General features: G+C 67.0%; 102 protein-coding genes, 3 tRNA genes and 1 pseudogene (2 of these 106 running past the window's edge). 55 read left to right on the forward strand and 51 right to left on the reverse strand.

The window, feature by feature from the left end; translation table 11 throughout:
• From katG to ACFQRC_RS09740, 3 genes are all read left to right on the forward strand, one after another.
• On the forward strand, positions 1–1,779 hold the 3' portion of the coding sequence (gene katG, locus ACFQRC_RS09730) for a catalase/peroxidase HPI (RefSeq protein ID WP_379962414.1). 423 nt of this gene lie to the left of the window's left edge; only the last 1,779 of its 2,202 coding nucleotides appear in the window; its start codon lies beyond the left edge, outside the window; the stop codon is at positions 1,777–1,779.
• Positions 1,780–1,837: 58 nt separating this feature from the next.
• Positions 1,838–2,125 carry a hypothetical protein gene (locus ACFQRC_RS09735; RefSeq protein WP_379960651.1) on the forward strand — a complete coding sequence of 96 codons (288 nt, stop codon included), beginning with the start codon at positions 1,838–1,840 and terminating at the stop codon, positions 2,123–2,125.
• Between the two features lie 121 nt (positions 2,126–2,246).
• On the forward strand, positions 2,247–3,533 hold the full coding sequence (locus tag ACFQRC_RS09740) for an MFS transporter (protein ID WP_379960653.1): 1,287 nt from the start codon (positions 2,247–2,249) through the stop codon (positions 3,531–3,533).
• Here ACFQRC_RS09740 and ACFQRC_RS09745 read toward each other — a convergent pair.
• Positions 3,457–4,020, reverse strand: a complete 564-nt coding sequence (locus ACFQRC_RS09745) for a 2OG-Fe(II) oxygenase (protein WP_379960655.1) — start codon at positions 4,018–4,020, stop codon at positions 3,457–3,459. The two genes, ACFQRC_RS09740 and ACFQRC_RS09745, sit on opposite strands and share 77 nt — an antisense overlap.
• A gap of 104 nt (positions 4,021–4,124) precedes the next feature.
• Between ACFQRC_RS09745 and cysK the strand changes: the two genes are divergently transcribed.
• Positions 4,125–5,045 (forward strand): cysteine synthase A, encoded by a 921-nt coding sequence (gene cysK, locus ACFQRC_RS09750; protein ID WP_379960657.1) that lies wholly within the window; start codon positions 4,125–4,127, stop codon positions 5,043–5,045.
• On the opposite strand, the gene ACFQRC_RS09755 is transcribed toward cysK, so the two are convergent.
• Positions 5,009–6,490 (reverse strand): PH domain-containing protein, encoded by a 1,482-nt coding sequence (locus ACFQRC_RS09755; protein WP_379960659.1) that lies wholly within the window; start codon positions 6,488–6,490, stop codon positions 5,009–5,011. The two genes, cysK and ACFQRC_RS09755, sit on opposite strands and share 37 nt — an antisense overlap.
• Positions 6,487–6,948, reverse strand: a complete 462-nt coding sequence (locus tag ACFQRC_RS09760) for a PH domain-containing protein (RefSeq protein WP_379960661.1) — start codon at positions 6,946–6,948, stop codon at positions 6,487–6,489. Before ACFQRC_RS09760 ends, ACFQRC_RS09755 begins: the two co-directional genes overlap by 4 nt.
• 110 nt (positions 6,949–7,058) lie before the next feature.
• On the opposite strand from ACFQRC_RS09760, the gene ACFQRC_RS09765 reads away from it, so the two are divergent.
• Genes ACFQRC_RS09765 through ACFQRC_RS09775 form a run of 3 tightly spaced genes read left to right on the forward strand, consistent with a single transcriptional unit; the run spans position 7,059 to position 9,960 of the window.
• The gene (locus tag ACFQRC_RS09765; RefSeq protein WP_379960663.1) at positions 7,059–8,414 is read left to right on the forward strand and encodes a GntP family permease; all 1,356 of its coding nucleotides are present in this window, start codon (positions 7,059–7,061) and stop codon (positions 8,412–8,414) included.
• A gap of 45 nt (positions 8,415–8,459) precedes the next feature.
• Positions 8,460–9,248, forward strand: a complete 789-nt coding sequence (locus ACFQRC_RS09770; RefSeq protein ID WP_379962415.1) for a hypothetical protein — start codon at positions 8,460–8,462, stop codon at positions 9,246–9,248.
• Entirely contained in the window at positions 9,232–9,960 is a 729-nt protein-coding gene (locus ACFQRC_RS09775; protein WP_379960665.1) for a metallophosphoesterase, read from the forward strand. The genes ACFQRC_RS09770 and ACFQRC_RS09775 overlap by 17 nt, the downstream gene beginning before the upstream one ends.
• A 50-nt stretch (positions 9,961–10,010) precedes the next feature.
• Here ACFQRC_RS09775 and ACFQRC_RS09780 read toward each other — a convergent pair whose 3' ends face one another.
• Together ACFQRC_RS09780 and ACFQRC_RS09785 are read right to left on the reverse strand one after the other, a co-directional pair.
• Positions 10,011–10,391, reverse strand: a complete 381-nt coding sequence (locus ACFQRC_RS09780; RefSeq protein ID WP_379960667.1) for a UrcA family protein — start codon at positions 10,389–10,391, stop codon at positions 10,011–10,013.
• 209 nt (positions 10,392–10,600) lie between these two features.
• Positions 10,601–12,658, reverse strand: a complete 2,058-nt coding sequence (locus tag ACFQRC_RS09785; protein ID WP_379960669.1) for an ATP-binding protein — start codon at positions 12,656–12,658, stop codon at positions 10,601–10,603.
• 199 nt (positions 12,659–12,857) lie between these two features.
• Here ACFQRC_RS09785 and ACFQRC_RS09790 point away from each other — a divergent pair, with 199 nt between their 5' ends.
• Entirely contained in the window at positions 12,858–14,861 is a 2,004-nt protein-coding gene (locus ACFQRC_RS09790) for a CHASE2 domain-containing protein (protein WP_379960671.1), read from the forward strand.
• Positions 14,842–15,597, forward strand: a complete 756-nt coding sequence (locus tag ACFQRC_RS09795) for a hypothetical protein (RefSeq protein ID WP_379960673.1) — start codon at positions 14,842–14,844, stop codon at positions 15,595–15,597. The genes ACFQRC_RS09790 and ACFQRC_RS09795 overlap by 20 nt, the downstream gene beginning before the upstream one ends.
• A gap of 118 nt (positions 15,598–15,715) precedes the next feature.
• On the opposite strand, the gene ACFQRC_RS09800 is transcribed toward ACFQRC_RS09795, so the two are convergent.
• Positions 15,716–17,881 carry a M3 family metallopeptidase gene (locus tag ACFQRC_RS09800; RefSeq protein ID WP_379960675.1) on the reverse strand — a complete coding sequence of 722 codons (2,166 nt, stop codon included), beginning with the start codon at positions 17,879–17,881 and terminating at the stop codon, positions 15,716–15,718.
• Positions 17,882–18,080: 199 nt separating this feature from the next.
• On the opposite strand from ACFQRC_RS09800, the gene ACFQRC_RS09805 reads away from it, so the two are divergent.
• On the forward strand, positions 18,081–18,782 hold the full coding sequence (locus ACFQRC_RS09805) for a cyclic nucleotide-binding domain-containing protein (RefSeq protein WP_379960677.1): 702 nt from the start codon (positions 18,081–18,083) through the stop codon (positions 18,780–18,782).
• A 206-nt stretch (positions 18,783–18,988) separates the two neighbouring features.
• Complete coding sequence (locus ACFQRC_RS09810; RefSeq protein WP_379960679.1) at positions 18,989–20,887, forward strand: calcium-binding protein; 1,899 nt, start codon at positions 18,989–18,991, stop codon at positions 20,885–20,887.
• A 50-nt stretch (positions 20,888–20,937) separates the two neighbouring features.
• On the opposite strand, the gene ACFQRC_RS09815 is transcribed toward ACFQRC_RS09810, so the two are convergent.
• Positions 20,938–22,404 carry an aldehyde dehydrogenase family protein gene (locus ACFQRC_RS09815; RefSeq protein ID WP_379960681.1) on the reverse strand — a complete coding sequence of 489 codons (1,467 nt, stop codon included), beginning with the start codon at positions 22,402–22,404 and terminating at the stop codon, positions 20,938–20,940.
• 98 nt (positions 22,405–22,502) lie between these two features.
• Positions 22,503–24,152, reverse strand: coding sequence for an acetolactate synthase large subunit (locus ACFQRC_RS09820; protein ID WP_379960683.1), 1,650 nt, complete (start codon positions 24,150–24,152; stop codon positions 22,503–22,505).
• Between the two features lie 228 nt (positions 24,153–24,380).
• Here ACFQRC_RS09820 and ACFQRC_RS09825 point away from each other — a divergent pair, with 228 nt between their 5' ends.
• From ACFQRC_RS09825 to ACFQRC_RS09840, 4 genes are all read left to right on the forward strand, one after another.
• On the forward strand, positions 24,381–25,763 hold the full coding sequence (locus ACFQRC_RS09825; protein WP_379960685.1) for a multiheme c-type cytochrome: 1,383 nt from the start codon (positions 24,381–24,383) through the stop codon (positions 25,761–25,763).
• A complete protein-coding gene (locus ACFQRC_RS09830) occupies positions 25,763–27,733 on the forward strand; it encodes a heme-binding protein (RefSeq protein ID WP_379960687.1) in 1,971 nt (656 codons plus the stop codon). The genes ACFQRC_RS09825 and ACFQRC_RS09830 overlap by 1 nt, the downstream gene beginning before the upstream one ends.
• A gap of 90 nt (positions 27,734–27,823) precedes the next feature.
• Entirely contained in the window at positions 27,824–29,707 is a 1,884-nt protein-coding gene (locus ACFQRC_RS09835) for a hypothetical protein (protein ID WP_379960689.1), read from the forward strand.
• Between the two features lie 113 nt (positions 29,708–29,820).
• The gene (locus tag ACFQRC_RS09840) at positions 29,821–33,756 is read left to right on the forward strand and encodes a hypothetical protein (RefSeq protein WP_379960691.1); all 3,936 of its coding nucleotides are present in this window, start codon (positions 29,821–29,823) and stop codon (positions 33,754–33,756) included.
• A 50-nt stretch (positions 33,757–33,806) separates the two neighbouring features.
• Here the strand turns inward: ACFQRC_RS09840 and ACFQRC_RS09845 are convergent, their stop codons facing one another.
• The 4 genes from ACFQRC_RS09845 to ACFQRC_RS09860 all read right to left on the reverse strand — a co-directional run bounded on the left by ACFQRC_RS09845 (position 33,807) and on the right by ACFQRC_RS09860 (position 39,922).
• On the reverse strand, positions 33,807–34,661 hold the full coding sequence (locus ACFQRC_RS09845; protein WP_379960693.1) for a phosphodiesterase: 855 nt from the start codon (positions 34,659–34,661) through the stop codon (positions 33,807–33,809).
• A 7-nt stretch (positions 34,662–34,668) separates the two neighbouring features.
• Positions 34,669–36,474, reverse strand: a complete 1,806-nt coding sequence (locus ACFQRC_RS09850; RefSeq protein WP_379960695.1) for a cytochrome c3 family protein — start codon at positions 36,472–36,474, stop codon at positions 34,669–34,671.
• An 11-nt stretch (positions 36,475–36,485) separates the two neighbouring features.
• Positions 36,486–37,358 carry a hypothetical protein gene (locus tag ACFQRC_RS09855; protein ID WP_379960697.1) on the reverse strand — a complete coding sequence of 291 codons (873 nt, stop codon included), beginning with the start codon at positions 37,356–37,358 and terminating at the stop codon, positions 36,486–36,488.
• A 137-nt stretch (positions 37,359–37,495) separates the two neighbouring features.
• On the reverse strand, positions 37,496–39,922 hold the full coding sequence (locus ACFQRC_RS09860) for a cyclic nucleotide-binding domain-containing protein (RefSeq protein WP_379962416.1): 2,427 nt from the start codon (positions 39,920–39,922) through the stop codon (positions 37,496–37,498).
• Positions 39,923–40,082: 160 nt separating this feature from the next.
• On the opposite strand from ACFQRC_RS09860, the gene ACFQRC_RS09865 reads away from it, so the two are divergent.
• The 9 genes from ACFQRC_RS09865 (at position 40,083) to ACFQRC_RS09905 (ending at position 47,966) form a co-directional block, all read left to right on the forward strand.
• Positions 40,083–41,027, forward strand: coding sequence for a tetratricopeptide repeat protein (locus ACFQRC_RS09865; RefSeq protein WP_379960699.1), 945 nt, complete (start codon positions 40,083–40,085; stop codon positions 41,025–41,027).
• The gene (gene wecB, locus ACFQRC_RS09870) at positions 41,017–42,213 is read left to right on the forward strand and encodes a non-hydrolyzing UDP-N-acetylglucosamine 2-epimerase (RefSeq protein WP_379960701.1); all 1,197 of its coding nucleotides are present in this window, start codon (positions 41,017–41,019) and stop codon (positions 42,211–42,213) included. Before ACFQRC_RS09865 ends, wecB begins: the two co-directional genes overlap by 11 nt.
• A complete protein-coding gene (locus ACFQRC_RS09875; protein WP_379960703.1) occupies positions 42,173–43,381 on the forward strand; it encodes a 3-deoxy-7-phosphoheptulonate synthase in 1,209 nt (402 codons plus the stop codon). The genes wecB and ACFQRC_RS09875 overlap by 41 nt, the downstream gene beginning before the upstream one ends.
• A gap of 14 nt (positions 43,382–43,395) precedes the next feature.
• Positions 43,396–43,941 carry a hypothetical protein gene (locus tag ACFQRC_RS09880; RefSeq protein ID WP_379960705.1) on the forward strand — a complete coding sequence of 182 codons (546 nt, stop codon included), beginning with the start codon at positions 43,396–43,398 and terminating at the stop codon, positions 43,939–43,941.
• A gap of 65 nt (positions 43,942–44,006) precedes the next feature.
• Positions 44,007–44,081, forward strand: a tRNA-Glu gene (locus tag ACFQRC_RS09885).
• Between the two features lie 84 nt (positions 44,082–44,165).
• Positions 44,166–44,330: a hypothetical protein gene (locus ACFQRC_RS09890; protein ID WP_379960707.1), complete on the forward strand. Its 165-nt coding sequence runs from the start codon at positions 44,166–44,168 to the stop codon at positions 44,328–44,330.
• Between the two features lie 4 nt (positions 44,331–44,334).
• Entirely contained in the window at positions 44,335–44,856 is a 522-nt protein-coding gene (locus tag ACFQRC_RS09895; RefSeq protein ID WP_379960709.1) for a DNA-deoxyinosine glycosylase, read from the forward strand.
• A 29-nt stretch (positions 44,857–44,885) separates the two neighbouring features.
• Positions 44,886–45,647 (forward strand): enoyl-CoA hydratase, encoded by a 762-nt coding sequence (locus ACFQRC_RS09900; RefSeq protein WP_379960711.1) that lies wholly within the window; start codon positions 44,886–44,888, stop codon positions 45,645–45,647.
• Positions 45,648–45,974: 327 nt separating this feature from the next.
• On the forward strand, positions 45,975–47,966 hold the full coding sequence (locus ACFQRC_RS09905) for an energy transducer TonB (RefSeq protein ID WP_379960713.1): 1,992 nt from the start codon (positions 45,975–45,977) through the stop codon (positions 47,964–47,966).
• 32 nt (positions 47,967–47,998) lie between these two features.
• Here the strand turns inward: ACFQRC_RS09905 and ACFQRC_RS09910 are convergent, their stop codons facing one another.
• Both ACFQRC_RS09910 and ACFQRC_RS09915 read right to left on the reverse strand, forming a co-directional pair.
• On the reverse strand, positions 47,999–49,126 hold the full coding sequence (locus ACFQRC_RS09910; RefSeq protein ID WP_379960715.1) for a sensor histidine kinase: 1,128 nt from the start codon (positions 49,124–49,126) through the stop codon (positions 47,999–48,001).
• A 125-nt stretch (positions 49,127–49,251) separates the two neighbouring features.
• Entirely contained in the window at positions 49,252–49,578 is a 327-nt protein-coding gene (locus ACFQRC_RS09915) for a UrcA family protein (RefSeq protein ID WP_379960717.1), read from the reverse strand.
• 150 nt (positions 49,579–49,728) lie between these two features.
• Here ACFQRC_RS09915 and ACFQRC_RS09920 point away from each other — a divergent pair, with 150 nt between their 5' ends.
• A complete protein-coding gene (locus tag ACFQRC_RS09920; protein WP_379960719.1) occupies positions 49,729–50,634 on the forward strand; it encodes a LysR family transcriptional regulator in 906 nt (301 codons plus the stop codon).
• A 209-nt stretch (positions 50,635–50,843) separates the two neighbouring features.
• Here ACFQRC_RS09920 and glmS read toward each other — a convergent pair whose 3' ends face one another.
• Positions 50,844–52,667 (reverse strand): glutamine--fructose-6-phosphate transaminase (isomerizing), encoded by a 1,824-nt coding sequence (gene glmS, locus ACFQRC_RS09925; protein ID WP_379960721.1) that lies wholly within the window; start codon positions 52,665–52,667, stop codon positions 50,844–50,846.
• A 26-nt stretch (positions 52,668–52,693) separates the two neighbouring features.
• On the reverse strand, positions 52,694–54,052 hold the full coding sequence (glmU, locus tag ACFQRC_RS09930; RefSeq protein WP_379960723.1) for a bifunctional UDP-N-acetylglucosamine diphosphorylase/glucosamine-1-phosphate N-acetyltransferase GlmU: 1,359 nt from the start codon (positions 54,050–54,052) through the stop codon (positions 52,694–52,696).
• A gap of 63 nt (positions 54,053–54,115) precedes the next feature.
• Between glmU and gph the strand changes: the two are divergent.
• Positions 54,116–54,693, forward strand: a pseudogene (gene gph / locus ACFQRC_RS09935) (phosphoglycolate phosphatase); the annotation flags it as partial.
• 132 nt (positions 54,694–54,825) lie between these two features.
• Positions 54,826–55,887 (forward strand): NAD(P)-dependent alcohol dehydrogenase, encoded by a 1,062-nt coding sequence (locus ACFQRC_RS09940; RefSeq protein WP_379960725.1) that lies wholly within the window; start codon positions 54,826–54,828, stop codon positions 55,885–55,887.
• Here ACFQRC_RS09940 and ACFQRC_RS09945 read toward each other — a convergent pair.
• Genes ACFQRC_RS09945 through ACFQRC_RS09960 form a run of 4 tightly spaced genes read right to left on the reverse strand, consistent with a single transcriptional unit; the run spans position 55,884 to position 58,546 of the window.
• Complete coding sequence (locus tag ACFQRC_RS09945; RefSeq protein ID WP_379960727.1) at positions 55,884–56,894, reverse strand: nucleotidyltransferase family protein; 1,011 nt, start codon at positions 56,892–56,894, stop codon at positions 55,884–55,886. The genes ACFQRC_RS09940 and ACFQRC_RS09945 overlap by 4 nt on opposite strands.
• Entirely contained in the window at positions 56,891–57,757 is an 867-nt protein-coding gene (locus tag ACFQRC_RS09950) for an HprK-related kinase A (RefSeq protein ID WP_379960729.1), read from the reverse strand. Before ACFQRC_RS09950 ends, ACFQRC_RS09945 begins: the two co-directional genes overlap by 4 nt.
• The gene (locus ACFQRC_RS09955) at positions 57,754–58,125 is read right to left on the reverse strand and encodes an HPr-rel-A system PqqD family peptide chaperone (RefSeq protein ID WP_379960731.1); all 372 of its coding nucleotides are present in this window, start codon (positions 58,123–58,125) and stop codon (positions 57,754–57,756) included. The genes ACFQRC_RS09950 and ACFQRC_RS09955 overlap by 4 nt, the downstream gene beginning before the upstream one ends.
• A gap of 16 nt (positions 58,126–58,141) precedes the next feature.
• Entirely contained in the window at positions 58,142–58,546 is a 405-nt protein-coding gene (locus ACFQRC_RS09960; protein WP_379960733.1) for a hypothetical protein, read from the reverse strand.
• A 96-nt stretch (positions 58,547–58,642) separates the two neighbouring features.
• Between ACFQRC_RS09960 and ACFQRC_RS09965 the strand changes: the two genes are divergently transcribed.
• The 10 genes from ACFQRC_RS09965 (at position 58,643) to ACFQRC_RS10010 (ending at position 68,004) form a co-directional block, all read left to right on the forward strand.
• The gene (locus tag ACFQRC_RS09965) at positions 58,643–59,914 is read left to right on the forward strand and encodes an ATP-binding protein (protein WP_379960735.1); all 1,272 of its coding nucleotides are present in this window, start codon (positions 58,643–58,645) and stop codon (positions 59,912–59,914) included.
• 20 nt (positions 59,915–59,934) lie between these two features.
• Complete coding sequence (locus tag ACFQRC_RS09970; protein WP_379960737.1) at positions 59,935–60,981, forward strand: substrate-binding domain-containing protein; 1,047 nt, start codon at positions 59,935–59,937, stop codon at positions 60,979–60,981.
• 124 nt (positions 60,982–61,105) lie between these two features.
• Positions 61,106–62,503, forward strand: a complete 1,398-nt coding sequence (gene pstC, locus ACFQRC_RS09975; RefSeq protein WP_379960739.1) for a phosphate ABC transporter permease subunit PstC — start codon at positions 61,106–61,108, stop codon at positions 62,501–62,503.
• Positions 62,496–63,755, forward strand: a complete 1,260-nt coding sequence (gene pstA, locus ACFQRC_RS09980; RefSeq protein ID WP_379960741.1) for a phosphate ABC transporter permease PstA — start codon at positions 62,496–62,498, stop codon at positions 63,753–63,755. Before pstC ends, pstA begins: the two co-directional genes overlap by 8 nt.
• A 1-nt stretch (position 63,756) precedes the next feature.
• Positions 63,757–64,566 (forward strand): phosphate ABC transporter ATP-binding protein PstB, encoded by an 810-nt coding sequence (pstB, locus tag ACFQRC_RS09985; protein ID WP_379960743.1) that lies wholly within the window; start codon positions 63,757–63,759, stop codon positions 64,564–64,566.
• Positions 64,567–64,579: 13 nt separating this feature from the next.
• Positions 64,580–65,287 (forward strand): phosphate signaling complex protein PhoU, encoded by a 708-nt coding sequence (phoU, locus tag ACFQRC_RS09990; protein ID WP_379960745.1) that lies wholly within the window; start codon positions 64,580–64,582, stop codon positions 65,285–65,287.
• A complete protein-coding gene (phoB, locus tag ACFQRC_RS09995; protein WP_379960747.1) occupies positions 65,280–65,978 on the forward strand; it encodes a phosphate regulon transcriptional regulator PhoB in 699 nt (232 codons plus the stop codon). Before phoU ends, phoB begins: the two co-directional genes overlap by 8 nt.
• 159 nt (positions 65,979–66,137) lie before the next feature.
• Positions 66,138–66,317, forward strand: coding sequence for a DUF1328 domain-containing protein (locus ACFQRC_RS10000; RefSeq protein ID WP_379960749.1), 180 nt, complete (start codon positions 66,138–66,140; stop codon positions 66,315–66,317).
• Between the two features lie 117 nt (positions 66,318–66,434).
• Entirely contained in the window at positions 66,435–66,788 is a 354-nt protein-coding gene (locus ACFQRC_RS10005; RefSeq protein ID WP_379960751.1) for a hypothetical protein, read from the forward strand.
• 133 nt (positions 66,789–66,921) lie between these two features.
• A complete protein-coding gene (locus ACFQRC_RS10010; RefSeq protein ID WP_379960753.1) occupies positions 66,922–68,004 on the forward strand; it encodes a hypothetical protein in 1,083 nt (360 codons plus the stop codon).
• Positions 68,005–68,104: 100 nt separating this feature from the next.
• Here ACFQRC_RS10010 and ACFQRC_RS10015 read toward each other — a convergent pair whose 3' ends face one another.
• The 4 genes from ACFQRC_RS10015 to ACFQRC_RS10030 all read right to left on the reverse strand — a co-directional run bounded on the left by ACFQRC_RS10015 (position 68,105) and on the right by ACFQRC_RS10030 (position 70,485).
• Entirely contained in the window at positions 68,105–68,449 is a 345-nt protein-coding gene (locus ACFQRC_RS10015) for a DUF2794 domain-containing protein (protein ID WP_379960755.1), read from the reverse strand.
• Positions 68,449–69,195 (reverse strand): serine O-acetyltransferase EpsC, encoded by a 747-nt coding sequence (gene epsC, locus ACFQRC_RS10020; RefSeq protein ID WP_379962417.1) that lies wholly within the window; start codon positions 69,193–69,195, stop codon positions 68,449–68,451. The genes ACFQRC_RS10015 and epsC overlap by 1 nt, the downstream gene beginning before the upstream one ends.
• 86 nt (positions 69,196–69,281) lie before the next feature.
• A complete protein-coding gene (locus ACFQRC_RS10025) occupies positions 69,282–69,800 on the reverse strand; it encodes a carboxymuconolactone decarboxylase family protein (RefSeq protein WP_379960757.1) in 519 nt (172 codons plus the stop codon).
• A 139-nt stretch (positions 69,801–69,939) separates the two neighbouring features.
• A complete protein-coding gene (locus tag ACFQRC_RS10030) occupies positions 69,940–70,485 on the reverse strand; it encodes a peroxiredoxin (protein ID WP_379960759.1) in 546 nt (181 codons plus the stop codon).
• Positions 70,486–70,592: 107 nt separating this feature from the next.
• Between ACFQRC_RS10030 and ACFQRC_RS10035 the strand changes: the two genes are divergently transcribed.
• Positions 70,593–71,492, forward strand: coding sequence for a hydrogen peroxide-inducible genes activator (locus ACFQRC_RS10035; protein ID WP_379960761.1), 900 nt, complete (start codon positions 70,593–70,595; stop codon positions 71,490–71,492).
• A 67-nt stretch (positions 71,493–71,559) separates the two neighbouring features.
• Positions 71,560–72,144 (forward strand): fasciclin domain-containing protein, encoded by a 585-nt coding sequence (locus ACFQRC_RS10040; RefSeq protein WP_379960763.1) that lies wholly within the window; start codon positions 71,560–71,562, stop codon positions 72,142–72,144.
• A 75-nt stretch (positions 72,145–72,219) separates the two neighbouring features.
• On the opposite strand, the gene pgsA is transcribed toward ACFQRC_RS10040, so the two are convergent.
• Positions 72,220–72,786: a CDP-diacylglycerol--glycerol-3-phosphate 3-phosphatidyltransferase gene (gene pgsA, locus ACFQRC_RS10045; RefSeq protein ID WP_379960765.1), complete on the reverse strand. Its 567-nt coding sequence runs from the start codon at positions 72,784–72,786 to the stop codon at positions 72,220–72,222.
• A gap of 132 nt (positions 72,787–72,918) precedes the next feature.
• Between pgsA and ACFQRC_RS10050 the strand changes: the two genes are divergently transcribed.
• Both ACFQRC_RS10050 and ACFQRC_RS10055 read left to right on the forward strand, forming a co-directional pair.
• Positions 72,919–74,493: a leucyl aminopeptidase gene (locus tag ACFQRC_RS10050; protein WP_379960767.1), complete on the forward strand. Its 1,575-nt coding sequence runs from the start codon at positions 72,919–72,921 to the stop codon at positions 74,491–74,493.
• A gap of 31 nt (positions 74,494–74,524) precedes the next feature.
• Positions 74,525–75,796: an MFS transporter gene (locus ACFQRC_RS10055; protein WP_379960769.1), complete on the forward strand. Its 1,272-nt coding sequence runs from the start codon at positions 74,525–74,527 to the stop codon at positions 75,794–75,796.
• A gap of 3 nt (positions 75,797–75,799) precedes the next feature.
• Here ACFQRC_RS10055 and ACFQRC_RS10060 read toward each other — a convergent pair whose 3' ends face one another.
• The 5 genes from ACFQRC_RS10060 to ACFQRC_RS10080 form a co-directional block, all read right to left on the reverse strand.
• Positions 75,800–75,973 (reverse strand): hypothetical protein, encoded by a 174-nt coding sequence (locus ACFQRC_RS10060; protein ID WP_379960771.1) that lies wholly within the window; start codon positions 75,971–75,973, stop codon positions 75,800–75,802.
• A gap of 183 nt (positions 75,974–76,156) precedes the next feature.
• Positions 76,157–77,143: a glycosyltransferase family 2 protein gene (locus ACFQRC_RS10065; protein WP_379960773.1), complete on the reverse strand. Its 987-nt coding sequence runs from the start codon at positions 77,141–77,143 to the stop codon at positions 76,157–76,159.
• Between the two features lie 11 nt (positions 77,144–77,154).
• Positions 77,155–78,018, reverse strand: coding sequence for a cupin-like domain-containing protein (locus ACFQRC_RS10070; RefSeq protein ID WP_379960775.1), 864 nt, complete (start codon positions 78,016–78,018; stop codon positions 77,155–77,157).
• Positions 78,015–79,244 carry a GNAT family N-acetyltransferase gene (locus ACFQRC_RS10075; RefSeq protein WP_379960777.1) on the reverse strand — a complete coding sequence of 410 codons (1,230 nt, stop codon included), beginning with the start codon at positions 79,242–79,244 and terminating at the stop codon, positions 78,015–78,017. The genes ACFQRC_RS10070 and ACFQRC_RS10075 overlap by 4 nt, the downstream gene beginning before the upstream one ends.
• A gap of 130 nt (positions 79,245–79,374) precedes the next feature.
• The gene (locus ACFQRC_RS10080; protein WP_379960779.1) at positions 79,375–81,753 is read right to left on the reverse strand and encodes a calcium-binding protein; all 2,379 of its coding nucleotides are present in this window, start codon (positions 81,751–81,753) and stop codon (positions 79,375–79,377) included.
• A gap of 236 nt (positions 81,754–81,989) precedes the next feature.
• On the opposite strand from ACFQRC_RS10080, the gene ACFQRC_RS10085 reads away from it, so the two are divergent.
• Together ACFQRC_RS10085 and ACFQRC_RS10090 are read left to right on the forward strand one after the other, a co-directional pair.
• Complete coding sequence (locus tag ACFQRC_RS10085) at positions 81,990–82,328, forward strand: hypothetical protein (RefSeq protein ID WP_379960781.1); 339 nt, start codon at positions 81,990–81,992, stop codon at positions 82,326–82,328.
• Positions 82,329–82,427: 99 nt separating this feature from the next.
• Complete coding sequence (locus ACFQRC_RS10090; protein WP_379960784.1) at positions 82,428–84,359, forward strand: PAS domain S-box protein; 1,932 nt, start codon at positions 82,428–82,430, stop codon at positions 84,357–84,359.
• Between the two features lie 146 nt (positions 84,360–84,505).
• Here the strand turns inward: ACFQRC_RS10090 and ACFQRC_RS10095 are convergent.
• Both ACFQRC_RS10095 and ACFQRC_RS10100 read right to left on the reverse strand, forming a co-directional pair.
• Positions 84,506–84,581 (reverse strand) — tRNA-Ala (locus tag ACFQRC_RS10095).
• Between the two features lie 119 nt (positions 84,582–84,700).
• A complete protein-coding gene (locus tag ACFQRC_RS10100; RefSeq protein ID WP_379960786.1) occupies positions 84,701–85,024 on the reverse strand; it encodes a TIGR02300 family protein in 324 nt (107 codons plus the stop codon).
• Between the two features lie 133 nt (positions 85,025–85,157).
• On the opposite strand from ACFQRC_RS10100, the gene aroA reads away from it, so the two are divergent.
• From aroA to ACFQRC_RS10115, 3 genes are all read left to right on the forward strand, one after another.
• Positions 85,158–86,492, forward strand: coding sequence for a 3-phosphoshikimate 1-carboxyvinyltransferase (gene aroA, locus ACFQRC_RS10105; protein ID WP_379960788.1), 1,335 nt, complete (start codon positions 85,158–85,160; stop codon positions 86,490–86,492).
• Positions 86,489–87,106 (forward strand): (d)CMP kinase, encoded by a 618-nt coding sequence (gene cmk, locus ACFQRC_RS10110; RefSeq protein WP_379960790.1) that lies wholly within the window; start codon positions 86,489–86,491, stop codon positions 87,104–87,106. Before aroA ends, cmk begins: the two co-directional genes overlap by 4 nt.
• 236 nt (positions 87,107–87,342) lie before the next feature.
• A complete protein-coding gene (locus ACFQRC_RS10115) occupies positions 87,343–88,641 on the forward strand; it encodes a sulfatase (protein ID WP_379960792.1) in 1,299 nt (432 codons plus the stop codon).
• Between the two features lie 71 nt (positions 88,642–88,712).
• On the opposite strand, the gene ACFQRC_RS10120 is transcribed toward ACFQRC_RS10115, so the two are convergent.
• Positions 88,713–89,540 (reverse strand): hypothetical protein, encoded by an 828-nt coding sequence (locus tag ACFQRC_RS10120; RefSeq protein ID WP_379960794.1) that lies wholly within the window; start codon positions 89,538–89,540, stop codon positions 88,713–88,715.
• 142 nt (positions 89,541–89,682) lie between these two features.
• Positions 89,683–90,147, reverse strand: coding sequence for a hypothetical protein (locus tag ACFQRC_RS10125; RefSeq protein ID WP_379960796.1), 465 nt, complete (start codon positions 90,145–90,147; stop codon positions 89,683–89,685).
• Between the two features lie 180 nt (positions 90,148–90,327).
• Here ACFQRC_RS10125 and ACFQRC_RS10130 point away from each other — a divergent pair, with 180 nt between their 5' ends.
• The 4 genes from ACFQRC_RS10130 (at position 90,328) to ACFQRC_RS10145 (ending at position 93,786) form a co-directional block, all read left to right on the forward strand.
• Positions 90,328–91,137: a LytTR family DNA-binding domain-containing protein gene (locus ACFQRC_RS10130; RefSeq protein ID WP_379960798.1), complete on the forward strand. Its 810-nt coding sequence runs from the start codon at positions 90,328–90,330 to the stop codon at positions 91,135–91,137.
• 281 nt (positions 91,138–91,418) lie between these two features.
• On the forward strand, positions 91,419–93,128 hold the full coding sequence (rpsA, locus tag ACFQRC_RS10135) for a 30S ribosomal protein S1 (protein WP_379960800.1): 1,710 nt from the start codon (positions 91,419–91,421) through the stop codon (positions 93,126–93,128).
• 228 nt (positions 93,129–93,356) lie between these two features.
• On the forward strand, positions 93,357–93,635 hold the full coding sequence (locus tag ACFQRC_RS10140) for an integration host factor subunit beta (RefSeq protein WP_379960802.1): 279 nt from the start codon (positions 93,357–93,359) through the stop codon (positions 93,633–93,635).
• A 64-nt stretch (positions 93,636–93,699) separates the two neighbouring features.
• A tRNA-Leu gene (locus ACFQRC_RS10145) sits at positions 93,700–93,786 on the forward strand.
• Between the two features lie 32 nt (positions 93,787–93,818).
• Here ACFQRC_RS10145 and ACFQRC_RS10150 read toward each other — a convergent pair.
• The gene (locus tag ACFQRC_RS10150; protein WP_379960804.1) at positions 93,819–94,151 is read right to left on the reverse strand and encodes a hypothetical protein; all 333 of its coding nucleotides are present in this window, start codon (positions 94,149–94,151) and stop codon (positions 93,819–93,821) included.
• Between the two features lie 124 nt (positions 94,152–94,275).
• Here ACFQRC_RS10150 and ACFQRC_RS10155 point away from each other — a divergent pair, with 124 nt between their 5' ends.
• Both ACFQRC_RS10155 and ACFQRC_RS10160 read left to right on the forward strand, forming a co-directional pair.
• A complete protein-coding gene (locus tag ACFQRC_RS10155; RefSeq protein ID WP_379960806.1) occupies positions 94,276–95,727 on the forward strand; it encodes an ABC transporter substrate-binding protein in 1,452 nt (483 codons plus the stop codon).
• Positions 95,728–95,757: 30 nt separating this feature from the next.
• Positions 95,758–96,207, forward strand: coding sequence for a DUF4112 domain-containing protein (locus tag ACFQRC_RS10160; RefSeq protein WP_379960808.1), 450 nt, complete (start codon positions 95,758–95,760; stop codon positions 96,205–96,207).
• 93 nt (positions 96,208–96,300) lie between these two features.
• On the opposite strand, the gene ACFQRC_RS10165 is transcribed toward ACFQRC_RS10160, so the two are convergent.
• From ACFQRC_RS10165 to ACFQRC_RS10200, 8 genes are all read right to left on the reverse strand, one after another.
• Positions 96,301–98,415, reverse strand: coding sequence for a prolyl oligopeptidase family protein (locus ACFQRC_RS10165; protein ID WP_379960810.1), 2,115 nt, complete (start codon positions 98,413–98,415; stop codon positions 96,301–96,303).
• 59 nt (positions 98,416–98,474) lie between these two features.
• Positions 98,475–99,803 carry a DUF2254 domain-containing protein gene (locus ACFQRC_RS10170; RefSeq protein ID WP_379960812.1) on the reverse strand — a complete coding sequence of 443 codons (1,329 nt, stop codon included), beginning with the start codon at positions 99,801–99,803 and terminating at the stop codon, positions 98,475–98,477.
• 120 nt (positions 99,804–99,923) lie between these two features.
• Positions 99,924–100,925, reverse strand: a complete 1,002-nt coding sequence (gene nadA / locus ACFQRC_RS10175) for a quinolinate synthase NadA (protein ID WP_379960814.1) — start codon at positions 100,923–100,925, stop codon at positions 99,924–99,926.
• A 74-nt stretch (positions 100,926–100,999) separates the two neighbouring features.
• Positions 101,000–101,725: a DUF4230 domain-containing protein gene (locus tag ACFQRC_RS10180; protein WP_379960816.1), complete on the reverse strand. Its 726-nt coding sequence runs from the start codon at positions 101,723–101,725 to the stop codon at positions 101,000–101,002.
• Positions 101,710–102,573 (reverse strand): MBL fold metallo-hydrolase, encoded by an 864-nt coding sequence (locus tag ACFQRC_RS10185; protein ID WP_379960818.1) that lies wholly within the window; start codon positions 102,571–102,573, stop codon positions 101,710–101,712. The genes ACFQRC_RS10180 and ACFQRC_RS10185 overlap by 16 nt, the downstream gene beginning before the upstream one ends.
• Positions 102,574–102,621: 48 nt before the next feature.
• Positions 102,622–104,355, reverse strand: a complete 1,734-nt coding sequence (locus tag ACFQRC_RS10190; RefSeq protein ID WP_379960820.1) for a M56 family metallopeptidase — start codon at positions 104,353–104,355, stop codon at positions 102,622–102,624.
• On the reverse strand, positions 104,352–104,720 hold the full coding sequence (locus ACFQRC_RS10195) for a BlaI/MecI/CopY family transcriptional regulator (RefSeq protein WP_379960825.1): 369 nt from the start codon (positions 104,718–104,720) through the stop codon (positions 104,352–104,354). The genes ACFQRC_RS10190 and ACFQRC_RS10195 overlap by 4 nt, the downstream gene beginning before the upstream one ends.
• A gap of 319 nt (positions 104,721–105,039) precedes the next feature.
• Entirely contained in the window at positions 105,040–105,819 is a 780-nt protein-coding gene (locus tag ACFQRC_RS10200; protein WP_379960827.1) for a helix-turn-helix domain-containing protein, read from the reverse strand.
• Positions 105,820–105,950: 131 nt separating this feature from the next.
• Between ACFQRC_RS10200 and ACFQRC_RS10205 the strand changes: the two genes are divergently transcribed.
• Positions 105,951–106,340 carry a hypothetical protein gene (locus ACFQRC_RS10205; RefSeq protein WP_379960829.1) on the forward strand — a complete coding sequence of 130 codons (390 nt, stop codon included), beginning with the start codon at positions 105,951–105,953 and terminating at the stop codon, positions 106,338–106,340.
• A gap of 31 nt (positions 106,341–106,371) precedes the next feature.
• Here ACFQRC_RS10205 and grxD read toward each other — a convergent pair whose 3' ends face one another.
• The 8 genes from grxD to ACFQRC_RS10245 form a co-directional block, all read right to left on the reverse strand.
• Positions 106,372–106,701: a Grx4 family monothiol glutaredoxin gene (gene grxD, locus ACFQRC_RS10210; protein WP_379960831.1), complete on the reverse strand. Its 330-nt coding sequence runs from the start codon at positions 106,699–106,701 to the stop codon at positions 106,372–106,374.
• 10 nt (positions 106,702–106,711) lie between these two features.
• A complete protein-coding gene (locus ACFQRC_RS10215) occupies positions 106,712–106,945 on the reverse strand; it encodes a BolA family protein (RefSeq protein ID WP_379960833.1) in 234 nt (77 codons plus the stop codon).
• A gap of 4 nt (positions 106,946–106,949) precedes the next feature.
• Positions 106,950–107,276, reverse strand: a complete 327-nt coding sequence (locus ACFQRC_RS10220) for a DUF1476 domain-containing protein (RefSeq protein WP_379960835.1) — start codon at positions 107,274–107,276, stop codon at positions 106,950–106,952.
• A gap of 76 nt (positions 107,277–107,352) precedes the next feature.
• Positions 107,353–108,351 carry an NADPH:quinone oxidoreductase family protein gene (locus ACFQRC_RS10225; protein WP_379960837.1) on the reverse strand — a complete coding sequence of 333 codons (999 nt, stop codon included), beginning with the start codon at positions 108,349–108,351 and terminating at the stop codon, positions 107,353–107,355.
• A gap of 82 nt (positions 108,352–108,433) precedes the next feature.
• The gene (locus ACFQRC_RS10230; protein WP_379960839.1) at positions 108,434–109,255 is read right to left on the reverse strand and encodes an N-acyl homoserine lactonase family protein; all 822 of its coding nucleotides are present in this window, start codon (positions 109,253–109,255) and stop codon (positions 108,434–108,436) included.
• Between the two features lie 79 nt (positions 109,256–109,334).
• A complete protein-coding gene (locus tag ACFQRC_RS10235) occupies positions 109,335–109,970 on the reverse strand; it encodes a CoA transferase subunit B (RefSeq protein WP_379960841.1) in 636 nt (211 codons plus the stop codon).
• A gap of 85 nt (positions 109,971–110,055) precedes the next feature.
• Positions 110,056–110,763 (reverse strand): CoA transferase subunit A, encoded by a 708-nt coding sequence (locus tag ACFQRC_RS10240; protein WP_379960843.1) that lies wholly within the window; start codon positions 110,761–110,763, stop codon positions 110,056–110,058.
• Positions 110,764–110,942: 179 nt separating this feature from the next.
• Entirely contained in the window at positions 110,943–111,245 is a 303-nt protein-coding gene (locus ACFQRC_RS10245) for an SCP2 sterol-binding domain-containing protein (protein ID WP_379960845.1), read from the reverse strand.
• Between the two features lie 197 nt (positions 111,246–111,442).
• On the opposite strand from ACFQRC_RS10245, the gene ACFQRC_RS10250 reads away from it, so the two are divergent.
• Entirely contained in the window at positions 111,443–113,101 is a 1,659-nt protein-coding gene (locus tag ACFQRC_RS10250) for a thiamine pyrophosphate-binding protein (protein ID WP_379960847.1), read from the forward strand.
• 43 nt (positions 113,102–113,144) lie between these two features.
• Positions 113,145–113,267 carry the 5' end (the start) of a tetratricopeptide repeat protein gene (locus tag ACFQRC_RS10255; RefSeq protein ID WP_379960849.1) on the forward strand. The gene runs 783 nt beyond the window's last position, so the window shows 123 of its 906 coding nt (coding positions 1–123); the start codon lies at positions 113,145–113,147; the stop codon falls past the right edge of the window.

Below are 113,267 nucleotides of genomic sequence, written 5' to 3' on the forward strand. Positions count from 1 at the left end.
TGGGCCGACCTCATGATCCTGGCCGGAAACGTCGCCGTAGAGTCGATGGGCGGCCCGACCTTCGGCTTCGGCGGCGGCCGGGTGGATGTCTGGGAGCCGCAGAAGGACATCTATTGGGGCACCGAGGAATTTTGGGTCGGCCACGAAAAGAACGAGACCCGCATCCAGCCCGAAAAGGAGATGGCGCTCGAGAACCCTCTCGCCGCGATCCAGATGGGGCTCATCTACGTCAATCCGGAAGGCCGGGGCGGCAATACCGATCCGCAACAATCGGCGGACGACATCCGCGAGACCTTCGCCCGCATGGCGATGAACGACGAGGAGACCCTCGCGCTGACGGCGGGCGGCCACACGTTCGGCAAGTGCCACGGCGCGGGCGATGCCTCGCTGGTCGGCGCCGAGCCGGAAGGCGCGGACATCGCCCAGCAGGGCCTCGGCTGGCAGAGCGGTCACGAAAGCGGCGTGGGCGATCACACCATCACCAGCGGCCTCGAAGGCGCGTGGACGCCCACGCCCATCCAGTGGGACATGAGCTATTTCCACATGCTGCTCGATTACGAATATGAGTTGGTGGAGAGCCCGGCCGGCGCCAAGCAGTGGCAACCGGTGAACCAGAAACCGGAAGACATGGCGCCCGGCGCGCACAGCCCGGACCGCCGCGTGCCGACCATGATGACCACCGCCGACATGGCGTTCAAGGTGGACCCGGAATATCGCAAGATCGCGGAGCGGTTCCGCGCCAATCCCGATCAGTTCGCCGACGCCTGGGCGCGGGCCTGGTTCAAGCTCACCCACCGCGACATGGGTCCGAAGGTGCGCTATCTCGGCCCCGAAGTCCCGGCCGAGGATCTGATTTGGCAGGACCCGGTCCCGCCGGGTCCGGCGCTCGGCGATGGTGACGTCGCGGCGCTCAAGGGGAAGATCGCGGCCTCTGGCCTCAGCGTCAGCCAGTTGGTCAAGACCGCTTGGGCGTCCGCTTCGACCTTCCGCGGTTCGGACAAGAGGGGCGGCGCCAATGGCGCGCGCATCCGCCTCGCCCCGCAGAAGGATTGGGACGTCAACGAGCCCGCCGAGCTCGCCCGCGTGCTCCAGGTCTATGAGGGCATCCGGTCCGATTTCGGCGGCAGGGTCAGCCTCGCCGACCTGATCGTGCTCGGCGGCTGCGTCGGCATCGAGAAAGCGGTGAAGTATGCAGGCCATGATGTGACCGTGCCGTTCGCGCCGGGCCGGGGCGACGCGACCGAGGAGCAGACCGACGCCGAAAGCTTCGAACCGCTTGAACCGGAGGCGGACGGCTTCCGCAACTATCTGTCCGTCGAATTCAGCGTTCCCACCGAGGAGATGCTGATCGACCGCGCGCAGCTGCTGCAACTGAGCGCGCCAGAAATGACTGTGCTGCTGGGCGGCCTCCGCGTCCTCGGCGCCAATCATGGCGGGTCGAAGCATGGCGTCTTGACCGACCGGCCGGGCCAGCTCACCAACGACTTCTTCCGCAACCTGCTCGACATGGGCACGGCTTGGAAACAGGTGGACGAGAGCGGCGACGAGGTCTTCGCCGGCACCTGCCGCAGGACGGACGAGCCGAAATGGTCGGCGACGCGCACCGATCTCGTCTTCGGCTCGAACTCGCAGTTGCGGGCTATCGCCGAGGTTTACGCGGCCGACGACGCGGGCAAGAAGTTCGTCGACGATTTCGTCGCGGCCTGGACCAAGGTGATGAATGCCGACCGTTTCGACCTCGGCGATCCCCGCTGCCACGCGCCGGAGGAGGCCGCATGATTTAGCCGGCCGCGGCCGATCCCGACCGCGGCACCGGCCCACGGGAGAAGGATGGCCGATGCGCCGATGCGAAGTCGATCGCCTGGATCCGACCCGGACCTTCTGGGTGCCGGCGGTGGTCTCGCCCCATCGGGATTGGGCCGGCGCACCGGGCTGCCGCAAGGGAGCGCGGTTCATGGTCGACCGGGAGACGCTCCGCGCCAGCCGCGACGCGTTCGGCACGTTCGACAGCAAGCTAAGCTGCCTCGACTGGATCATGCGCCATCGCCCCGATCTCAACCGATCGCTCCCCGGAGCCACGATCCGCGCCGTTCCCCTGGATCGCTGGCTCCTGGGGCTGGATTGAAGCCGACGTACGGGTCGCTTCGCCGCATCGCCATGCCATCCATTCGTCGCCGGCCCTCGCGTCCTTCGCTGTCCGCTCGCGCGGCTTGCCGCCCCCTCGCCCCGGAGCTAAGCGCCGCCTGATGACGGCCACCCACCCGCACCCCCTGTCCATCCCCAATTTCCGCGCTTACTGGGCGGCGCGCCTTACGGCCACGCTCGCCCAATATGGCATGATCCTGATCATCGGCTGGCAGACCTACAATATCGCGCGCGAGACGATGGGGCCGTCCGCCAGCGCCGCGCAATTGGGCCTGATCGGGCTGCTCCAGTTCCTGCCGCTTTTCTTCCTGACGCCTTTGGTCGGTTGGGTCGCCGACCATGTCGACCGCCGCAACGTCGCGCGGGCGACGATGCTGCTCCAGATATTGTGCGCGGGCACCCTTGCCGGCTTCACCTGGGCGGATGCCATGTCGCTGCCCGTGCTGTTCGGCGTCGCGATCCTGCTCGGCGTCGCGCGCGCCTTCAACGGCCCGGCCCTCTCGGCCCTCGCGCCCAATCTGGTGCCCAGGGAAGTGCTGCCCAACGCCATCGCCCTCTCCTCCATCGCCTGGCAGGCGGGCATGATCGTCGGCCCGGCGATCGGCGGCTACGCTTATGCCTGGATGCCGCCCGCCGCTTACATCGCCAGCACCTCTTTGTTCGTGGTGGCGTTCGTCTGCCTATCCTTCATCGGGCCGGTGCAGCGCAGCCCCATCGAGGGCGGCCGCCATCCCATTCGGCAGATCGTCGACGGCGCCCATTATGTCTGGCGAAACAAGCTGGTGCTGGGCGCGATCACGCTCGATCTGTTCGCGGTCCTGCTCGCCGGCGCGACCGCCCTTCTCCCCATCTACGCGCGCGACATATTGCAGGTCGGCGCCACCGGCCTGTCCCAGCTCGCCGCCGCCCCGGCCGCCGGGGCCGCCCTCACCGCTCTGTTCTTCTCGTTCCGGCCGCTGAAGACCGGCGTCGGCCCGAAGATGTTCGGGGCGGTGGTGGTGTTCGGCCTCGCCACCATCGTCTTCGGCCTGTCGGAATGGATGCCGCTGTCGCTTCTTGCCCTGTTCATCGCCGGCGCGGCGGACATGTTCTCCGTCTATATCCGCCAGTCCCTGATCCAGCTCCACACGCCCGACGACAAGCGCGGCCGGGTCGCGGCCGTGTCGCTGCTCACCATCTCGGCCTCCAATGAACTGGGCGAGGCGGAATCGGGCTTCCTCGCGGCCTTGATCGGGCCGGTCGCGGCGGTGGTCGCGGGCGGCGTGGGGGCGATCATCGTCACCCTCGCCTGGGCGCGCTGGTTCCCGGAGATCAGGCGGGCGCGGACGTTCGATCCGCCGGAGGAGCACCCGTCCACGCCACCAGCGACCGCCGCGCCCCCCGGATGACCGGCGTCACCCGATGAAGCGCGCGGGACGCGAAGAAGCGAGCGCCGCCCTTGGGCAATGTCCGTCGCAGCCCGATAGTGCCGGGCACGATCTCCAGGTCGCCGCCCTCATGCGCCTCCAGCTCGGAAAGCTCGACCGAGACGGACAGGACGCGCCGGCCGAGCAGGTCGGCCCCCGCGTCGGAATGCCAGCTGTTGAAATGGCCGCCGACGCCATATTCGACGACCTGCACCGGCTCGGTGAGCGGCCCCACCGCCATTCCCAGCCGCTCCGCCGCCGCGGCGAACAAGGCGTCGAGCCGCCCGAACAGCGATGCCGTCTCGTCCGAGCGGTCGAGGAAGCGGGTCAGGGCTCGGCGGGCGGCCAGGTTCACTTCATAGCCCGCGCCGCCCCAGACCGGCGCCGCCTCCCCGGGGCGCGACCCGGCCAGGGCGACGATGGCGTCGCATTCCGAAGCGTTGAACGCCGAGGGACAGTCCCAATACATGGCCGCACCCTAGCGCGCGGCGGCCGGGGACGATACGGGCGAACGGGTTGAACGCGGACCCGGCTCACCCAATGTGGCCGGCGAACGAGACGAAGGAGACGGTGATGAGAGCGGCGAACATCCTCGAGACGATCGGCAATACCCCCCATGTCCGGGTGAACCGCCTGTTCGGTTCCGCTGAGGTCTGGATCAAATCGGAGCGCGCCAATCCCGGCGGCTCGATCAAGGACCGCATCGCCCTCGCCATGGTCGAGGATGCCGAGCGCTCGGGCGCGCTCAAGCCCGGCGGCACCATTGTCGAGCCGACCTCGGGCAATACCGGCATCGGCCTGGCCATGGTCGCCGCGGTCAAGGGCTACAGGCTCGTCCTCGTCATGCCCGAGAGCATGAGCCTGGAGCGGCGACGGCTGATGCTGACTTACGGCGCGACCTTCGATCTGACGCCCAAGGAAGGCGGCATGAAGGCCGCCATCGCCCGCGCCCAGGAGATCGTCGCCTCCACCGAAGGCGCCTGGATGCCGCAGCAATTCGACAATCCGGCCAATGTCGAGGTCCACGCCCGCACGACCGCGCGCGAGATACTCGACGATTTCCGGGAGTCACCCGTCGATGTCCTCATCACCGGCGTCGGCACCGGCGGCCACATCACAGGCTGCGCGCGCGTGCTCAAAAAGGAATGGCCCGGCCTCAAGGTATTCGCCGTCGAGCCGACGCTCTCGGCCGTCATTTCCGGCGGCCAGCCCGGTCCGCACCCGATCCAGGGCCTCGCCGCCGGCTTCATCCCGAACAATCTCGACGTCTCGGCGCTGGACGGCGTCATTACCGTCGAGGCGGAGGAATCGAGGGAGATGGCCCGCCGCGCCGCGCGCGAGGAAGGCATGCTGGTGGGGATCAGCTCCGGCGCCTGTCTCGCCGCCATCGCGAAGAAGCTTCCCGAATTGCCGGAGGGCAGCCGCGTGCTCGGCTTCAACTATGATACCGGCGAACGCTATCTGTCGGTGCCGGACTTCCTGCCGGAGAGCTGAGCCGCCGTCAGCTGGGTGGCGAGCGCCCGCGCCTTGTCCTCGCGCAGGTCGATGATGCGCGGCGCGTTCACCATCGGGGCGCCAGCGGTGTCGATCGAGAGGGTGGCGAGGCCGAGCCGGCGCTGGAGAAAATTGCGGCTGAGCCTGACCGACTGGATTTTGGCGACCGGCACGATCCACAGCTGTTGCCGCCATACGCCGCGCGCGACGAACACGAAGTCGTCCCTCAGCGCATAAAGGTGGAAGCGTCGCTCCAGCAGCGCCGGCACGGCGATGAAAGGCAGCGCGGCGAGCAATGGCCATGCGAGCGGCGATATTGCCGCCGCGACCAGGATGGCGGCGATCGGCGGCGCGGCGCTCGATAGCAAGGCTCGAACGATATGCCGGCTCGACACCATCGCCAGCATCGCGTGGGCCGGCGCGTACATGCCGCGCTGCTCGGCCAGGACGGCATCGACTTCGTCGTCCCTGGCCATCGGCGCCATGCTCTGATGCCCTCCCCCCTCCCGCGCGGCGCTGAGCGTCTGGAAGAAGAGCTGGTGCCAGCCCAGCGCCCGCCGCAGCGGCCCGGTCTGAACCCGCGCGAGCTGGACCCGGCCGACCGGAATCACCGCCTCGGTTCGGGTGAAGAGGCCGCGCTCGCGCCGAAACCGCTCGGCGCCCTCGATCGATAGAGTGAAACCAAAATCGCGCGAGATCGTCCGGGCAATACCGGTGAGGATTCCAAGCACCAGTGCCACCGAAAGCACCATCAGAATGGCGCCCGCGGAGAAGCGATCGATGACGCGGTCGCCGGCCAGCCCTACCCAACGTCCGGGATCGTAGGGGTCGAACGGCAGCCAGTCGTCGAACGCCTGGAGCAACGCGAACAGGCCGGCGATCCAGATGAGCGAGAAATTGAACACGCCCGACAGGAACACACGCGCCAGGTCCATCGCGAAGATCAAGCGGAGGGATGCCTGTGCCTGCGTCGCGGGCGCGGCCGGGGAGGTCGGGCCGGCAAGCGCCGACCGGACGACCGCGCGCACCCGATCCGCCTCGGCCATTGTGACGCTGTCGAGCAGCCCCTCGTCCTTGCCCGAGCCGCCCGTCTCGATCCTGAGCTTGGCGAGTCCGAAAAGCCGCTGGAGCGGCCCGCGCTCGATGTCCACATCTTGGATGCGGGCGAACGGGATCGACCGGCGGGTGCGCTGGAAAAGCCCGCTCTCGATGACGATCTCGCTCTCTCCAAGGCCGTAGCGAAAGCGGCGCCATCTTATCCAGTGGAACAGAAAGGCGATGGCGGCGGCGAAGCCCGCGAACGCCAGAATGGCCGTCCATCCGACATCGGAAACATAGGCAAAAGCGGCCGGAAGCCCGAGCAATGTCGATGGCGCTTCCTTGAGGAAGCGCAATGGCACCGTCGCCGGGTGCACGTGACGGTCGGCGACCGTGCCGCCGCTCACAGGGCGTCCTGGACGATGCGCCCCCGAACCTCGTCGCGCAGCGCTTCCGCGGTCGCGCGGGCGAGACCCGGGAGCACGACCCGGCTGTGCATCGTGCCCGCCGTGTGCAGCACCAGCCGGCAGACGCCGAAGGTCCGTTCGATCGGCCCTTGCGACACATCGACATGCTGGACCCGCGCGAGCGGAACGATCGTCTCGATCCGCGTCCAGACCCCTCGGGCGATACGAAGCTCGTCGGCATCCATGGCATAGCCCCAGGCGCGATAGCGGCGGCCCGGCGCGACGAGGACGGGGTAAAGGAGAAGGACGAGCAGCGGGATCGTCACGATGCCGGGCGGCAGATCGACATTGTCCCTCACTATCGCTTCGCCCAGCAATCCGGCGGCGAGAGCGAGGGCGCCTACCGCCAAAGCGTGGATGCGTATCACCCAGAGCTGGCCCCGTTCGAGTGGAATCACGCCCTTCTCCCCTGCCGCGCACGCCCCGGAGCTTTTTCGGGAAAGCCCCTAACCGACTTGTCGATTGTTGCGCGATTGCGCAAGAAGGCGCCGAACGACGGGGAGGATCGATGATCAGTGCTATCGGGCTGGCGGGGGCGCTCGCGCTTCTGATCTTCCTTACCGTCAGGGGCGTCCACATCCTTATCGCCGCGCCCTTGTGCGCCGCGATCGTGGCGGCGACCAGCGGGATCGCCTGGCTGCCTCCGCTCGCGACCGAAGGCGCGCCCGATTATGCCACCGCCTATATGGCCGGCTTCACCGGTTTCTTCGCCGACTGGTTCTTCATGTTCCTGCTGGGCGCCATCTTCGGCGAGGTGATGGGCGCATCCGGCGCGGCGGCGAGCGTCGCCCATTGGGTCGTCGAGAAGATCGGCAGCCGCCACGCGGTGCTCGCGGTGGTCGCGGCCTGCGCCATTCTCACTTATGGCGGCGTCAGCGTCTTCATCGTCGCCTTCTCGGTCTATGCGCTCGCCGTGCATCTATTCCGCGAGGCGGACCTGCCGCGGCGCTTCATTCCGGGGGCGCTCGCCTTCGGCTCGGTGACGTTCACGATGACATCGGCCGGCAGTCCCGAAATCCAGAACCTCATCCCGATGCAGTTTCTCGGCACCACCGCTTATGCCGGCTGGGAAGTGAGCCTGGTCGTCGCGTTGCTGATGGCGGTGGCCGGCCAGCTCTGGCTCAACCGCATGGTCCGACGGGCGGTCGCCAACGGCGAAAGGTTCGAGGGCCGCGAAAGCGACGACGTTGGGCCCGATCTCGCCTTCCTTCCCCATCCTTTGCTCAGCCTGGTTCCACTGGCGGCGGTGCTGGGGGTGTTCCTGATCCTCCAGTTCCCCGAGAACCTGCCCGGCGCGGGGATCGTCCTGCCCGCCATCTCGCTCGGCAAGTGGGCGCTGGTCGGCGCGCTCGGCGCCGGCCTCGCCGTGGCCCTGCTGATCGGCGTCCGGCGGCGCGGGGCGATGCCGGCGGCCTTCTCGCGCGGCGCGGCGGGCGCGGTGCTGGCGATTACCAATACATGCGCGGTGGTCGGCTTCGGCGCGGTGGCGACCCTGTCGCCGGCCTTCCAGCAGGCCCTGGTCGCGGTGCAGGCGATCCCCGGCAGCCCGCTGATCGGCGCGGCCATCGCGGTCACGGTCATCGCCGGCCTCACCGGCTCGGCCTCGGGCGGGCAGACCATCGCTCTGCCGCTGCTCGCGCCTCACTATCTCGACGCCGGCGCCAATCCCGCCGAGCTGCACCGGGTCGTCGCCATCGCCAGCGGGGCGCTCGATAGCCTTCCCCACAACGGCTATGTCGTCACCACCATCCGCGCCGTCTGCGGCGAGACCCATGCGCGCGCCTATGGCGCCGTCGGCGCGCTGACGGTGATCGTGCCTTCGGTCGGACTCGTCATCGCGCTGATCCTCTTCGCGATCACCTGAAGTCGGCGCCGGAACGGTTGCGCCCACGCGCCGTTCTTCTTGTCCATGGATGACCAGCCGCAGATTCTCGATGCCTCGATCTTCGAACCGCCGCCCGAGGCGGTGGGCTTCTATTCGAAGAGCCTGGATCTGCTGAACGAATCCGGCGTGCCCTTCCTCCTGTCGGGCACCTACGCGCTCTCCTGCTTTACCGGCATCGTCCGCCCGACCAAGGATCTCGACGTTTTTTGCAAGGCCAGCGACGCGCCACGCATCCTCACTTATTTCAAGGGCCGGGGCTATGAAATCGAAGTCGAGGACGAGCGCTGGATCGGCAAGGTCTGGCAGGACGACAATTTCTTCGATGTCATCTACAATATCTCCACCGCCAGCATCGCCATCACCGACGAATGGTTCGGGGAGGTCTACGAGGTCGAAGTCTACGGCACGACGGTGCGGATCACCCCGCCCACCGAGTTCATCCTGTCGAAGCTCTTCCTGCAGGACCGCTACCGCTACGACGGCGCCGATGTGGCTCACGTCATCCTCAAGAAGCATGACCAGATCGACTGGAAGCGGCTGCTGTCGGCGGTCGAGCTCTACTGGGAGGTGCTGCTGATCCACGTGCTCAATTTCCGCTTCATCTACCCGACCGAGCGTGATCTCATTCCGCGCTGGCTGTTCGACGAACTGCTCGACCGGCTGCACGCCCAGGCCGAACTGCCCGCCGCCAACATCAAGGTCTGCCGCGGCCGCCTGCTCAGCCCGCGCGACTATGTGACCGACATCAGCGAATGGGGCTTCGCCGACGTGGTCGGAAAAGGCATCGAGGAAAAGCATGAGCGAAAGGTCTGACACGATCACAATCGCCGCCATCGGCGACCTTCACGTTACCGAAAGCTCCGAGAATCGCTTTCGGGACATGTTCGTGGAAATCGCGGAGACGGCGGACGTGCTCGCTTTGTGCGGAGACCTCACCAATTTCGGCAAGACCCGTGAGGCCGAGATTCTCGCCGAGGATCTTCGCGCCTGCACGATCCCGATGGTCGCGGTGCTCGGCAATCATGATTACGAATGCGGCCAGCCCGAGGAGATCGCCCACATTCTCCACGGCGCCGGCGTCACCATGCTCGACGATCAGGCGGTGGTGATCGAAGGGGTCGGCTTCGCCGGCGTCAAGGGCTTCGTCGGCGGCTTCGATCGCGGCGAGCTGGGCGCGTTCGGCGAGCCGGCGATCAAGGCCTTCGTCGATGCGGCCATCGACGAAGCGCGCAAGCTGGAGAATGCGCTGCGCTCGCTTCGCACCGAGCGCGTGATGGCGGTGCTCCATTACGCACCGATAGCGGCCACGGTCGAAGGCGAGCCGCTGGAGATATTCCCCTTCCTGGGCTCATCGCGTCTCGCCGACGCGATCGACCGCTTCGACAACGTCAAGGCGGTGGTCCATGGCCATGCCCATCGCGGGGCCTATCGGGGCGAAACATCCAAGGGCGTTCCGGTCTACAATTGCGCGCATTTCGTGGTCCAGGCCGAGACGGGACGGCCTTATGCGTTGATCGAGCTATAGGCCGGGACCGGGACGGACGCGGGGGCTGGCGCCCGTCCCTTGTCGATCGTTCAGCGAAGCCTCGCCCCACGCACCGCGATGCGGGCGTTGGAGGCGAACCGGGTCCCGCGGTCGACGGCGGCGAGGGCGATCTGCTCCTCGGCTCCGGCCACGGCTTCGGCGAAGCAGGCGCGCCCATCCATCACCAGCTTGATCGGCTGGGCGCCCGAATGGATGCACAGCCGGGTCGCGGCGCCGCGAACGCGGCCGCGCAGGAGCTTCAGGCCGGAATCGCTGGCGAGGTCGATATCGGCATAGCTCACATAGGCGACGGGCCGCTCGAGCTCGCCCTCCACCGTGATCGGCGCCGACTGTCCATAGACGGCGGCGGGAATGATGAGCGCGGTGACGGCCAATGCGAAACCGGCAGCGGCGATCTTGATTCTGTCCATGATGGCATCTCCCTTCTGGCGATACCCCTGTTTCATCCGAAGAAGCGGAAGGTCGGTCCGGGTCTCCGATACCGGCTTCCATCTCCGCATCCTGGATAGGCCGATCGCCCCGCCTATGCTCGCGGGCTTCGACCCCGGTCTCCGCTGCCTCGACCAAGCGCATGGCGGCCGACAAAGCGTCGACTGGCTTCGATGAAAGGGACCGCGGCTCAGGACGCGACGGCGAGTTCCAGGCGTTCCGTCGGAATCGTGAAGGACATGGTGGTTCCCGCGTCGCTGTTGCTTTCGACCCAGATCCGCCCGCCATGCGCCTCGACGATGGTGCGGGAGATAGAGAGGCCGAGGCCGAGGCCGGTCTTCTTCGATGTCGAGAAGGGCGAGAAGAGATCGCCCAGCGACGCCGGTATTCCGGGGCCGTTGTCGGTCACCGACACCTTGACGTGGTCGCCCGAGCAGCGTTCGCTGGAGATGGTCACCGCCGGGTTGGCCGATTCCGACGCCGCGTCGCAGGCATTGCGCACCAGGTTGATCATCACCTGCTGGATCTGGACCCGATCACCGGTCACGAATTCCGCGTCCGGGCTCAGCCGCTGGGTCAGCCTGATCTGCGGATATTCGTTGGCGACGGCGATGAGGGCCAGCGCATCGGTGACGACATCGGGCAGCGACGCGCATTCATAGGCGCTGCCGCGGTTCGCGACCATGTCGCGAATTCTGCGGATGATGTCGGCGGCTAGGAGTATCTGGCGCTCGGCGCCCTGCATCGCGTCGGCCACGATCCGGGCTTCCTCGGACCCGAGCCCGCCGACCATGCGCCGGCTGCCGACGAGATAGTTCTTGGCGGCGGTCAGCGGCTGGTTCAGCTCGTGCGCCAGGGTGCTGGCCATGGTGTTCATCGCATCGATCCGAGACAGGTGCGCGACCTCCGCCTGGAGCATCTCGAGGAGCTTGGCCGCGCTGATATCCTGATCGGTGCCGTGGAGGCGAACCACCTTGCCTGACAAATCCCGGGTCGGCACCGCGACGGTCTTGCGATAGGAGGCCCGTCCGCTGGGAAGGATGATCCGCATCTCGAACTCCTGCGGCTCGCCCGTCTCGATCGCCAGTTCGACGGCGCGCTCCGCGACCGGCCGGCTCTGCTCGTCGAAATAGGCGAAGACCTCATCCTTTGTCGGCGGACCCAGCGCCGGATCCCGCTCGTACATCGCATAGAGTTCCGGAGACCAGTTGACCGCGCCGGTTCGCAGATCATAGTCCCAGTCGCCGATCCGCGCGATGCGGTGTGCCTCGCGCAGCCGCTGGTTGGCTTCCGCGATCTCGATCCCCGCGCGCTGGCGGCGGTAGAGGCCCGCTATCAGCAGCCAGGCGAAAGATATGGTGGCAAGGCTGAGCAGCGCGGCGCCCACGAAGTAGCGATCCTGCCGCGCCCTGAGCGGCGCCAGCACCGCATCATGGCCGACGCCCACGGTGACGAACAAAGGATAGCCCGGCAGACGCCTGTGGCTGAAGAAACGGACGATCCCGTCGAGTCCGCCGGGGCCGACATAGGTGCCGTTCGGCTGCCGCGCCTGAATCTCCATCACCTCCATGCCGCGCAGATCCTCGCCATAGCTCGACCGGCTCCCCGTGCGTCTGGCGCGGGTGATGCCGTCGAGGCCGATCACCGACATCACGTCGGTCGGTCGAACATCGGCCTGTGCGTAGAAGTCGGTGAACTTGCCCGGATCCATCTGGATCGAAACGACGCCGCCGAAGCTGCCGTCCGGATTGTTGATCCGCCGGGAGAGGCCCATCAGGACCCGCCCGACCGTGCGCACTTCGCGCGGGGTGCCGATGAACATCCGGCCGCTGTCGCGAGCGACATGGACGCGAAACCCCTCCCGGCCGGCGGCGTTCATGTTGACCGGCGGAGGCGACGCGGTGGTCGCGACGACGTCGCCTTTTTCATTGGCGATGCTGACGACGCCGAACAGAGCATTGTCGACGACAGGGTCGTCGATCCAGCGCGGATCGGCGGCCGTCCCGCCGATGCTGGCATGTTTGTCGCTCAGATGGAGCATCGCCACGTTCGCCGCTTCCAAAGTGCGAGTGACATATTGCTCGAAGGCGATGGCGCGATTGGTCGTGTGACGGGTGGCGGCGGCGATCGTGGCGCGGCGCTCGAACCGGGCCTGCTCGACCACCGCCGTCCAGGTCAGCGCGATGAGCACGAGCCCGAAGGCGACGATCAGCATCACCGTCCGCCGGAGCGAAGCTTGGCTCAGCACGGCTTTGCCGGCGCGATGATCGGAGAGAGGCATCGCCGTGAAACTAAAGCCTTTGCCAGACCCCGGCAAGTGGCGGGGACGGCTACGGAAAATGGCGACGGCGGCGATCGATTGTCCCAGCCGAGTCGCGTTCGGGCGGTGGACACGGGGTCGCGATGGTTTAATCTGCCGGGACGGCGAAACGCTTTGGGGGCGGCGGATGACGGATGCGGGAAGGCCGGCGATGGCGGTGCGGGTCAGGCGCACGCTGCGGCAGATCGGCCCGGTGCGGCTCGCCGGCACGATCCTGTTCATCGCCCTCGGTCTCGTCTTCGCGCGCTATAGCTGGGACATTCCGCTCGCCAAGGATGCCGAGCGCGGGCTCTACGACATCCGCATGCTGGAGACGGCGGAGCGGGTCGAGCAGGACGACCGGATCGTCCTTGTCGTCTATACCGACGAGACTCTGGAAGCGCTGGCCAAGCGCTCGCCGCTCGACCGCAAGATGCTCGCCGACGCGCTCACCGCCATCGACGCGATGAACCCGAAGGCGATCGGCATCGATATCCTGATCGACCAGGCGCAGGCCGAGGACCCCATCCTGATCGACGCCTTCCGGGACATGGAGACGCCGACCTATCTCGCCTTCGCCTCCAACGCGACCAATCCCGATTACATGAAGGTGTGGCAGGAGGAGTATCTGACCGGCTTCCTCGCCCAGCTCGCGCCGGGGCCGGTCAAGCCCGCCAGCATTCGGCTGGAGCCGGACCTCGAGGACGGCGTCATCCGCAGTTGGCCGGCGCAACCGGCGGGCCTGCCGCCCTTGCTGGCCAACGCGATGACCCCGATCCATCCCGAGTTCCGCGACTATCGGCGGAGCATCGACTACCGGCTGCCGAAAAGCGAGGAATATCCGGTCTTCTCCAAGCTTCCCATCGACCTGTTCGTCACCGACTTCGCCGAAGCGCTGCGGCCGCAGATCGAGGGGCGCTACGTTCTGATCGGCGGCGATATCCAGGATCTCGACGATTACGAGACGCCGATGACCCGGGTCGACGGCAAGCTCACCAAAGGCCTCGACGTGCACGCCCACCTGCTTGCCCAGCTGCTCGACGGCCGGATGCCGGCGGCGATACCCGGCTGGTCGCTGTGGATGGTGGCGCTGGCGGTGGTCGCTGCCGGCGGGCTCACCAGCCTGCTCGAGATGCGCAGCTGGAAGCTGGCGGTGGTGCTCGTCGCGCAGATCCTGTTCTTCGTCTCGCTGCCCTTTCTGCTTCAGGCCAATGCGATCGACACGCTTGGGTTACCGGCGGCCGGCTGGGCAGTCGGCTGGCTGTTCGCCTTCGCCGCGGTTGGCACCGCGCAGCGGGCGGTCGGATCGGAGCAGAGGCGCTTCGCCCAGTCGACGCTCGGCAAATATCTCCCCGCCGACATCGCCAACCAGATATTGCGCGACCCCGAGCGGCTCGCCCTCAGCGGCGAGAAGCGCCAGATCTACGCCTTGTTCACCGACATGGAGGGCTTCACCAAGCTCTCCCACGCGATCACGCCCGAGCAGCTCTCGAGCCTGCTCAACCGCTATCTCGACGTGATGAGCGACATCGTCCTCAAGCATGGCGGGACGATCGACAAGTTCGTCGGCGACGCGGTGGTCGCCTTCTGGGGCGCGCCGATCGCCCGGCCGGACGACGCCGACCGCGCCGCCGGCGCCGCCCTCGCCATGTACGAAGCCGGCGAGGCCTTCGCCCGCGCGGGCGGCGATGACCTTCCCCCGCTCGGCCGCACCCGCGTCGGTCTCCATCGGGGCGAGGCCGTGGTCGGCAATTTCGGTGGCGAGGGCCGCATCCAATATACGGCCCTCGGCGACGGCATGAACACGGCAGCTCGGCTCGAATCGGCCAACAAGTCGCTCAAGACGACGATCCTGGTCAGCCGCGAGGCGAAGGACGGATCGACGCTCGATATCTTCCGCCCGATGGGCCGCATTGTCTTGAGCGGCCGCGCCACGCCGGTCGAAGTATGGGAGCCGGCGCCGGGCATGGACCCGGAGGAAAGGCGGACGCTCGCGCGGCTCTGGGAAAGGTTCGACACCGGCGATGCATCGGCGCTTATCGATCTGGAACTGATTGCTAATTCCAACAAGGAGGATGCGGCGCTCGCCAATTTCGTGTATCGCATCCGGGAAGCAGGTCCAGGAGGTCATTTTGTCTTGGGGTCCAAGTAAAGCGAAGGCGGCGCGTCTTGCCGCCGCTCTGTTGATCGCCACCGGCGCCACCGCTGCGGCGGCCCAAGTCCTCGTCGTGCGGGCGTCCGGCCCCTCGGCCAAGGCTTATCCGGCCGGCAAGAAGCTGGCCGACAGTGCCCGCATATCGTTGCGGGCGAACGACTCGCTGGTCCTTCTCGACAGCCGCGGCACGCGCACGTTGCGCGGGCCGGGCGTCTTCACCCCGGGTGGCCCCGCCCAAGCGGCGAACCGCTCCGCCCTTGCCTCGGTGGCAACCGGACGGACCCGCCGCGCCCGCATCGGCGCCGTGCGCGGCGTCGGCTCCGACGCTCCCCGCCCGGCCAGTCTGTGGCACGTCGATGTGTCGAAGAGCTCGACCGTCTGCCTCGCCGATCCGGCGCGGGTGACCTTGTGGCGGCCCCACGCGGGCGCGGCCGTGACGCTGACCGTGACCCGCGTCGGCGACGGCGCAAGCCGGGCCGTCGAATGGCCGGCCGGGCAGACGACGGTGGGATGGCCCGCCGACCTCGCCGTCAGCGACGGCGCCGATTACCGGTTGAGCTGGGCCGGCGGAGCGCAGCCGACGTCGCTGGAATTCCGGACCCTTGCCGCCGAACCGGCGGACCCCGAAGCGATGGCCTCGACCCTCATCCAGAAAGGCTGCGATGCCCAGCTGGACGTCTTGATCCAGGCGCTGCAACTGCCCGAGGCCCCGGCCGCTACTACCGAGGGCTGACCCCCGGGGGTCGCCAGCTCCCCCGCTTCCGAACGAAAGCGGGAGTCTCCGGGGCGGGCCGCCAGCCGATCGCTCCCTGGCTTTCGCCGGGGAACGATCAGGCCGGCCGAACCGAGCCTTACTCCGTCGGAAAGCCGCGCTTTTTCAGGAGGGCGTTCACGTCCGGATCGCGGCCGCGGAACTCGCGATAGGCCTCGGCGCGGTCGGTCTCGTTGCCGGTCGACAGCAGGGTCTCGCGGAAGCGATCCGCCGTCGCCTTGTCCCAGACGTTGCCGGTCTCCTCGAACGCCGCCCAGGTGTCGGCGTCCATCGTCTCCGACCAGAGGTAGGAATAATAGCCCGCCGAATAGCTGTCCGACGAGAAGAGGTGGTTGAACTGCGGCAGGCGGTGCCGCATCACCAGCTCGTCCGGCATGCCGATCGCGGCCAGCGTCTCGCGCTCGAATGCGTCGGGATCGACCACGCCGTCCGGATCGGTGTGCAGCGCCATATCGACCAGCGCCGACGACAGATATTCGGCCGTGGCGAAACCCTGGTTGAACTTGGACGACGCCTCGATCTTCTCGACCAGCGCCTGCGGCATCGGCTCACCGGTCTCATAATGCTCGGCGAACCGGTTGAGTACCTCCGGGGTGAGCAGCCAATTCTCGTTCACCTGGCTCGGATATTCCACAAAATCCCGCGGCGTGCCGCCAAAGCTCGGATAGTGAATGTCCGAGAGGAAATAATGGATGGCGTGGCCGAATTCGTGGAATAGGGTTTCCGCGTCGTCGAGGCTGATGAGCGTCGGCTCGCCGGCGGCGGGCTTGGTGAAATTGTTGTTGTTGGAGCCAAGCACGATCTCGTCGCCGGTGAGGCCGGCGCGGCTGCGATAGGTCGTCGCCCAGGCTCCCGAGCGCTTTCCGGTGCGCGCATAATTGTCCATGTAGAACACGCCCACGTCCGATCCGTCGCGGCGGTCGGTGACGTGCCACGCGCGGATGTCGGGATGCCAGGTCGGAACGGTGCCGGTGATTTCCTTGAAGTCGAGATCGTAGAGCTCGCCCGCCGACCAGAAGATCGCGTCGATCATGTTGTCGAGTTCGAAATAGGGTTTGATCTCTTCCTGGGACAGATCGTAGCGGTCCTTCCGCACCTTCTCCTGATAGTAGCGATAGTCCCACGGCTCGATCGTGATGTCGTGGCCGAGCTTGTCGGCGATCGCCTGCTGGTCGGCGACCTCCTCGTTCACGCGCGCGACGGCAGCCGGCCAGACGCGCATCATCAGCTCCTGTGCCTCGGCGGGGGTGCCGGCCATCGTGTCCTGCATGCGCCAATGGGCGTGGCTCTCGAAGCCGAGCAGATCGGCGCGCTCGGCGCGCAGCTTCACGATCTCGGCGATGGTCGCGTTGGTGTCGTTGGCGCCCCCATTGTCGCCGCGATTGACGAACGCTTTCCAGATCTTCTCACGTAATGCGCGATTGTCGGCGAAGGTCAGGACCGGGTCGACCGCCGAGCGGGTGTTGACGATCGCGTAGGAGCCGGCGGGAAGACCCCGCTCCTTCGCGGCCGCCGCGGCGGCGGCCTTGACGTCGTCGGGTACGCCGGCAAGCTCGGCTTCGGTGGCAACGATATGGCTGCTCTCGTCGGCCAGCACCTTCTCGCTGAAGGTCGCGAACTTCTCGGCGAGTTGCTGGTTGTAGGCCGACAGCTGGTCCTTCTGGGCCGGGTCGAGATTGGCGCCGCGGCGCACGAACTGGTCGTAGAGACGGGTGACGAGCCGCTGCTGCTTGGCGTCGAGGCCGGACGTCTCGCGCGCCTCGTAGACCGCCTTCACGCGCTGGAAGAGAGCCGGATTGAGGATGATCTCGTCAAAGGCCGCAGAGAGCTTGGGCGACCATTCCTTGTCGAGCGCCTGATATTCGGGCGTGGTCATGTTGCTGGTCATCACGCCGAAGACGGAGAGGACGCGGTCGAGCGTCTGCCCGGTCTTTTCGAGCGCCTCGACCGTGTTCTGGAAGGTCGGCGCGGCAGGATTGTTGGCGATGGCCAGCACCTCGCGGCGCTGCTCGTCGATCCCATATTGGAGGGCGGCGGGGAACAGCGCGGGCGTCACCTTGTCGAAGGGCGGCACGCCGTCATAAGGGCCGGTCCATTCGGCGAGCAGGATGTTGTCGGGTTTCGGAGCAGGCGCTGTCGCCGGAGCCGCGGTGGCGGCCGTGTCCTGGGTAATCGCGGCGTGGGCGAGAACGGCCGGACCGCCGAGCGCGAGCGCGGCAGCGCTCGCCAGGAAAACTGATTTCAACTTGATCTCCATCATCTTGCGGGAGGGCGGCCGGAGGAATCGGACGCCGCGTCATGGCCGGTGTCTTATAGGAACAAGACTGAACCTGTGGCAACGTTCCGTTCAGCTTGGTCGCGCCGCCGGCTGCTCCTGTCGCGTCGGCTTTGCAATATTCCCGTTTCTGGCGCATCATCGAGCCGGATCGCGCCAGGGGGAAACGATGGCGGCTGAAGGACTTGGTTCGATATTCTCCACGGGCTCCCTGGTCGGTCAGCTCGCATTCCTGCTGCTCGTCATCGGCATCTTGTCCACCCACTATAAGCGGGCCCGCGCGTTCGTCGCCGTCGCCGCTCTCATCGGCCTCTGCCATGCCTTGTTCTGGACCGGCAGCATCGTCACCGCCTTCTGGTGGGGCCTGCTGATGATCGCGGCTTTGCTGGTGCTTGGGCGTCGCCTTGTGGAGAGCGCCAAGACGCGCTTCACGGCGGAGGAGGAGCCGATGCTCGCCGGGCTTCTCTCGGCCCTTCCCCGCAGCCGCGCCCGGCACCTGCTCGATCAGGGCTTCTGGCTGTCGGGACGCGAAGGCGACGTCCTCACCCGCGAGGAAGAAACGGTCACCCATCTCTTCTATCTCGCCGGCGGAGAGGCGCGCGTGATGAGCCACGACAAGCAGGTCGGCCTCTGCCGCGCCGGCGACCTCATCGGCGAGCTCACCGTCATGTCGGGCGACCGGGCCAGCGCGACCGTGGTGTTGAACGGCCCCGCCCGCTTCTGGTGCGCGCCGGCCACGGTGCTGCGCCCCTATCTCGCCGCCCATGACGATGTCCGCCACGCGCTCGAACAAGGGTTCACCGCGTCGCTGAAGGCGAAGCTGCGGGCAAGCAACGAGCGGATCGCCGAAGCCAGCGGCGCCGCGGCCTGAGCCTGCCGAAGCAAGCCTAGCCCTTGCTTCCCGTACTCGGGAAGTCGTTCCCCGCCAAAGATTTTATCGCCGCCGCGCATCCAATGGAGGCGCGGTTCGTATTGCACCACGAGGCGGACGGATGTCCCCGCCCCCCGGGGGGGTGCCACGGAGCCGGCACGCGCCGGCATCCTTCAATCATGCACTTTCCACAAGGGAGAACGAATATGGCCGAATTGTTTGAGTTCAACATTTCGACGGACGACCGCGTCAGTCAGGATTTCGGGACGGGTCTCGACAGGATCAGGGTCTCGGCCGAAGCGCCGACCAGCCAGGTCCGCTTGGTCTTCACCAGCAGCGAAGTCGGCAATGGCGATCCGAACGACAGCGGCACGATGAGCGGCCAGGATGGCGGTCTCGCCGTGCGCATGGTCGCGGAGGATGGCGCCGGCGTGGCCACCGGCCAGACCAGCCGCTTCGATGACGAAGGCATTCGTTTCGAAAGCGCCACCGCCGGCCTAACGTTCGACATCCGCGATCTGGTGAGCGGCGTCGCCCGGGGCGATCAGTTCCAGGTCGCGGTGCTCGGAACCAGCAACAGCGACACGTTCGATGAAAGCGGCGACGCGCGCAATTATTACATCAATGGCGGCGAGGGCAATGACGACCTGACCGGCGGCGACGGCGCCGACTTCCTCGTTGGAGGCCTTGGCAGTGATCGGCTGAAGGGCGGCGTCGGCAATGACGGCTTCATCGGCGGGTCCGGCAATGACGTTATCTTCGGCGGTAGCGGCAATGACAATGTGGCGTTCAACCTCGCGACGGATGGACGCGACCAGGTCAATCTCAGCACCGGCGACGACGATGTCGTGATCGGCTCGTTCGACAATACGAGCCAGATCCGGCTGACCTTCACGAGCAGCGAAGTCGGCAATCGGGACACCCGCGACAGTGGAGCTCTGACCAACCAGGATGGCGGCTTCGCCGTTCGGGTGCAGGGCGAAAATCTGGCGGGGGCGACGACCGGCAACGAGAGCCGCTTCGATGACGAAGGCGTCACCTTCCGCAGCTCCAACGACGCCACGTTCGATGTTCGCGACCTGGTGAGCGGCACCGAACGCGGCGACCTGTTCAACGTCGTTACACTCGGCACCGACGGCGCCGACCTGATCGACGAGACCGGCGAATCGGATGCTTATTACATCAACGGCGGCATGGGGAATGACGACATCACCGGCGGCCGAGGCGTCGACTTCCTCGTCGGTGGCGGCGGAGACGATCGGCTGGTTGGCGCGGACGGCGGCGACAACTTCATCGGCGGCGGGGGAGATGACACGATCTTCGGCCAGACCGGCGCCGATACCGTCAACATCAACGCGTCGACGGATGGCAGCGACCGGACCCACCTTGGTTCCGACTATGACGTTGTCAACGTATCGGCGGCGGCTGCCGGCCAGATCCGCCTGACCTTCACCAGTGCCGAGGTCGGCAATGGCGACGCCCTGGACAGCGACGGCATGGCCAATCAGGACGGCGATCTCGCCGTCAGGATGCAGTCGGAAGGCGCGCTCGACATCCTGGCCGGCGACATCAGCCGGTTCGATGACGAAGGCGTGACATTTGTCAGCACCACGACGGGCGTGACCTTCGACGTTCGCGACCTGGTGAGCGGCACCGAGCGCGGCGACGATTTCAGCGTCGTCACATTGGGCTCCAACGGGAATGACCGCTTCAACCAGATCCGCGCCGAGGATAATTACTATCTCAACGGTGGCGCCGGAAATGATGTGATGATCGGCGGCAGCGGCGACGACTTCCTGGTTGGCGGCGCCGGCAACGACAGGCTGACCGGCAAGCTTGGCGAGGATATGTATATCGGCGGCGGCGGCGAAGATATCTTCGTCTTCAACGGCGCGGCGAGCGACGATATTGTGCTAGACTTCACCTCCGGCACCGACCGAATCGACCTCAGCGCTTATGGCATCGGCTTCGACGATGTCGAGGCGACGACGTCGGGCGGCGACACGATCCTCGAGGTCGACGCCAATCAGGACGGTGCTTTCGACTTCCGGGTCACCCTGGAAAATTCGGATGCGCCGGTCCAGACCGACTATATCTTCGTCTGATCGCTGAAGACGACAGGACAGCCGCCGGTGCCGACGCGCCGGCGGCTATTCTATTCTTCCGTCTGTTTTCTGGGCGGCCCTTCCTCGCGGCGGCGGATGACGAGGTTCCGTATCTCGGTCATGTCCTCCATCGCGAACCTTATACCCTCGCGGCCCAAGCCTGAATCCTTGACGCCGCCATAAGGCATGTTGTCGACGCGGTAGCTCGGCACGTCGCCCACGACGATGCCGCCGACGTCAAGCCGGTCCCAGGCGTTCAAGGTCTTGAACAGGTCGCGGGTGAAGATGCCGGCCTGGAGGCCGAACTTGCTGTCGTTGACCTCGTCGAGGGCGTCGTCGAAATGGGTGAACTTCGACAGGATGGCGACCGGGCCAAACGCTTCCTCGCGATAGACGGTGGCGGAGCGGTCGACGCCTTCGAGCAGGGTCGCCTCCAGCATCGCGCCGTCGCGCTTGCCCCCGCACAACAACTTCGCGCCGCCCTCGACCGCTTCCCTGATCCAATTGTCGAGGCGCTGGGCCTCCTTCACGTCGATCATCGGGCCGATGAAGGTCTCGCGGTCATGCGGGTCGCCGGCGACCAGAATCCTGGTCCTGGCGACGAGGCGCTTCTTGAGATCGTCGTAAATGTCGGCGTGGATGATGATCCGCTGCACGCCGATGCAGCTCTGCCCGGATTGATAGAAAGCCCCGAAAGTGATCCGCTCGACGGCGTCGTCCAAATCGGCGTCGGCGTCGACGATCACCGCCGCGTTGCCGCCGAGTTCCAGGACCACCTTCTTCTTGCCGGCCTTGGCCTTCAAATCCCAGCCGACGCCGGGCGAGCCGGTGAAGCTCAAGAGCTTCAGGCGCTCGTCCTCTGTGAACATGTCGGCGCCGTCGCGGTGGGCGGGCAGGATGGAGAAGGCGCCCTTCGGCAGGTCCGTCTCCGCCAGCACCTCGCCGAGAATGATTGCGCCCAGCGGCGTGCGGCTGGCCGGTTTCATCACGAACGGACAGCCGACCGCGATGGCCGGCGCGATCTTGTGCGCCGCGAGGTTGAGCGGAAAGTTGAACGGCGCGATGAAGCTGCACGGCCCGATCGGCACGCGCTTCCAGATGCCCATATAGCCGCGCGCGCGTTTCGAGATGTCGAGCGGTTGGACCTCGCCCGTCATCCGCACCGATTCCTCGGCGGCGATGCGGAACGTGTCGATCAGCCGCGTGACCTCGCCTTCCGCATCGTTGATCGGCTTGCCCGCCTCGACGCAAAGCGCGAAAGCGAGCTCGTCGAACCTTTCCTTGAAGCGGTCGACGCAATGCTGGAGCACCGCCTGGCGCTCATAAGCCGCCATCCGCGCCATCGGCTCAGCGGCCGCGACGGCGGCGGCGATGCCCGCGTCTATGGTCGCGGCATCCGCCTGGGCCACGCGGAAGGCGACCTGGCCGCTATATTTGTCGGTAACCTCCAGGTCCGCATTCGGCTGCTTCGCCTCGTTGGCGAGGTAGAGCGGGTAGGTGTCCTTGAGCTTGGTCATGTCGTCCTCACGTCATCCCAGCGAAAGCTGGGATCTCATTTCTTGAAGGCAGGGAGATTCCAGCTTGCGCTGGAATGACGAATTTCCGCTCCCCCAGCTCACACCGCCGCGCTCAGCTCCTTGATTTCCTTGTTCAATATGCGGTCGTTGTCGGCATAGTCGACCGGGCAGTCGATGAGGTGGACGCCGGGCGTGTCCAGACACTCCCGCAAGAGGCCGGGGATCATCTCCGCGCTCTCCACCCGATGCCCGCTGGCGCCGTAGGCCTCGGCATATTTGACGAAATCGGGATTGCCGTAGGTCAGGCCCCAATCCTTGAAGCCCATATTGGCCTGCTTCCAGCGGATCATGCCATAGCTGTTGTCGTTCAGGATCAGGACTGTGATGTTGAGCCCCAGCCGAACCGCCGTCTCCATCTCCTGGCTGTTCATCATGAAGCCGCCGTCGCCGCAGATCGCCATCACCTTGCGGTCCGGATAGACCATCGCCGAGGCCATCGCCGATGGCAGCCCCGCCCCCATCGTCGCCAGCGCATTGTCGAGCAGCACCGTGTTCGCCTGCCGGGCCGGATAGTTGCGCGCGAACCAGATTTTGTAGACGCCGTTGTCGAGACAGATGATGCCGTCGGCGGGCATCACGTCCCGGATTTGCTTGACCAGGCAAGCCGGGAAGATCGGAAAGCGCATGTCGTCGCACATGCCGTCGCGATGCGCGACCTCGGCCGCGCGCGCCTTCAACATCTTTTCGAATTTCCAGTGGCCGGAGGGCATGATGTCCTCCTTGATCTGCCAGATGGCGTTGGCGATGTCGCCGATCACCTCGATCTGCGGGAAATAGACGGGATCGACCTCGGCCGTGTTGGTGCTGACATGGATCACGTCCGTGCCGCCCTGCTTCATGAAGAAAGGCGGCTTTTCGATCACGTCGTGGCCGACATTGATGATGAGATCCGCGCTCTCCAGCGCCTTGTGGACGAAATCGCCGGCGGAAAGCGCCGCGCAGCCCAGGAACTTGTCGCCGGTCTCGTCGAGCACGCCCTTGCCGAGCTGGGTGGTGATGAAGGGGATGCCGGTCTTCTCGACGAACTGGCCGAGCATCCGGCTGGTCATCTTGCGGTTAGCGCCGGCGCCGATGACGAGGACGGGGGAGCGCGCCTTCTCGATCGCGCTCACCGCGGCGCGAACCGCCTTCACATCAGCGGTCGGGCGGCGATGGAGGCTCGCCTTCAACGGCCTGGAGTCGGTGTGCTCGTCGGCGATGTCCTCGGGCAGTTCGAGATGCACCGCGCCCGGCTTCTCCTCTTCGGCCAGCCGGAACGCCTCGCGCACCCGGCTCGGGATATTGTCGGACGATGCGAGCTGGTGGGTATATTTGGTGATCGGCCCCATCATCGCGACCACGTCCAATATCTGGAAGCGGCCCTGCTTCGATTTCTTGATCGGCTTCTGTCCGGTGATCATCATCATCGGCATGCCGCCCAATTGCGCATACGCGGCGGCGGTGACGAAGTTGGTCGCGCCAGGACCCAATGTCGCGAGGCAGACGCCGGTCTTGCCGGTATGGCGCCCGTAGGTCGCGGCCATGAAGCCGGCGCCCTGCTCGTGGCGGGTCAGGATGAGCTTGATCGTGTCGGAGCGCGACAGGCTGTCCAGGAAGTCGAGATTTTCCTCGCCGGGGACGCCGAAGACATATTCGACACCTTCCTCTTCGAGGCACTCGATGAACAAGTCCGAGGCTTTGGTCGCCATATCGCCGTCTCCGCTGATATTCGTTCTGTCGACGCAAGCACAGCGGGGGGCGATTGGACGTATCGAACCGGTCTCATCCCCCGGACTCCAGCTCTACCGGGCTTTGTTTCGGCTGTCATCAAAGCAGTTCAACCATATGATCTCGCTTGAAAGGCGGGGAAAGTTTGAACATAGTCGCTGGCGAGCCGCGGACGTCTCGGACGCTTGGCGCAGGCTCATGGGGGCAGCATGGGGCGCAGTCGCAATCTGGCGATCGTCATGGGGGCCGCGGGGCTGGCCTTCGCCTTGCTCGTCGCGCTCCTGTTCAGGCCCGATGCGGCGGTAGCGACCGCCCAGGCGGGCGGCGGCGGCACTCTCGTCGGAGTCGCCACCTGCGGCGGCACCACCTGCCACGGCCGCAGCGAGGCGGACGGCAAGATCGTCCGCCAGGACGAGCTCATGATCTGGCAGGACGAAGCGAGTCCCAGCGGCGCCCATAGCCGCGCCTGGCGGGTGCTGGCCGAGCCCCGCTCCCGCGCCATCGCCCAGCGGCTCGGCATCGGCGAGGCGACCAGCGCGCCGATGTGTCTCGGCTGCCATGCGACGCCGGCGAGCGCGCCGCGCGGCGCTCGCTTCCAGACGTCGGACGGGGTCGGGTGCGAGGCCTGTCACGGCGCCGCCTCGGGCTGGCTGTCGAGCCATTATGCGGTGGGGGCAAGCCACGCCGCCAACGTCTCGCGCGGAATGGTGCCGCTCGACAATCCAAAGGTGCGCGCCGCCGTCTGCCTCGACTGTCATTTCGGCTCGGCCGATCCGGGCCAGTTCGTCAACCACCGGATCATGGCGGCGGGCCACCCGCGCATCGCCTTCGAGCTCGACCTGTTCTCGACACTGCAGCAGCATCATAACGAGGATCGCGATTATGCGAGCCGCAAGGGCCGGACCAACTCCGTCCAGACATGGGCGGTCGGCCAGGCGATGGCGCTCGACCGCTCGCTGACCCTGTTCGCCGACGCGCGACGGGGCACCGAGGGGATGTTCCCCGAATTCTACTTCCTCGATTGCCACAGCTGCCACCGCCCGATCTCGGACGATCCGCGCTTCGAGCCGACGACGCTGGACAATCCGGGCCGCCCGATCCCCGAAGGCATGCCTCCCTATAATGACGAGAACATGATCATGCTTTCGGCGGCCGCCAGGGTCGCGGCGCCGGGGCTCGCCGACCGTTTCGACCGCGACAGCCGCGCCTTCCACCAGGCGATGACGAAGGACCGCGCTTCGGCGGTGGCCGCCGCCGCCGCCCTGCGCGACAGCGCCCGCGCGCTCGCCAACGCCTTCGCCGGCGCGACCATGGGCCGCGCCCAGACGCTGGCGATCATCGACGCCATCGCCGACGAGGCGACCTCGCGTCGCTTCACCGATTATGCCGGCAGCGTCCAGGCGGTGATGGCGACAGACACCCTGCTCTCGGCGCTGGTCAACATGGGCGAGGTCAGCCCAAGCGCGGCGGAATCGATCCGGGGCGACATCAACGAGGCCTATCGGGCGGTGCGCGATCCCAACGCCTATCGCCCGCGCGACTTCCGGGCGAGCCTCGGCCGCGCGGCGGCGGCGATCCGGAGGCTCGGCTGATGCGCCGCGGCGGCACCAGCCTCCTTGCCATCGCCTCGCTCCTCGCCGCGTCCTGCGGCGGCGGTGGCGGCTCCCCGACGCCGACGCCCACCCCGGCACCGACGCCCACGCCCGGCCCTACTCGCCTCTATGAGGCGCCGGCGCGCGAGGCCCTGACCGAGGGCGATGTCGGCAAGGTGATCGCGCAGGCCGTCGCCGAAGCGGATGCGCGCGGCCTGCCCTCGACCATCGCGGTCGTCGACCGGGTCGGCAACGTCCTCGCCATCTTCACGATGAACGGCGCCGACCAGCGCCTGGTCGTGCCGCTGGGTCCCAATGGCAGCGAGCACGATCTCCAGGGCGTCGATTTCCCGCTCGCCGCCGCCGGCGCCATCGCCAAGGCGATCACCGGCGCCTATCTCTCGTCCGGCGGCAACGCCTTTTCGACCCGCACCGCCTCGATGATCGTGCAGGAGCATTTTCCGCCCTCGGTGGTGGCGGGCGGGCTCGAGAGCGGGCCGTTATTCGGTGTCCAGTTCAGCCAGCTTCCCTGCTCGGACCTCAACAGCCGCTTCAACGGCAATGTCGGCCCCGGCGGGTTCATCGGCCCCAAGCGCTCGCCGCTCGGCCTTTCCGCCGATCCCGGCGGGCTGCCCCTCTACAAGAACGGGGTGCTGGTCGGCGGCGTCGGCATCATGGGCGACGGCGTCTACGGCTTCGATCCCGAAATCCAGGACGTCGACAAGGACGATGAGGAGATCATCGCCCTCGCCGCCGCCACCGGCTATGCCGCCCCCCAGACGATCCGGGCCGAACGCATCCCGGTCGACGGGACCTTGCTGCGCTTCGTCGAAGGGACGCCCGCCGATTTCGCCAGCGATCCGGCGTCGGCGCCCGGATTCGGCGCGATCGACCGGCGCGCCGGCGTCCTCGCTTCGGTGCGCGGCTATTATGATGCCAGCGCCGGCCTGATCGCCGGCCGCGCTTACGGCACGGAGGGATCCGGAATCCGCGCCGCTACCGGCGCCGAGTTCGACAATCCGGACGCCTTCATCCTCACCGACGGATCGGGCGCGAACCGTTTCCCCTTGCGGGCGGCCACCGACGGGGAGGATGTCGCCCGACCGCTTACACGCGCCGAGGTCGCGGCCGTTCTCGAAGAAGCGTTCATCATCATGAGCCGGGCACGCGCGCAGATCCGCCGGCCGCTCGACAGCCGCGCGCAGGTGAGCATCTCGGTGGTGGACACCCATGGCGAAGTGCTGGGGCTCGTCCGCGCACCCGACGCCCCGATATTCGGCATCGACGTGTCGTTGCAAAAGGCGCGCACGGCCGCCTTCTTCTCCGGCGCCCGGGCCGGCGCCATGCTGGATGCCAATCCCGATCCCGATGTCGCCATGTTCGTCCCGGCCGCGCGGACCTTCTTCGGCGACCAGAGCGCGCTCACCGGGCAATTCGCCTTTTCCGACCGCGCCAACGGCAACCTGTCCCGACCGTTTTTCCCCGATGGCGAGCTTGGCCGGCCACCAGGTCCGTTTTCGCGGCCGATCGCCGAGTTTAACCCCTTTTCCACCGGCCTCCAATCGGCGCTCGTCGAAAAGAATATCCGCGATCACGCCGCCTTCGTCCTTGGCGGCGGCGCCGATACGCCGATGCGCTGCACGCAGACGCCGGATGTCGCGCCGGGCCAGAACCCGCTCCAGAACGGCATCCAGATATTCCCGGGCTCGGTTCCCATCTATCGCGGCAACCAGCTTGTCGGCGGCATCGGCGTCTCGGGCGACGGCATCGACCAGGACGATATGGTGAGCTTCCTCGGACTCCATTTCGGCGGCCTTCGCGCCGGCGGCATCGGCAATGCCGACCGCGCGATCCGCGCCGATCGGATCGTGGTGAATTTGGGCGATGCGCGCGTCCGGCTGCGCTACGTCAACTGCCCGTTCGCGCCGTTCCTCGATACCGACGCCCAGAACGTCTGCCAGGGCAAGTAGCGCATGTCGCTTTCGGCACCCCTGGCCATTCTTCTCACTTCGGCGAGCGGTTCCCCGCTGGGGCTTCCTCCCGCTTATCCGGGCGGGCGGATGCCGCTCGCAATGCAGGCAGCGGTGCCGGAAGCGGACGAAGCGCCGGTCATCGCCGATCCGCCTTATGTCGGCGAGGAAGCGGAGCCTGTGGGCACGAGCGCGGACGACCCGCTGCTCGAAGGCCGCCGCCGTCCCGGCGTGCCGCAGCGCGACCTGCCCGACGAGGTCACCCAGACCAACGAGGGGGCGCTGCGCGCGCCGCCGCCCGAGGCGTTTCCGACCGACCAGATACCGGTGCCGGATCGCTGGCGCCTCATCGAGACGCTCGGGATCGTCAAGGAGCGCTGGTTCGACCCCTACAACCAGAACACTTACAAGGGCGACCGGCCGATCTGCATTCCGAGCGACGCGGAGCAGGCGAGACGGCGCGAGGCGGGCCTGCCGAAATGCCGTACGCCCAAATTCCTGGGGCTGGAGGGTGATGACTGGTTCTTCGTCGTCAACGCGATCTCTGACACCGTGCTGGAGCCGCGCACCTTCCCCATCCCGGTCGGCGTCCAGACCACCGACCGGCCCGACAGCAACGACGTGTTCGGCAAGAATGACAGCCTCGTCGTCGCGCAGACCCTGATCGGCAGCGTGTCGCTGCTGAAAGGTTCGACCGCGTACAAGCCGCCCGACATCGAATACAGGCTAACCTTGGCGCTCCAGGGCAATTATGTCGACGTGTCGGAGCGACGCATTCTCTTCGTCGAGCCGAGCAAGGGCACTAACCGCTTCGACCATTTCCTGGGGGTCCAGGAAGCCTTTGTCGACTATCATATCCGCAACGTTTCCGACCGCTACGATTTCGATTCAGTGCGCGTCGGCATCCAGCCCTTCCAGTCCGATTTCCGCGGTTTCCTGTTCAACGACCAGCAATTGGGCGCGCGCCTGTTCGGCAACCGCGACAACAATCGCTGGCAATATAATCTCGCGGCCTTCTGGCGGCTCGAGAAGGACACCAATAGCGGCTTGAACGACGTGACCCAGCGCCCGCGCGACGATGTCGTCGTCACAGGGAACGTCTATCGTCAGGATTTCCCGTTCGTCGGGCTTACCAGCCAGCTCAGCCTCACCTGGAACGCCAATCGCGAGAAGAACGAGATCGAAGTCGACGATAACGGCTTTCCGGTGCGGCCCGCACTGATCGGCAATTTGCGCGCCCGCAATTACGATGTCTTCTATCTCGGCTACGCCGCCGACGGGCGGATCGGGCGGATCAACCTTTCGGCCCAGGCTTATGGCGCCTTCGGCACCGACCGGAACAGCATCTTCACCAACGAGAAATCCGACATCCGCGCTTGGTTCGTCGCCGCCGAGCCGAGCTACGATGTCGACTGGCTCCGCTTCCGCGGCTCCTTCCTCTACGCGAGCGGCGACGGCGACCCTTATGACGGCACCGAAAAGGGCTTCGACGCCATCTTCGAGAATCCGATCTTCGCGGGGGCGGACACGAGCTACTGGATCCGCCAGACCATCCCGTTCGCGGGCGGCGGCCGCGCGGTGTCCATCAACGGCCGCAATGGCATATTGAACTCGCTCCGTTCATCGAAGGAACAGGGCCAGTCGAACTTCAATAATCCCGGCACGGTCCTCGTCGGCGCCGGCGTCGACGCGGACGTGACGCCGGAGGTTCGCGTCAGCGCCAATGCCAACCATCTGTGGTTCGCGAACACGCGCATCCTCCGGGAATTGCGCAACGAGGGCAGCATCCCCAGGGACATCGGCTTCGACCTGTCGGTGGCAGCGATCTGGCGGCCGAAGATGACCCAGAACATCGTCTTCCGCGCCTCGGCGGCGGCGCTGGTGCCGGGCGACGGCTTCAAGGACCTGTTCGCGAACAACGACCGCGACAACGTCTATTATTCCGTCCTCCTGAACGCGATCCTGACCTTCTGATGGCCTGGCACTTCACCCTTCGTCGTCATCCCCGCGAAAGCGGGGATCCCGCTTCTTCCTTCTTCGGCCGATTGTTGAAGAAAAGCGGGATTCCCACTTTCGCGGGAATGGCGATGGTGGTTCTGGGTCTCGCCGCCCCCCTCATCGCCGCCGAGGGCGAGAAGCCGGTGACGCGCGACTACAGCCTCGTCCGCGCCGAGCCCGCGCCGCGCACCCAGGAATGGGACGTGGCGGACGCCAAGAGCGCGGGCTGTGTCAGCTGCCACACCGCGAGCGACGCGAAGACGATGCACAAGTCGCCCGCCGTCGTCCTGGGCTGCGTCGACTGCCATGGCGGCAACCCATCCATCTTCGCCGCCGACGTGTCGGACCACGACGCCCCAGCCTATGTCGCTGCGCGCGACCGGGCGCATGTGCTGCCCAAATATCCCGGAGCCTGGCACTGGCCTTCCAGCGCCAATCCCAAGCGCAGCTACACCCTGCTCAACATCGAAGCCCCGGAATATGTCCGGTTCGTCAATCCGTCGGACTATCGCGTCGCGCGCGAGAGCTGCGGCGCCTGCCATATCGAGGTGATCGAGGCGGCCGAGCGCTCGCTGATGGCGACCGGCGCGATGTTCTTCGGCGGCGCGGCCTATAATAACGGCATCGCGCCGATGAAGAATTACATCTTCGGCGAGGCCTATACCCGCGAAGGCGAACCCGCGAAAATCGTTTCGCCGCTCGGACCCGACGGCAAGCTCAGCGAGGCCGAGAAGAAGCGCGGCGCCTTGGCCGAACTCTATCCCCTCCCCACCTGGCACGTCATCCCGCCGGCTGACGTGTTCCGCGTGTTCGAGCGCGGCGGCCGCTCGATCAACACCCAGTTCCCCGAGATCGGCCTCCCCTCTCCGTCAGGGTCGATCCAGCGCCTCGAGGAATCCGGCCGTCCGGACATCCGCCAGTCCAACCGCGGTCCCGGCACCGGCTTGAGAGTCGCGATCCCGATCCTCAACATTCACAAGACCCGCCTCAACGACCCGTTCATGTGGTTCATGGGGACCAACGACCAGCCGGGCGACTACCGCCAGTCGGGATGCGCCGGATGCCACGTCGTCTACGCCAACGACCGCGAGCCCCGGCACAGCCTCATCTATGCGAAATATGGCCGCGACGGGCAAACCGCGACGGTCGATCCCACCATCGCCAACAAGCTGGAGCATGGCGCGTTGAAGACCGGCGACGAGCATGGCGCGCCGGCGGATTCCGATCACGCTCCGGTGAAGGAAAAGGGCCACCCGGTAAACCATGTCTTCACCCGCGCGATCACCACCGCGCAGTGCATGAACTGCCACATGCACCAGCCCAATATCTTCCTGAACTCGTTCCTGGGCTACACGATGTGGGACTATGAATCCGACGCCCCCCTGATGTGGCCGGAAAAGCAGAAATATCCGACCGCCGCCGAGACCCACGAGACGCTGGAGCGCAACCCCGAAGGCGCCGCGCCGAAAGGCAAATGGTCCGACCTCGATTTCCTGCGCAACGTCTATGACGACGTGAACCCCAAGGCCCAGCATACCCAGTTCGCCGACTATCACGGCCATGGCTGGAACTTCCGCGCCGTCTTCAAGCGCGACCGTGAGGGCAATCTGCTCGACGCGAACGGCAATATCGTTCCGCCCGACGATCCCGAGAAATTCCGGCGCGAAGGCGAGCCTTTGTTCGTCGAGCCCGGCGTCAATCCGGGTAAGGCCGTCCACATGATGGACATCCACGCCGAGAAAGGCATGCAGTGCGCCGACTGCCATTTCAGCCAGGACAGCCACGGCACCGGCTACATTTACGGCGAGGTCGCCGACGCCATCGAGATCGCCTGCAAGGATTGCCACGGCTCCGCGAAGGATTATCCGAACCTCCTCACCTCCGGCCCCGCCGCGCCGCCCAAGGGCAACAACCTCGCCCTCATCCGCAACGAGGACGGCCGCCGCCGCTTCGAATGGATGGAGGGCGACGACGGGCGCCGCGTACTGATCCAGCGCTCGATCGTCGATCCCAGCCTCGAATGGCAGGTGAGCCTGGTCAAGGACAGCGTCGACCGCGACCATCCCGACTTCAACATGAAGTCGGCCAGGTCCAAGCTCATGGCGAAGGCCGGCTCGGACACCGGCCAGTTCGCCTTCGGTCCGGGCGTCGCCGACGCCGACCTCGCGCACAAGCCGGATGAGATCGCCTGCTTCACCTGCCATCTGAGCTGGACCACGTCGTGCGGCGGCTGCCATTTGCCGATCGAGGCGAACTGGAAAACCACCAGCCACAAATTCGACGGCATCGAGACCCGCAACTTCGCGACCTACAATCCGCAGGTCGCGCGCGACCAGATGTTTCAATTGGGCCGCCACCAGACCACCAAGGGCAATATCGTCGCCCCGGTCCGCTCCAGCTCGGCCCTCATCCTGTCCTCGACCAACATCAACCGCGAGCGCATCTACGTCCAGCAGCCGCCGATCAGCGCCATCGGCTTCTCCTCCCAGGCCTTCGCGCCCCATTTCCCGCATACGGTTCGCAAGACCGAGACCAAGACGTGCAGCGATTGCCACCTCTCGGAAGCGAACGACAACAACGCCATCATGGCGCAGCTGCTGCTCCAGGGCACCAATTTCGTCAATTTCGTCGGCCTCCACGCCTGGGTCGGCATGGAGGACGGCTTCGAGGCGGTGCGCGTCACCGAATGGGACGAGCCGCAGGCCGTGCTCGGCTCCTATCTCCACCGCTACGCCTACCCCGATTACTGGCGGATGCATGTCGAACGGAACGGCCGCGAACTCGTAGAATGGACCCGCGGCAAGACGTTCGATAGCAAATTGAGCGGCGAGACCCATGCGCTCGAACAGTTCGCCAACGTCGTCCAGGACACGGACGGCGCCGCCCGCTGCCTGCAATTGCGCGGCGAATATATGTTCGTGGCGGAGGGCAAAGGCGGCTTCCGCGTCTATGACGTCGCTTCGATCGGCAACAAGGGCCTCAGCGAGCGCATTGTCACCGCCCCGTTCTCGCCGCTCGGCCACGACGCTCATATTGAGACGAGGAACGCCACCTGCATGGCGCTCCCCACCAACCAGCCGATCGCGCCCCTGCGCAACACGCCCGCCATGCGCGAGGCCAATCAGGAGCAGGCGTTTCACCCGATCTACAATTATGCCGTCGTCACCGACGCGGACGAAGGCCTCATCCTGGTCGACGTCAACACTTTCGCCGACGGCGAGCCGCGCAACAACAATCTGAAGCGCGCGGCGACCTGGAACGAAGGCGGCGTGCTGACCGACGCGCGGCACATCACGCTGGCGGGCCATTACGCCTATGTCACCGCCGCCGCCGGCCTGGTGGTCGTCGATCTCGACGATCCGCTCCATCCCCGCCACGTCGCCACCGTGCCGCTCCGCGACGCGCGCGCCTCCGCGCTCCAGTTCCGCTACCTCTGGGTCACCGACGCCGACGGCCTCAAGGTCCTGGACGTCACCCGCCTCGACGCGCCCCGCCTCATCCCCGGCGCGACCGTTCCGCTCGCCGATGCGCGCGGCCTCTACGTGGCGCGTACCTACGCTTACGTGGCCGGCGGGCGGGAAGGCCTGGCGATCGTCAACGTCGCAAATCCGGAAGCGCCGAGCCTCTACCGGAAGCTGACCTTCGACGGCCGCATGAACGATGTCCGCGACGTGATCGTCGGTTCAACCAACGCCTCGCTCTACGCCTATGTCGCGGACGGGCGGAACGGCCTCAAGGTCATCCAGCTTACCAGCCCCGACAGCCAGCCCAATTTCTACGGCTTCTCACCCGCCCCCAGGCCGGAGCTGATCGCCTGGGCGCGAACTCCGAAACCGGCGCTGGCGCTGTCCAAGGGCCTCGACCGCGACCGCGCGGTGGATGAGACCGGCGGCCAGATCGCGATCTTCGGCCGCCTCGGCTCCCGCCCCTTCACCCGCGCCGAAATGGAGCGCCTGTTCCTCAACCGCCGCGGCTTCCCCTACAAGGTCAGCGACACCGGGACGTTCGCCGACTGGGTGCAGTAGGTCCCCGTTGGCCTGATCGGGGAACACATGCTCACCTCGGATGGGCGGCTCTAGGCGTCCTTCTTCTCCGCCACCAGCATCTGGACCAGAGGCTGGAGCGCCGGCTCGTAGCGGGCGAGCACCGTATGGTCCTCGGCGGTGTCGAAATGGGTGATGAGCCCCTCGCCGTTCCAATAATGGAGGGCGTAGCCGGGCGGGTCGGCGACGATCATCGGGCGGCCGTCGGGCTTGTCCGGATCGATCCGGGCGAGATCGAGCGCGACCTGCGGCGCGGTGGACGGGCAGACGGCGAGCGTGGTTCCAGCCCACAGAGTCGTCAGCGGGCGGTGGAGGTGCCCAGTCAGCATCGCGACGATGTTGCGGCGGCTCTCGACGATCGCGCGCAGCCGCAGCACCCATTCGGCGTCGGGATTCTCGGTCATCCAGCTCAAGCCGGTCGCGATTGGGGGATGGTGGAGGGCAAGGATGGTCGGCCGCTCCGGCTGCTCGGCCAGCCGCGCCTCCAGCCACGCCGCGCGCGTCTCGCAGAAACCGCCGCCGTGCCGTCCCTCCTCCAGCGTGTCGAGCACGAGGATCCGGATCGCCTGGTCCTCGATCGCATATTGGATGAACCCGTCGGCGGTCGGCACGTGCGGGAAATATTTGAGCAGGGATGCCCGGTCGTCGTGATTGCCGACGCAGAACCAGACCGGAAAAGGGCAAGCGGCGAGCGCGCTCTTCAGCCGGCGATAGGAAACGTCGTCCTCACCGCTGTCGGAGAGATCGCCGGTGGCCAGCAGCAGGTCCGGCCGGGGCGTCATCGCGCACAAGGCCCGCAACGTCCGGTCGAGCCGCTTGCGGTTGAATTCCGCCGGGTTGTTGGGCTCGAAGCCCAGATGGATGTCGGTGATCTGCGCTATCAGCATCGGCGGCCTATCGTCTCTCGGCCGCGGCGCGCCGCAACGAGGCGGGATCGGCGTCGGCTATGGTCGTGTCCTTCTTCTTTCCGCGCACGCGCTGCCGTATCAGCATGGAAGGCGCGCCATCGTCCATATGATAATCGTGGCACATCGCGCAGCTCGACGGCACCGCCTTGCGCGCGCTCTCGCCGCCATGGCAGGTGCGGCAGCTCGCCAGATCGGGCAGCAGCAGGTCGCTCGCCGCATCCGAGCTGTCCGCCTTGTGGCAGGTCGCGCATTCCTCGGTCTGGTGCGGCTTATGGTCGAACCAGCCCTTGTGCATGTAGCGCACCGGGAAGGCGACGGGCCTGATGTCGAAGGCGAGCGAGCCCGGCGGCGGCGCCTCGACCTGATGGCAGTCAAAGCAGGCGCCGCCGGGCGAGAAGACGGCGCGGATCGCCTGGCTTGCCTGCGCCGAACCGCCCGGAGCCCGGGCAATGCCGGGGCGGCGCCGGCCGTCCGCGTCGAACGAGGCGCCCGGCCGGGCGCGGTAGAAGTCGCGCAAGTCGGCGACCACCTGGCGCGGCTCTCCGTGACGCAACGTCCTTATCGTCCCGCCCTGGCGGTCGAAGGCGAGGCTGTGGCACATCGCACAATCCTCCTCCATGTTGACCGGCTGGAAGCGCACGCCGTCGGGCGTCGCATCGTGGCAGTCCTTGCAGGCCAGCGCCTCGTCGAACCCGAACTCGTCTCCCAGCCGCCGCGCCATCTGCGCAACGCCGCCCGTCTTCGACAGATGCAGATCGTGCGGGAATTTGAGGTTGCTGTCCTCGCGCGGGGTCGCGGCCAGGGAGACACGCTGAAGGACGGGGCGATCGCCGTTCCAGCGGGCCAGCACGACCGGCTGGAATTCGGGGTGCGCCGTCCCGAAATCGCCGGCATTGGCGAGCTTCGTGTCGGGCAATTTCTCCTTCAACGTGGCGTGGCAGTCGCTGCAGAAACGCTGCGCCGTCGCCGGCATAGGCTGCGGCCCTTCATGCTCGGTATGGCATTCGACGCAGCGGCCGGGGGGGATGCCGAACGTCTCCTTGAAGGCGAGCTCGATCCGGCCCCAGCGGCCGAGATCCGGCTCCGCCCGGGCCAGCCGGAACGGATCGGCATGGTCGTGGATATTGGTGTGGCAATCCTTGCAGGCGGCGTCCGGCACGGCCTCGAAGGCCTTGACGTGGCAGGCCTGGCAATCATTTTCGAGCTGGGAATGGGCCAGCGACAGGGCGCCCGCCGACCACATTTCGTCGGCATGGAATTGCCGCGCAGCCTCCTGCTGCTCCTGCCGCTGCTGGCGGTCGTAATAGCTCTTGATCGGCCAGGCGAGGCAGAGGCCGAGCACGAGCAAGGCGGACAGCCAGGCCGCGGCCCGCTTGCTGGGCAGGACCGAGGCGAGCGAGAATAATCGGTCGTCCGACGCATCGAGATCGCCGCGCGCCTCGGCGACTCGCTCGATGTCGATCCCGATCTCGCTCGAATCCGCCGGCGTCGGCAGGAAGCGCAGGAAATGGCTGGCGATGCGGATGTCGCCGCCGCCCGACACGTCGATCGAGCCGCTGGTGACCTTGCGGCCGTTCAGCTCGACATAGAGGCCCGGCCCCGCGGCCACGCTCAGCACCGCGGGTCCGACACGCTCGACGGTCGCATGGTTGAGCGCGACGGCGAGGTCGGTGAGATGGACGTCGCATCCGGGATCGCGGCCGATGGTCAGCCGGTCGCCCTCCACCCGGGACGGGCGGACGATCTCGCGCCCGTCGGCGCTGTGCGAAATCTGGCGAAGGAGGAAAGCCATGACCGTCCCGCTCACCAGTAGAAGAAGACGCTGATGATGTGCGCGACGAGCGCCGCGAGCAGGGCGAATGTGACCGGAACATGGACGTAGAGCCACACCTCCAGCATCGCCCGTATCTTGAGGTGCCGCCTGATCCGGTCCAGCGCCGCGAGCTTGCGTTCGAGCAGCTTGACCACCGTGTCCAGCGCCGCCGCCTCGTCGCCGGATGAGACAGCGAGGCGGCGCCGCATCTCGGCCAAAGCGCGCGTCGTGCCGCAGCGCGGGTAGCGGCCCGACAGCCGCCGCGAGAGACCGCCGCCAAAGACATTGTCCTCAAGCGACATCCGGACGATCCCGGTATCGTCGATGGTCAGCGGCTGCGCGGCTGCCTGGAGCTGCCGGTCGAGCTTGTCGACCGCGTCGATCATCTGCGGCTTGGTCATCTCCGCGCGATTGTCGCTGAGCTCGCGCGGTAGCGAGGCATAGACCGAGATACCGTAAATGCCGGACAGGATGACAGCCATCATCAGGGCATAAGCCAAAGTGTGGATGTTCCAGCCGAATTGAAAACCGGTGTGGAGCGTGGCGACGACGATCAGCGACAGGCCGAGATAGACATGGGCGGAGGTCCACGCCTTGAGCGACCAGCGTCCCCGTGTCATCGCCCGCTTGCGCACGCCGAGCATCGTCAGCCAGAGGATCAGCAGGGCGCCGATCGTGCCGAGCGTATAGCCCAGCCAGCTTCCCCCATTGTGGCGCGGCTGGACGTCGACGAGAGCATAGACGGCGAGGCTGACGAACGAGAGGAGAAGCGCGATCTTGAGCCAGCGGAATCGCCCGTGGCGAAGGAAGCTCTCATGGCTCCCCCCTCCCAGCTCCGTCCGCGATATCCCCCTGCTGGCCATTCTAAGGTACGATCCCCCTCGCCTCTTCCATCGTCATCTAGGACTTGATCCGGGATCCACGAACACTGCCCTGAGAGAAGCTCCGCGGGCGGCGCTCCTCGATTCCGGCTTTCGTCGGGATGACGACGAATGGCCTCTCACTCCCCCATCCTCGCCACCGACAGGAATTGCTCTGGCGCGACGCGGATCGCGGCTCCGGTCGGGCAGGCCCGGACGCAGGCGGGGCCGCCGGATATTCCGGCGCACATGTCGCATTTGATCGCCTTCTTCGGCGTCTCCGAAGCGACCCGTGCCTCGGTCCACTTCTTGGGCGGCTCGCCCGGCCCGGGGCCAAGGCCGGCAATCAGCCAGGCGAGCAGGTTCGGCTTCCTGGGCGGCACCTTTTCCATGCGGATGACGCCATAGGGGCAGTTGCGCTGGCAATTGCCGCAGCCGATGCAGGTGTCGTCGATGAACACCTCCCCGTCCGGCCCGCGATGGATGGCGTTGGGCGGGCAATCGGCCATGCAGTGCGGATGCTCGCAATGCCGGCACGAGGTCGGCACATGGAGGTGGGCATAGGTTTTGCCCGCTTCGCGATTGAGGCGGGAGAGGCCTTCGTGGCTGTCGGCGCAGGCCTTTTCGCAATTGTCGCAGCCGACGCAGAGATTCTCGTCGATGAGCAGCACGTCGGTCGCTTCGCCGATGCCGTTCTCGACGAGGAAACCGGCGACCGACGAATACATGTCGACCACGCCGCCGAAGCCGTCCTTCTTCGATTCGACGAAGCTGGTCAGTACCTGGCGCGAGGCCATGTCCTGCCGGGCCTTGGCCATCAGATCGGGCTTCCTCGCGAGCAGCCTGCGGAACGCGTCGCCATCCAGCTTGATCACTTCCGACTTGATCGCGGCCCGCACCGTGGCGGTGCGCCGCCCGCCGTCGATCAGCGCCATCTCGCCGACATAGGAGCCGGCCGGAAGATAGGAGAGGAAGATGGGCTTGCCGCCGATCGATTTCTCGACGACCATCGATCCCTGGCGGATGACGTAGATGTCGTAGCCTTCCTCCCCTTCGGCGATGATCGCCTCGCCGGCGCGGACCTGCTTCAGCTCCGCCGTTTCGAGCAATTCGACGAGATCGTCCGGGGTGAGGCCGGACCCGAACATCTGCAGCAGCTGGCGCTCGGTCGAGATGCGTTCGACCGCCCGCTTGGCGGCGGGCACCGACGCCATCAGCTTCAGCGCCGCCGTGCGCGACACCTCGACCAGGATCGAATCCTCCGCCGTGCGCACCGTCGCGCCGCGCCTGCGGCCGGAGATCAGTCCGACCTCGCCGAAGATCGAACCGGTCGCGATCGGCACCGTGACCGAGGGATTCTTCGGATCGACCTCGACCAGCACCGACCCGTCGGCGATGGTGAACAATGACGAGCCCGGGTCGGCGCGCTCGAAGACGACGCTGCCCGCCGGATAGTAACGCACCTCGCTGTCGAGCATGAACTCGCGCATCTGGAGGGGCGACATTTCGTTGAGTATGGTGACGTTGGTACGCAGGAATTCCAGCCAGTCGTCGACCGAGCGCCGCCCCGGCAGCCCCTTGAACTTGGCTTCCAGAATCGGTTCGTCGGCGGGCTTCAGGTCCCGATTTCCGTTGATGAACTCGACGACGTCATAGCCCTGGTTCATGCAATGCTTGATGAGCGGATAGCCGGCCAGCGCGCCGATCACGAATATCCCCGGATTGGTCGTCTCGAAGGTCGGCGACAGCTTGGGATAGGAGATGCGGTCGGCGCTGGTGAATTCGATGCCGCAAGCCTCGACGAATTTGCGCGGCGGCGCCGATCCCATCCGGGCGATGATCCGGTCGCATGGGATCCGCACCTCGCCGTCGCGCGTGTCGTAAGTGATCCAACCCGGCTCGACCTTCGACGGCGTCGTCTCCAGCATGATGGCGATCCTACCGGCGTCGCGGGCGGCGAGCAGCGCCTTGATATTGGCGCCCTTCGCCGTGCTGAATTCGGCGGCGCGATTGATGATGGTGACATTGTTGCGCTGTTCGGGATCCTCGACCAGGCCCAGCGCGTTCTCGATGCCCGCGTCGCCGGCGCCGATGACGCTGATATGCTCGTCGACATATTCGCCGGGATCGTCGAGCTGATATTGGACGTGGGGCAGGTCCCCGCCGGGCACGCGCATCAAATTGGGATTGCCCTGCGTCCCCAGCGCCAGGATGACGTTCTCGGCCCTGACCGCCTCGCCGTTGGCAAGCGTCAACGTGAAATCGCCTTTGACGCCGGTGATCGAAGCGACTTCGGCCTCCAGCATCACATTGACCTTGTGCGACGCGGCGAGCCTGTCCCACGTTCCGAGCACGGCCTCGCGCTTCCCCGCTTCGAAATCCATGTCCGAGCGCAGCACGAGCTGGCTCGGAGTCGCCATCACATGCTTGCCCTTCTGATATTTGTATATCGTGTCGGAGAGATGGCCGGTCTTCTCCAGCAGCACGTGACTCAGGCCCAATCGGGCGGCGCGCGCGGCGGCGCTGAGGCCGGCGGGCCCCGATCCCACTATCGCGATGCCGAACATAGCGGTCACCGGCTTCTCCACCCCTTCCGATATGGGGGGCGTCGGCGCTGCAAGTCCCCGCGCCGCGGCCCCGCCCATGAACGGCTTGCGATACTGTAGCAGCTTGAAAGCCGCACACCAGACTTGACGGCGATTATTTTGCGAGTGAGACCTTCTACTTATGACCGTCTCACCCGCCCGGCCGAAACCACCTCCTCCGACGGCGACGATCGCGCTGGTCGCGGCCGCCATCATCGCGGCCGCCTCCGCCGGAGTCGCGTTGTTCCGGTCGGCCGACGGCGCCGCCGCCGAAGCCGGCCCCCATGGCAGCGTCAGGCCCGACGAACCGGTCGCGCCGGTCGAGCAGAAGATCGCCGAGCTCGAAGCGCGGCTCAAGGCCGATCCGGGCGATGCCGAGGGCTGGCGGCTGCTCGGCTGGTCCTGGTTCGAGATGGGCGACCTGATGCGCGCCGCCGGGGCCTATCGCCGCGCCGCCGAGGTCGAGCCGGGCAATGCGGAGAATTGGTCGTCGCTCGGCGAAGCACTGCAATCGGCCGGTCCCGATATTTCCCCGGAAGCCGAAGCCGCCTTCCGGCGCGCGCTGGCGCTCGACCCGTCCGATCCGCGCGCCCGCTATTTCCTTGCCGTGCAAAAGGATCTGAAAGGCGAGCATGAAGCGGCGATCGGCGACTGGATCGCCTTGCTCCGCGACACGCCGCCCGGCGCTCCGTGGGAGGCCGACCTTCGCCGCACCATCGCCCAGGTCGCGGACAAGGAAGGTATCGACCTCGCCGGCCGGGTGCCGCCACCCGCCGCCGGTTCGGTCGCGACCGCCGCCATTCCCGGCCCGACGCCGGAGCAGATGGCGGCGGCATCCTCGATCCCGCCTGGCCAGCAGGATGCGATGGTCCAGAACATGGTCGAGGGACTGGCGAACCGCCTGAAGGCCAATCCCGGGGACGCGGCCGGCTGGATCCGCCTGATGCGCGCGCGGATGGTCCTGGGCGAGACCGACGCCGCCAGGGCCGCGCACCGCTCCGGCCTCGCCGCGTTCAAAGGCGACCCGGCGGTCACCGCCCAGCTCAACCAAGCCGCCGAGCAGCTCGGCGTCCCCAGTGGCGGCTGACCGCCCGCTCATCCTCTCCATCGTCGGGACCCGTCCCGAAGCGATCAAGCTCAGCCCGGTGATCCGCGCCCTCGCCGAGAGGGCCGCTTTTACCCAGAAGGTGATCCTTACCGGCCAGCATAGCGGCCTCGCTCCCTCCTTCGCCTTCCTCCCGGCCGACGCCATCATCGGGCTTCCCGTGAACCTCAGCGAGCAGACCGCCGGGGAGGTGCGCGACACCTTGCGATACGCGCTCTGCCAGCGCTTCCTGCGTCTCCGTCCCGACCTGGTTCTCGTCCAGGGCGACACGACCAGTGCGCTCGCCGCGGCCTTCGCGGCCAAGGATATCGGCGTGCCGCTCGGCCATGTCGAAGCGGGCCTCCGCTCCGGGGACCTCCAGCAGCCATGGCCCGAGGAAGGCAATCGCATCGCCATCGATCAGCTCGCCGACATCCTCTTCGCGCCCAGCTCGGACGCGGCGGCGAACCTGGCGGGCGACGCACAGGTCGGCGGAAACGTGCTGGTGACCGGCAATAGCGGCATCGACGCGCTCCTCGAAATCCGCGGCGACCTGCCCGCCGTTCCGCCCGGCGAGGGCGGCCGCCGAAAAATCCTAGTCACCTGCCATCGCCGGGAGAATCGGGGCGACGTGCTTCGCGGAATCGCCGCGGCCTTGCGCCGGCTGGTCGATACATTGCCGGTCGCGATCGTCTTTCCGCTTCACCCCAACCGCCATATCCGGCGGCTGGTCGTGCGGCTGCTTACTGGTGCGGAGCACGTGACCCTGCTGGAGCCGCTCGATTATCCCGAGATGGTGGCCCAGCTTTCCGATTGCTGGCTCGTCCTCACCGACAGCGGCGGGCTCCAGGAGGAAGCGCCCGCGCTCGGCAAGCCGGTTCTGCTGCTGAGAGAAACCACCGAGCGGGGCGAGGCGGTCGCCAGCGAGAATATCGCCCTGGTCGGGACCGACCCCGATCGCATCGTCGAGGCCGTCACCGCCCTTCACGACGACCCCGCCCGCTACGCCCGCATGGCGACCCCCGCCTTCCCGTTCGGCGACGGCCATGCCGCGCCGCGCATCGCCGATGCGATCGAGGCGTTTCTTGGCGCCAGGGCCCCGCGCGGCGATCTTGCGCCGCCCGCCGCAATCGCCCATGGAGCCGGCGATGGCGCAGGACTGGACCCCTTCGAGCTGGCACAGCCATGACGTCCGTCAGCAGCCGACCTATGGCGACGCCTCCGCTCTGGCCGCCGCCACCCGCGAGCTCGCCGCCTACCCGCCGCTGACCAGCCCCGCCGAGACCCGGGCGCTGCGCGCCGGGATCGCCGAAGCCCAGGCGGGCCGCGCCTTCCTGCTCCAGGGCGGCGATTGCGCCGAGAGTTTCGCCGAATTCTCGCCCGCCAACATCCGCGCCAATTATCGACTCGTCTCCGGCATGGTCGATCTGCTCGCCGCCGCTTCCGGCCTGCCGATCATTCGCGTCGGCCGCATGGCGGGCCAGTTCGCCAAGCCGCGCTCGACCGAAGAGGAGGAGCAAGGCGGCTGCCGGCTTCCCGCCTATCGCGGCGACATCGTCAACGGCATCGCCTTCGACGAGGCCGCGCGCGTGCCCGATCCCGACCGCATGTTCCGCGCCTACAGCCAGGCGGCCGCGACGCTCGCCCATCTGAAGGAACTCGCTCGCGACGAAGGCGCCCCTTTCTATACCAGCCACGAAGCCTTGCTCCTGCCGTTCGAGCAGGCGCTGGTCCGGCGCGAGGGCGAGGACGGCCCCTGGTACGGCGCCTCGGCCCATTTCCTGTGGATCGGCGACCGCACCCGCTTTCCGGGCTCTGCCCATGTCGAATTCGCCCGCGGCCTCGCCAATCCGGTCGGGATCAAATGCGGCCCGACGCTCGATCCCGACACCCTGCTCCGCCTGCTCGACAACCTCAATCCCGAGCGCGCGCCGGGCCGCATCACGCTCATCGCCCGCATGGGAGCCGATCGCGTCGAGGCCGCGCTTCCGCCGCTGCTGCGCGCCGTCCGCCGCGAGGGCCATCCCGTCTTGTGGTGCTGCGACCCGATGCACGGCAACACGATCAAGGCCGCCAATGGCTACAAGACGCGGCCTATGGCCAGCATTCTCGACGAGGTTCGCGCCTTCTTCGCCTTGTGCCCGGCCGAGGGCGTCCGCGCTGGCGGCATCCATGTCGAAATGACCGGGCAGGACGTCACCGAATGCACCGGCGGCGCCGCGATGCTTTCGGAGCAGGATCTAAGCGACCGCTATCACACCCATTGCGACCCCCGCCTCAACGCCGCGCAGGCGATGGAGCTGGGCGGTCTGCTCGCCGAGACGCTGGAAGCCCGGCGCGGCGCGGCGGCGGCCTGAGGCGGGACGGGAAGATGGTCGAGCGGTCGCGGCGGAGGGCGCTGGCGCTGGGCATCGCCGCGCTGGCCGGCATATTCGCCTATGCGGCGCTGCGGCCGGAGGGAAGCAGCGACGCCGACGCCTGGCTCGCGGCCGAATCGGCCGAGAAAGCGGAGAAAGCCGGCGAACACTCCGGCGTCACCGCCTACGACCTCGTCATCGACTATCCGATGATCGACCTCGCCACCTTGGGACAGATCGCCACCGTTCCCGACCCGGTCGAACGGCGCATCTTGCTCGAGCAAGAGAAGGAGCGGATCGAGGCGGCGCGGGCGGCCGCCGTCGACGCGGCGGTGCCGCCTGTGCCGTCGAACGGGGTCCCGCCCGGCGGCGAGAGCCACGGCGCTTATGGCGATCCCGGCGCGGGAATCGAGACGTTCGCCGATCCTGGGGCCGGGGTCCCCGGTCTGCCTGGCGGCGCCGAGGACGGTCTGGCCGGCGAGCCCATGCCCTTCGACTGGGGCGACAGCCAGGAAGGCGCCGGCAAGACCGGCTGTGGAGCTTCGGGCGAGGATTGCTGATCCCGCGTCTTGACAGGAACCCGCTCTCCCCCATATGCGCCGGCCTCGCCTTCGCGCGCCGCGACGGCCCCTTCGTCTAGCGGTCAGGACGTCGCCCTCTCACGGCGAAAACACGAGTTCGATTCTCGTAGGGGTCACCAGGCGCATCGACCGGCGCGGGATGCGTTCCGGTCGCACGGCCGGGCACGCTTGGCAACGCCTTATGCGCGCCCTAATGCTTGGCCATGAACCTCAAATGCCTGCTCGGCCGCCACGAAGCGGTGAACGACCTGTCGCAGTGGAAGAACGGCTATTATCTGAGCGCCTGCGCGGTGTGCGGCGTCAAGATGCGCAACTATGGCAGCGGTTGGCAGGCCGCCTCCGCCCGCGACAAGGCGGACAAGAAATAATCGGGTGGACGATCGGGCGGCAGCGCTGAAGCGATCGTTCGCGCCGGTGGCGGACGAGCGCACGCGGCTGCTGCTGCTCGGCAGCCTGCCCGGCGAGGAATCGCTCGCGCGCGGGCGTTATTACGCCCATCCCCGCAATCAGTTCTGGCGGCTGGCCGGCGCCGTCATCGCGGCCGAGCTGGAGCCCCTCCCCTATGAGGCGCGGCTGGAGACCTTGCTGGCGGCGGGCATAGGACTTTGGGATGTCGTCGCCAGCGCCCGGCGGCGCGGCAGCCTCGACGCGGCGATCCGCGACCATGCGCCCAACGCGCTGCCCGAACTGGCCGCCGCTCTGCCCGCCCTTCGCGCCGTCGGCTTCAACGGCGGCACCTCGGCCCGGCTGGGTATGAAGATGCTGGCGGGAAGCGGGCTCGCCTTGCTGTCGCTGCCGTCGAGCAGCCCGGCCTACACCCTGTCCTTCGCCGCCAAGCGCGAGGCATGGCTGGCGCTCCGTCCGTTCCTCGACAGCGACCCGCGCCCCTCCTAAGGCTGGAGGCAACCGACAGGGGGGAAAGCATGGACATCATCGTCACCGTCGACGGCCCCGTAATGGCGCTTCGGCTCGACCGGCCCGACAAGAAGAACGCGATCACCGTCGCCATGTATGCCGCGCTCGCCGACGCTTTCGAGCGGGCCGCGGCGGACGAGGACATACGGGTCGTCACCATCGCCGGCCAGGGCGGCCTGTTCACCGCCGGCAACGACCTCGCCGACTTCATCGCCGCGCGGCCCGATGGCGAGGACATGCCGGTCTTCCGGTTCCTGCGCGCCATCGCCGCCTGCCCCAAGGTCGTGATCGCCGGGGTCGAAGGGCTGGCGGTCGGCATCGGCACCACGATGCTGCTCCATTGCGACCTCGTCCTGGCGGCGCCCGGCACGACCTTCTCCCTGCCCTTCGTCGACCTCGCGCTCGTGCCCGAGGCGGCGAGCTCGCTGCTCCTGCCCCGCCTGATCGGCCGCCAGCGCGCCGCCAAGCATCTCCTCCTCGCCGACCCGTTCGACGCCGAGACGGCGCTCTCCTACGGCCTCGTCACCGAGATCGTACCGGCCGACGCGCTGGAGGGCCGCCTCCACGGCATCGCCGCCCGCATCGCCGCCAAGCCGCCCGAGGCGGTGCGCCTCACCAAGCAATTGCTGACCGCCCCCGACGACGGCGTCGCCGAGCGGATGGCGGCCGAGGGCGCGCTGTTCGGCGAACGCCTCGCCTCCGCCGAAGCCGCCGAGGCCTTCGCCGCCTTCTTCGAGAAACGGAAGCCGGATTTCACGCGGGCTCGCTGAGCCGGCGGTTCGAAGTTCACGAAGTTCCTGGAGTGAGGCGTCTTTTTCCGAGGCCTGCATCGCGGCGGCGGCCGAGGGAATCGAGGGAGCGAACGGACGATGACAAAGAGCCGGCGCGGCTTGGGGGGGCCAAGCGGCGCGGCGCGAGGGTGGCATGAATCGGAGGCTATAGGAAAGCGGTCTATGCGGGCGAGCCGTATCCCGACGAATCGTCGCGCGCTTTCACGTCAACCCGCTGTAGCGGCGGGGGCTCCGGCGGGCGCGGAAGCCGGTTGATCGCTCAAGCCCGCCTCGGCCATAGGGAATGATGGCTTCGAGGAACGCAGCATGATCTTTCGCTCCCTCGCGCTCGCCGGCGCGCTGTCGGCCGGGTCCGTGCCCGCGCTCGCGGCGGATGATGCCCTCCAGCGCTACGAGACAGCCTTCGCTCAGAAGGATTGGCTAGCGGCCGTGAAAGCGGCCGATGATCTGGTCCTGTCGCGAATGTCGGCGGACGGGCAACCGAAGCGCGATCCTTTCCTGAACGGGATAGTGGGAATCTCCCTGCTGACCAGTGGCGAGGTGGCCCCGGCCCGCGCCTATCTCGAGAAGGCGGACTCGACGGAATATTCCCGGAGGATGAAGGGCGAGGTGGCGCTGGCGCTTGGCGAGGCTCAGGCCCGCGATGGCGACTGGCGCCTGGCGATCGAGACCTACCGGTCTCTCGATCCCGCGTCGCTCGACCCGGACCAGCAGCGGCGCCGGGCCCTCGCGCTCGGCCGGGAGCTGCTGATCCTCGATCCCATGGCGGCGATCGCTTCGCTCGGCGCGGCCCTGCCCGCCATCTCCGCGCCCGCCGACCGCTGGGAAATCGAGCTCGTCCTCGCCCGCGCGCAAAGCCTCGCCGGCGACGCGGCCGGCGCGCGCGAAATGGCAAGGCGATCGTGGGCCGACGCGGCTTTCGCGCCCGCCGCAGAATTCGCGCCGATGCGGATCGCGCTCGTCCGCGCGGCGCTGGCAGAAGCACCCGAAGAGGAGGATCTGCGGCGCGCGATGCTCCAGGCCGCCGGCGGTGCGAATGCTCAGCTCGATGGGGCGATCACCGAATATCTGCCGTTGTGCGGCGAGGAGGGCCTGCGCGCGGAGGACCATGCCACCTTCACCGCGACGAACCGCATGAATCGTCCGTGGGCAACCCTGGTCTCCGCCAGCCGGCCCGAGGCGGCCCGGACATTCGCGAGCGCGCTGGGAGACCAGCAGGCGGTGACTCTCTCCGGCGAGTCGCCGGGCGGCACCGTCTTCACGCTCCGTTGCCGGTCGACACCCACCAACGCCTGGCGCGGGAAGAACCCCTATCCCAGGCTTTGGGCGGAATGGGCCGAGCGCCATGGCCTCTTCCCGACTTTCTATCGCGGCATCGAGGTCTCGGACATCAACGCACTCGCGGAGCGGGTCGAACGCGTCGAGCAAAGGTTTGGAACCGACAGCCCTTTCACCATCATGCCGCGCTCGGCATTGGTCGCGGCGATGCGGCTCCGCGCCGTCACGGCGGGCGACATTCCGGTCGAGCAAATCAGGGCGACCGAACGCCGGATCGAGGCGGCTTCCCGGGCGCTCGGCGGATTGGAAAGCCTGTCTCCGCCCGCGCTGGATTTCCCGGCGATGAAGGAGCGGCTCCGCCGCGCCACGACACCCGAAGCCGCCTTGGCCCTCGGCCGAGACTTCCAGCGGCAGGCGATCGAAGCGGCTCCGCCCGACCTTGCCTATCGGTTTGCCGTCGAATGGCTGGAGCGCGACACGACCATCCCGGCCTCCCAGGAACTCGATCTGGTCGATCAGCTCATCGAACGCCTGCCGCGCCAGCCCGGGGACCGCCGCCATGCCGCGTTGCGCATGAAGAAGGCGAAGCTCCTGGACGATCTCGGCGAGACGCGGGCCGCCAGGGACATCCGACGGTCCCTCGGGCTGCCGGACGATCATTGCCTGCTGGCCGACACCCAACCCGTCGTCATCGAAGCCGAGATCCTCTCCACGGATTATCCCGCCGCCGTCGCCCGATCCCATCTCACCGGCCGGTCGTTCGTCGAGTTCGGGCTGAACCGGGACGGCAGGATCGAGAATGTGCGCCACCTGGTCTCCGCGCCTTCCTCTTTGTTCAACGAGACCGTCGAGACGGAGTTGGCGGCTTTCCGCTACGCCCCGGCCCGGCGCGACGGCCGCTCCGTCGCTTGCGTGGGCGAGCTGCAAAGCATCGTCTGGAATCTTCCCGAAAGCAGCGACGTTCCCGACCTGGACCTCGATTTCAACTATAGCGCCAGCGACCTCTCCGACATGAGCTGAGCGCTCGCCGCGAAGCTACGGGAGCGACGGCCTCAGGCGAGGACTTTCGCGGGCTCCGCCGCGCCGTCCGCCGCGGCCGTCCTTTCCAGCGGCATGACGATCTCGACCTGGCACCCGCTCCCGTCCTGCCGCATTTCCAGCCGCGCCCGCGCGCCGTAATTGAGGCGCAGGCGTTCGCGGACGTTGGCGAGGCCGATACCGGTGCCCGGGCCGACATCGCCGCAGCCGCCGCCGTCATCCTCGACGACGAGGACGAGCCGCCCGCCGCGCTCCTCCGCCGCGATTGTGACGCGTACCGGGCGGTGCGACGGGGCGACCGCATATTTGATCGCATTCTCGACCAGGGGCTGGAGGAGGAAGGGCGGGACGCAGGCGTGGGCAAGGTTCGGCGGGAGCCGGATGTCGGCGATCAGCCGGTCGCCGAAGCGGACGCCTTCTATCTCCAGGTAGGAATCGAGCATCTCGAACTCCTCGTCGACGCTGACCAGGCTGTGCGGATCGGCGGTGAGGCTCGCGCGCAGGAACGATGAGAGGCGGTCGATCATCGATTCCGCATCTTCGGCGCGGCCGACTATGACCAGGCTGGAGATAGCGTTCAGCGTGTTGAACAGGAAGTGCGGATTGAGCTGGAAGCGCAGCGCCAGCATGTGGGCGTCGCGCTCGCTGCGCCGCGACGCGTCGAGCAGGCCCTGATGCGCGCGCAGATCGAGAAACGCCCCCTGGAAGGCGAGCAAGGCGGCGAACATGCCGCTATTGTAGACGTTGATCGTCGCCGCGCGCACGAAGGCGAGATAGGTGGTCCCATAATCGCCGGCGATCGCCCCCACCCAGATACGCAGCTGGGTGTCCCACACCGCCTGGAGCAGCGCCACCGCGAGCACGCAGACGGCCATCAGCGTCCAGCGCGGCACCGTCGAGAGCCGCGCCGTCCAGCTCAAGGGAAAGAAGAGCAGGAAGGCGAGGAAGCCGTCCCCGGCCATCATCGGAACCGCGATGATGATGGATTCGCGGAAGCTTTCGGGGCCGCGGAAGAAGGCGGCGACGGTGAAGACGACGAGGGTGAAGGCGAAGAAGATGAAGGCAAGCTTCACCGCCGCGCGGGTGCGGGCGCCGCCGGAGCCGATCCGTGCCGGGAAAGTGGAGGAAGGATCGGCGGCCATGATGAACCCGGATATTTGAAGCAGGCAGGATATGCGGGATGAAGGGCGGCGACAAGGGCATGGATTGCATAGGTAAAGGGCGGCGCCGCGGGGGCGCCGCCCTGGGCGAATCCGTCACTTTCGCGTCAGCGTTCGGAGGCGAGCGCCACGCTGGAAGGCCGCCCGGCCGAGGCGATTGCCCGCTGGCGCTGGACGGCCAGGCGGGCGGTTGTCTCCGCGCGGCAGCGGCGGGCCTCGTTCCGGCCGGCGGGATCGGCGTCGGACGTGGCGCCGCAGACCTGCTCGACGGCGGACCGGATGCGGCGGTCCAGCCTGCGGACGTCGGCATCCCTGCTGAGGTCGAGATCGGCGACGCTGACCCTCTGGACCGGGTCGCCGACGGGGGACTGCGCCAAAGCGGGCGTAAAAGCGGGGGCCGCGACGAGCGCGGCGAGAATGGCTATCCTGTTCATAACTTGTCTCCGTGACTTCCTGGATGGTCGTCGGCGCCGGCGTGGGTTCTGCATAGGCTCGGTGGCGAGCGCGCGGGAGCAACGATGTTGCGCGACCATTCTGCAATGATGCAGAATGCGGCGGCGCCCCGGAGGGTGCAGGGGAATGCCATGTTCGACTGGAACGACCTTCGCTATTTCCTCGCCGTCGCCGAGACCGGAAGCACGCTCGCCGCCGGGCGGGCGCTGAGGGTCAGCCAGACGACGGTGGCGCGCCGGGTGGCGGCGCTGGAGGAAGCGATCGGGCTCGTCTTGTTCGAGCGGCGGCAGGCTGGCTATGCGGCGACGCCGGCGGGCGAGGCGCTGCTGGAGCGGGCGCGGCAGGTTGAGGCGGCCGCGAGCGCTTTCACCGAAGCGGCGGCGGCCATGGGACGCGAGGCGAGCGGCACCGTGCGCTTGACCGCGCTCGAAATCTACGCCGTGACGATACTCGCGCCGATCCTGCGCGACCTGCACGAGGCGCATCCCGCCATTCGCATCGAACTGGATACGAGCGACGAACCGCGCGACCTCGCATCCGGCGTCGCCGAAGTCGCGCTTCGCAACAGCGCCTCCCCCACCGGCGGCGGACTGGTGGGGCGGCGGATCGCCCCCGATCCCTGGACGCTTTATTGCAGCCGCTCCTACGGCGAAGCGCACGGCGTCCCACATAACCGGGCCGATTTGACCGGCCATCCGCTGATCGGAGGCGGCGGCGGCAAGGTCTGGCGCGCTTATCAGGCCTGGCTCAGGCAGCACGACCTCGAAGACAATGTCGCGATCCACCACGGCACCGTAACCGGGATGCTGGCGGCGGTGCGGTCCGGCTTCGGCCTCGCCGTCCTCCCCAGCTTCATCGCCGACCGCGACCCCGACCTGGTCCGCTGCCTGCCGCCTTTGGAGGGCGATCCGGCCGCGCTCTGGCTACTCACCCACGAAAGGCTGCGGCACACGCCCCGGATACGGGTGGTGATGGACTTTGTGGGGGACAGGCTGATGCGGGTGGCGCGGGAGACGCATGGGGAGCACGAAACGTAATCGCGGCCCGGCCTCTGGTCAGGCGGCGGGCGACATCGCGGGGTTCGGCTGTCCATCCTTCATTGCGAGCGAAGCGCGGCAATCCGGCCCGGCGCTGGATTGCTTCCTCGCCCCGCTCCTCGCAATGACGAATCAAGCCAATCCGATTTGGCTCAGGCTGCGTCCTCGTTCAGCGCGTCGCGGCTAACGACGCGGAGGCGGGTCCAGCCTCACTCCACCGTGACGCTCTTCGCCAGATTCCTCGGCTGGTCCACGTCGGTGCCCTTCGCCACGGCGACATGGTAGGCGAGGAGCTGGACCGGGACCGCGTAAACCAGAGGCGCGATGAGGGGGTGGACCCTGGGCATCTCGATGGTGGCGATGGTGCCTTCGCTCGCTTGCGCGAGGCCCTCGGCGTCGGAGATGAGGATCACCTTGCCGCCGCGCGCCTGGACTTCCTGCATGTTCGACACGGTCTTCTCGAACAAAGGCCCCGACGGGGCGATGACGATGACGGGGACGTGCTCGTCGATGAGCGCGATCGGGCCGTGCTTCATCTCGCCCGCGGCGTAACCTTCGGCGTGGATGTAGCTGATTTCCTTCAATTTCAGCGCGCCTTCCATCGCCATCGGATAATCCGGCCCGCGGCCGAGATAGAGGACGTCGCGGGCGCCGGCAACGAGCGGGGCCATCGCCTCGATCTCCTCGTCATGGCCCAAAGCGGCGTTCATCGCGGCGGGAGCCTCCGTCAGGTGCGCGACGATCTCGCGTTCCTCGTCCTCGCTCATCATGCCCTTGTCGCGCGCGACCTTGGCGGCCAACGCGGCGAGGACGGCGAGCTGGCAGGTGAAGGCCTTGGTGGAGGCGACGCCGATCTCGGGGCCGGCATGGGTGGGAAGCAAGAGATCCGCCTCGCGCGCCATCGAGCTGGTCGGGACGTTGACGACGACGGCGATCTTCTGGCCTTGTTCGCGAGCGTGGCGCAGCGCTGCCAGGGTGTCGGCGGTCTCGCCCGATTGCGAGATGAAGAGGGCCATTCCGCCCTTCTCCAGCACCGGTTCGCGGTATCGGAACTCGCTCGCGATATCGAGCTCGACGGGAACGCGGGCGAAGCGCTCCAACCAATATTTGGCGACCATGCCGGCATAATATGAAGTGCCGCAGGCGACGATGGTGATGCGCGGCACGTCGGCGAAGCTGAAGTCCATGTCGGGCAGCGACACCCGCTGCTCCAAGCGTCGGATATAGGATTGCAGCGTCTGGGCGACGACGATCGGCTGCTCGAAAATCTCCTTCTGCATGAAGTGGCGGTGATTGCCCTTCTCGATCGCGGCGGCGCTGGCGCCGGAATGGGTGACGGGGCGCTCGACCGGATTGTCGTCGCGGTCGTAGATTTGCGTGCCCTCGCGGGTGATGACGACCCAGTCGCCCTCCTCCAGATACGCGATCTTCTGCGTCAATGGCGCGAGCGCGAGCGCATCGGAACCGAGATAGGTCTCGCCCTCGCCATAGCCGACCACCAAAGGGGAGCCCAGGCGCGCGCCGATCAGCATGTCGGGGTGGCTGCGGGCGAGGATGGCGAGGGCGAAGGCGCCGTGGAGGCGCTTTAGGGTGGCGGCGACGGCATCCTTGGGGTGGGCGCCGCGCTCGATCTCGCGGCTAACGAGGTGGGCGACGACCTCGGTGTCGGTCTGGCTGGCGAAGACGCGCCCCTCGGCGATCAGCTCCTCGCGCAGGGGACGGAAATTCTCGATGATGCCGTTATGGACGAGCGCCACCTCGTCGGTGGCATGGGGATGTGCGTTGTCGCGGGTCGGCGCGCCATGGGTGGCCCAGCGCGTATGGGCGATACCGACCGTGCCGGGGAGCGGATCGGCGGCCAGCTCCCGCGCCAGATTGTCGAGCTTCCCCTCGGCGCGGCGGCGCTCCAGGCGGCCGTCGACGATCGTGCACAGCCCCGCCGAATCATAGCCGCGATATTCGAGCCGCCTCAGACCCGCGAGTAGCCGGTCCGAAACCTCTTCACGCCCGACGATCCCGATAATCCCACACATTCAGACAGACCCTTTCACGGGGATGTTTACGCACTCTTCTTCTTCGCCGCCATCGCCGTGCGGAAGCGGGCGGCCCAGCCCGGGCGCTCGCTCTGCTCGCCGCGCGCCAACGCCAGCGCGTCGTCCGCGACATCGCGTGTTACCACGGAGCCGGCGCCGACGATGGCATTGGCGCCGACACTCACCGGCGCCACCAAAGCGCTGTTGGAGCCGATGAAGGCGCCCTCGCCTATCTTCGTAGGATATTTGAAGAAGCCGTCATAATTGCATGTGATCGTTCCCGCGCCGATATTGGCGCCGGCGCCCACGTCGGCGTCGCCGATATAGGAAAGATGGTTGGCCTTGGCGCCTTTGCCCAGCCGTGCCTTCTTCACCTCGACGAAATTGCCGACCTTCGCCTTCTCGCCGATCTCGGCGCCGGGACGAAGGCGGGCATAAGGGCCGATCTCGGCGCCGGTCGCGATATCGGCGCCCTCGATATGGCTGAACGCCCGGATACGGACGCCGTCGGCGACGCGGACGCCGGGACCGAAGACGACGTTGGGCTCGATCACGCAGTCGCGGCCGACGATCGTGTCGTGGGCGAACCAGACGGTGTCCGGCGCGACCAGGGTGACGCCGTCCGCCATCGCCTTCAGCCGCCGCCGCCGCTGCCATTCGGCCTCGACCAGCGCCAGCTCGGCGCGGCTGTTGACGCCGGCCATCTCCCAGGGCTGGGCCTCGATCACCGCCGAGCGCCGCCCGTCCGCGGCGGCGAGCATGACGATGTCGGGCAGATAATATTCGCCGGCTGCATTGTCGTTGCCGACCTTGGCGAGGAGGTCGAACAGATTCTCGCTCCTGACCGCCATCATGCCGGAATTGCAGAGGTTTACGGCGCGCTCCTCAGGCGTCGCATCCTTATATTCCACCATCTTGTCGATGGTGCCGTCGTCGCGCGCCAAGATGCGGCCGTAAGCGAGCGGGTCGTCGGGACGGAAGCCGACGACGACCACGGTGGGGGCATCGTCCGCATTCAGCCGGTCGAGCATCCGCGCCATCGTCTCGGCCTCGATCAGCGGCGTGTCGCCATAGAGGATGAGCACGTCGCCCGCGAAGCCGCCGAGCTTCTCCTCCGCCTGGAGGACGGCGTGGGCGGTGCCGAGCTGCTGCTCCTGCACCACCACCTCGCCCTTGCGCGCCTCGACCAGATGCTCGACCTGCTCGCGGCCGCTGCCGACGACGACAACCTTGCGCGCCGGGCCGAGCCCATCGAGGACACCGAGGAGATGGTCGAGCATGGCGCGGCCGGCGATCGGGTGCAGCACCTTGTGCACGTCCGATTTCATGCGCGTGCCCTTGCCGGCGGCGAGGATGATGGCGGCGAAGGGACGCGTGCGTGTCATATCTGGCGCCTTTCGCATGGAAATCTTGCCATTTCCATAGCCGCGCCCCTAAGCGCGCGATGCATGACCGATATCCCGTTCGACGTGGTCGCGTTCGACCTCGACGGCACCCTCGCCGACACAGCGCCCGATCTCGCCGCCGCGCTCAACCACGCGCTGGCGGCGCTGGAACGGGAGACGGTGCCGACGGAATCGGTGCGGCACCTGATCGGCCACGGCGCGAAGGCGCTGCTGCGCAAGGGACTGGCGGCGACCGGCGAGGCGCCCGAGGAACTGGTCGAGCAGGGCTTTCCCGTCTTCATCGACTATTATGGCCGGAACATATGCGAAGGCACCAGGGCCTATCCGGACGTGGAGGCCGCGCTGGACCGTCTGGTCGCACAAGGCGTCGCGGTGGCGATGTGCACCAACAAACCTGAAGGACTGACGCACCGCCTGCTGGACGCGCTCGGCTGGTCGAGCCGCTTCAGGTCATCGTCGGCGGCGACACCCTGCCGGTGAAGAAGCCCGACCCGGCGCCGCTTCACGAGGCCATCGCCCGCGCCGGCGGCGGGCGCGCGGCCTTCGTCGGCGATTCGATCACCGACGCGGATACGGCGCGGGCGGCGCGGATCCCGTTCGTCGCGGTCAGCTTCGGCTTTTCCGACCGGCCAATTGAGGCTTTGGGTGCCGACGCCGTGATAGACAGCTATGCCGACCTGCCGGAGGCGCTGGCTGGCCTCTGAACCTAAGCGCGCCCGAGCCGTTCGCAGCGACGAGAGAAAGGAAGCCCCATGTCCACAACCCACGCCTATGCCGTCCAATCGGCGACCAGCCCGTTCGAGCCATTCCGCTTCGACCGGCGCGAGGCCGGCCCGAACGATGTCGCCATCGCCATCCGTTATTGCGGCGTCTGCCATTCCGACCTCCACACCGCGCGGAGCGAATGGGGCGGCACCCGCTACCCCTGCGTTCCCGGGCACGAGATCGTCGGCGAAGTGACGGCGGTGGGCGACGCGGTCAGCCGCTTCAAGACGGGCGACCTCGTCGGCGTGGGCTGCATGGTCGACAGCTGTTTGACCTGCGACGCCTGCCGCGACGGCCTCGAGCAATATTGCGAAGTGGGCTTCACCGGCACCTATAACGGCCCGACCCAGGACACCGGCGACAACACTTATGGCGGCTATTCCGACCGGATCGTCGTCCGCGAGGAGTTCGTCCTCCGCATCCGCCACGGCGAGGAGCGATTGGCGGCGGTCGCGCCTTTGCTGTGCGCCGGCATCACCACCTGGTCGCCGCTTCGTCACTGGAAGGTGGGGCCGGGCAAGAAGGTCGGCATCGTCGGCATCGGCGGGCTCGGCCATATGGGCCTGAAGCTGGCCGACGCGCTCGGCGCCCATGTCGTCGCCTTCACGACCTCGCGGGACAAGGAGCGGGACGCGCTCGCGCTGGGCGCGGACGAAGTGGTGGTCTCGCGCGACGCCGGGGCGATGGAGGCCCATGCCGGCAGCTTCGACTTCATCCTCAACACGGTAGCCGCGCCGCACGATCTCGACGCCTATCTGAGGCTGCTGAAGCGCGATGGCACGATGACCATGGTCGGCGTGCCCGCCGAGCCGCACCCGTCGCCCTCGATCTTCAACCTCGTGCTGAAGCGCCGCAGCCTCGCCGGATCTTTGATAGGCGGCATCGAGGAGACGCAGGAGATGCTCGATTTCTGCGCCGAACACGACATCGTCTCCGACATCGAGATGATCGCGATGCGCGATATCGAAGAGGCTTACGGGCGGATGCTGAAAAGCGATGTCAAGTATCGTTTCGTCATCGACATCGCGACGATCGACGAGAAAGGCTAGCGGCTCGCCTTGACGAGCAGGTGCCGCGCCAGCATCAGCGGCGGCATCCTCAGCCAGTGCGAGCGGATGTAGAAAGCGAGACGCAGACCCTTGCGCGTCCCCTGCCCCCAGCCGTTGCGGGCGAGCAGGCGGGCCGCGAAGAGCCGATCGGCGAGCGAGCCTTTACCGGCCAGCGCCCGATCGACCGGCGTGTCGTAGAAGCGCCGCGCCAGGCGCAACGCGCGGGAGACTTCTCGCCTCAGCCCGTGCCGCTTGGCGCGGTCGGCGAGGCGCGACCAGAATCCGATCTCGTCGCCGAAGGCGCGCAGCAGCCGGTCGATGTCCCAGAGGTTGCGGAGGCCGCCCGCGAGGTCGCCGTCCGCGAAGAGATGGCAGGCGGCGTGGACGATCATGTCTTCCGGCGCGAGGACACGCAGCCCGTTCGGCAGCGCGACACTGTCGGCGATCATCGCGCCGGCGTCCGGTTTCGGGCGGGCGGTCAGCGGCAGGATGGTGTGGTGGACGTCGATCATGCGATCGCGCTCGCGGTGGATGAGCGGCGGCAGCTCGTGCATCCAGCGACGGTAATAGAGGTCGTCATAGGCATCCGGCTTCACCCATTCCCAACCGGCGGCGAGGAGCGCGTCCTGGACGGCGTCGAGGTCGGCGCGCGGGACCAGGATGTCGAGGTCGCCGATCGAGCGCCCCTGCCCCGCCGACAGGCCGGCGGCGGCATAAGCGGTGCCCTTGAGCAGGATGACGGGCACGCCCAGAGGCGCCAGCGCGCGGCGCGCCATCTCTGCCTCCCACAAAGCCTGGGTGCGGGCGAAATCGTGATCGCGCCGCGCATCGCCGAGAAGGCGCCCAATTTCGGCCGGGACGGACAGGCCCGCCAGCCGGTGCGCGAGCGCGCCCAACAGCGATTCCGCGCGGGCGACGGAGATCAGCGCCGTCCATCGGCGGTTGTCGAGGCCCACGGCGCTCGCGGGATCGCGCAACGCTTGCAGCAAAAGGCGCGCGTCGCTCATCCAAGCTCGCCCCACAGCCGGTCGACCAAGGCGAGCGCCGCTTCCGTGTCGGGATAATCGATCGCGTGCGCCGGCGCGGCGTCGATCAGGCCGGTCAGCGCGGTGAACCCGCGCTCGCCCAACGCGACATAATTGGTCGAGGCCTGGGTCAGCCGGACGAACACCTCCGCCGCGCCGACCGGCCTCACGGCGGCGTCGAGATCAGCGCCGAAGCGGGGAAAGAGGATCAGGGCCGGCCGCGCGCTCTCGCCCATCCGGGCGATAGCGTCGGCCTGCGGGCGCAGGTGGCGGATCGCGCCCTTCGGCGTCCCCTGAAGGAGCGGCCCGAGCCGGGTCTCGTCGGCGATGCCGGCGACCAACGAGATCGCGCCGTTCTTGAGGCTGATCGCACGCGGAAAGGCGTGGAGGCTGCCGTCGTCGGGATCAAGAAGCGCGAATTCGTCGCCCATCAGCCGCCAGCCGCGTTCGCCGAGGATCGCCGCCAGCGTGGACTTGCCCGAGCCGGAATGGCCGGTCATCAGCAGCGCCCGCCCGTCCTTCTCGACGGTGGAGGCGTGGAGCAGCAGATAGTGTTTGTGGCCGAGCGCCATCTGCAGATTCATGCCCATCTCGGCGGCGAGCAGCCCCAGAGGGAGCGGGAGCGGCGCCGCGTCGGGCAGGACGAAATCGCCCCTTATGGCGACCGACGGCCGCAGCCAGCGCCGCCATGGCTTCTCCGCTTCGAGCCGAACCGTGAAGTCGCAGGCGCCCTCCGGCGTCGGATATCCCGCGTAGAGGCGGCGCAAGGCGGCGATCGGCTCCGGCCAGTCCGAACCGACGCGGAAGGCCGTCGGGCCGACTTGGAGACCGAGTGAATGCCTCATGCGGCCCGACTTGCGCTCATGGTATCCGGCGAAAGCCGGGATCCGGCGCGGCTCCCCTCCTGGGCCCCGGTTTTCGCCGGGGAACGAGAGTCTGAGTCCATACTGCGGACGAGACCGGCCGCCTCGAGTTCGTCGAGCCGCGCCTGGAGCGCGCCCGCGTCGCCTTCCAGGTCGAACGCCCAGGCCATGCGGACCAGGATTTCAGCGATATCCGCCGGATTGTCCGCGATCGCATCGAGGATTTGCGGTGCCGGAGGAGCGAGGATGTGGGTCATTCCCGAGGGGATGTGAAAGAAGGCGGTCAGCCCATCCAGCTCCGCGCGGCGGAACAGGCCGGCCGGATCGGCGATATAAAGGGGACCGGCCATTCCGGCCCGCCTCCCGTCAGCGCGGCATCTGCAGCGAGGCGTAGCAGGTGAAGCCGCTCATCCCCGCCTGCAGACGGCGAATATAATTTGCATAAGCCTGGGCGGCCTCGGAATCGACGCCCGTCGGCGTGCCCCCGCGCAGCAGGACCTTCGCCTGCTCGCCGGTGATGACGCGCGTTGCCGGCGGGAAGGAGCCGGGCGTGCCGGGCGCCACCAGGGTGCCGTCGGCCGCGATATACTGGCCCGCGGCCTCGGGCGCGGGTACCGGTATCTCGCAGGTGATGAGCGAGCCGGCGGTCTGGGCGAGCGCCGGCCTGATGGTCACCACGGTCGACGCCGCGGCGGCGCCGAGCGCAAGCACGATCCGGCGGCTCGGCTGGGGCTCGGCGGCGGCCGGCCCGGATTCCTCGAAGTCGCTCATCGCCTCTGCATAAAGCCTCTCTTCTTTCATAAGCGTAAAGCCCCCCGGATGCGAGCGGTGGCGCGGCCGGAACGATCCCGTTAAGGGACACGTCCCATGGCATTCCATCGGCTCTTGCGCATACTGGCGGCGGCGACGGCGGCGGGCATCGGGATCGCCGCCGCCGTGACTTCGGGCGCGCCCGCGACCGCCGCCTTGATCGCCGTCTTCGCCGGCGCGATCGCCGCCGGCCTGCTGGTCGTGCCCGGCAAGGCGGTGCCGCCGGCCGAGCCCCCGACCGAGACCGGCGCGGCGACCGTCCTGCCGCGGACGAGCGAAGTTGCCGACGCCGTCGAGGATCCGGTGATGATCGTGCGCGAGCGGCGGGTGCTGTTCGCCAACCAGGCCGCCAAGGCGCTGCTCGGCGGGCATATCGAGGGCGTCGACATCCGCCTCGCCATACGCCACCCGGCTGCTTCGGAACGGCTGATCGGCGATGATGCGAGCGCGGTCAGCCGGACCGAGCTGGTCGGGCTCGTCGACCGCGACCGACGCTGGGAGATGATCGTCTCGCTGCTGCCCGACGGCAGCCGCCTGGTCCGCCTCAAGGACCGCAGCGAGGCCCACGCGTCAGAGCAGATGCGGGTCGATTTCGTTGCCAATGCCAGCCACGAACTGCGCACGCCGCTGACCACCCTGATCGGCTTTTCGGAGACGCTGCAGGATGACGACACGGCCGACGAGGCGACGCGCAAGCGCTTTCTCAAGATCATGGAGGACGAGGCGCGGCGGATGCAGCAACTGGTCGACGACCTCATCTCGCTGTCGCGCATCGAGGCCGAAAGGTTCAGCGTGCCGACCGAGCCCGTTCCGCTGCTGCCGCTGGTCGAGGAGGTGCGGGAGGGCTGCGGCCAGCTGATCGCGCAAAAGGAGAGCCGGATCGTAGTCGAACACGGCGACGCCGATCCCGTCGTACCCGGAGACCGATCGCAATTGCTCCAGCTGCTGCGCAACCTGATCGTCAATGCGCTCAAATACGGGCGGACGGGAGAGGATGTGACGATCCGGTTCGAGGAGGCCGGGCCGGACATGATCCGCATCAGCGTCATCGACCGAGGCGACGGCATCGCGCCCGAGCACCTTCCCAGGCTTACCGAGCGCTTCTACCGCGTCGATCCGGGCCGGAGCCGGTCGATGGGCGGCACCGGGCTCGGTCTCGCCATCGTCAAGCACATTGTCGGCCGGCACCGGGGACGGCTCGATATCGCGAGCGCGCCGGGCGAAGGCAGCCGCTTCAGCGTCTACCTGCCGTCACTGTCATCAAAGAGTCACGCAACCGTCACAGAAGTCACGCGTATCAGTCCTAGTGAACTGCCCGACGCCGATTAAGGCGGTCAATGGAGGCACAATTGAAAAAGTCGATATTCCTCGCCGCCGTGGCGGCTCTGGCGCTCGCCGGCTGCGGCCAGAGCGGCGCGGGCGGTGAAGCCGGCGCGCGCTCGCAGATCCGCGTCGTCGGCTCGTCCACCGTCTATCCCTTCACCACCGCGGTCGTCGAGCGCTTCGCACAGGCCAATCCGACCTTCGGCGCTCCGATCGTCGAATCGACCGGCACGGGCGCGGGCATGAAATTGTTCTGCGCCGGCGTCGGCGCCCAGCACCCCGACGTCAGCAACGCCTCGCGCCGGATGAAGGCGTCCGAGCTCGCCGACTGCAAGGCGAACGGCGTCAACCAGGTGATCGAGATCCCGGTCGGGATCGACGGCCTCGCCTTCATCCAGGCCAATGGCGCCGAGCCGATCCCGCTGACATTGGAGGATGTCTACGAAGCGATCGCGGCGACGCCTTATGGCGAGCCCAACGCCGCGAAGACCTGGCAAGACGTGAATCCGGAACTGCCGGCCATCGCCATCAAGGTCTATGGCCCGCCGCCGACCTCGGGCACGCGCGACGCGCTCGCCGAAATGATCCTCGAGAAAGGCTGCACCACCAATGCGGAGATGAAGGCGCTTAAGGAGAGCGACGAGGACCGCTACAAGGAAGTCTGCACCAAGGTTCGCGAGGACGGCGTCTATGTCGAGACCGGCGAGAACGACAATCTCCTCGTCCAGAAGGTCGCCGCCAATCCCGGCTCGGTGGGCATCATGGGCTACAGCTTCCTCGAGGAGAATGCGGACAAGGTGCGCGGCCTCACCTTGGGCGGCGTCGCGCCGACCTACGAGACCATCTCCTCGTTCGATTATGCCGGCGCCCGTCCGCTCTACATCTATGTGAAGGGCGAGCATGTCGCGGCCATTCCGGGCCTCAAGGAGTTCCTCGCCGAATATGTCTCGGCCTGGGGCGACGACGGCTATCTGGTCGAGCGCGGGCTGATCGCCTCGCCGGCTGATGTCCAGGCCTCCGCGGCCGCCGCGGCGACTTCGCTGACCCCGGTCGCGGCCGGCGAGCTGAAGTGAAGTGAGGCTGCGCGCCGCATCCATGCTGTGCCCCGGCGAAAACCGGGGTCCAGACGGACTCAACAACTGTTCCCCGGCTTTCGCCGGGGAACAGCGGCGCGTGCGCGGTTAAGGGAACTCGATCTTGTCGCTGTTCGCGATCGTCTTTTTGATCCTGGGACTGGGCCTGGTGGCCTGGCTCAGCGCCCGCGCCAAGGCGGCGGCGTTCGCGGCGCCGGGCCGGGCGGCGGGCGGCGCGCGCGCGCATTCGCTGCCCGCTTATCACGGCTGGTATGTCGCTTTGTGGGCGCTCGTTCCGGCGCTGATCTTCCTGACGGTGTGGAGCTCGGTTTCCGGCGGCCTCGTCACCCAGGCCGTGCTCGACAGCCCCGCCGCCGCCTCGCTCCCGCAACTGCCGATGCAGCGCGCCTCGATCCTGAGCGAGGCCCAAGCCCTCGCCGGCGGCAATCTCCAGGTCGCCTTCAACCCCGAAGCGAAGGCGCTCGCCCCTCTCTATGCCGAGGCTTCGAACCATTATGCGCTGATCGGCGGCGCGGCGGCGATGCTGCTTGCCTTCGCCGGCGGCGCCTTCGCTTATTCCCGCGTCTCGCCCCAGTTCCGCGCCCGCACCCGGGTCGAGCGGCTGGTCATGGGCCTGCTGCTCATCGCCTCGCTGATCGCGATCCTGACGACGCTCGGCATCGTCCTGTCGCTCTTGTTCGAGAGCCTGCGCTTCTTCAGCATGGTCTCGCCGATCGAGTTCCTGTTCGGCTCGAGCTGGAGCCCGCAGACCGCCATCCGCGCCGATCAGGCCGGATCGTCGGGCGCGTTCGGCGCGATTCCCTTATTCTGGGGAACGATCTTCATCGGCGCCATCATCGCCATGATCGTCGCCATCCCGCTCGGACTGATGAGCGCCATCTATCTGACGCAATATGCCAATCCCAAGGTGCGCGCCTGGATGAAGCCGACGCTCGAGATGCTCGCCGGCGTCCCGACCGTCGTCTACGGCTATTTCGCCGCCCTCACCATCGCTCCCGCGATCCGCGATTTCGCGGTGACGGTCGGCATTCCCGGCGCGTCTTCCGAATCGGCGCTCGCCGCCGGTCTCGTCATGGGCATCATGATCATCCCCTTCGTCTCGTCGATGGCCGACGATTCGATCAACGCGGTGCCGGACGCGATGCGCGACGGCAGCTTGGCGATGGGCGCCACCAAATCGGAGACGATCAAGAAGGTGCTCGTCCCGGCCGCGCTCCCCGGCGTGGTCGGCGGCGTCCTCCTCGCGGTGTCCAGGGCGATCGGAGAGACCATGATCGTGGTGATGGCCGCCGGCCTCGCCGCCAATCTGACGGCCAACCCCTTCGCCAGCGTCACGACCGTCACGACCCAGATCGTGCAGCTGCTGACCGGCGATCAGGAGTTCGACAGCGCCAAGACGCTCGCCGCCTTCGCATTGGGTCTGGTGCTGTTCGTCGTCACCCTTTTGCTCAACATCGTCGCGTTGCGCGTGGTGAAGAAATATCGCGAAGCCTATGACTGACATCGCCCGCGCGCCCACCGACTGGAACAGTCAAGCCATGCAGCGGCGCATCCGGAAGCGCTATGCGGCCGAGCGGCGCTTCCGCCTGATCGGGCTCGGCGCGATCCTGCTGTCGGCCGCCTTCCTTGCTTTCCTGCTCGTGACGATGGTCGCGAACGGCGCGCGCGGCTTCACCCAGACCGAGGTGAGGCTCGACATCGATTTTCCCGCCAGCGACCTGTTCATCGATCCCGCGACGCTTCAAGGCTTCGGCGCCGACGCCGCGCTGGCCGGCGCCGACCTGGACGGGACGATGCGCGCGGCGGCCCGCCAGCGTTATGACGGGATGGCCGACGGCATGCTTTCGGATGCGGCCTGGCTGAGAGTACGCGAGAGGATCAAGGAGGACCCGTCGATCCTCGGCGGCACCGCCACCTTCTGGCTCCCCGCTTCCGACGAGCTCGACGTCGCCGCCAAGGGCGACGGGGCGCCCGAGGCCGAGGCGGTCCACGCCCGTCTCGAAGCCGCCGACGCCGTCCGGACCGGCTTCAACATGCGCTTCCTCACCGGCGCCGACGCCACCGACCCGACCGTGGTCGGCATCTGGGGCGCGTTCAAAGGCTCGTTGCTGACGATGCTGGTGACGCTTGCTTTGGCCTTTCCGGTCGGCGTGCTCTCGGCCGTCTATCTCGAGGAATATGCGCCCAGGAACCGCTGGACCGACATGATCGAGGTATCGATCAACAATTTGGCGGCGGTGCCCTCGATCATCTTCGGGCTGCTGGGGCTCGCCGTATTCCTCAATTTCATGCACCTGCCGCGCTCGGCGCCCTTGGTCGGCGGTCTCGTGCTGGCGCTGATGACCATGCCCGTCATCGTCATCGCCGGCCGCAACGCGATCAAGTCCGTACCGCCCTCGATCCGCGACGCCGCCCTCGGCATAGGCGCGAGCCGAATTCAGGTGGTGTTCCACCATGTGCTGCCGCTGGCGCTGCCCGGCATCCTCACCGGCACGATCATCGGCATGGCCCGCGCGCTGGGCGAGACGGCGCCCTTGCTGATGATCGGCATGCGCGCCTTCATCGCCTCGCCGCCGGGCGGCATCACCGATCCCGCGACGGTGCTGCCGGTGCAGATCTACCTCTGGTCGGACGAGGTCAGCCGCGGCTTCGTCGAGAAGACGAGCGCCGCGATCATCGTCCTCCTCGTCTTCCTGCTCGCCATGAACGGCCTCGCTATCTATCTCCGCAACAAATTCGAACGGCGCTGGTGAAATGATGAACGACACGAAGATCCAGGCCTCCGCCCCCGTCATAGCCGCCGAACCGGCGCCCAAGATGACGGCCCGCGACGTGAGCGTCTTCTATGGCGACAAGCAGGCGATCGATTCCGTCTCGATCGACATCGGCCAGGAGAATGTCACCGCCTTCATCGGCCCCTCGGGCTGCGGCAAATCGACCTTCCTGCGCACCTTGAACCGGATGAACGACACCATCCCCAGCGCCCGCGTCGAAGGCTGCATCGAGCTCGATGGCGAGGATATCTACGCCTCATCGATGGACGTGGTGCAGCTCCGCGCTCGCGTAGGCATGGTGTTCCAGAAGCCCAATCCCTTCCCCAAATCGATCTACGAGAATGTCGCCTACGGTCCGCGCATCCACGGCCTCGCCGCCGGCAAGGCCGAGATGGACCGGGTGGTCGAGAAGTCGCTGAAGCGGGCGGGCCTATGGGAAGAGGTCAAGGATCGCCTGCAGGACAGCGGCACCGCGCTCTCCGGAGGCCAGCAGCAGCGCCTCTGCATCGCCCGCGCCATCGCCGTCGATCCCGAAGTGATCCTGATGGACGAGCCGTGTTCGGCGCTCGATCCGATCGCCACCGCCAGGATCGAGGAGCTGATCCACGATCTTCGCGGCCGCTACGCGATCGTCATCGTCACGCACAATATGCAGCAGGCCGCACGCGTCTCGCAGCGCACCGCTTTCTTCCACCTCGGCAACCTCGTCGAATATGGCGAGACATCGGAGATTTTCACCAATCCGCGCCAGACGCGCACCAAGGATTACATCACCGGCCGCTATGGCTGAGAAGGATCAACGCATGGGAACCAGCGCACATACGGTCAAAGCCTTCGACCAGGATCTGGACCAGCTCCGCGCCTCGATCGCGCAGATGGGCGGACTTGCCGAAGCCGCCATCGCCGACTCGATGCGCGCGCTGATGCAGCGCGATATCGAGACGGCCAATCGCGTGATCGCCGACGACAGGAAGATCGACGCGCTGGAGGCCGAGGTCGAGCGCAACGCGGTCCAACTCATCGCGCTCCGGGCTCCGATGGCGGACGATCTGCGCGAGGTCGTCGCCGCCTTGAAGATCGCCGGCGTCGTGGAGCGGATCGGCGATTATGCCAAGAACATCGCCAAGCGCGTCCACCTGATCGAGCATTCGCGGGATCTGGGGCCGATGGCGCTGCTGCCCGAAATGGCGCGCATCGTCGGCGAGATGGTCCACAACGTCCTCGACGCCTTCGCTGCCCGTGACTTCGCCAAGGCGGAGGCGGTGTGCGAGCGCGACCAGGCCGTGGACAATTTCTACAACAGCATCTTCCGCACCCTCCTCACCTTCATGATGGAGAATTCGCAGAACATCACAGCCGCTACCCACCTTTTGTTCGTCGCCAAGAATCTGGAGCGGATGGGGGATCACGCGACCAATGTCGCCGAGATGGTCTATTTCGCCGCCACCGGCCAGCACATGGCCGAACGCACCAAGGGCGGGGACATGGCAAGCGACCAGGCCGATGGCTAAGGGCCGCATCCTCCTCGTCGAGGACGACAGCGCGCTCGCCGAGCTGCTGGTCTTCAACCTGCGGCGCGAGGAATTCGAGGTTCGGCACACCGCCGACGGCGAGGAAGCTCTCCTCCTCGCGCAGGAGAATCCGCCCGACCTCGTCCTGCTCGACTGGATGATCGAGGGCGTCTCCGGCATCGAGGTCTGCCGGCGCCTGCGCCGCCGCGCCGAGACCGCCAACGTGCCGATCATCATGCTCACCGCGCGCGGCGAGGAGGCCGACCGCATCCGCGGCCTGGAGACCGGCGCCGACGATTATATCACCAAGCCATTCTCACCGCGCGAGCTGGTCGCCCGCGTCGGCGCGGTCCTCCGCCGCGTCCGGCCCGCGCTCGCTGGAGAGCAATTGCGCTACGCCGATCTCGAGATGGACATCGTCTCCCACAAGGTGCGGCGCGACGGCGTCACGATCGCGCTCGGGCCGACGGAATTCCGCCTGCTCCGCCACTTCCTGGAGCATCCCGGCCGCGTCTTCTCGCGCGAGCGGCTGCTCGACAATGTCTGGGGCCATGACAGCGACATCGAGCCGCGCACCGTCGATGTCCACATCCGCCGTCTCCGCAAGGCGATCAACGAAGGTGGCCGCGCCGACATCATCCGCACCGTCCGCTCGGCCGGCTACGCGCTCGACAGCGACGGCCGGAGCTAGAGCGCTTTTGAGCTGGCTGGAACAGCCAGCGGCTCGGAAAACGCGGGTCGTAGGACCTGGAGCGATTCGACCTTGGTCGGACTCGCTCTAGCCAGGCGCCTGTCGGGAACTCGCCACGCGATCGGCCCGTTCAACTCCCGTAATGACAAGGAGTCGAACATGCTCAAGCTGGCAGCCATCTTCGCCGTAATCGCGCTTGTCGCAGCGATATTCGGATTCGGCGGGATCGCCGGAGTCTCCGCCGACATCGCCATCTTCCTGTTCATCGCGGCGCTCGTCATCTTCGCGATATTCCTCGTGCTCGGCATCATGGGCGCGAAAAAGATCGCGGGCAAATAGCCGTCGTGGCGCCCGATCGTATCGGCCGTGGATATAATCCGCGGGAAAGTCGTTCAGGGTCCGTAATGGGGCATCGACCAGCAGCGGAGCGGGGCTGCCGGGCATGAGGAGTTTGCCATGAAGACCATCTTGTTCGCCGCCGCTTTGTCGTTCAGCGGCATCGCGCTGGCCCAGGCCGCCGACACCACCGGCGAGGCGACCGAGCCGACCACCTCGCAGACCGTGGCCCCGGGCAACGCCGCGCCGGAGCGCGACGCGCGCGGCATCCCGGTCGTGTCCGATCCGGCGATGGCACCGGCCGGAGCCAACGAGCCGGTCAGCGTCACCCCCGGCGCCACCGTCGTGCCGAACCCGAACCAGAGCGCGGCCTTCGCCTCGCAGCCCGCCGCCGAAGATTATCCGGCCTGCTCGCGCACGGTCACCGATAATTGCGTGCAGGCCTATGAGCGCGGCGTCGGCAATCCCGATTGATCGCATCCGACCGAGGCGGGCGGGGCGCCCCGGCGCCCCGCCCCGCACACCGCTCCGGTCCTTTTTGGCAAAATGGTGTATTGCGTATATAATACACTCGTGCTAGGTCGCCCGCCGAGGGAGGATCCGGACCATGTATAGTGAAAGCGATCTCGAGGCGGCGGTGGCCGCAGGCGCCCTGTCGCCGCAGGCGGCCGACGCGTTGCGAAGCCATGTCGCGGCTCAGCGCACGACGCCGGCCGTCGACGAGGAGCATTTCCGGCTGTTGACCGGCTTCAACGACATCTTCGTCGCCATCGCGGCGGCGATCCTGCTCGTGGCGGTAAGCTGGATCGGCAACGATCTGCCACCCCATATCGACTATAATGGCCCCTCCCCCTTCGCCGGCCTGTTCGTCGCCGGCACCGCCTGGGGCCTGGCCGAATTTTTCACCCGCAAGCGGCGCATGGCCCTGCCCAGCATCGTCCTGCTCCTGGCTTTCGTCGGCGGCACCTTCGCCGCCTCGGGCGTCGCGCTGGCGCTCGCCATCGGCGAAAGGACGCTCGACAATAATGGCCCGGTAGCAGCCCTGGTCGCGGCCACGGCGGCGGCGACCGCCACGGCCGCCGCCTGGGCGCACTGGCGGCGGTTCCGCGTGCCAATCACCATCGCCGCCGGCGCGGCGGCGGCCGTCGGGGTCGTTCTCGGCCTGATCGCCTTCGCCGTCGGCGACACGACAAGCCTGCGCGACATATTGCTCGGCTTCGCGCTCCTGCTCGGAATCGGGGTGTTCCTGTTCGCGATGTGGTGGGATGCGTCCGACCCCAATCGCCAGACCCGCCGGTCCGACGTCGCCTTCTGGCTGCACCTGCTCGCGGCGCCGCTCATCGTCCATCCGATCTTTTCCTTGCTCGGCCTGACCGACGGGTCGGCGACGGCGGGCGAAGCGGTGGTCGTGCTCGGGGTCTATGTCGCGTTCGGCCTCACCGCTCTGGCGATCGACCGCCGCGCCCTGCTCGTCTCGGCCCTCGCCTACGTCCTGTGGGCGTTGACCGACCTGTTCGAGCGGTTCGGCGCGGTCGAACTGAGCTTCGCCTTCACCGCCTTCATCATCGGCTCGGCCCTGCTCCTGCTCTCCGCTTTCTGGCACAATGCCCGGCGAGCGGTGGTGCGGCCGCTGCCCCAGGGCCTGCGCGCCAAGCTGCCGGGGGTGGACCGGACAATCGTCTCGGCCTGACCCCCCACTCGTCATTGCGAGCGAAGCGAAGCAATCCAGACGGCGTAAGGCTGGATTGCTTCGCCAGGCTCGCAATGACGGCTGTTTCGACGCCGGCGACTTATCCCGCGACCAGCTTCACGAGGCGGCGCTCGATCGGCGCGAGGACGGGACCCAGTTCGTGGCCCCGCTTGAGCACCATGCCATGCTCGCCGATCAGCGCCCATTGCCCCTGCCGGCCGCGCAAGGCGGGGCGCTTCTCAATCTTGATCTCGGGATTCTCGGCGGTGCGGCGGAAAGCCCAGAAGGCCGCATGGTCGCGGCCGAATTCGATCGCATAATCCTTCCACAGGCCCGCCGCGACCATGCGGCCATAGAGTTCGACGATGCGGGAAAGTTCGATCCGGTCGAACCCGGTCTGGGAGGCCTCACCCTCCCGCGCGGGAAAAGGGTGGACGGTCCCCATCAGGCCCGATCGCGCTCCCGCCGGTCATTTTCGGTGGCGCCGCGCGCCCGCCCCCGCCGTTCGGGGGCCTTGCTCCCGGCGCCGTCGCGCTCGGCGGTCAGTTCGGCGACTTTCTTGTTCAACAGCTCGACCTCACGCCGCAATATGTCCAGCTTTTGCGCCCCGGCGTCAAATGTTTCGTTGCACGGCGTGCCGTAGGGCAGGAATTCGCAGGAAGGATGCTGGGCGGCGTCGACGAGGGTCGAGCGGGCCGGAATGCCGACCATGGTCGCGCCTTCGGGCACGTCCCGCGTGACCACGGCATTGGCGCCGATCCGCGCGCTCGCGCCGACATGGATCGGCCCCAGCACCTGCGCGCCCGAGCCGATGATGACGCCGTCGCCGATCGTCGGGTGGCGCTTGCCGGGCTCGCCGCCGGACGGGTTGGTCCCGCCCAGGGTGACGTTCTGGTAGATGGTGACGTCGTCGCCGATCTCGCTGCTCTCGCCGATCACGGTGAAGCCGTGGTCGATGAAGAAATGACGGCCGATCACCGCGCCGGGATGGATGTCGATCGCGGTCAGGAAGCGCGACAGATGGTTGACGAAGCGGGCCATGAAATAAAGCTCGCCCCGGAACAGCCAGTGCGCGATCCGGTGCAGCCCCAGCGCCAGCACGCCGGGATAGAGCAATATCTCCCAGCGCGAGCGCGGCGCCGGATCGCGCGCCTTCACCGAATCCAGATATCCGATCAGCCCCGCAAACATAGGCACTACCCACTCTTTTGACGTCGCCAGAAGAGATAGGACGGCTCCGGGGCAATTTCCAGCGGCGATCCGGCTCCGGCCGAGCCTCAGAGCGTCGCGTGGACCGTCGCGACCGCCTTCATGACCGCGCCGATGCGGGCGCCGGCCTGGATCGCCTCGGCGTTGACGCCGTGGCTCTTGAGCACCTTTTCGTGGCTGTCGATGCACATGCCGCAGCCGTTCATCGCGCTGACCGCCAGGCTGAACAGTTCGAAATCGGCCTTGTCGATACCCGGGTGGCCGAGCGCGTTCATCCTGAGCTTGGCCGGCATCGTGCCATATTCCGGGTTCGAGGCGAGGTGGACGAAGCGGTAATAGACGTTGTTCATCGCCATCACGGCGGCAGCGGCGCGGGCGGCGTTGGCGGCCTCGTCCGACAGCTTGCCTTCGACCTCGGCCTCGGCGGCGTCGACGATCGGCTTGTAGCCAGTGCCGTGGGCGCAGGCGAGCAGGAGGCCGTATTTGCGCTGGTCGCCCAGAATCTGGTCGCCGAGCAGTGAACCGATGTTGAGGCGGAGGTCCTTGGCGTAATCCGGCAGGGAATCGGCGAAATCCTTGAGCGACATGGTGGCTATCCTTCGATTGTCCGTCGTGAAAGAAAAGGGGCGCGGAACAGGGAGGCGTTCCGCGCCCCGGGAGGCGCCTGGCGAAGCTGGGGGGGAAGCTTCGGGTCTTGAGGCGCCTCCGAAATGGCGCTGGCCCCGCTTAGGCGGCGAGCGGCTTCAGAACGTCTTCGCCCTCGTTCCAGTTGCACGGGCAAAGCTCGTCGGTCTGGAGGGCGTCGAGCACGCGCAGCGTCTCCTGCGGGTTGCGGCCGACATTGAGGCCGTTGACCGTGACGTGCTGGATGACATTGTCCGGATCGACGATGAAGGTGGCACGATAGGCGACGCCCTCGTCCGGATGGACGATGCCGAGCGCGTCGGCCAGCTTTTTCGAATTGTCGGCGATCCACGGGAAATCGGCATTGGCCAGCTGCTCGTCCGACTTGCGCCAGGCGAAGTGGACATGGGCGGTGTCGGTCGAGGCGCCGATCAGCACCGCGTCGCGATCCTCGAAATCGCCCTTGAGGTCGCCATAGCCGACGATCTCGGTCGGGCAGACGAAGGTGAAGTCCTTCGGCCAGTAGAACAGGATTTTCCACTTGCCGTTGGTGTCAGCGAGATTGATCGACTCGTCGGCCGGCAGCGCGGACGTGCCCTGCTGCACGGGGAGCGTGAGTTCGGGAAGCTTGTCACCAACGGTGAGCATGTACGTCTCCTGATTTTTGGGAATGAGTGAATCGGTAGGCGCGCTATATGCGTGCTGGCATCCATTGATCCAATTGATTAGATCGCTCCTACTAATCGAGAGAAGCGATGAACACCTACCTGCCCACGCTGAAGCAGCTGCAATATCTGGTCGCCTTGAAGGAGCATGGCCATTTCGGCCGCGCGGCCGAAGCGAGCTTCGTCACCCAATCCACTTTGTCGGCGGGGCTCCGCGAGCTGGAATCGCTGATCGGGGTCACCCTCGTCGAGCGCACCCGGCGCGTGGTGCGCTTCACGCCGCTGGGCCTGAGGATCGCCGAGAAGGCGCGGCGCATCCTGCGCGAGGCCGAGGAGCTGGCCGATCTGGCGCGGGCGGCAGGCAAGCCGCTGTCGGGCGAGCTCAGGATGAGCGTGATCCCGACCATCGCGCCGTTCCTGCTTCCCACCCTGCTGCCGAAGCTCCGCGCGGATTGGCCGGAGCTCAAGCTCTACCTTCGCGAGGAGCCGAGCCAGGCGGCCTGCGATGCGCTGCACCGCGGCCAGGTCGATTGCGTGCTGCTCGCCCTCCCTTATGGCTGCGGCGACGTGGAGAGCGTGGAGCTGTTCGAGGACCGGTTGTTCGTCGCCTTCCCGCCGGACATGGCGGAGGAGCCGCCGCTCCACGTCACCCCCGCCGCGATCGACGAGGACAGGCTGCTGCTGCTCGAGGACGGGCATTGCCTCAAGGACCATGCGCTCGCCGCCTGCAACCGGCCGGAGCTCCGCGCCGAGGCGGCGATGATGGGGACGTCGCTCCACACCCTCGTGCAGATGGTCGATAACGGCCTCGGCATGACGATGCTGCCGCAGATGGCGGTGGACGCGGGCATCCTCAACGGCACCCATGTCATCGCCCGGCCGCTCGACGCCGATCATCCGGCGCGGCGCATCGCCCTCATCTGGCGCAAGGGCAGCCCGCGCGAGAAGGAGTTCCGTTTGCTCGCCGAAGCGCTGCGCGCGGCCGCCTGAGGCGGTTTCCATACGCGCGCTCCGCCCCTATATCGCTTTGTCCCGCTGACGGCCGACGGAGCCCTTGATGACCATGCTGCTCAACCGCGTTCTCGCGCTGGCGCTGATCGCCGCCGTCACCGCCTGCGCCCCGGCGCAGCGCGAGCAACCCAAGCCACCCGCGCCGAGCCTGCCGGTGGTCGGCGGGGCGACCATGTACCCCCATTATACGATCCAGCAGAACCTCCAGAATTCCGCCGATCACAAGATATTCGTCGCCGCGATCAACGCGGCGGGCGCGGCGCCCCGGTTGTCGAGCCAGGGTTCCTACACCCTGTTCGCGCCCACCGATGCCGCCTTTCGCCTGCTGCCCAACGGAACGATCGAGGCGCTGATGCATCCGCGCAGCCGGCAGGAGCTGGCCGGCCTCGTCAATTACCATATCGTCCCCGGCGCCCGGTCGCGCTCCCAGATCATGGCCGACGTCCAGGCCGGCGGCGGCGGCGCCAGCTATCGCACCGCGCAGGGCGGCACCATCCGGGTGACGATGGAAGCGGGAAGGATCGTCGTCACCGACGCGAACGGCCGGCGCAGCCCGGTGTCCCAGGCCGATATCGCCCAGGCTAACGGCGTCTTCCACGTCACCGAAGCGGTCCTGCTGCCCCCGGCATAGCGCTCTGTTCCCCGGCGAAAGCCGGGGCACAGTCCGGCGGTCGAAGCTGGACCCCTGCGTTCGCCGGGGAGCAGATCAATCCATGTGCTTGAGGCCGACCCGCAGATAGTCCCAGCCGGTCACCAGGGTCAGCACCGCGGCGGCCCAAAGGCTGATGAGCCCGACATCGTGCACCCAGGGGAATTGCGGCACGGCGCCGCCGAGGATCAATGCACCCAGCGAGACCAGTTGCAAGGTCGTCTTCCATTTGGCGAGCTGGCTGACCGGGACCGAGACCTGGAGCCCGGCGAGGAATTCGCGCAGCCCGGAGACGATGATCTCGCGCAGCAGGATCACCAGCGCCGGGACGATGTGGAAACTGTGGATGATCGGCTCGCCGCTCGAATTGCGCGACGAGACCAGCATCACGATCACCGCCGCGACCATGATCTTGTCGGCGATCGGATCGAGGAACATGCCGAGCCGCGACACCGTGCCCTGCGTCCGGGCGAGATAGCCGTCGAAATAATCGGTGATGCCGACCAGGCAGTAGAGCCCGAACGTGATCGCATAATCGAACCAGCTCGGCTTCCACAGCAGGAAGACCAGCAGGGGCACCGCGAAGATGCGGGACAAGGTGAGGATATTGGGCAGGGTCAGCATCTGGTTCCCCCCTTAGCGCGGTTGCGCGGCGAATGGGAGTGGCGCGAGGGATGCGGGCCGCGCGGGCTTGTGCCGGGGCCAAAGCTGCGACAAGAGAAGGGAAAATTCCCCCGCACAGGAGAGACCTGGAACATGCGCTTTTTCGCGGCGATCGCGTTCATGGCGGCCACCGCCCTCACCCCCGCTCTGGCCGCCCGACCGATCGGCTTCGCGGAACAGGCGCCGGCGGGCGGAGCGTTGGTGGTCGCGCTGGCGAGCGAGGCGGAGCTGGCGAGCCGGGGCGAGAGCATCGACGCCGCGACCCGCGAAGCCATCGCCCGGGCGCTGCGCTCGGCCGAGTTCGATTATGCTCCCGGCTCCTCCATGACGCTGCGCGGCGTCGGGCCCTGGTCGCAATTGGTCGTCGTCGGCACCGGCGCCGAGCCGCTCGACGCCGCCGCGCTCCAGGACATTGGCGGCACGGCGGCGGCGGAGACGTCGGGCAATGACGGGCCGGTGGCGCTGCTGGCGAAAGGCCTTGCTCCCTCCACGGCCGACGCCGCCGTGCAACTCGGCGTCGGCGCCAGCCTTGGCGGCTACAGCTTCGACCGCTACAGATATGCCGATCCCGCCAAGAAGCGCGCCCCCGGCAAGGTCGCCCCCCTCACCATCGTCACCGCCGACGCCGGCGCGGCGAAAGCGCGTTTCGAGCGCGAGGGCGAGCCGCTGGCGGAGGCCGTCGCCTTCGTGCGCGACCTGATCAGCGAGCCGGCCAACGCCGTTTATCCCGAAAGCTTTGTGGCGCGGACCCGCGAGGCGTTCGCCGGCGTCGGCGGCGTCGAGATCGAAGTGCTCGACGTGGCGGCGATGGAGCGGCTTGGCCTCGGCTCGATCCTCAGCGTCGGCAAGGGTTCGGCGCGTCCGCCGCGGATGATGATCGTCCATTATCGGGGACAAGGCGCCCCGGCGGCGCCGATCGTGCTGGCCGGCAAGGGCATCACCTTCGATTCGGGCGGCATCTCGCTCAAGCCCGGCAACGGCATGTGGGAGATGAAGACCGACATGTCGGGCGCGGCGGCCGTGGTCGGCACCGCCCTGTCGCTCGCCAAGGCCGGCGCGCCGGTCAACGTCGTCGCCATCGCCGCTTTGGCCGAGAACATGCCGGGCGGGTCCGCCAGCCGCCCCGGCGACGTGGTCAAGGCCGGCAACGGCAAGACCATCGAGATCATCAACACCGACGCGGAAGGGCGGCTCGTCCTCGCCGACGCGCTGTCGCTCGCCGAGGCGCGCTACGATCCGGCGGCGATCATCGACATCGCCACCCTGACCGGCTCCGTCGTCGGCGCGCTGGGGGCCGAATATGCGGGGCTCCTGAGCCGCCACGACGCGCTCGCCGACCAATTGCTCGCCGCCGGCGACGCCACCGGCGAGGATGTGTGGCGGCTGCCGCTCCATCCGTCCTACGCCAAAGACGTGAAATCCGACATCGCCGACATCAAGAATAGCGGCACCGGCGCGCCCGGCGCCGGCTATGGCGCCCACTTCATCGGCTTCTTCGTCGATCCGGCGACGCCCTGGGCGCATCTCGACATCGCCGGCACCGCCTGGAACGATGCGGCCGAGCCGACCGTCCCCCAGGGCGCGGCCGGCTATGGCGTCCGCTTGCTCGACCGCTTCGTCCGCGACTTCCGGCCGGTGCCGCGCGGCGAGGGCAAGGGCGGATATTGACAGTCGCCGGCCCGCGCGGACGCCCGCCCCGATGACCCCGTCCCTCCGGCTGCTCGGCAAGCGCCGCTTCCTGCCGCTTTTCGCCACCCAGTTCCTGGGCGCGTTCAACGACAATCTGTTCAAGACCGCGATGGTGATCCTCGTCACCTACCACGTCTACTCGGACCCGACCAAGGAGGCGACCTTCAATGCCGTCGCGGGCGCGGTCTTCATCCTGCCCTTCTTCCTGTTCTCCGCGCTGGCCGGGCAGCTCGCCGATGCGATCGACAAGGCGCGTATCATCCGCTTCGTGAAGACCGCCGAGATCGCCATCATGGTCGCCGGCGCGGGGGGCATCCTGCTCCAGAACATCCCGATGATGCTCGCCGCCTTGTTCGCGATGGGCGTCCATTCGAGCTTCTTCGGCCCCATCAAATACGCGATCCTGCCGCAGCATCTGGCGAAGGAGGAGGTGCTCGGCGGCACCGGCCTGGTCGAGGCCGGAACCTATGGCGCGATCCTGATGGGCACCATCGCCGGCGGGCTCATCCCCCCGGCGGCGGCGGCGGCCGGGGTGCTCGCCGTGGCGCTGGTCGGGCGGCTGACCGGCGGCCAGGTGCCTCCCGCCCCGCCCGAGCCCGACGCCCCGATCGCGCGGATGGACTGGCACATCATCCGCGCCTCGATCGCCCTGGTGAGCGGGACGATGCACATCCCGCGCCTGTTCCTCGCGATCGTCGCGATCAGCTTCTTCTGGGCCCAGGGCGCGGTGCTCGCCGCGCAATTCCCGCCTCTGGTCAAGAATGTGCTCAGGGCCGACGAGCAAGTGGCGACCCTGTTCCTGGCGATCTTCTCGGTCGGCGTCGCGGTCGGATCGATCCTGATCAACCGGCTGCTGGCGGGCCGCGTCCTCGCCATATATGCGCCCGCCGCTTCGATCGCGATGGGGCTGTTCATCGTCCACCTCTACTGGAATGTCCTCCACTGGACCCCGGCCGAGGGCGAGCTGATGGACTTGCGCACCTTCGTCGTGATTCCCCGCGCCGAATGGGTGATGTTCGACCTGTTCGGCGTGGCCGTCGCCGGCGGCATGTTCGTGGTGCCGCTCTACGCCTTCCTCACCACGACCGTGCCCAAGTCCGAGACGGCGCGCACCGTGGCGGCGAACAACATCGTCAATTCCGGCGCGATGGTGCTGGCGGCTTTGCTGCTGACCCTGCTCGTCCAGCTTGGCGTGTCGGTCGCGGAGACCTTGCTGATGGTGGCGGTGGCGAGCCTCGGCGCGGCCTGGATCGCCTGGAAGCTCCACCTCGCCTGCGATTAGGCTTCAGGCGAGCAGGGTTCCGAAGAAGACGAGCCCACCGACCCAGCCCGTCGCGAACAGCTTCAGATCCTGCAGGGGGTCGGGCCGCTCCTCCCGCGCCCGATCGGAGAACTCGCCCATCGGCTGAGGCGCGAAGGCTCCGACACGACGAACGATGAGAGGCGAGAGGCGGTTCATGCCTCTCAAGTTAAGACTTTCTTAACCCTCCGTTCAAGGGGTTGGCCTGGCCGGCGCCGGCGTCCTGTCCCGCCCCGGCACAGCGATGTGCAATTTCCGCGACGGGCCGTTCCCCGGCGAAAGCCGGGGCCCAGCGCCACCGTAGGAAGAAACTGGGCTCCGGCCTCCGCCGGGGAACACGCCCTAGTGGGTCGCCAGCGCTACGGCCAGGCGCGCGGCCTGAAGCGGCTGGCCGAACTTCACCAGCCGCGCCACCGTGCGCCACAGCCCGTCCCGGGTGCCGCCGTCCCGGATATGGTCGATCAGCATCGTGAAGCCCTCGCCACCCATCGCCGAACTCGAATGGAGCAGGCCAAGCGCGACCCGGGACCGCACCTCGGCCGTGACGCCCTTTCGGCCGAACAATGCGTCCAGCTCCTCGAGGCGCGGCAATTGCTCCAACCCTTCGGTGGGGTCGGGTCGCCCCGCCGTCCGCTCGCGATAGGCGGCCCAGGCTATGGCCGCGCCGGTCTGCTGGGCGACGATATGGCGGACGCTGACCTGCCCGTCGGATCGGCGATAGTGGAACAGACGGTCGGGCAGGCTGCACAGCCGGGTATGCGCGGCCAGTCGCAGCCACAGGTCGTAATCCTCGCAATGCCGGTACGCCTTGCGGTAGCCGCCGAGCGCGCGCACCGCCTCACGCCGCATCGTCACCGACGAATGGCAGAGCGGCGGCCCGTCCGGCAGCGCCGCGACAAAGCTGTCATGGTCGAGCGGGTGAAAGTCGAACGCGCGGTGGATGATGCCCTTCTCGTCTATGTCGTGGGTATTGACCCCGACGACGCCGTAATCCGGATAGGCGTCGAGGAAAGCGACCTGGCGCTCGAAGCGGAGCGGCAGCGCGATATCGTCGCCGTCCATCCGCGCGATGAGCGGCGCCCGCGCCTCTTCGATCATCCGGTTGAGGCTGGCGACGAGGCCGCGATTCTCCTGGTGGATCGCCCGGATGCGCGGGTCGCGCGCGGCGAAGCCGTCGATGATCGCGGGCGAGCCGTCGGTCGAGCCATCATTGACGATCAGAAATTCGAAATCGCCGAAGCTCTGCGCGAGGATGCTCTCGACGGCCTGCGCGAGGAAGGCCTCGTTGTTGTAGACGCTCATCGCGACGGTGATGCGGGGCGCGTTCATCCAGGGAGCGTTCACGGTCTCAGGCCCCGCGCCGTCCGCCGCGCCTTCTCGATCGCGCGATAGGCGGCGGACTTGACGGGGTTCCGGTGCGGGAAGCGCCGCGGCGGCGCCGGATCGACGCCGATCCGCCGCATCAGATGGTTGAAGCCGTGGGCATATTCCTCCTCGTAGCTCCATTCGGAGCGCCACGTGACCGAAAGCGAGACGGACGTTTCCGGCCCGTTCTTCACCCAATGCGGCGCCTTGACCGGCACATAGACCGCGTCGCCCGGCCCGAGATCGTGAGCGATGCCCTTGACCGCGAAGCCGTCGCGCCAGGGCAGGTTGCGATGGCCGCCGCGGTGGAACGCCTCGTGCCGCTCGGCGCCGGCCAGCTCCTCGTCGCCGGCGGGGAAGATCGTCATCCTCTTTCGCCCGCGTATCTGGAGCAGAATATTATGCTCGGGATCGAAGTGGAACGGAGTCACCGCGTCCGGCGAGGAGATGAAGATGAACCCCTCTTTCTTGAGCATCGGGCCGGTGACCGGCATGACGGCCTCGCCCAGCCCCGCCAGTACGCTCTCCAGCAGCTCGCGATAGACCGGATCCTGCTCGATGAACTTCAGCACCATCCACGATCCACAATGCTCGATCGACCGGATCGTCTCGGCGACGGTGAGACCGTTGGCGGGAGTCGCGGCGGGATCGATCCCGACCGGCAGGTCGCCCTTATTGTATTCGACGTCGACCGGGCGCAGCCTTTGCGCCAGCTCCGCCAGCGCCTCCAGCCGGAGGAGCGGATGATCGATAAGCTCGTGTCTCAACATCGCCGGCCGCTCGGGATAGGCGGCGGCGAGATCGCGCAGCGCGGCGTCGCCGAATGGCGCGGCGCTCACAGGAACTGCTCCGCGCCGGCCGCCGCCACGACTCCGCCGAAGATCAGCCGCCGCCGCGCCGACACGATCTCCAGCGCCCGACACAGGCGATAGGCCCACAGACGGCGGAAGCCGCTCAACGGAACCGACACCCGGACGATCCTCCTTCGCTCGCCCCACAGGCTGTCGATCATCGGGTGATCCTCGCTGGCGCAGCTGTCCATCCAGGCGACATCGTCGCGCCTCAGCACCCGCAGATTCTCCAGTTCGATGAGGACGCCCGGCGAGAAGCGGGCAAATTCCTCGTCCGACGCGATCTTGAACGAGAAGCTGCCGGGCGGGGTGATGAAATTGGCGAGCATCGCGATCGGCCGCCCATCGACGCTCAGCCGGAGGAAATCGAGTCGCCCGGCGGCCTGCGCGCCCGCTATCGCCTCGCGGAAGAAGGCTTCGGTCGCCGGCTCGCAGGCCAAAGCCGTGCCGCGCCGCCCCTTCCATCCGGCGCGCTCCAGCGCGAGAAAGGCGTCGCACCACGGCCCGACCTCGTCCGACGCCCCCAGCGTCTCGACCGCGAGCCCGCCCTCCTCGGCCAGCCGGTTGGTCAGCCGCTTCAATTCCTTGCGCTTCTTCTTGCGGACATTGGCTTCGAAATAGGCCTCGGGCGAGAGGGTGCTGCCCAAAGCGGCCCGCGTCAGGCCATGGACGATCGGACAATTCCGCCCGATCGCGGCGGCGGCGGCGGCGAGCCCGCGATGGACAGGGCCATTCTCGGCCAGTCCGTCGATGTGGAGGAAGCCCGGCGCCCAGTCCGCCGCGTCGAGACAGGCCAGCACCGCGCTCCAGAAAGGCTGCTCGAAGCCGGCGCGCACCAGCGGCGTGCCGAGGAAATCGTGATGGTGGCGCCAGTTCTCGACATGGCGGGCCGGGATGCGCCCATGCCAGCGCTCGACGGCGAGCGGGAGGATTCCGACAAGCTCGGCGCCGTTCCGGACCTCGATCAGGCGGACCTCGCCTGGCTTGGCGAAATGGTGGAGCCCCGCCGCGACGAACCAGGGTTCGGCATAGGCATTGGGTTCCGCCGCCTCGGCGGCCAGCGCCTGCCACCCCTCGCGCAGCGTCTCCGGCATCTCCTCCGCCCGGTGCACGCGCACGCCGAGCCGCCCCGCAGCGGCGCGAAGCGCGGCCGCGGCCGGCGCTCCCCGCGCGCGCGGGTCCACCGGCGATGCCGTGACGAGCGCTCCTGACATCGCTGAAATCTACTCCTGCGGCCGGACCGGAGCATGATAGCGCGCAACTGGTAAAATTTTGACGACGACTACTCCAACGACAGCTGTTCCTATCGAAAACATCTCGTCATGAAGTGATCGCATTCGCTGCTCAGAGAATGAAGTCGCTGGCCTCCAAGGGAGGCAAGCCGTCAACGCGAATGAAGAAATCAGCCGCGCCATCGCCGTCCCGGTCGCCCTGGAGAAACGTGTTGCTATCGACCACCTCAACCCGCAGCTCACCCGCGGCTCCCGAAAAGGCGGCATCTCCGACGAAGGTGAAGGCATCGTTTCGTGCGGTGAGTGTGTCCGCGTCAACTCGCTGAAGGTCTATCCTGTCCCCATGATAGCCGCTGAAGTCGGTGATCATGTCCGCTTCGTCTGCACTATCCGAGATGTCGCTGTTGGTGAAACGGAACCAGTCTGCTCCCCCTCCCCCCGTCAAGCTGTCACGGCCCGTGCCTCCCAGCAGGACGTCGTTGCTGATTCCTCCGGACAGTGAATCCTCACCCGCGCCTCCAAGGAGGATATCCTCTCCGTCATCACCGAAGAGCTGGTCCCGTCCCGCTTGCCCGTACAACCGATCGTCGCCGGCGCCGCCTCGCGCAATGTCGTTCCCCGAACCCGCGCGAATGACGTCTTCGCCGCCCCTGCCGTTGAGATTGTTTGTCCCGGCAGACCCCCGAATTTCATTAGCCAGGTCACTCCCGAACCCATTCCTGGCAGCGCCAACCAGCCGCAGATACTCCACATGGTCAGAGATCGAATAGTCGGCCGTGGCAATTACTCTATCCACGCCCTCGCCATCGCGTTCTTGAATGATGTCCGTCGCATCATCGACACGGTAGAGGTCATCGCCGCCGCCTCCAACCATTCGGTCCGAGCCCTCGCCGCCGTCCAGATAATCGTCGCCTATTCCGCCGAGCAGAACATCGGTTCCGCCGAGTGCGACTATCCTGTCGTTGCTTTCGGCTCCGTTGAGGCGGTTATCCCCTTCGTTTCCGATGATCTTATCGGCGAACTCGGAGCCGATCACGCCCTCGATGCTCACGAGAGTGTCGCTCCCGGAGGCGTTGTCCGCCTGCACTTCCCGCCTCAAATCGATGAGCACCGCTGCGTTGGCATAGGCGTAAACCGCGGTGTCGATGCCATCTCCGCCATCGATGCGATCGTCGCCCGACCCTCCGTCCAGCTGGTCGTCACCGTCTTTCCCTTCGATGACATTGTCCGACTCATCGCCGTTGAGGAAGTCGCGAAAGCGTGAGCCGCTTATCCCTTCGAACCCGTTGATGACGTCGAGGCCGCTGCCAGTATCCTGAGCCGACCGGATGCGCAGATCCACGCGCACCCCCGCGGCAGCACTGTCGTAGGCGACCGTATCGAAGCCGCCATTCCCATTCAGGCGGTTCGCCCCCGATCCGCCGCCAATGGTGTCGCTGCCGTTGCCGCCATGGATTTCATCTGCCCCCGTCCCGCCGGCTATCTGGTCGTCACCGTCGTTGCCCCTGAGGTGGTCGTCGCCTTCCCCTCCGGAAATCACGTCGTTCCCGCCATAGCCGAACATCTCGTTATTGAAGCCATTGCCGGTCAGCACGTTGGCTTCGGCGTTTCCATACCCGCTGGCGTCGAAGGAACCGATTAGGGTTAGGTTTTCGATGTTGGATGTCAGAGTGAATGTTACCGTTGCCCGAACCGTGTCCACACCCCCCGTGTCAGACACAACATCCCCATCGTCCTCTACGACATATATATCGTCACCTAAACCTCCAATGAGAAGATCATCCCCCATTCCCCCATCAAGATAGTCAGCATAGTCGCCTGTGATGATTGTGTTGTCGTCACCGTTCCCGGTTATGTTGCGTGATACCGAGAGGTTTTGGGCTGTTGCGTTCTCTACGTGATCGGGAATAATAAATGTGACTGTACGAACCTCAACATGGTCAATCCCGCCATCGGCAAGTTCTATAATCTGACCACCATCTCGGCTAAATACGTACTTATCGTTGCCTAGCCCTCCAATGAGAGTGTCAACTCCTCGGTTCCCGCCGCTTAACGTATCGTCCCCGGCTCCGCCTTTTATTATGTTAGCAAGCGCATTACCCGTAAGGGTCTGGCCAGAATCTGACGTTCCGGTCAGATTCTCAACTTCCGGCGCGGAAAAGCGTACAAAACCAATCCGGATACCATGAAGATTAAGCTCTTTGATACTACTCCTGATTTCGTCGGTACCCCCACCATTCTCTTCGACAGTATCCGGGGCCTCCCCGGTATAGTAATATTGCCAGTCAAAATTATCGATACGATAGTGGGCACCAAGCCCCACGATGTAGACGTCGTTCCCCGTGCCGCCCACGAGCGTGTCGATCCCCTCGCCGCCATCGAGATAATCGTCACCGGCCAAGCCTTCGAGCCGATCACCTTCGCCTTGAGCGCGGCTATCTGTGCCGATCAGCGTATCATCGCCGGATGTGCCTTGAATCGTAGCCATCATCGCGTCTCCATGTCTGTTCGGCCGAACTATTCCGGATACGAAGCTTCGGGAATAGATTCAACCATGTACAGGCTGAAGCGGCGTGCATCGCGCGTTGAGGACGGCCCGGCGGAGCCATTTTCGTACCGCACGAAAAATGAACGATCGGGCTGGGATTTGCGATCACCATCGCGGTGAGGTTGCAAGTAGCGCGCGGAGCCGGGAACCGGGGGCGAGTCCGGCTCGTTCGCCAGCGCATGATCTTCCTCATCTCATCGGTCACGGCGGCCATGATCGGCTACATGGCCTGGCGCTTGCTGTTCCGGATGCGCGGCGACCGGATCCGAACGGAGCGAAAGCTCACGCGCGGCAAATTCGCCTTTCGCCCGAAGGAGCGCCTTCGCTTCCTGCTGCGCCGGTCCTTCGATGTGTCGCCCAATGAACCCGAATGGGAAGCTCCGCTCCTTTCCAGCCTCGCCCGCATCCCGGCCGGATCGCGCCCACCCATTCCGGTGGCGACCGGCGATGACGACGAAGACGCGCGCGAACCGCGCCAGCCGACGAGACCAAGCGAGGCGGTCGGTCGGGCGGATTAGATATCCGTCCGGGAATTTCTGCGAACTGAAACGAACCAAAAGGAACGGTCAGCATCGATTCTCGTTTCGTTTTGCGGACTTACAATGCACAGGGAGGGCATGGCCGAAGTTGACACCCTAGCCGGGGACGGCAATCGCTTTGAGCTTCTCGTCCAGAGCATCACCGACTACGCCATCTACATGCTCGATCCGCAAGGGCGCGTGACGAGTTGGAACGCGGGCGCCGAGCGGTTCAAAGGCTATGCGGCCGACGAGATAATCGGCCAACATTTCTCTCGCTTCTACACTCCCGAAGAGCGCGAGCAGGGCATTCCCCGGATCGCGCTGGCCACGGCGGAGCGGGATGGCCGATTCGAGGCGCAAGGCTGGCGGGTCCGCAAGGACGGCAGCCGCTTCTGGGCCGACGTGGTGATCGATCCGATCCGCGACCCCGCCGGCAAGCTGGTCGGCTTCGCCAAGATCACGCGCGATCTCAGCGAGCGCCGGGCGGCCGAGGCTACGCTCCGCCAAAGCGAAGAGCGCTTCCGCCTGCTCGTTCAAAGCGTGACCGACTATGCGATCTACATGCTCGACCCGGAAGGACGCGTGAGCAGTTGGAACGCGGGCGCGGAGCGCTTCAAGGGCTATGCGGCGGACGAGATCATGGGCGAGCATTTCTCGCGCTTCTACCGCGAGGAGGATCGCGAGGCCGGCGTCCCTCATGCCGCGCTCGATACGGCCCGGCGCGAGGGACGCTTCGAAGCCGAAGGCTGGCGCGTGCGCAAGGACGGCTCCCGTTTCTGGGCCAGCGTGATCATCGATCCGATCCGGGATGATGACGGCCAACTGGTCGGTTTCGCCAAGGTGACCCGCGACCTCACCGAGAAGCGCGCCATCGAGGAGCAGCTTCGCCAATCGCAGAAGATGGAAGCGGTCGGCCAGTTGACCGGCGGTCTTGCCCACGATTTCAACAATCTGCTGACTGGCATCAGCGGCAGCCTCGAAATGATGCAGATCCGGCTGGCGCAGGGGCGCACCGCCGAATTCGACCGCTATTTCATGGCGGCCCAGGGCGCGGTCAAAAGAGCCGCCGCCCTGACGCACCGCCTCCTCGCTTTCTCCCGGCGCCAGACGCTCGACCCCAAGCCGACCAACGTCAACCGATTGATTCACGGACTGGACGAACTGGTTCGACGAACGGTGGGGCCGGGCGTCGATGTCGAGGTCGTCGGCGCCAGTGGTCTGTGGCCGACTTTGGTGGACCCCAACCAGCTGGAAAACGCCATTCTCAACCTGTGCATAAACGCCCGCGACGCGATGCCGGACGGCGGAAAGCTGACCATCGAGACGACCAACAAATGGCTGGATGAAGCCGCATCCCGCCGCCAAGATCTGCCGGTCGGTCAATATGTCTCGGTCTGCGTGACGGATACCGGCACCGGCATGACTCCCGAGGTCGCCGCGAAAGCCTTTGATCCTTTCTTCACGACCAAGCCGCTGGGAGAAGGCACGGGGCTTGGGCTGTCGATGATCTACGGGTTCGTCCGGCAGTCGGGCGGGCAGGTCAGAATCTACTCGGAATTGGGTCAGGGCACCACGATGTGCCTCTACCTCCCGCGGCACGACGAGGATGTTCCGTGGGAGGAAGAAGACGTGTTTTCGCTCCCGCCCGAGCCAACCGGCGAGGGCGAGGTGGTACTGGTGATCGACGACGAGCCCACGATCCGGATGCTCATCGCGGAGGTGCTGGGGGAAGCCGGCTATGCGGTGATCGAGGCGCCGGACGGACCCGCCGGCCTTCGAGTCCTGGAATCCAATGCCCGCATAGACCTTTTGATCACCGACGTGGGCCTGCCCGGCGGCTTGAACGGCCGACAGGTGGCGGACGCGGCACGAGCCGCCCGGCCCCATCTCAAAGTGCTGTTCATTACCGGCTATGCGGAGAATGCGATCATCGGCCGCGGACGCCTGGAGAAAGGCATGCATGTCCTGACCAAGCCGTTTCAGATGGAGGCTCTCGCCGAGCGCATCCGCCAGATCATCGAGAATTAGGCACAAGCGGATGGCGAGAATGCGGGCGCGCCCTGCGCCAAAGCCGGCTTGTCGCTCGTAGACGCGGGCGCCACCCGCCGGTCAGACGACGGTTCACTACGAGGAGAGCCTGCCGTTCTCTCGGCGACTTCACACTCCGAGAAAAATGGTGGAGCCTAGCGGGATCGAACCGCTGACCTCTACACTGCCAGTGTAGCGCTCTCCCAGCTGAGCTAAGGCCCCATATCCAATTTCGCACAGCCCCGGCTCCGAGACGCCGGGCTGGCCCGCCAGCCGAAGCCTGGGGCTAAGGCTGGTGGGCGCCGCCTCTATGACAGGAGGCGGCCTTTGCCAAGAGCTTTTCAGCTCTCTTCGTCGTCGTCGCCCTTCTTGGCGACCCCGATATCGTCGTCGCCGCCCAGATCGACCTCGTCGTCGGGATTCTCCTCGGCATCCTCGTCGATGTCGAGATCGTCGTCGGCGAGGTCCGAATCCGCTTTCTCCGGCTCCGCGACTTCCTTCTTGGGCGCGTCGAACGGCATCGGCTGCTTGGACTTGAGCACCGGCTCGGGCTCCCACGAGACGCCGCATTCGATGCAGGTCGCCGGGTCGTCCTTGCCGAGATCGTAGAAGCGGGTGCCGCATTTCGGGCAGGTCCGCTTGGTGCCCCATTCAGCCTTCACCATCGGTGAAACATCTCCGAAAGAATTGAAAAAAGCGGCCGCGCCGTCGAGGTTTGGCCGGGTCGCCGCGCGCCTTGCCACATGGGGTGCGCGCTGTCAAAAGCCAAGCCGCCGCCCCGGCCATCGCAGGAAAGACATGACGCGCAGCAAGGCTCAGCCGATGGCGTTCGGACCCGGCGGGCCGCTCGTCGGCGCCGCTTCGGTTCCCGGCGACAAATCGATCTCCCACCGCGCACTGATGCTCGCCGCCATGGCGGTCGGGCGCAGTCGCATCCTTGGCCTGTCCGACGGCGGCGACGTCTTGTCGACCGTAGCGGCGCTCCAGGCGATGGGGGTCCGGATCGCGCGTCGCGGCGATGGCTGGGAGGTGGACGGGGTCGGCGCCGGCGGCCTGCTCCAGCCGCGCGGCGCGCTCGACATGGGCAATTCGGGCACCTCCACCCGCCTGCTGATGGGCCTGATCGCCAGCCACCCCGTCACCGCCACCTTCATCGGCGACGCCTCGCTTGCTCGCCGCCCGATGGACCGGGTGATCGCGCCGCTGCGGCGGATCGGGGCGGACATCGCCGCCGCCCCCGGCGGGCGTTTGCCGCTCACCCTGCGCGGCCTCTCCCCCGCCGCGCCGGCCGACTTCCGGCTGAGCGTCGCGTCGGCCCAGGTCAAGTCGGCGCTGCTGCTCGCCGGCCTCAACATGCCGGGCGTGACGCGGGTGATCGAACCGGTCCCGACCCGCGATCATAGCGAGCGGATGCTCAAGGCGTTCGGCGCCGACATCGAGGTGGCGGAGGGCACGGAGGGCACGGGCGGTGAACGGATCATCTCGCTCACCGGCGAGGCCCAGCTCTCGCCCCGCGACGTCCACGTGCCGGGCGACCCCTCGTCCGCCGCTTTCCTGATCGTCGCGGCGCTGATCGTGCCCGGCTCCGAGGTCCGGATCGAGGGCGTCGGCGTCAATCCAATGCGGGCCGGCCTGTTCCGGCTGCTCGAGGCGATGGGCGCGGACCTCACTTTCTCCAACCGGCGCGAATCGGGCGGAGAGCCGGTCGCCGACCTCGTCGCCCGCCACTCCCCGCTGCGCGCGGTCGACGTGCCGCCCGAGCTCGTCCCCGCGATGATTGACGAATTCCCCGCTTTCTTCATCGCCGCCGCCTTCGCGAAGGGGACGAGCCGCGCCCGCGGCCTCGCCGAGCTGCGCGTCAAGGAATCGGACCGGATCGCCGCCATGGCCGAGGGGCTCGGCGCGATCGGCGCGGCGGTGGAGGAGGAAGGGGACGGCCTCACCCTCCACGGCAGCGGCGGCGCCCTCCCCGGCGGCGCCCGCATCGCCTCGCGCCTCGACCATCGCATCGCGATGAGCTTCGCGGTGGCTGGCCTCCGCTGCTCCGAGCCGGTAACGGTCGACGACATGACCCCCGTTTCGACCAGCTTCCCCGGCTTCGCCGCCGCTTTGTCCGGGCTCCACGCCTCATGATCGTCGCCGTCGACGGCCCCGCCGCCAGCGGCAAGGGCACCCTCGCCCGCGCGCTTGCCGCGCATCTCGGCCTGCCCCACATGGACACCGGCTTGCTCTACCGCGCCGTCGCCTTGAACCTGCTCAGATGGGGCGGCGACCCGGACAGCGAGTTCGCCGCCGCCCGCGCCTGCGATTTCTCGCAGCTCGATTTCGCCGATCCCGAGCTCAAGAGCGAGACGGTGGGCGGGGTCGCCTCGCGCGTCTCGGCTTACCCGATGGTGCGCTCCGCCCTGGTCGAGCGGCAGCAGAGCTTCGCCCGCCAGCCCGGCGGCGCGGTGCTCGACGGCCGCGACATCGGCACCGTCATCGCGCCCGAGGCTCATGCCAAATTGTTCGTCACCGCCTCGCCGGAGGTCCGCGCCCGCCGCCGCGCCGAGGAGCTCGCCCGGCTCGGCGTCCACGCCCATTATGAGGACGTGCTCATCGACATCCGCGCCCGCGACGAGCGCGACACCGGCCGCGCCGCCGCCCCCCTATGCCCCGCCGCCGACGCTCTTCTCCTCGACACGAGCGACCTCACGATCGAAGCCGCCATCGCCCGGGCCGTCGCGCTCGTCGAGAGCCGCCGCTAGAGCCCCCTAGGGAAGTCGGGAGACGGGACGAGTTGCGCCTGCTCCCCCTCCCGAAATTTCACTATCACTAGACTCTCGCGCTACAGAAGCGCAGCCTCGATGCTCCTGTATGAGTGTTCGGGAGTGGAACCCCGGTCGGAATATCGCCATCTGCATCAACTTGGGGATCAGGCCCGATGAGCGGGAAGGCCAAGGCGAGCCGTAGAAGCTTTATCTCGTTCTTGGGGGGTAGCGGCGTGGCCATCGCGGCCGCCCCACTAGCCAACCTGTCGGCGCGCAAAGCCCGGCTTCCCAATATCGTCCTGATCACGGCCGACGACCTTGGATATGGCGACCTGAGCAGCTACGGCCGCGCCGACTTCCAGACGCCGGTTTTGGACCGGCTTGCATCGCAGGGCACCCGGTTCACGCAGGCTTACGCGATCGCGCCGGTTTGTACGCCGACCCGGGTCGGCCTGATGACCGGCCGCTATCCGGCCCGAACTCCCATCGGCCTTCGAGAACCGCTGACGCTATCCTCTGAGGACCGCGAGCTGGGGCTGGATCCCGCGCATCCAACCCTGTCCTCGCTCCTCAAGCGGGCTGGATACAGGAATGGCCTGTTCGGGAAATGGCATCTGGGAATCCGATCTGAATTTCACCCCAACCGACATGGCTTCGACGAATTCTTTGGTCCGCTCTCGGGAGCCGTCGACTACATCTCCCACAGCGATCCAACAGGGCGGCACGACCTGCACCGCAATGGAGACGCGGTACGGGCAACGGGCTATCTGACGGATCTGATAGCGGACGAGGCGGTGCGGTTCATTCGACAGCGGCGGGAGCCGTTTTTTCTCAACCATCAGGGCACCGCGCCGCATTCGCCGTGGCAGCGACCGGGAGACCCGCCGATGGGTCCAAGCCACGGACCGTTCGACATCGGTCCCCCCGACCGATTTCCCGATATGATGAGGGCTCTGGATGGCGCGGTAGGTCGGATCCTGGCTGCCCTGGATGATACCGGCGTCGCCGAGCGCACGCTCGTCATTTTCACGAGCGACAATGGAGGCAAGCAATATTCGAACATGGCCGGACTGGCACGCGGCAAAGGGCATTTGTGGGAGGGTGGGCTACGCGTTCCAGCTTTCGTGCGCTGGCCCAGCGTCATTCCTTCGGGCGAGACGACGCGGCAGGTGGCAACGACGCTCGACTGGACCGCGACGATCCTTGCCGCAGCAGGGGTGCCGCCCGCGCCCTCGCACCCGCTGGACGGCATGAACCTGCTGCCTGTCCTGGCTGGCGGGGAGCCGATCGATCGCATGATTTTCTGGCGGACTGCGCAGCGTCTTCAACAGAAGGCTGTCAGGGATCGCGGCTGGAAGTATCTCCGCGATCAAGATCGCGAGTACCTGTTCGATCTCGTCCTGGATCCGGGAGAGCGAAGCGATCTGAAGGGCGCGGAACCGGAGATCCTGCAAAGGCTCAAGGCCAGCTACGCACTATGGGATAGGGAGATGCTGCCGGCGGTCCCAATCAAGCGCGGCGGGCCCGCTTAGGCCACTCAAAAGTAACTCAGCCAGGGGTTGGAAAGCGAAAGTTCGAGGTTCAAGCTTCGGAGCGGAAAACGTCAAGCCGGTTGCGCAGTTCCGGCGATTGGCACGGCCGGGCGCCTGCCCGCCTGCCAACCGGCCCAGCTGGTGAGCGCGCCAGCTGCGACGCCGGTCGCCACTATGGCTGCGCTCGGCGCATTGCCAAGCATCACCATCAGGGACTTGAACCACGCCGTGTCCCCCAATGGCCCCATCGTCAGCATCTGCGCAACGATGAACAATCCGGCGACGAGGAACGGCGTCGCCTTCTCCCGATATTTGAGCCAGACGGCCGCGATAAAGGCGAGTTCTATCGCCATCGACCAGAGGATCGCCGGCATGATCCGGTGCAGGTCCTCCGCCCCCCCGATCGTCAGCCCCGGCATATACTGGTTGAGGACTCGACCGAACGGGGATTCGAACAGGATCAGCGACGTCGTCAGCATGTAGCCGGAGTGAATCCAGACCTCCCGCCGGTATTTGAGAGCTCGATAATAGACGGTGACATAGGCGGCGATAGCGAGCGCCAGTCCGATCAGGAAGGGGCCGCCGAACATCATGCGGACCGGATGGTCGGCGGCGGCATAGCCTTTCGCCGTCACGTCGATGATCGCCGCAAGCCCGCCGATCAGGAACGGAAAGAGCAGGAGACTGGACAGTCCAACCGCTCGGTGAAGCGACAGCCGTCCGTGATGCGCGGTCCAGCTTTGCGCCAAAACCACCATCACCCAAAGGCTTGCGGCGACGCCGTGAGCGTGGAACTGCCAGGGCACGCTGCCCCAAACAGCGAAATAGCTCGGCCAGAAGCCGGCCGCGATCACCGCCATGACCAGCAGCACGTAAACGTAAGCTCGTGGATACGGCATTCGCATCCCCTTCCCGCTGGGAGCGGAAAGTAACATGAAAGCGGCCCTGATGCGCGAAGAAAACTCGCAGGTTGCTGGATTGCGTGCCGAAGATAATGACAGGAGGCGCCTGAGCCCCGGCGCCGCCCGCCCGTCCTGCCCGTTACCGCGCCCGCTGGGACTGAGGCTGGGACTGGTAGGTCGAAGGCCGCTTCTGGGCCACCATCGGGAAGGTTTCGCCGCCGTGGTAGGTTACGGTTCCGCACATAAGGTCGCCCTTGGCCGAGAGCGTTCCGTCGAACAGGACATCACCCTCGGTGGAGGCGACAACCATGTGGATATAGTTGCCGGTCAAGGTGATATTGCGCAGGACGACGGGCGCGGTCCTCGCCGGGGCCAGCGATCCGCCATAGTCGGCGCCGACGAAGCCAATCGACATGAGGCCGAAACTGGGCGTCCCCCGGGGAACCATCAGGAAATCCCAATGGCCGTGGAGGTTCGGGGCCTCGCCGGCCGCCGCAGCATCTCCCGCGTCGCAGGTCATAGCGATCGACGTCGCGGGCTGTGCAGCAACCGCTGCAGGGGCAGCAATGGCGGCGGCCATGGCAAGCGTCATCAAGCGTTTCATCGTCATTTCTCCATGTTGGATAGGCTTTGGGGCGCGGATCGCGCCGGCTGCGATTGCCATCCGCCTGTCTGCGCCGCATCGACAAGCCGGGATTTCGCCAATAGTTTTGAGTTTTTCGCCAATGTGGGAAGCATGCAGTTCACGCAGCGCCAACGGCCTTTGTGGGGGAGATGGAGGCCATTGCTGGCCGCGACAGTGGTGGGTCTGCTCCTCGGCTTCCTAGGCCCCTTCGGCTCCTACCCGGCCTACCCGACCGCAACCCGCTACGCATTCTGGCTGGGGCTGACGGCGGCCGGCGCGGTGGCCTCGGTCGCGGCGGACGCCGTGCTGCCCCTGACGATGCTTCGCGGCGGCGCGATCCGGATCGGAGCCGTCGCACTGGTCTCCGCTCTGCCGATGACCTTCGTCGTGGCGTGGACGATGTCGCTCCTTCAGCCGGGCCGCGTCTTCGCGCCCCAGCAGTTGCCGGCCCTGTTCGCGGCGGTCGCGGCCGTTCAGCTGCTGATCGTTTACGCGACGACAACCACCGCGCCCACGGCCGACGACGCCGAGGCACCCGGCCCTGCGCCGGCTCTCCCGATATCGGGGAATGAGGCGATCCCTGCCGCCTTTCCGTCCGCTTTGCTCAGCCGACTGCCGGCGGGGATCGGCGGCGACATCATCGCTCTCGAAACGGAGGATCACTATCTTCGCGTGCATGCCGCCGGAGGGAGCGCCCTGATATTGATGCGGATGGCCGATGCGGTGGCCTTGCTCGACCCGCGGCTGGGAGCGCAGGTTCATCGCCGCTGGTGGGTCGCCCAGGCCGCGGTCGCGGGCGTGCGGACGGAGGGACAGAAGCTTTCCCTCTGCCTGATCGACAAAAAACTGGTGCCGGTCGGCAGGACCTTCTCCGCGGCAGCCAAGGCAAGGTTTGCCCATGCCCGGGACATCGGCCCGCCTGGCCAGGCTTCAGCCGCTGGCGAAGGACCTGCTGTCGGCGGCGCCTAGGGTCCCCGCTCAAGTCCCCCTTGTGAGCGCTCCCTCCTTCCCCTATAGCGCGCGCCGTCCGGCGGGCGGCTTGTGCTCGCGGAAAGCCTTGAGGCTCGCGCGCAAGGGACGGCATCGCCGTTCTCCCGGCGCGCCTTTTTGCTTTTCGCGCAAGTCCGTCCAGGGGGCGCCGTTTCGGCATGGGGCCGGGGCGGCATACAAGGTCAGCAAAGACCGCTTGAAGGCTTGAGGCGCAGCGCCCGGCCGGCGGCCCACCTGATGTTTTGAAGGCACACCACTTTATGGCCACCACGGCAAATCCCACCCGCGACGATTTCGCGGCCATGCTCAACGAATCCCTCGGCGGCGAGAATGAAAGCTTCGAGGGCAAGGTCGTCAAGGGCATTGTCACCGCGATCGAAAACGACCTCGCCGTCATCGATGTCGGCCTAAAATCCGAAGGCCGCGTGGCGCTGCGCGAATTCGCCGCGCCCGGCCAGAAGGCGGACCTGAAGGTCGGCGACGAGGTCGAAGTCTATGTCGACCGCGTCGAGAACCACCAGGGCGAAGCGATGCTCAGCCGCGACCGCGCCCGCCGCGAAGCCGCCTGGGACACGCTCGAAAAGGAATTCAACGACACCGCCCGCGTCGAGGGCGTGATCTTCGGCCGCGTCAAGGGCGGCTTCACTGTCGACTTGAACGGCGCCGTTGCCTTCCTGCCCGGCAGCCAGGTCGATATCCGCCCGGTCCGTGACGTGACGCCTTTGATGGACATTCCGCAGCCCTTCCAGATTTTGAAGATGGACCGCCGCCGCGGCAATATCGTCGTCTCGCGCCGCGCCATCTTGGAAGAGACCCGCGCCGAGCAGCGCACCGGCCTCATCCAGAGCCTCGCCGAAGGCCAGGTGATCGAGGGCGTGGTCAAGAACATCACCGATTACGGCGCCTTCGTCGATCTGGGCGGCATCGACGGCCTCCTCCACGTCACCGATTTGTCCTACAAGCGCGTCGGCCATCCGTCGGAGATGATCAATATCGGCGACACGGTGAAGGTGCAGATCATCCGCATCAACCGCGACACGCAGCGCATCTCCTTGGGCATGAAGCAGCTCGAATCGGATCCGTGGGAAGGCGCTTCGGCCAAATATCCGATCGACGGCGTGTTCACCGGCCGCGTCACCAACATCACCGAATATGGCGCGTTCGTCGAGCTGGAGCCCGGCATCGAGGGTCTGGTCCACGTCTCCGAAATGTCCTGGACCAAGAAGAACGTCCATCCCGGCAAGATCGTCTCGACCAGCCAGGAGGTCGACGTGTCGATCCTCGAGGTCGACGAGGACAAGCGCCGCATCAGCCTCGGCCTCAAGCAGGCCCAGGCCAATCCGTGGGCGGCCTTCGCCGAGACCCATCCGGTCGGCACCGAGCTGGAGGGCGAGGTCAAGAATTCGACCGAGTTCGGCCTGTTCATCGGCCTCGACGGCGACGTCGACGGCATGGTCCACATGTCGGACATCGCCTGGGGCATTTCGGGCGAGGACGCCTTGAACCTGCACCACAAGGGCGAGACCGTGAAGGCGGTCGTGCTCGACGTCGATGTCGAGAAGGAGCGCATCTCGCTCGGCATGAAGCAGCTTGAGCGCGGCGGAGTCTCGGCGGCGAGCGCGGCGAGCAGCGGCGGCGGCGTCAAGAAGAACGACGTGGTCACCGTCACCGTCCTCGAAGTGCGCGACGGCGGGCTGGAAGTGCAGATCGGCGACGATGGCGCGACCGGGTTCCTCAAGCGCACAGACTTGGGCCGCGACCGCGACGAGCAGCGTCCCGAGCGCTTCCAGGTCGGCCAGAAGTTCGACGCGATGGTGATCGGCTTCGACCGCTCCAAGAAGCCCAATTTCTCTGTGAAGGCGATGCAGATCGCCGAGGAGAAGCAGGCGGTCGCCCAATATGGCAGCTCCGATTCGGGCGCGTCGCTGGGCGATATCCTCGGGGAGGCCTTGAAGCAGAAGAACAGCTAAACGACTGATGGCGCCTGCTGGAACGCCAAATCCAGCCAGTGGAAGAGGGCCTCGGTTCGACCGCGCGTCGAGCCGAGGCCTTTTTGCTGTCGTTACGCCTCCGTTTATATTGCGTTTCGCCTGAATTGATGCGATTAATCTGCATCAAGCGTGGCGGTGGGGCGGCCTACGCGTTCGCTATTTCGTCCGGCCCGAACCGGAAGCCTGCAATTTAAGGAGGCCTAGGCCTTGATACGATCCGAGCTTGTGCAGAAGCTGTGCGAGGACCATCCCGACCTTACCGTCCGGGAGATCGAGCGCGTCGCGACCGCATTCTTCGATTCGATCATCGACCAGCTGCAGAAGGGCGGCCGCGTCGAGTTGCGCGGATTCGGGGCCTTCTCCACGCGCGACCGCGACGCCCGCAAGGGCCGCAACCCGCGCACCGGCGATGCTGTCGACGTCGCCGCCAAGCGCGTTCCCTATTTCAAGCCGGGCAAGGAAATGCGCGAGCGGCTGAACGTCTGAACGTCCGCCTTCCGGCCATTTCGACTATCGCGCCGGCCGCAAATGGCGCTATCGCCTTGTCCGTGCGGACGTGGCGGAACCGGTAGACGCTGGAGACTTAAAATCTTCTGCCCCTCGGGGCGTGCGGGTTCGAGTCCCGCCGTCCGCACCAGCCCCTTCGGGCGATCCGGCTTCGATTGATCCTCAGCCAGTTCTGAGCGACGGCTCGACCGAAACCGCCGTCCATTCGCAGCGGCTGAGGCTGATCGGATCGAGGAACATTCCGCCCATGCGGCCGGCGAGCTGCCAGCGCACCTGGGCGCGGACCGGACCGATGCCGGGCACCTCCAGCGCGACATAGCTCCCGATCTGAACCGGATCGCCGCATTCCGCCATGAAACCACATTGCGATACGTCGCGTATCCGCACTTCTACGCTGTAGCGGCTGCCATGACGCATCTGAGCCGTGGACAGGATTTCGGTCCGCTTGTCACGGCGCTCGCGATAATGGCTCGGCGATCCGCGGTCGGACGTCATCTCCAGGCTCCCAACTATTCCGTTCCGCTACACCCGTACTGGTGAAGGCGGAGTAAACGGACGTGCGGCGGAGGCGGCATTTAGCGCTGCAATTCCTCCCCCCGGTGGGTTATCGGTCGAGGCGATGGCGATTCACCCCATTCTGTCCCGCGCCCTGGCCATCGCCGCGCTGCTTTGCGGCGCGGGTTGCTCCGAGCCGGAGAGCGGACCGATCACGGTCAGCGCGATCGGCGAGCCTCCCGCGCTCGTGAATCCCAATCTCGAAACGCTCGGCCCTCCGGCGAGTTTTCTGGCCGAAGCCGCGGCGCAGGGGCTGGTCCAGTTCGATGCCGGAGGCCAGGTGCAGCCGGCGCTGGCGCAGAGCTGGATCGTCTCCGACGACGGCCTGCGCTATACGTTCCGGCTGGGACGGGCGGAATGGGCGAACGGCGAACGCGTCACGGCGGAACAGGTGACCGCGCGGCTCCAGGCGGCGGTGAGCGGCGCCAGCCGCAACGACCTGAAACCCTTGCTGGGTGTGATCGACGAGATCGAGGCGATGACCGACGACGTGCTGGAGATCAGCCTCAAATCGCCCCGCCCGAACTTCCTCCAATTGCTCGCCCAGCCGGAAATGGGCGTGCTCCGGGACGGCGGGGGCACTGGTCCCTTTCACGCCACGCCGCGAGAGGACGGTATCTTCCTCAGCCAGCACAGGCCTGACGAGGAAGAGGTCGGCGCGGAGCCCCATGGTCCGCCCGTACTTCTTCGCGGCGAGCCGGCGGCGATGGCGGTCGCGCGCTTCGATCAGGGCCTCGCCGATTTCGTCACCGGCGGCACGCTCGGCGATCTCCCGATAGCGCGCGCCGCCGAGCCCGGCGCGGCCCTTCGCTTCGACCCCGTCGCCGGACTGTTCGGACTCGCCTTCCTGCGCGACGGGGGCGTGCTGGGCGACCCCGCCGTCCGCCGCGCGCTCAGCATGGCGGTCGATCGCGCCGCTTTGGTGGCCGCGCTCGAAATCCCCGAACTCCAGCCCCGCGCCTCGCTGCTGCCGCCGTCGATCGACGAACTGCCGCGGCCGGCGCAGCCCGACTGGGCCGAGAGTCCGTTGCCGATGCGGCGCGAGCAGGCGGCCCAGGCCATCGAAGAGGTCTCCGGGGACGAACCCCTCGTCGTCCGCGTCGCCATGCCCGACGAGCCCGGCTATCGCCTGGTCTTCGCCCATTTGCGCCGGGACTGGCGGGCGATCGGCGTCCAGGCCGAGCGGGTCGGCCCGAACCAGCGCGCCGATCTCCGCCTCGTCGACGCGGTCGCGCCGGCGACGCTCGCCAGCTGGTATCTGCGCTTCATCTGCGATGCCGGCGCCGTCTGCGGCGAGGATGTCCGTTCCCGGCTGGCGGCGGCGCGAACCGCGGCTTCCGCCGTCGAGCGGCGCATTCACCTGGCTGGCGTGGATCGCCTGCTGACCGACATGACCGCCTTCATTCCGCTCGCCGCGCCGGTGCGCTGGTCGCTGGTCTCGCCGCGCGTCACCGGCTTCCAGCCCAATCCGTTCGGCCGCCACACCCCGGCCACGCTGGTTGCACCGGAAGGCTGAGCCACCCAGTCAGGGCAGAAGGAGTAAGCCGTGCCGACACCGCAGGAACAGTTCGAAGCGATCGCCAGCCAATTGCCGATCGGCCGCGATCCGGCCTCGGTGCGGCGGCGGCTGGAAGCGATGGAGGGTGTGCTCGAACGATTGTTCGTCATCCCCGGAATCAATCGCCCGATCGGCCTCGATTCGATCGTCGGGCTGATCCCGGTGATCGGCGACATCGTCACCGCTTCGATGGGCGCGTGGCTGGTATGGGAGGCGCGCAACCTCGGCATGTCCAAATTCGACCTCGCCCGGATGGCCGGCAATATCGGCGTGGACACGCTGGTCGGCGCGGTGCCGCTGGTCGGCGATCTTTTCGACTTCGCCTTCCGGTCGAACACGCGGAACCTCAAGATCGTCAAGCGTTACCTCGACAAGCACCATCCCTCGACCATGACGGTCGAGGGAGAAACGGTGGCGCGGCCGAATTCCGGACGGTAACCGTCATTCCAGCGAAAGCTGGAATCTCGTTGCCTTAAGGAAGTGAGAATCCAGCGTTCGCTGGAATGACGAGTGCAGGCCGGAACAACCCGCTCACTCCCCTTCGACCAGCGCCTTGTTGAGGAACGTCGTCAGCAGGGCCGCCCGCTTGGCATCCTCGGCATGGTCCGCGCCGACCGAATGGCCGCCTTCCAGATATTCGTGGAAATAGACTTTGTTGCCATATTCCTCGAAGCGGGCCGCCATCTTTCGGGCATGACCGGGGTGGACGCGGTCGTCGAGGGTCGAGGAATAAAAGAAGACCGGCGGGTAATCGACGCCCCTGGCGATGTTCTGATAGGGTGAATATTCGGAGATAAACGCCCAATCCTCCGGCTTGTCCGGATCGCCATATTCGCCCATCCAGGACGCGCCGGCGAGCAGCTGCGCGTAGCGCTTCATGTCGCCGAGCGGCGAGCCCGAGATCACCGCGCCATACAGATCAGGGCGCTGGTTGATCGCCGCGCCGACCAGGACACCGCCATTGGATCGGCCGGAAATCGCGATCTTCCCCTTCGGGCTGACGCCGGTGCTGACGAGGTGCTCGGCGACCGCGTGGAGGTCGTCGAAGCTCTTCTGCCGGTTCTCGCGCAGCGCCGCCTCGTGCCAGGCCGGGCCATATTCGCCGCCGCCGCGGATGTTGGCGAGGACATAGGCCTTGCCTTCCTCGACCCAGAACAGGCCGAGCGGGCCAGCGCGATAGGGCTGGCCGGTCAGATAGGTCGGCGTCTGCGCGGCGCGGAAGCCGCCATAGGCATGGATCAAAGCGGGCACCGGATCCTCGCTGTCACTCTTCCTCCGGACGAGGAAATAGGGAATGCGGGTGCCGTCCTTCGACGTCGCGAAACGCTGTTCGACGGTGAACAGGTCAGCGTCGAACTTCGCCGGCAGGCTCTGCACCACCCGCGGCGCGGCGTCGGCGGTGACGGCGTACAATGTCGGCGGGTTGAGCATGCCCTCGACCGTCGCGAAGGCCATGTCGGCCTCTCCGGCCGTGTCGAGCAGATGGATGGTGCTGTTGGCTTCCAGCGGAATTGCCTTGCTCGTCCAGGCGTCATCGTCGCCGACCGCGAGCGCGAAGAGCTTGCCGGAGACGTCGTCCAGCGCCTTCACCCACAGGAAGTTGTCGGAAGCAGCGACCTCCTCGATCGCCTGGCTCTTCCTCGGCGCCATCACCAGCTCCGGCGCCGCGGGGCGGCCGGCGGCGATGTCGGCCAGCGGGTAAGCGACGATCGCGCCGGCGGGCAGGGCCTCTCCCCCCACGACCGCCAGCGGAGAATTGAGGCTGGCGATCAGCCTGCCCTGGAAGACGTCCCGGAAGTCGGCATCGTCGGGCAGCGGCGTCCGGACGAGCTTGTCCGGCCCGGCGTAGAGCCATAATTCGCCGGTCCAGAAGGTCTTGCCCTTGTTGACGAAGGACCAGCGCGTGTCGCCGTCCATCACCATGAAGGGCGACACGCTGACATCGGTCTTCGCCCCTTCGGCGACGGTCGTCGCCTGAGCCAGCGGGGTCCCCCGCTTCCAAAGCTTGGCGACGCGCCCATAGCCCGACGTGGTAAGGGAATCGGGGCCGTAATCGGTGACGACGAGCAGATTGTTCTCGTCGACCCAGGCGACATTGCTCTTGGCCGCCGGAAGGGCGAAGCCGCCCTCGACGAATTGTCCGGTGGCGATGTCGAACTCGCGCACCACGTCGGCGTCGGTGCCGCCCGGGCTCAAGGAGACGAGGCAGCGAGCATATTCGGGCGCGAGGCAGTTGGCGCCGTGCCAAACCCAGCTCTCGCCCTCCTTCTTCCCCAGCGCATCGACGTCGATCAGCACCCGCCATTCGGGTTTTCCGGCGGCGTAGGATTCGAGCGAGGCGATCCGCCACAGCCCGCGCGGATTCTGCGCGTCGCGCCAGAGATTGGTGACCTTGTCCCCGAGCACGTCCTCGGGCGCGGCGATCTGCTGCTCGTCGTCGAGGATAGCCTTGGCCCGCGTCCGATACTCCTCGTAACCGGGCATCGTGGTGAGGACCGCCTCGGTCTCGGCATTCCATTCCTTCACCTGCGTCAGCGCCCGCTCGCTTTGTATCTCCTCCAACCAGAGATAGGGATCGTCGGCCATTGCGGGCGCGGCGACGGCGGTGAGGAGCAAGGCGGCGACAGGAACGATCGATCGGAACAAGGCACATCTCCGAATTTTTCGGTGTGGCGGAAGGCTAGAGGCTGAAAACCCGCCTGTCACTATCGGGAAACACGCAGCGCCGCCTCGAATGCCCGCGCCTTCGCCCGGATTTCGTCCAGGGCCGGCCCGGCCAGCTCCACCTCGGCCTGCTCTTCGAGCAGCTTCGCTTCCCGTGCGAGCAAGGCGCGGCGCTCCGGCAGCTCACAACCATCTATCGCCGCGAGCAGCACGTCGATGAAGACCTTGGCGGCAAGCGGGCTAGTCGCGGCGGACGGGCGGATGCCGCCGAAGCCGCGCGCGACGAAATGCGAAAAGTCGTCGTCGAGCGGCCGTACCCGCATCGCGTCATAATCCTCCTGCTCGGGACCGCGGCAGAGGTTGCGGCCGGCGAGGCTGGCGGTCGCGGCGCCGATCCAGTGGAGGCTGGTGATGGCGGTGAACGCGTCGTTGATCGCCGGCGACAGGGCTCTGAGCGCGATCTCGACCAGTTCGTCGATCAGATATTCCAGATCCTGCGTCGGCGTCCGCGCCGCGCCCACCGCGAAGGCGCCGCGCAGTTCCGCGCTCAACTCGCCATCGGGATCGGCGCCCGCAACCTCCAGCAGGGTCATTGGCGGATGGATGAAATCGCCGGTGCGCACCTTTAGGCTGATGGTCGCGCCCACGGCCCGGGCCAGGTCGTCCAGCCTGTCGAAGTCGATGATCTCGACATACCCTGTAACCGCCGCCGTCACCGTCACGCCGCCCGCGCTCCTGGACGGCGCGCGGGCGCCGTCCACCTTGGGAAAACGATCGTCGATGTCCCTCAGCAGCCGCCGGCCTATCCCCGCCAGCACGCTGTTGATGCGGATGCTCGCCGGGATGTGGTGGAGGAAATAGACCAAAACGGCCACTGAAAGCAGCAGCAATGCGACCGCGATCAGCAACGAGATTTGCGGGACGAAGCCCGGCAGGTAGGTCGCGGCGGCGTCCTCGGCGGTCGCCGGCACCTCGTCTTCGGCGCGCACCACCCGCAGCACCATCAGGCCGTAAACGAACGTGGCAACGAAGACTCCGAGCGAAAACTGATTGCCCCGATCGGTCATGAAGTTGGTGAGGAGGCGCGGCCCATAGGTGCCGGACGCGTAGACGACCGCCGCGATGGTGATGGCGAAGACGGTCGAGGCAACCCCGATCATCGAGCTTGAAATCACCGTCAGCAAGCTGCGCGCGCCGTCCGGGCGGCTCGCCTGCACCCAGCCGAGATCGGTCAGCCATTGGGCGCCGCCGTTGCGGTCGATGAAGATGGTGACGAAGGAGAGGACCAGCGCCGCCAGGGTCAGCAGAGTCGGGATGAACCAGTAGCTGGCGTTGAGGCTCAGCCAGAATTTGCGAAGGCTGGTCTGCACCCGCCTCAGTCCCGCACCCAATATGTTCCCCGACGAAAGCCGGGGCCCAGAGCGGGCGCTGGACTGAACCCCGGCTTTCGCCGGGCAACGCTGAGCAGGTTGCGCCCGGACACCGCCAACCTAACCGGCGGCGAAAATCGGGCGGCCGACATCGCCCTGCCCCACTGTCCGCCCGGCCATGTCGAGCATCGTATCGAGCGACTTCCTGGCGGCGAGCCGCAGTTCCTCGTCCATCTCGATGCGCGGCTCCAGGTCGCGCAGGGCGACGTAGAGCTTCTCCATCGTGTTCAAGGCCATGTACGGGCACATGTTGCAGTTGCAGTTTCCGTCCGCGCCCGGCGCGCCGATGAAAGTCTTGTGCGGCGCCGTCTTCTCCATCTGGTGGATGATGTGCGGCTCGGTGGCCACGATCAAGGTCTGCTCGGGTGAGCGCAAGGCATAATCGAGGATGCTCGACGTCGAACCGACATGGTCGGCATGATCGATGATGTGCGGCGGACATTCCGGATGCGCCAGCACCGGCGCGCCCGGATGCTGCGCCTTGAGCTTCAAAAGCTCGGTCTCCGAAAAGGCCTCGTGGACGATGCACACGCCCGGCCAGAGCAGCATGTCGCGGCCGGTCTTGCGGGCGAGATAGCCGCCCAGATGCTTGTCAGGGCCGAAGATGATCTTCTGGTCCTTCGGAATCTGGTCGAGGATGATCTCGGCCGAAGAGCTGGTGACGATGATGTCGGAGAGCGCCTTCACCGCCGCCGAGCAGTTGATGTAGGTGAGCGCGATATGGTCCGGATGGGCCTCGCGGAACGCCTTGAACTGGTCGGGCGGGCAGCTATCCTCGAGGCTGCACCCGGCGTCCATGTCGGGCAGCACGACGATCTTCTGAGGCGATAATATCTTCGCCGTCTCCGCCATGAACTTCACCCCGCAAAAGGCGATCACATCCGCGTCCGTCGCCTCCGCCTTGCGGCTGAGATCGAGGCTGTCGCCGACGAAATCGGCGAGATCCTGGATCTCCGGCTTCTGATAATAATGGGCCAGGATGACGGCGTTGCGCTCCTTGCGCAGCCGGTCGATCTCGGCGCGCAGGTCCAGGCCCTTCAAGCTGCTATTTGGTGCGTTCATGCTCTTCCCGTTCGATCGCCAGGGCGACGCCTACCAACGCCGTCACCCTGGACATGAATTCCTGTCGTTCAAATCTAACGCTCAGCCTGCTGTTCCTCTAGCACATCGGCCGCCGATCTCGACACGTCCCAGCGTTCCCGATCCAGCCCCTGCCGCTCGGGGGGAAACGTTACGATGACTCGCGCGCCGCCATAACCCAGCGCGTCGAGCGGGGCGGACATCAGGGCCGAGACGGCGCGACGCCCATGTTCGCGCGCCTGCGCCATGCGCTCGGGCGAGATCGCCTCCGAACGCGCCTTGGCCTGGGCGTTCAGCGACGTCCGGCGGCTCAGTTCCTCACCGGCCTCGCGGGTCACGAACATGCCGGTCGTGCGCACCAGGGTGCGTTGGCCTTCATCGGTATTGGCCCTGGCCGCGGTCACGTCCGGCGCATTCACGATCAGGGTGCGCGAATCCTCGATCCATTCGACGTCGTTCGGCCCGATGCGCGACACGTCGACGAAATAATCGACCGAATAAGGCATCTTCACCACTTGGTCGGACCTCAGCCAACCGAAACCCCTGACGTCGGTCGCCCGGCTCTGGATCGTTCCTGACAGTTCGGCGACCTTGAGGTTGCTCATGCCCGACAGCCGGGCGGTCACCAATTGAGTGACGGCCGCGCCCTCGGCTTCCTCGGTGACGACATAGCGCTCATTGTAGCGTTGGTAGGCGAGAAGCCCGGCGAAGCCGATCGCCGCCACCAGCAGGGCCGCGAGGATCAGTTGCATCCTCGACCCGTTCGCTATCGCGGGCGCCATGCCGGACCCTCCTCGCTGACCATGCCGCGCGCCTCCAGGTCGATCAGATGCGCGAGCACCGAGCGGGCGGCGGCCGGGTGGAGCCCGGGATCGACGCCCTTGTACATCGCCGCGACCATGGCCGGTATCTGCCCTTCCCCGGCCTGGAGGTGGCGCAATATCTGGCCTTCGCGCTGGCGGCGGTGACCGATCAGGCCGCGCACCAGTCTCTGGGGATTTTCCACGGCGGGACCGTGAGCCGGATAATAAACGGCATCCTCGCGCGCGAGCAGCTTGGCGAGGCTCGCCATATAGGCCGCCATGTCGCCGTCCGGCGGCGAGACGATCGTGGTCGACCAGCCCATGACATGGTCGCCAGTGAACAAGGCCCGGCGTTCGGACAGCGCATAGCAAAGATGGTTGGAGGTGTGGCCGGGAGTTGCCACCGCCTCCAGCGTCCACCCTTCACCGCTCACCGTCTCGCCGTCGGCGAGCACCCGATCCGGCCGATAATCGAAATCGAACGCGGCATCGGCGCGGGGGCCGTCGTCCTCGAGCGCCAGCGGCGGACAGCCGACGATCGGCGCGCCGGTCGCCGCCTGAAGCGGCCGGCTGGCCGGGCTATGATCGCGGTGGGTGTGGGTGCAAAGGATGAAGGCGATCCGTTCGCCCCGTACCGCATCGAGCAGCGCATCGACATGCTCGGGCACGTCCGGGCCCGGATCGATCACCGCGACGTCGCCGCGCCCGACGATATAGCTTTGAGTGCCGCTATGAGTGAACGGCGACGGATTGGGGGCGAGCAGCCGCCTCACGAGCGGGTCGAGCGTTTCGACGATACCGGTGGCCCAGTCTTCCATCCGCCGCATGTGGCATCGCGCTTGCCGGAATGGAAGGAGCGGCCGGACCGATCGGGGCTATTCGGTCTCGCGCGCCCACTTTCCTGCCTCTTCGAGCGCCCGACGACGCTCCCGATCCGCGTCGCGCAATGCGTGCTGGCGTTCGATTTCGGCCTCGCGCAATGCCCGATCGCGCTCGCGATGCGCCTCTTCTACTTCCCGCGCCGCTTCCCGCAGTGCCTCGCGCCGATCCAGGTCGGCCTCGCGCAGCGCCTCGCGCGCCGCGCGCTGGGATTCGCGAACCGACCGGGCAATCTCTTCATGGTCGATCCGGGCATATTCCATCTCCGAACGCGCCTCGGCGAGCGCGGCCTCGACTTCCGCCCGATGCTCCGCGGTGAAGGCGCGATGCGCAACATGCGCCCGCGCCGACGCTTGCGCGGCCCGGGCGGCATCCGCGCGGATAGAATCGACGTCGATGGCGGCGATACTGGCATGGGCCTGCGCACGGGCGCTCGCCATCGCCTTGCGGACCTCGGCCATATCCACGCGAACCTCCGCCCGCGCCCGGGCCACCGCTTCGCGCACCTTGGCCGTGTCGATGCTCCGCGCCGCGGCCTGAGCCCGCTCGGCAGCCCGCCCCTCGATCGCCGCGACCACTTCCGGCTGCGCCATGGCGGAGGCGACGCGGGTCCGCGCCCGCTCGGTCACGGTGGCGACGATGGCGCGCACCTCCGGATCGTCGACCGCATTGCCATTGTCGCACAGGAGCACGCCGTCGCGGCCGCGAAGCGCGATGCCGCCTTGCGCCGGCGCGCCTTCGCCGCATTTCTCGCGGATGGTGGCCTGCTCGGCGGCGGTGATCATCGGCCCGTCCTTCTGGACCGCCGCGACCACGACGTCGCTCACCTCGTCGCGCTGGGCGAATCCGGGGCTGCTCAGCGCCAGGCCGCCGGTGACGAGGATGGCGAGGGCGGCGGCGCCTCCGGCGGTGCGCGCCTTGGTCGCACGGTGGTTCTTCATCATCTTCAGTCTCCGTTTGAGAAGGTCGGCGCGGTTCAGGGGACAGGTGGCGACCTGCCCCGGATGGCTCGCCGCCTTGACGAGCGCGCTGGCATAATCGTGGCAGCGTTCGGGCGAGCGGCGCGCCACGGCGGCGTCGCAGGCAAGCTCCTGATCGTCGCGAAAGGCGCGGTAGGCGATCCAGGCGACGGGGTTGAACCAGTTGAGCGCCAGCACGGCCAGCGCCGCCATGTTCCACCACAGGTCGCCGCGGCGATGGTGGACCAGCTCATGCTCCAGCGCGAGCCGCTGCTCGGCCTCGCTATAATGCCAGTTGAACAGGGTTGGCACGACGATCCGGCGCTCGAACATGCCGACCGCGACCGGGCCGTCGACGGCTTCGCTCTCGATGACCTGGATGCCACCATATTCGGGCGGATCGCCAGGCCGCGGACTGGAGCCGATGCTGAGCAGGAAGGCGCTGTAGGAGGATTGGTGCCAGATCGCGAAAGCGACGGCCCCGCCGGCCCAGAGCGCGAGCAGGACGAGGATCCAGTCGGTGCCGCCGCCCGTAGCCGGGAGCGGCGCGGCGGCCGCCTCCATCGCGGGCAGCACCACCGTGATCGACGGCACGGAGACCGGGGTGGAAAGCGCGGGGAATTGCGGCATCAGCAGCCGGAGCGCCGGCAGCAGCCACAGGGCATAGGCCCAGCTCGCGCCGAAGAAATGCGCGACCGGACAGCGTACGGCCAGCACGAGCAGCATCAATAGGGTGGTGCCGATGACGGCGTCAAAAGCCCATCCGATCATGACTTGAGCTCCTTCAAGAGAGCCTCGATCTCGGCGATGTCCTCGGGGCTGAGGCTGTCGCGCTCGGCCAGATGCGCGACCAGGGGCGTGACGCTGCCGCCGAACATCCTGTCGAGCAGCCGACGCGACTCGCGGGCCACGAAATCCTCGCGGGCGATGGCGGGCCGGTAGAGGTAGCGCCGGCCTTCCTCCTCATGGACGAGGGCACCCTTGGCGAGCAGGCGGGAGAGCATTGTCTTGATGGTGCGGATGCTCCAGCCGCGATCAGGATCGATGCGCTCCGCGACTTCCGAGGCGCCGAGCGGGGCGTCCCGCCACAGCACCTCCATCACCGCATGTTCCGCGTCCGAGATACGCTCGCTCATCCGCCGCCTCCCTTGCGGACTACATCTGTAGTCCACCTGATTACAGATGTAATCGTTACGCTGAACGGCCGATGAATACCAGCCCTCGGCGTATTATTTAATTAACACAGCGGAGACTGAACGTCGGATTAAGCAGCAGGTGTCGGCCCGGCTTACATCCATGCAGGAGGTTAATTCCGCTTCACCATCGTGAGACGCGATTTTCCGCCGTTCGGAGAAACTGGCACGGAGCGTGTATCCTTGTCGGCGTCCACAACGTTCCACCGAACAGGGGCGGACAGGCGCTTCTTTCCGGTCGCGCCGTCCGCCCCATTCCTCGTCAGCCTCCGCCCTTCAGCAGTCCGGCCGTGCGGGCATCCGCCGGCAGGAACGCCTCGATCGCCAACTCGGCAAGGGTGATGTCGATCGGCGTCCCGAACATCGTCGTCGTGCCCAGGAACGAGAGTTCGCCCGCGTCGCTCCGCAGCACCAGCGGCACGGCCACGCCCCCGAACGCGTCCGCCGAGCGGTCGATGCCGCCCGGATAAGTTCGCAGTTCGTCGAGCAACGCGGCCAGCGCCGAGTCGGCGCTCGCGTCGATCTGCTCCTCAAGCCGCCTGAACACATGAGCCCGCCATTGCGCGAGATTGACGATGCGCGGCGCGATACCCTCGGGATGGAGGCTGAGCCGCAGCACGTTGACCGGCGGATCGAGAAGATGCGGCGCGACCCCCGCGAGCAACGGCGCGATGCCCGCATTGGCGGCGACCAGCTGCCAGTGCCGGTCGACGGCGAGCGCGGGGAATGGCTCATAGGCCCTGAGCACCAGGCCGACGGCGTTCCGCGCCGCCGCCAGAGCCGGGTCGTCGAGCGAGCGTTCCGGCAAAGCCGGCGCGAACCCGGCTGCGGCCAGCAGCAAATTGCGGTCCCGCGCCGGAATCCTCAGCCGCTCGGCGAGCCGCAACAGCATCGCCCGGCTCGGCCGGGACCGACCGGTTTCGAGAAAGCTCAGATGCCGCGCGGAGATTTCCGCGTCGAGCGCGAGGTCGAGCTGGCTGAGGCGCCGGCGCCCGCGCCAGCCGCGGAGTTGCTCGCCGACGGGGGCGGTGGCGGTGTTCATGACGCGCAGCCTAGCCGCTTCTTCGCCGCGATCCCATTACCTTCGAGGTAATCGACAGCATGACCTCTTGGCCCCGATAAATCCGCCCATCGCCGCGCCGAAAGCGGCGGAAAACGACGAAAGGACCGATCATGACTTCGACTATCTTCCTGCGCCGCATCCTCGCCCTCGACGCGCTAAGCTGCGCCGGCATGGGCCTGGCGATGGGCTTGGCGGCGGCGCCTCTCGCTCCCTTGTTCGGCCTGCCCGAGGGGCTGGTTCGCGGCGCCGGCCTGCTGCTGCTGCCGCTCGCCGCGTTCATCGGCTGGCTGGCGTCGCGTCCGTCGCCGCCACGCTTGCTCGTCTGGGTGGTGATCGTCGGCAATCTCGGCTGGACGGCGGAGAGCTTCGCGCTGCTCGGGCAATATGGAGGATCGGTCACCGCCCTCGGCACCGCCTTCGTCGCCGCCCAGGCGCTCGCGGTGCTGGCGCTCGCAGCGCTGGAATTCATGGGTCTCCGCCGAATCCGGGCGGGAGCGTGAACTCTCCCCTCCCGCAAGCGGGAGGGGAATTTCACTCCGCCTTGGCCACCGCTTTGTCGGCCATGAGCTGCTGGAGCTCGCCGGCCTCGAACATCTCCATCATGATGTCGGAGCCGCCGACGAACTCGCCCTTCACATAGAGCTGGGGGACGGTCGGCCAGTCGGAATAGTCCTTGATGCCCTGGCGGATCTCCGGATCCTGGAGCACGTCGACCGTCTCGAAGGCGACGCCGAGATGGTCGAGGATCGCCACCGCGCGGGACGAGAAGCCGCATTGCGGGAACAAGGCGGTGCCCTTCATGAACAAAACGGTGTCGCTCTTGCCGACGATCTCGGCGATGCGGGCGTTGGTGTCGGTCATATCTTCATCCTCATTCGGGGATCGCGGTGACGAGCTGGAGCGCGTGGAGCGCGCCGCCCATCCGTCCGCCCAGCGCCTGGTAGACGCGCTGGTGCTGTTTCACTCTCGGCATCCCCCGGAAGCTCTCGGCCACCACCCGCGCCGAATAATGATCGCCGTCGCCGGCGAGGTCGGTGATCTCGACCCGGGCATCGGGAATGCCCTGCCGGATCAGCTCTTCTATCTCCTCGGCGGCCATCGGCATGGGTTCAACCCTGGGCCTCGATCATCTGCCGGCGCGCCTCGACTGTCTTGTGGGCCAGCGCCTCGCGGATCCGCGCTTCGTCGCACTCGACGCCGGCCGAGGTGAGATCGCCGAGAATCTTGCGGACCACGTCCTCGTCCCCCGCTTCCTCGAAATCCGAATGGATGACGTCCTTGGCATAGGATTCCGCTTCGACCTCGGTCAGCCCCATCAGCTTCGCCGCCCAATGGCCGAGCAGGCGGTTGCGGCGCGCGATCGTCCTGAACTGGAGCTCCTGATCGCGGGCATACATATTCTCGAATGCCTTTTCGCGGTCGTCGAACGTGGTCATGGCTTTCCTTTGCAAGGGGATGGTTCGACTGTCAGATAGGCGCGGCCGCGGTCCCGCGCAACGGCCGGCGCGCCGCTCAGTCCATCGTGACGACGAGTTTTCCGACCGCCTTGCGCGCCGCCATGTGGGCGATCGCCTCCCCGCCCTGCTCCAGCGGCCAGGTCCGGCTCACTCTCGGCGCGATCCGCCCCTCGTCCCACAGCCGGAACAAGGTCCGGATATGGGCCGCGTTCGCCTCGGGGCTCCGCGCGGCGAACGCGCCCCAGAACACGCCGCACACGTCGCAGCTCTTGAGCAGGGTCAGGTTGAGCGGCAGCTTCGGAATCCCGGCCGGGAATCCGACCACCAGATAGCGCCCTTCCCAGGCGATCGAGCGCAATGCCGGCTCCGCATAGTCGCCGCCGACCGGATCGTAGATCACGTCGGCGCCGTTCGGCCCGACAGCGTCCTTGAACGCCTGCGCGAGCGCCTTGGACTGATCCTTGTCGAACGGCCCGCGCGGATAGACCAGCACGTCATCCGCCCCCGCATTCCGCGCCGCCTCCGCTTTCTCCTCCGAGGAAACGGCGCCCACCACGCGCGCGCCATAGGCCTTGCCGAGTTCCACCGCCGCCAGCCCCACGCCGCCCGCCGCGCCGAGCACCAGCAGGGTCTGGCCCGCTTCGAGACACCCCCGGTCGAGCAAGGCATGGATGGAGGTGGCGTAGGTCAGGATCAGCGCCGAACCCTCCTCGAAACTCCGCTCCGGCGGCAGAGGAAGCGCCATCCTGGCGTCCACCACCACCTTTTCGGCGAGGCCGCCATGGCCGATCATGGCGATGACCCGGTCGCCCTCCGACCAGCCCTCGACATTCTCGCCGACCGCCTCGACGATGCCGGCAATCTCGCCGCCCGGGGCGAACGGACGCTCGGGCCGGAACTGATATTTGTCCTCGATGATGAGGACATCGGGATAGTTGATCGCGCAGGCCTTGACCCAGACGAGAAGCTGCCCCTTGGCCGGCACGGGATCGGGAAGTTCGGCCAGCTCTAGCGTCTCAGGTCCGCCGGGAGCGCGCGAGAGCAATGCGCGCATCACACCCTCCTCGTCATTGCGAGGAGCGCAGCGACGCGGCAATCCACCGGCCTGGATTGCTTCGCTACGCTCGAAATGACGGTCATTTGGCCGCCTCGGGGAAGGCCGGGAGCTTGCCGACATCGCCTGGCTCATGCTGGATGATGACCTTCGCCCCGAGATTCTTCGCGAGCTTCTCGAAACGGTCGTGCGAGGCCAAGGTATCGGCGCGATCGACGTTGAAGCTGGGAACGCCGCCCACCTCGCGATTTTCGGTGAAATGATATTGGTCGCCTGAAATGAGCACCGGGCCGCTGGCGAGCCGGACGAGCAGCGCCTGATGCCCCTCGGTATGACCGGGCATTTGAAGGATGGTCACTCGCCCATCGCCGAACACATCCTTGTCGCCGTCAAGCGGCTCGACCTTGCCGCCGCCGCTCAGCCAGTGGCGAAAGCGCGGCTCGGCCGGCTTCCACACCTTGATGACCTCCCAGTCGCCCTTGCCGGTGAGGAGGATCGCATCCGGGAAATCGGCGACCTGGCCCGTATGATCGTAATGATAATGGCTGATGCCGACATAGGTCACGTCCGCCGCGTCGAAGCCGATGCGCTGGAGCTGGCTGACGATCTTTTCCTTGAGGAACGTGCCTTGAGCGTCCTTCGGCTTGCGCGCGAGGGCGCCGTCGACGCCGGTGTCCCAGAGCAAAAGGCGGTCCCCGTGCTGGACGAGGTAGCAGCTCGCCACCAATGTCTTCTTCTCGCCCGAATAGAGGCCGGTGTCGGAGAAGACCCCCAGATCGCCGATGTCAAGCGTGCCGCAATCGAGCCGCCACAGCGAGAGCGGGGTATCGGCCACGCCGGATGGCGGATTCTGCATTCCCGTGAGGGCCAGAAAGGCCGCTGTCGCCAGAAAAATTTTTCTCATGTCCACCCTCCCGCTCCCCGGCGAAAGCCGGGGTCCAGTTCGTCCGCCGAGTCTGGATCCCGGCTTTCGCCGGGACACATCACGCCTCGTAGCGGGCCGTCGTCTTCGCCGCCACTTCGTCCGCGGTCACGTCCGGAGCCAGTTCGAACAGCTTGAAGGCGCTGTCATGGTCGGGCCGCTGGAAGACGCAGAGATCGGTGACGATCATGTCGACCACATTCTTGCCGGTCAGCGGAAGCGTGCATTCCGGGATGAACTTGGGGTCGCCATTCTTGGAGACATGCTCCATCACGACGATGATCTGCTTGACGCCGGCGACGAGGTCCATCGCGCCGCCCATGCCCTTGATCATCTTGCCCGGGATCATCCAGTTGGCGATGTCGCCATTCTCGGCCACTTCCATCGCGCCCAGAACGGCGAGGTCGATATGCCCGCCCCTGATCATCGCGAAGCTCTGCTCTGATCCGAAATAAGCGGTCTTGGGCAGCTCGCTCACCGTCTGCTTGCCGGCGTTGATGAGATCGGGATCGACCTCATCCTCATACGGAAATGGCCCGATGCCGAGCATCCCGTTCTCCGACTGGAGCGTCACCTCCATCCCTTCCGGGATGTTGTTCGCGACCAAGGTCGGAATGCCGATACCGAGATTGACATAATAGCCGTCGCGCAGCTCCTTCGCCGCGCGCGCGGCCATCTGGTTGCGGTCCCAAGGCATTACTGATCCTCCTTGTTCCCCGGCGAACGCCGGGGTCCAGTTTCTGAGTCGGTCTGGGCCCCGGCTTTCGCCGGGGAGCAACGGGTCACGCCGCCTCTCTTTCGCGGACGGTGCGGAATTCGATCTTTTTGTCGTAGGGCGCGCCGAGGATGAGGCGTTTCACATAGATGCCGGGCAGGTGGATGCAGTCGGGATCGAGGCTGCCGACGGGCACGATCTCCTCCACCTCGGCGACGCAGATTTTCCCAGCCGTCGCCATCGGCTGGTTGAAATTGCGCGCGGTCTTGCGGAAGACGAGGTTGCCGCTCTCGTCCGCCTTCCAGCCCTTGACGATGGCGAGGTCGGCGAAGATGCCGCGTTCCAGGATGTAATCCTGACCGTCGAAGCTCTTCACTTCCTTGCCCTCGGCGACCTGGGTGCCGACGCCGGTCTTCGTATAGAAGCCGGGAATGCCCGCGCCGCCCGCCCGGCAGCGCTCGGCGAGCGTCCCTTGCGGGCAGAATTCGACCTCAAGTTCGCGGGAAAGAAACTGCCGCTCGAACTCCTTGTTCTCGCCGACATAGGAAGAGATCATCTTCCTGATCTGGCGGGTGCGGAGCAGCTTGCCGAGGCCTTCATTGTCGATGCCGGCATTGTTGGACGCGACTGTCAGGCCCTTGACGCCGCTTTTCTGGATGGCGTCGATCAATCGCTCGGGAATGCCGCACAGGCCAAAGCCGCCAGCGCAAATCGTCATGTCGTCGCGAAGCAGGCCGTCGAGCGCCGCCTCGGCATCGGGGTAGATTTTCCGCATGGGCTCCGGCTCCCTTGTTAGGAAGCCGCGCATAACGGCCCGGGGCAGGTCGGGTCAAGCAAACCTGAATGAGGTTTCAAGTTTATCTCCCCTCCCGCTTGCGGGAGGGGCCGGGGGAGGGAATGTGGCTGGGACAGGCCCTCCCCTTGATCCCCTCCCGCGAGCGGGAGGGGAGAGAATCAGCTCTTCAGCTTCGCCAGCACGCCCTGGAGCTGCATCGCGTTCGACATGTCGCCCTCGACCTTCAATTTGCCCTGCATGAACGCGGTCATCGCGTCGATCTCGCCTTTGGTGAGCGCTTCCCAGTCCGCCCAGCTGATCTTGATCACGGTGTCGGCCGCGCCGTCTTCCTCGGTCACCGCGTTGGCGACGCCGTCGAGCATGATCGCGCCCTCGCCGCCGCCGAAGTCGAGCTTGATCCGCTTGCCCGGGACAAAGGCATTATGCTCGCCCATCTTGGCGACGAGGTCGGTCTTGGTCATGAAACGCTCCTGATTGGTTTGCCCCTCCCCTACTTTACGTGAACGTCAAGTCAAGGGCGCTCCCTGCGCTATCCCCGCTCACCCTGAGCCTGTCGAAGAGCTGTCCTCCTTCCGCGGCGTCGGAGAAGGACAGGGCCTCGACAAGCTCAGCCCGAACGGAATGGATTTCGCGAAAGAAGGTGGCTAACTCGCGGCCCATGACGAACATCCGCTCCGGGGGCCGAATCCTCATCGATAATCTGGTCGCGCAAGGGTGCGACCGCATCTTCTGCGTGCCCGGGGAGAGCTACCTCGCCGCATTGGACGCGCTTCACGACACGCCCGAAATCGAGCTTGTCGTCTGCCGGCAGGAAGGCGGCGTGACCTACATGGCCGAGGCCGACGGCAAGATGACCGGGCGGCCCGGCATCGCCTTCGTGACCCGCGGGCCGGGGGCGACCAACGCGTCCGTCGGCGTCCATGTCGCGATGCAGGATTCGACGCCGATGATCCTGTTCATCGGCGATGTGGCGCGCGGCGACCGCGACCGCGAAGGCTTCCAGGAGCTGGACTTCGCCGCCATGTTCGGGACGCTCGCCAAATGGGCGGCGCGGATCGACGACGCCGCGCGGATTCCGGAATATGTGGCGCGCGCTTATTCGGTGGCGATTTCGGGGCGGCCGGGTCCGGTCGTACTGGCCCTCCCCGAAGACATGCTGCGCGACGCGGTCGAGGCAGTCGACCGCCCGCGCGTCGAGCGGCCGGCGCAGGTCCCCTGCCCCCGCGAGATCGCGGGCATCGGCGAGAAGCTGCGCATCGCGGAGCGGCCGGTTGCGATCGTCGGCGGCGCCGGCTGGACCGCCGACAGCGGCGCCGCCTTCGCGCGCTTCGCCGAAAGCTGGGGCCTTCCCGTCGCGGCCGCGTTCCGCCGGCAGGACGCGGTCGCCAACGACTGCGCAGTCTATTCCGGCAATCTCGGGTACGGGCCCAACCCGAAGCTCGCCCAGCGCGTCAGGGACGCCGATCTGCTGCTGGTCGTCGGCGCCCGTCTGGGCGAGGCGACGACCGACGGCTACACGCTCGTCACCCCCGACCATCCGGGCCAGACGCTCATCCACATCCATCCCGATCCCAACGAGCTCGGCCGCGTCTACCGCACCGACCAGGCGATGTGCGTCGACATGTCGGTCGGCCTGGCCCTCGAAACGCTGGACTCGCCCTCCCCCCGCCCTTCGGCCGGCGAGGAGGCACACCGCGAATGGCTGGAGTGGAGCACCGCCCAGAAAAGGGACATCGCGCTCGACATTGGCCAGGTCGTCATGCACCTGCGCGACATGCTTCCCGCCGACAGCATCGTCTGCAACGGCGCCGGCAATTTCTCGGGCTGGTTCCACCGCTACTGGCATTATGCCGCCCTCCCCAGCCAGCTCGCTCCCACCAACGGGTCGATGGGCTACGGCCTCCCCGCCGGCGTCGCCGCCGCGCTTCGTTTCCCGGAGCGGCAGGTGATCGTCGCGGCCGGCGACGGCGATTTCCTGATGAACGGGCAGGAACTGGCCACCGCCGTCCGCCACGGCGCCGACATGCTGGTGCTGGTGATCGACAATGCGAGCTACGGCACGATCCGCATGCATCAGGAACGGGAATATCCCGAGCGCCTGTCGGGCACCGATCTCGTCAATCCCGATTTCGCGGCCCTCGCCCGCGCTTTTGGCGCCTGGGCGGAGACGGTGGAGCGGAGCGAGGAATTCGCGCCCGCGCTTGAGCGGGCGAAGGCGCAGCGCGGCGTCAAGCTCCTCCATCTCAAGACGGATGTAGAGAATATCACGGCGAACACCACGATCACCGCCTTACGCGACCGGGTCAAAGCCCTGTAGCATGGCCGGCCCATCGGCTTCAAAAAGGCATGAGATGCGATTTGTGAAATCCCTGTCCGTTCCGCTCGCCTTGCTGCTCTCGGCCGCGCCCCTCGCCGCCCAGACGAGCGAAGACGATCTGGCGGCCGAACTCGACCCGCTCGCGGCCCAGGAAAATGACGGAGAC

The sequence above is a fragment of the Enterovirga sp. GCM10030262 genome, from assembly GCF_042666435.1.
In the GTDB taxonomy this organism is placed as follows: domain Bacteria; phylum Pseudomonadota; class Alphaproteobacteria; order Sphingomonadales; family Sphingomonadaceae; genus Allosphingosinicella.

Bases quoted from the DNA above. Each gene is read 5' to 3' on its own strand.
- aroA (WP_379960788.1), top strand. From the start codon at position 85,158: ATGACGCGCAGCAAGGCTCAGCCGATGGCGTTCGGACCCGGCGGGCCG.
- ACFQRC_RS09805 (WP_379960677.1), top strand. From the start codon at position 18,081: ATGGCGGCTGAAGGACTTGGTTCGATATTCTCCACGGGCTCCCTGGTC.
- ACFQRC_RS10035 (WP_379960761.1), top strand. From the start codon at position 70,593: ATGAACACCTACCTGCCCACGCTGAAGCAGCTGCAATATCTGGTCGCC.
- ACFQRC_RS10250 (WP_379960847.1), top strand. From the start codon at position 111,443: ATGACGAACATCCGCTCCGGGGGCCGAATCCTCATCGATAATCTGGTC.
- ACFQRC_RS10240 (WP_379960843.1), bottom strand. From the start codon at position 110,763: ATGCGGAAAATCTACCCCGATGCCGAGGCGGCGCTCGACGGCCTGCTT.
- ACFQRC_RS09915 (WP_379960717.1), bottom strand. From the start codon at position 49,578: ATGAACAGGATAGCCATTCTCGCCGCGCTCGTCGCGGCCCCCGCTTTT.
- phoB (WP_379960747.1), top strand. From the start codon at position 65,280: ATGGCTAAGGGCCGCATCCTCCTCGTCGAGGACGACAGCGCGCTCGCC.
- ACFQRC_RS10065 (WP_379960773.1), bottom strand. From the start codon at position 77,143: ATGAACGCGCCCCGCATCACCGTCGCGATGAGCGTCTACAACAACGAG.
- ACFQRC_RS10055 (WP_379960769.1), top strand. From the start codon at position 74,525: ATGACCCCGTCCCTCCGGCTGCTCGGCAAGCGCCGCTTCCTGCCGCTT.
- ACFQRC_RS10030 (WP_379960759.1), bottom strand. From the start codon at position 70,485: ATGCTCACCGTTGGTGACAAGCTTCCCGAACTCACGCTCCCCGTGCAG.
- ACFQRC_RS10195 (WP_379960825.1), bottom strand. From the start codon at position 104,720: ATGAGCGAGCGTATCTCGGACGCGGAACATGCGGTGATGGAGGTGCTG.
- ACFQRC_RS09830 (WP_379960687.1), top strand. From the start codon at position 25,763: ATGCGCCGCGGCGGCACCAGCCTCCTTGCCATCGCCTCGCTCCTCGCC.
- ACFQRC_RS09900 (WP_379960711.1), top strand. From the start codon at position 44,886: ATGGACATCATCGTCACCGTCGACGGCCCCGTAATGGCGCTTCGGCTC.
- ACFQRC_RS10190 (WP_379960820.1), bottom strand. From the start codon at position 104,355: ATGATCGGATGGGCTTTTGACGCCGTCATCGGCACCACCCTATTGATG.
- grxD (WP_379960831.1), bottom strand. From the start codon at position 106,701: ATGACCGACACCAACGCCCGCATCGCCGAGATCGTCGGCAAGAGCGAC.
- glmS (WP_379960721.1), bottom strand. From the start codon at position 52,667: ATGTGTGGGATTATCGGGATCGTCGGGCGTGAAGAGGTTTCGGACCGG.
- ACFQRC_RS10075 (WP_379960777.1), bottom strand. From the start codon at position 79,244: ATGTCAGGAGCGCTCGTCACGGCATCGCCGGTGGACCCGCGCGCGCGG.
- ACFQRC_RS09945 (WP_379960727.1), bottom strand. From the start codon at position 56,894: ATGAGCGACGCGCGCCTTTTGCTGCAAGCGTTGCGCGATCCCGCGAGC.
- ACFQRC_RS09735 (WP_379960651.1), top strand. From the start codon at position 1,838: ATGCGCCGATGCGAAGTCGATCGCCTGGATCCGACCCGGACCTTCTGG.
- ACFQRC_RS10215 (WP_379960833.1), bottom strand. From the start codon at position 106,945: ATGCCGATGGCCGCCGAGGAGATAGAAGAGCTGATCCGGCAGGGCATT.
- ACFQRC_RS09745 (WP_379960655.1), bottom strand. From the start codon at position 4,020: ATGTATTGGGACTGTCCCTCGGCGTTCAACGCTTCGGAATGCGACGCC.
- ACFQRC_RS09910 (WP_379960715.1), bottom strand. From the start codon at position 49,126: ATGGCCGCCGATCCTTCCTCCACTTTCCCGGCACGGATCGGCTCCGGC.
- ACFQRC_RS10005 (WP_379960751.1), top strand. From the start codon at position 66,435: ATGAAGACCATCTTGTTCGCCGCCGCTTTGTCGTTCAGCGGCATCGCG.
- ACFQRC_RS10025 (WP_379960757.1), bottom strand. From the start codon at position 69,800: ATGTCGCTCAAGGATTTCGCCGATTCCCTGCCGGATTACGCCAAGGAC.
- nadA (WP_379960814.1), bottom strand. From the start codon at position 100,925: ATGAACGCACCAAATAGCAGCTTGAAGGGCCTGGACCTGCGCGCCGAG.
- ACFQRC_RS09770 (WP_379962415.1), top strand. From the start codon at position 8,460: ATGGATGACCAGCCGCAGATTCTCGATGCCTCGATCTTCGAACCGCCG.
- cmk (WP_379960790.1), top strand. From the start codon at position 86,489: ATGATCGTCGCCGTCGACGGCCCCGCCGCCAGCGGCAAGGGCACCCTC.
- ACFQRC_RS09835 (WP_379960689.1), top strand. From the start codon at position 27,824: ATGCCGCTCGCAATGCAGGCAGCGGTGCCGGAAGCGGACGAAGCGCCG.
- glmU (WP_379960723.1), bottom strand. From the start codon at position 54,052: ATGACACGCACGCGTCCCTTCGCCGCCATCATCCTCGCCGCCGGCAAG.
- ACFQRC_RS09855 (WP_379960697.1), bottom strand. From the start codon at position 37,358: ATGGCCAGCAGGGGGATATCGCGGACGGAGCTGGGAGGGGGGAGCCAT.
- ACFQRC_RS09905 (WP_379960713.1), top strand. From the start codon at position 45,975: ATGATCTTTCGCTCCCTCGCGCTCGCCGGCGCGCTGTCGGCCGGGTCC.
- ACFQRC_RS10120 (WP_379960794.1), bottom strand. From the start codon at position 89,540: ATGCCGTATCCACGAGCTTACGTTTACGTGCTGCTGGTCATGGCGGTG.
- ACFQRC_RS09765 (WP_379960663.1), top strand. From the start codon at position 7,059: ATGATCAGTGCTATCGGGCTGGCGGGGGCGCTCGCGCTTCTGATCTTC.
- ACFQRC_RS09950 (WP_379960729.1), bottom strand. From the start codon at position 57,757: ATGAGGCATTCACTCGGTCTCCAAGTCGGCCCGACGGCCTTCCGCGTC.
- ACFQRC_RS09960 (WP_379960733.1), bottom strand. From the start codon at position 58,546: ATGAGCGACTTCGAGGAATCCGGGCCGGCCGCCGCCGAGCCCCAGCCG.
- ACFQRC_RS09965 (WP_379960735.1), top strand. From the start codon at position 58,643: ATGGCATTCCATCGGCTCTTGCGCATACTGGCGGCGGCGACGGCGGCG.
- phoU (WP_379960745.1), top strand. From the start codon at position 64,580: ATGGGAACCAGCGCACATACGGTCAAAGCCTTCGACCAGGATCTGGAC.
- ACFQRC_RS09920 (WP_379960719.1), top strand. From the start codon at position 49,729: ATGTTCGACTGGAACGACCTTCGCTATTTCCTCGCCGTCGCCGAGACC.
- ACFQRC_RS10080 (WP_379960779.1), bottom strand. From the start codon at position 81,753: ATGATGGCTACGATTCAAGGCACATCCGGCGATGATACGCTGATCGGC.
- ACFQRC_RS10000 (WP_379960749.1), top strand. From the start codon at position 66,138: ATGCTCAAGCTGGCAGCCATCTTCGCCGTAATCGCGCTTGTCGCAGCG.
- ACFQRC_RS09825 (WP_379960685.1), top strand. From the start codon at position 24,381: ATGGGGCGCAGTCGCAATCTGGCGATCGTCATGGGGGCCGCGGGGCTG.
- ACFQRC_RS10200 (WP_379960827.1), bottom strand. From the start codon at position 105,819: ATGAACACCGCCACCGCCCCCGTCGGCGAGCAACTCCGCGGCTGGCGC.
- ACFQRC_RS10090 (WP_379960784.1), top strand. From the start codon at position 82,428: ATGGCCGAAGTTGACACCCTAGCCGGGGACGGCAATCGCTTTGAGCTT.
- ACFQRC_RS10015 (WP_379960755.1), bottom strand. From the start codon at position 68,449: ATGGGGACCGTCCACCCTTTTCCCGCGCGGGAGGGTGAGGCCTCCCAG.
- ACFQRC_RS09955 (WP_379960731.1), bottom strand. From the start codon at position 58,125: ATGGCCGGTCCCCTTTATATCGCCGATCCGGCCGGCCTGTTCCGCCGC.
- ACFQRC_RS10230 (WP_379960839.1), bottom strand. From the start codon at position 109,255: ATGAGAAAAATTTTTCTGGCGACAGCGGCCTTTCTGGCCCTCACGGGA.
- pstB (WP_379960743.1), top strand. From the start codon at position 63,757: ATGATGAACGACACGAAGATCCAGGCCTCCGCCCCCGTCATAGCCGCC.
- ACFQRC_RS10185 (WP_379960818.1), bottom strand. From the start codon at position 102,573: ATGCGGCGGATGGAAGACTGGGCCACCGGTATCGTCGAAACGCTCGAC.
- ACFQRC_RS10245 (WP_379960845.1), bottom strand. From the start codon at position 111,245: ATGACCAAGACCGACCTCGTCGCCAAGATGGGCGAGCATAATGCCTTT.
- ACFQRC_RS09820 (WP_379960683.1), bottom strand. From the start codon at position 24,152: ATGGCGACCAAAGCCTCGGACTTGTTCATCGAGTGCCTCGAAGAGGAA.
- ACFQRC_RS09845 (WP_379960693.1), bottom strand. From the start codon at position 34,661: ATGCTGATAGCGCAGATCACCGACATCCATCTGGGCTTCGAGCCCAAC.
- ACFQRC_RS09775 (WP_379960665.1), top strand. From the start codon at position 9,232: ATGAGCGAAAGGTCTGACACGATCACAATCGCCGCCATCGGCGACCTT.
- ACFQRC_RS10235 (WP_379960841.1), bottom strand. From the start codon at position 109,970: ATGCCTTGGGACCGCAACCAGATGGCCGCGCGCGCGGCGAAGGAGCTG.
- ACFQRC_RS10040 (WP_379960763.1), top strand. From the start codon at position 71,560: ATGACCATGCTGCTCAACCGCGTTCTCGCGCTGGCGCTGATCGCCGCC.
- ACFQRC_RS09875 (WP_379960703.1), top strand. From the start codon at position 42,173: ATGGCGCAGGACTGGACCCCTTCGAGCTGGCACAGCCATGACGTCCGT.
- ACFQRC_RS10220 (WP_379960835.1), bottom strand. From the start codon at position 107,276: ATGACCACGTTCGACGACCGCGAAAAGGCATTCGAGAATATGTATGCC.
- rpsA (WP_379960800.1), top strand. From the start codon at position 91,419: ATGGCCACCACGGCAAATCCCACCCGCGACGATTTCGCGGCCATGCTC.
- ACFQRC_RS09850 (WP_379960695.1), bottom strand. From the start codon at position 36,474: ATGGCTTTCCTCCTTCGCCAGATTTCGCACAGCGCCGACGGGCGCGAG.
- ACFQRC_RS10010 (WP_379960753.1), top strand. From the start codon at position 66,922: ATGTATAGTGAAAGCGATCTCGAGGCGGCGGTGGCCGCAGGCGCCCTG.
- ACFQRC_RS09780 (WP_379960667.1), bottom strand. From the start codon at position 10,391: ATGGACAGAATCAAGATCGCCGCTGCCGGTTTCGCATTGGCCGTCACC.
- ACFQRC_RS10125 (WP_379960796.1), bottom strand. From the start codon at position 90,147: ATGAAACGCTTGATGACGCTTGCCATGGCCGCCGCCATTGCTGCCCCT.
- cysK (WP_379960657.1), top strand. From the start codon at position 4,125: ATGAGAGCGGCGAACATCCTCGAGACGATCGGCAATACCCCCCATGTC.
- ACFQRC_RS09890 (WP_379960707.1), top strand. From the start codon at position 44,166: ATGAACCTCAAATGCCTGCTCGGCCGCCACGAAGCGGTGAACGACCTG.
- pgsA (WP_379960765.1), bottom strand. From the start codon at position 72,786: ATGCTGACCCTGCCCAATATCCTCACCTTGTCCCGCATCTTCGCGGTG.
- ACFQRC_RS09860 (WP_379962416.1), bottom strand. From the start codon at position 39,922: ATGTTCGGCATCGCGATAGTGGGATCGGGGCCCGCCGGCCTCAGCGCC.
- ACFQRC_RS10150 (WP_379960804.1), bottom strand. From the start codon at position 94,151: ATGACGTCCGACCGCGGATCGCCGAGCCATTATCGCGAGCGCCGTGAC.
- ACFQRC_RS10060 (WP_379960771.1), bottom strand. From the start codon at position 75,973: ATGAACCGCCTCTCGCCTCTCATCGTTCGTCGTGTCGGAGCCTTCGCG.
- ACFQRC_RS10085 (WP_379960781.1), top strand. From the start codon at position 81,990: ATGATCTTCCTCATCTCATCGGTCACGGCGGCCATGATCGGCTACATG.
- ACFQRC_RS10155 (WP_379960806.1), top strand. From the start codon at position 94,276: ATGGCGATTCACCCCATTCTGTCCCGCGCCCTGGCCATCGCCGCGCTG.
- ACFQRC_RS10100 (WP_379960786.1), bottom strand. From the start codon at position 85,024: ATGGTGAAGGCTGAATGGGGCACCAAGCGGACCTGCCCGAAATGCGGC.
- ACFQRC_RS09865 (WP_379960699.1), top strand. From the start codon at position 40,083: ATGACCGTCTCACCCGCCCGGCCGAAACCACCTCCTCCGACGGCGACG.
- ACFQRC_RS09810 (WP_379960679.1), top strand. From the start codon at position 18,989: ATGGCCGAATTGTTTGAGTTCAACATTTCGACGGACGACCGCGTCAGT.
- ACFQRC_RS09880 (WP_379960705.1), top strand. From the start codon at position 43,396: ATGGTCGAGCGGTCGCGGCGGAGGGCGCTGGCGCTGGGCATCGCCGCG.
- ACFQRC_RS09840 (WP_379960691.1), top strand. From the start codon at position 29,821: ATGGTGGTTCTGGGTCTCGCCGCCCCCCTCATCGCCGCCGAGGGCGAG.
- ACFQRC_RS09740 (WP_379960653.1), top strand. From the start codon at position 2,247: ATGACGGCCACCCACCCGCACCCCCTGTCCATCCCCAATTTCCGCGCT.
- ACFQRC_RS10180 (WP_379960816.1), bottom strand. From the start codon at position 101,725: ATGGCGCCCGCGATAGCGAACGGGTCGAGGATGCAACTGATCCTCGCG.
- ACFQRC_RS09790 (WP_379960671.1), top strand. From the start codon at position 12,858: ATGACGGATGCGGGAAGGCCGGCGATGGCGGTGCGGGTCAGGCGCACG.
- ACFQRC_RS10050 (WP_379960767.1), top strand. From the start codon at position 72,919: ATGCGCTTTTTCGCGGCGATCGCGTTCATGGCGGCCACCGCCCTCACC.
- epsC (WP_379962417.1), bottom strand. From the start codon at position 69,195: ATGTTTGCGGGGCTGATCGGATATCTGGATTCGGTGAAGGCGCGCGAT.
- ACFQRC_RS09940 (WP_379960725.1), top strand. From the start codon at position 54,826: ATGTCCACAACCCACGCCTATGCCGTCCAATCGGCGACCAGCCCGTTC.
- ACFQRC_RS09815 (WP_379960681.1), bottom strand. From the start codon at position 22,404: ATGACCAAGCTCAAGGACACCTACCCGCTCTACCTCGCCAACGAGGCG.
- ACFQRC_RS10225 (WP_379960837.1), bottom strand. From the start codon at position 108,351: ATGCGCGCATTGCTCTCGCGCGCTCCCGGCGGACCTGAGACGCTAGAG.
- ACFQRC_RS10205 (WP_379960829.1), top strand. From the start codon at position 105,951: ATGACTTCGACTATCTTCCTGCGCCGCATCCTCGCCCTCGACGCGCTA.
- pstA (WP_379960741.1), top strand. From the start codon at position 62,496: ATGACTGACATCGCCCGCGCGCCCACCGACTGGAACAGTCAAGCCATG.